Annotated in this window: 85 protein-coding genes and 2 pseudogenes (1 of these 87 running past the window's edge); 55 read left to right on the forward strand and 32 right to left on the reverse strand. The window is 63.4% G+C overall.

Annotated features, from left to right (window positions below; translation table 11 throughout):
* Both QJT82_RS14140 and QJT82_RS14145 read left to right on the forward strand, forming a co-directional pair.
* Positions 1–350: the end of an ABC transporter permease gene (locus QJT82_RS14140; RefSeq protein ID WP_035631273.1), read on the forward strand. 454 nt of this gene lie to the left of the window's left edge; only the last 350 of its 804 coding nucleotides appear in the window; the start codon falls outside the window, past its left edge; its stop codon occupies positions 348–350.
* The gene (locus tag QJT82_RS14145; protein WP_051447798.1) at positions 347–1,177 is read left to right on the forward strand and encodes an ABC transporter ATP-binding protein; all 831 of its coding nucleotides are present in this window, start codon (positions 347–349) and stop codon (positions 1,175–1,177) included. The genes QJT82_RS14140 and QJT82_RS14145 overlap by 4 nt, the downstream gene beginning before the upstream one ends.
* 52 nt (positions 1,178–1,229) lie before the next feature.
* Here QJT82_RS14145 and QJT82_RS14150 read toward each other — a convergent pair whose 3' ends face one another.
* On the reverse strand, positions 1,230–1,466 hold the full coding sequence (locus QJT82_RS14150) for a helix-turn-helix domain-containing protein (protein WP_028340048.1): 237 nt from the start codon (positions 1,464–1,466) through the stop codon (positions 1,230–1,232).
* 381 nt (positions 1,467–1,847) lie between these two features.
* Here QJT82_RS14150 and QJT82_RS14155 point away from each other — a divergent pair, with 381 nt between their 5' ends.
* From QJT82_RS14155 to QJT82_RS14205, 11 genes are all read left to right on the forward strand, one after another.
* Positions 1,848–1,979 (forward strand): hypothetical protein, encoded by a 132-nt coding sequence (locus QJT82_RS14155; RefSeq protein ID WP_259266167.1) that lies wholly within the window; start codon positions 1,848–1,850, stop codon positions 1,977–1,979.
* A gap of 151 nt (positions 1,980–2,130) precedes the next feature.
* The gene (locus QJT82_RS14160; protein ID WP_063607069.1) at positions 2,131–3,279 is read left to right on the forward strand and encodes an ABC transporter substrate-binding protein; all 1,149 of its coding nucleotides are present in this window, start codon (positions 2,131–2,133) and stop codon (positions 3,277–3,279) included.
* Positions 3,280–3,286: 7 nt separating this feature from the next.
* A complete protein-coding gene (locus tag QJT82_RS14165; protein WP_028340049.1) occupies positions 3,287–4,168 on the forward strand; it encodes a branched-chain amino acid ABC transporter permease in 882 nt (293 codons plus the stop codon).
* The gene (locus tag QJT82_RS14170) at positions 4,165–5,004 is read left to right on the forward strand and encodes a branched-chain amino acid ABC transporter permease (RefSeq protein WP_028340050.1); all 840 of its coding nucleotides are present in this window, start codon (positions 4,165–4,167) and stop codon (positions 5,002–5,004) included. Before QJT82_RS14165 ends, QJT82_RS14170 begins: the two co-directional genes overlap by 4 nt.
* On the forward strand, positions 5,001–5,765 hold the full coding sequence (locus QJT82_RS14175) for an ABC transporter ATP-binding protein (protein WP_028340051.1): 765 nt from the start codon (positions 5,001–5,003) through the stop codon (positions 5,763–5,765). The genes QJT82_RS14170 and QJT82_RS14175 overlap by 4 nt, the downstream gene beginning before the upstream one ends.
* Positions 5,758–6,483, forward strand: a complete 726-nt coding sequence (locus QJT82_RS14180; RefSeq protein WP_028340052.1) for an ABC transporter ATP-binding protein — start codon at positions 5,758–5,760, stop codon at positions 6,481–6,483. Before QJT82_RS14175 ends, QJT82_RS14180 begins: the two co-directional genes overlap by 8 nt.
* Positions 6,480–6,644, forward strand: a complete 165-nt coding sequence (locus QJT82_RS14185) for a hypothetical protein (RefSeq protein WP_155258426.1) — start codon at positions 6,480–6,482, stop codon at positions 6,642–6,644. Before QJT82_RS14180 ends, QJT82_RS14185 begins: the two co-directional genes overlap by 4 nt.
* The gene (locus QJT82_RS14190; RefSeq protein WP_035631323.1) at positions 6,634–8,322 is read left to right on the forward strand and encodes an FAD-binding protein; all 1,689 of its coding nucleotides are present in this window, start codon (positions 6,634–6,636) and stop codon (positions 8,320–8,322) included. The genes QJT82_RS14185 and QJT82_RS14190 overlap by 11 nt, the downstream gene beginning before the upstream one ends.
* Positions 8,319–8,654, forward strand: coding sequence for a 2Fe-2S iron-sulfur cluster-binding protein (locus QJT82_RS14195; protein WP_028340053.1), 336 nt, complete (start codon positions 8,319–8,321; stop codon positions 8,652–8,654). The genes QJT82_RS14190 and QJT82_RS14195 overlap by 4 nt, the downstream gene beginning before the upstream one ends.
* Before the next feature lie 32 nt (positions 8,655–8,686).
* Positions 8,687–9,559, forward strand: a complete 873-nt coding sequence (locus tag QJT82_RS14200) for an ABC transporter substrate-binding protein (protein WP_028340054.1) — start codon at positions 8,687–8,689, stop codon at positions 9,557–9,559.
* Between the two features lie 29 nt (positions 9,560–9,588).
* A complete protein-coding gene (locus QJT82_RS14205; protein ID WP_028340055.1) occupies positions 9,589–10,716 on the forward strand; it encodes an LLM class flavin-dependent oxidoreductase in 1,128 nt (375 codons plus the stop codon).
* 125 nt (positions 10,717–10,841) lie between these two features.
* On the opposite strand, the gene QJT82_RS14210 is transcribed toward QJT82_RS14205, so the two are convergent.
* Positions 10,842–11,876 carry a helix-turn-helix domain-containing protein gene (locus QJT82_RS14210; protein ID WP_051447800.1) on the reverse strand — a complete coding sequence of 345 codons (1,035 nt, stop codon included), beginning with the start codon at positions 11,874–11,876 and terminating at the stop codon, positions 10,842–10,844.
* Positions 11,877–11,964: 88 nt separating this feature from the next.
* Here QJT82_RS14210 and QJT82_RS14215 point away from each other — a divergent pair, with 88 nt between their 5' ends.
* The 10 genes and pseudogenes from QJT82_RS14215 to QJT82_RS14260 all read left to right on the forward strand — a co-directional run bounded on the left by QJT82_RS14215 (position 11,965) and on the right by QJT82_RS14260 (position 22,391).
* Positions 11,965–12,594 carry an MSMEG_1061 family FMN-dependent PPOX-type flavoprotein gene (locus QJT82_RS14215; RefSeq protein WP_028340056.1) on the forward strand — a complete coding sequence of 210 codons (630 nt, stop codon included), beginning with the start codon at positions 11,965–11,967 and terminating at the stop codon, positions 12,592–12,594.
* Between the two features lie 12 nt (positions 12,595–12,606).
* Complete coding sequence (locus tag QJT82_RS14220; RefSeq protein ID WP_028340057.1) at positions 12,607–13,356, forward strand: MBL fold metallo-hydrolase; 750 nt, start codon at positions 12,607–12,609, stop codon at positions 13,354–13,356.
* A 318-nt stretch (positions 13,357–13,674) separates the two neighbouring features.
* Positions 13,675–15,714, forward strand: a complete 2,040-nt coding sequence (locus QJT82_RS14225; protein ID WP_264641789.1) for an aliphatic sulfonate ABC transporter substrate-binding protein — start codon at positions 13,675–13,677, stop codon at positions 15,712–15,714.
* 31 nt (positions 15,715–15,745) lie between these two features.
* Entirely contained in the window at positions 15,746–16,132 is a 387-nt protein-coding gene (locus QJT82_RS14230) for a tautomerase family protein (RefSeq protein ID WP_028340059.1), read from the forward strand.
* A gap of 1,248 nt (positions 16,133–17,380) precedes the next feature.
* A complete protein-coding gene (locus tag QJT82_RS14235; RefSeq protein WP_028340060.1) occupies positions 17,381–17,785 on the forward strand; it encodes a hypothetical protein in 405 nt (134 codons plus the stop codon).
* Between the two features lie 3 nt (positions 17,786–17,788).
* A pseudogene (locus QJT82_RS14240) lies at positions 17,789–18,040 on the forward strand (helix-turn-helix domain-containing protein); the annotation flags it as partial.
* Between the two features lie 228 nt (positions 18,041–18,268).
* Complete coding sequence (locus QJT82_RS14245; protein ID WP_028340062.1) at positions 18,269–19,519, forward strand: acetyl-CoA C-acetyltransferase; 1,251 nt, start codon at positions 18,269–18,271, stop codon at positions 19,517–19,519.
* A gap of 18 nt (positions 19,520–19,537) precedes the next feature.
* Positions 19,538–20,320: an SDR family NAD(P)-dependent oxidoreductase gene (locus QJT82_RS14250; protein ID WP_028340063.1), complete on the forward strand. Its 783-nt coding sequence runs from the start codon at positions 19,538–19,540 to the stop codon at positions 20,318–20,320.
* A 20-nt stretch (positions 20,321–20,340) separates the two neighbouring features.
* Positions 20,341–21,108, forward strand: a complete 768-nt coding sequence (locus tag QJT82_RS14255; protein ID WP_028340064.1) for a crotonase/enoyl-CoA hydratase family protein — start codon at positions 20,341–20,343, stop codon at positions 21,106–21,108.
* 122 nt (positions 21,109–21,230) lie between these two features.
* The gene (locus QJT82_RS14260; RefSeq protein WP_028340065.1) at positions 21,231–22,391 is read left to right on the forward strand and encodes an acyl-CoA dehydrogenase family protein; all 1,161 of its coding nucleotides are present in this window, start codon (positions 21,231–21,233) and stop codon (positions 22,389–22,391) included.
* A 36-nt stretch (positions 22,392–22,427) separates the two neighbouring features.
* Here the strand turns inward: QJT82_RS14260 and QJT82_RS14265 are convergent, their stop codons facing one another.
* Positions 22,428–23,105 carry a GntR family transcriptional regulator gene (locus QJT82_RS14265; protein WP_028340066.1) on the reverse strand — a complete coding sequence of 226 codons (678 nt, stop codon included), beginning with the start codon at positions 23,103–23,105 and terminating at the stop codon, positions 22,428–22,430.
* Positions 23,106–23,251: 146 nt separating this feature from the next.
* On the opposite strand from QJT82_RS14265, the gene QJT82_RS14270 reads away from it, so the two are divergent.
* Positions 23,252–26,653, forward strand: a complete 3,402-nt coding sequence (locus QJT82_RS14270) for a molybdopterin-dependent oxidoreductase (RefSeq protein WP_080686705.1) — start codon at positions 23,252–23,254, stop codon at positions 26,651–26,653.
* 53 nt (positions 26,654–26,706) lie between these two features.
* Complete coding sequence (locus QJT82_RS14275) at positions 26,707–28,161, forward strand: TIGR00366 family protein (RefSeq protein WP_051447812.1); 1,455 nt, start codon at positions 26,707–26,709, stop codon at positions 28,159–28,161.
* Positions 28,162–28,289: 128 nt separating this feature from the next.
* On the opposite strand, the gene QJT82_RS14280 is transcribed toward QJT82_RS14275, so the two are convergent.
* The gene (locus QJT82_RS14280; RefSeq protein ID WP_155258427.1) at positions 28,290–28,499 is read right to left on the reverse strand and encodes a hypothetical protein; all 210 of its coding nucleotides are present in this window, start codon (positions 28,497–28,499) and stop codon (positions 28,290–28,292) included.
* 17 nt (positions 28,500–28,516) lie between these two features.
* Between QJT82_RS14280 and QJT82_RS14285 the strand changes: the two genes are divergently transcribed.
* Complete coding sequence (locus tag QJT82_RS14285) at positions 28,517–28,738, forward strand: hypothetical protein (RefSeq protein ID WP_028340069.1); 222 nt, start codon at positions 28,517–28,519, stop codon at positions 28,736–28,738.
* 9 nt (positions 28,739–28,747) lie between these two features.
* Here the strand turns inward: QJT82_RS14285 and QJT82_RS14290 are convergent, their stop codons facing one another.
* From QJT82_RS14290 to QJT82_RS14300, 3 genes are read right to left on the reverse strand one after another with little or no spacing between them, the layout of a single operon-like run.
* Positions 28,748–29,473: a formyltransferase family protein gene (locus QJT82_RS14290; RefSeq protein ID WP_035631327.1), complete on the reverse strand. Its 726-nt coding sequence runs from the start codon at positions 29,471–29,473 to the stop codon at positions 28,748–28,750.
* Between the two features lie 38 nt (positions 29,474–29,511).
* Entirely contained in the window at positions 29,512–30,870 is a 1,359-nt protein-coding gene (locus QJT82_RS14295) for a hypothetical protein (protein ID WP_051447804.1), read from the reverse strand.
* Between the two features lie 58 nt (positions 30,871–30,928).
* Positions 30,929–33,277, reverse strand: coding sequence for a hypothetical protein (locus QJT82_RS14300; protein WP_338132172.1), 2,349 nt, complete (start codon positions 33,275–33,277; stop codon positions 30,929–30,931).
* Between the two features lie 683 nt (positions 33,278–33,960).
* Here QJT82_RS14300 and QJT82_RS14305 point away from each other — a divergent pair.
* The 11 genes and pseudogenes from QJT82_RS14305 to QJT82_RS14355 all read left to right on the forward strand — a co-directional run bounded on the left by QJT82_RS14305 (position 33,961) and on the right by QJT82_RS14355 (position 44,099).
* Positions 33,961–34,662: an RNA polymerase sigma factor gene (locus tag QJT82_RS14305; protein WP_028340073.1), complete on the forward strand. Its 702-nt coding sequence runs from the start codon at positions 33,961–33,963 to the stop codon at positions 34,660–34,662.
* A gap of 140 nt (positions 34,663–34,802) precedes the next feature.
* Positions 34,803–35,627, forward strand: coding sequence for a flagellin (locus tag QJT82_RS14310; RefSeq protein ID WP_028336954.1), 825 nt, complete (start codon positions 34,803–34,805; stop codon positions 35,625–35,627).
* Between the two features lie 63 nt (positions 35,628–35,690).
* On the forward strand, positions 35,691–37,388 hold the full coding sequence (fliD, locus tag QJT82_RS14315; protein ID WP_028340074.1) for a flagellar filament capping protein FliD: 1,698 nt from the start codon (positions 35,691–35,693) through the stop codon (positions 37,386–37,388).
* Positions 37,388–37,831, forward strand: coding sequence for a flagellar export chaperone FliS (locus QJT82_RS14320; protein ID WP_028340075.1), 444 nt, complete (start codon positions 37,388–37,390; stop codon positions 37,829–37,831). Before fliD ends, QJT82_RS14320 begins: the two co-directional genes overlap by 1 nt.
* Positions 37,832–38,028: 197 nt before the next feature.
* A pseudogene (locus QJT82_RS14325) lies at positions 38,029–38,250 on the forward strand (hypothetical protein); the annotation flags it as partial.
* 426 nt (positions 38,251–38,676) lie between these two features.
* The gene (locus tag QJT82_RS14330) at positions 38,677–39,336 is read left to right on the forward strand and encodes a FlgD immunoglobulin-like domain containing protein (RefSeq protein WP_028340076.1); all 660 of its coding nucleotides are present in this window, start codon (positions 38,677–38,679) and stop codon (positions 39,334–39,336) included.
* A 19-nt stretch (positions 39,337–39,355) separates the two neighbouring features.
* Positions 39,356–40,645, forward strand: coding sequence for a flagellar hook protein FlgE (flgE, locus tag QJT82_RS14335; RefSeq protein WP_028340077.1), 1,290 nt, complete (start codon positions 39,356–39,358; stop codon positions 40,643–40,645).
* Positions 40,642–40,896: a hypothetical protein gene (locus tag QJT82_RS14340; protein ID WP_028340078.1), complete on the forward strand. Its 255-nt coding sequence runs from the start codon at positions 40,642–40,644 to the stop codon at positions 40,894–40,896. Before flgE ends, QJT82_RS14340 begins: the two co-directional genes overlap by 4 nt.
* A gap of 19 nt (positions 40,897–40,915) precedes the next feature.
* A complete protein-coding gene (locus QJT82_RS14345; protein ID WP_028340079.1) occupies positions 40,916–41,371 on the forward strand; it encodes a hypothetical protein in 456 nt (151 codons plus the stop codon).
* Positions 41,372–41,398: 27 nt separating this feature from the next.
* Positions 41,399–43,174 carry a flagellar hook-associated protein FlgK gene (gene flgK / locus QJT82_RS14350; protein WP_028340080.1) on the forward strand — a complete coding sequence of 592 codons (1,776 nt, stop codon included), beginning with the start codon at positions 41,399–41,401 and terminating at the stop codon, positions 43,172–43,174.
* 16 nt (positions 43,175–43,190) lie between these two features.
* Positions 43,191–44,099, forward strand: coding sequence for a flagellin (locus tag QJT82_RS14355; RefSeq protein ID WP_028340081.1), 909 nt, complete (start codon positions 43,191–43,193; stop codon positions 44,097–44,099).
* Positions 44,100–44,111: 12 nt separating this feature from the next.
* Here QJT82_RS14355 and QJT82_RS14360 read toward each other — a convergent pair whose 3' ends face one another.
* The 4 genes from QJT82_RS14360 to QJT82_RS14375 all read right to left on the reverse strand — a co-directional run bounded on the left by QJT82_RS14360 (position 44,112) and on the right by QJT82_RS14375 (position 47,538).
* Entirely contained in the window at positions 44,112–45,044 is a 933-nt protein-coding gene (locus QJT82_RS14360; RefSeq protein WP_028340082.1) for a transporter substrate-binding domain-containing protein, read from the reverse strand.
* Positions 45,041–45,328: a cytochrome c gene (locus QJT82_RS14365; protein WP_051447813.1), complete on the reverse strand. Its 288-nt coding sequence runs from the start codon at positions 45,326–45,328 to the stop codon at positions 45,041–45,043. Before QJT82_RS14365 ends, QJT82_RS14360 begins: the two co-directional genes overlap by 4 nt.
* Before the next feature lie 76 nt (positions 45,329–45,404).
* Positions 45,405–47,069 (reverse strand): methanol/ethanol family PQQ-dependent dehydrogenase, encoded by a 1,665-nt coding sequence (locus QJT82_RS14370; protein WP_028340084.1) that lies wholly within the window; start codon positions 47,067–47,069, stop codon positions 45,405–45,407.
* A gap of 223 nt (positions 47,070–47,292) precedes the next feature.
* Positions 47,293–47,538: a hypothetical protein gene (locus QJT82_RS14375; protein ID WP_245288687.1), complete on the reverse strand. Its 246-nt coding sequence runs from the start codon at positions 47,536–47,538 to the stop codon at positions 47,293–47,295.
* A 195-nt stretch (positions 47,539–47,733) separates the two neighbouring features.
* Here QJT82_RS14375 and QJT82_RS14380 point away from each other — a divergent pair, with 195 nt between their 5' ends.
* The 4 genes from QJT82_RS14380 (at position 47,734) to QJT82_RS14395 (ending at position 50,013) form a co-directional block, all read left to right on the forward strand.
* Complete coding sequence (locus tag QJT82_RS14380) at positions 47,734–48,132, forward strand: calcium-binding protein (RefSeq protein ID WP_028340086.1); 399 nt, start codon at positions 47,734–47,736, stop codon at positions 48,130–48,132.
* 335 nt (positions 48,133–48,467) lie between these two features.
* A complete protein-coding gene (gene pqqA, locus QJT82_RS14385) occupies positions 48,468–48,548 on the forward strand; it encodes a pyrroloquinoline quinone precursor peptide PqqA (protein WP_009031067.1) in 81 nt (26 codons plus the stop codon).
* A gap of 262 nt (positions 48,549–48,810) precedes the next feature.
* Positions 48,811–49,659: a hypothetical protein gene (locus tag QJT82_RS14390; protein WP_028340087.1), complete on the forward strand. Its 849-nt coding sequence runs from the start codon at positions 48,811–48,813 to the stop codon at positions 49,657–49,659.
* A 117-nt stretch (positions 49,660–49,776) separates the two neighbouring features.
* Entirely contained in the window at positions 49,777–50,013 is a 237-nt protein-coding gene (locus QJT82_RS14395; RefSeq protein WP_028340088.1) for a hypothetical protein, read from the forward strand.
* Positions 50,014–50,018: 5 nt separating this feature from the next.
* Here the strand turns inward: QJT82_RS14395 and QJT82_RS14400 are convergent, their stop codons facing one another.
* Genes QJT82_RS14400 through QJT82_RS14415 form a run of 4 tightly spaced genes read right to left on the reverse strand, consistent with a single transcriptional unit; the run spans position 50,019 to position 52,785 of the window.
* The gene (locus QJT82_RS14400; RefSeq protein WP_028340089.1) at positions 50,019–50,372 is read right to left on the reverse strand and encodes a hypothetical protein; all 354 of its coding nucleotides are present in this window, start codon (positions 50,370–50,372) and stop codon (positions 50,019–50,021) included.
* 40 nt (positions 50,373–50,412) lie between these two features.
* Positions 50,413–51,123: an ABC transporter ATP-binding protein gene (locus QJT82_RS14405; RefSeq protein ID WP_028340090.1), complete on the reverse strand. Its 711-nt coding sequence runs from the start codon at positions 51,121–51,123 to the stop codon at positions 50,413–50,415.
* Positions 51,113–51,850, reverse strand: coding sequence for an ABC transporter permease subunit (locus QJT82_RS14410; protein ID WP_028340091.1), 738 nt, complete (start codon positions 51,848–51,850; stop codon positions 51,113–51,115). The genes QJT82_RS14405 and QJT82_RS14410 overlap by 11 nt, the downstream gene beginning before the upstream one ends.
* Positions 51,851–51,852: 2 nt before the next feature.
* Positions 51,853–52,785 (reverse strand): ABC transporter substrate-binding protein, encoded by a 933-nt coding sequence (locus QJT82_RS14415; RefSeq protein WP_196238144.1) that lies wholly within the window; start codon positions 52,783–52,785, stop codon positions 51,853–51,855.
* A 134-nt stretch (positions 52,786–52,919) separates the two neighbouring features.
* Between QJT82_RS14415 and QJT82_RS14420 the strand changes: the two genes are divergently transcribed.
* Positions 52,920–53,276: a hypothetical protein gene (locus QJT82_RS14420; RefSeq protein WP_028340093.1), complete on the forward strand. Its 357-nt coding sequence runs from the start codon at positions 52,920–52,922 to the stop codon at positions 53,274–53,276.
* Positions 53,277–53,400: 124 nt separating this feature from the next.
* Here QJT82_RS14420 and QJT82_RS14425 read toward each other — a convergent pair whose 3' ends face one another.
* On the reverse strand, positions 53,401–54,225 hold the full coding sequence (locus QJT82_RS14425; RefSeq protein ID WP_028340094.1) for a quinoprotein dehydrogenase-associated SoxYZ-like carrier: 825 nt from the start codon (positions 54,223–54,225) through the stop codon (positions 53,401–53,403).
* A gap of 43 nt (positions 54,226–54,268) precedes the next feature.
* The gene (locus QJT82_RS14430; RefSeq protein WP_028340095.1) at positions 54,269–55,195 is read right to left on the reverse strand and encodes a quinoprotein relay system zinc metallohydrolase 2; all 927 of its coding nucleotides are present in this window, start codon (positions 55,193–55,195) and stop codon (positions 54,269–54,271) included.
* Between the two features lie 167 nt (positions 55,196–55,362).
* On the opposite strand from QJT82_RS14430, the gene QJT82_RS14435 reads away from it, so the two are divergent.
* Both QJT82_RS14435 and QJT82_RS14440 read left to right on the forward strand, forming a co-directional pair.
* Positions 55,363–56,238: a substrate-binding domain-containing protein gene (locus tag QJT82_RS14435; RefSeq protein WP_028340096.1), complete on the forward strand. Its 876-nt coding sequence runs from the start codon at positions 55,363–55,365 to the stop codon at positions 56,236–56,238.
* A complete protein-coding gene (locus QJT82_RS14440) occupies positions 56,235–56,789 on the forward strand; it encodes a PQQ-dependent catabolism-associated CXXCW motif protein (protein ID WP_028340097.1) in 555 nt (184 codons plus the stop codon). The genes QJT82_RS14435 and QJT82_RS14440 overlap by 4 nt, the downstream gene beginning before the upstream one ends.
* 27 nt (positions 56,790–56,816) lie before the next feature.
* On the opposite strand, the gene QJT82_RS14445 is transcribed toward QJT82_RS14440, so the two are convergent.
* From QJT82_RS14445 to QJT82_RS14470, 6 genes are all read right to left on the reverse strand, one after another.
* Positions 56,817–57,113 carry a copper-binding protein gene (locus QJT82_RS14445; RefSeq protein ID WP_028340098.1) on the reverse strand — a complete coding sequence of 99 codons (297 nt, stop codon included), beginning with the start codon at positions 57,111–57,113 and terminating at the stop codon, positions 56,817–56,819.
* A 142-nt stretch (positions 57,114–57,255) separates the two neighbouring features.
* Entirely contained in the window at positions 57,256–57,873 is a 618-nt protein-coding gene (locus QJT82_RS14450) for a hypothetical protein (protein ID WP_035631286.1), read from the reverse strand.
* The gene (locus QJT82_RS14455) at positions 57,870–58,718 is read right to left on the reverse strand and encodes an ABC transporter permease (RefSeq protein ID WP_028340100.1); all 849 of its coding nucleotides are present in this window, start codon (positions 58,716–58,718) and stop codon (positions 57,870–57,872) included. Before QJT82_RS14455 ends, QJT82_RS14450 begins: the two co-directional genes overlap by 4 nt.
* Positions 58,715–59,536, reverse strand: coding sequence for an ABC transporter ATP-binding protein (locus QJT82_RS14460; RefSeq protein ID WP_028340101.1), 822 nt, complete (start codon positions 59,534–59,536; stop codon positions 58,715–58,717). Before QJT82_RS14460 ends, QJT82_RS14455 begins: the two co-directional genes overlap by 4 nt.
* The gene (locus tag QJT82_RS14465; RefSeq protein WP_028340102.1) at positions 59,533–60,510 is read right to left on the reverse strand and encodes a YVTN family beta-propeller repeat protein; all 978 of its coding nucleotides are present in this window, start codon (positions 60,508–60,510) and stop codon (positions 59,533–59,535) included. Before QJT82_RS14465 ends, QJT82_RS14460 begins: the two co-directional genes overlap by 4 nt.
* A gap of 5 nt (positions 60,511–60,515) precedes the next feature.
* A complete protein-coding gene (locus QJT82_RS14470) occupies positions 60,516–61,697 on the reverse strand; it encodes an ABC transporter substrate-binding protein (protein ID WP_028340103.1) in 1,182 nt (393 codons plus the stop codon).
* Between the two features lie 195 nt (positions 61,698–61,892).
* Here QJT82_RS14470 and QJT82_RS14475 point away from each other — a divergent pair, with 195 nt between their 5' ends.
* Positions 61,893–62,369, forward strand: coding sequence for a DUF3280 domain-containing protein (locus tag QJT82_RS14475; protein WP_196238145.1), 477 nt, complete (start codon positions 61,893–61,895; stop codon positions 62,367–62,369).
* Between the two features lie 148 nt (positions 62,370–62,517).
* Here the strand turns inward: QJT82_RS14475 and fghA are convergent, their stop codons facing one another.
* Together fghA and QJT82_RS14485 are read right to left on the reverse strand one after the other, a co-directional pair.
* Complete coding sequence (gene fghA / locus QJT82_RS14480) at positions 62,518–63,357, reverse strand: S-formylglutathione hydrolase (protein ID WP_028340105.1); 840 nt, start codon at positions 63,355–63,357, stop codon at positions 62,518–62,520.
* 30 nt (positions 63,358–63,387) lie between these two features.
* Positions 63,388–64,008, reverse strand: coding sequence for a response regulator transcription factor (locus QJT82_RS14485; protein ID WP_016847801.1), 621 nt, complete (start codon positions 64,006–64,008; stop codon positions 63,388–63,390).
* Between the two features lie 181 nt (positions 64,009–64,189).
* Here QJT82_RS14485 and QJT82_RS14490 point away from each other — a divergent pair, with 181 nt between their 5' ends.
* On the forward strand, positions 64,190–65,554 hold the full coding sequence (locus tag QJT82_RS14490) for a histidine kinase (protein ID WP_028340106.1): 1,365 nt from the start codon (positions 64,190–64,192) through the stop codon (positions 65,552–65,554).
* Here QJT82_RS14490 and QJT82_RS14495 read toward each other — a convergent pair.
* Both QJT82_RS14495 and QJT82_RS14500 read right to left on the reverse strand, forming a co-directional pair.
* Positions 65,551–65,985, reverse strand: coding sequence for a YkvA family protein (locus QJT82_RS14495; RefSeq protein WP_051447805.1), 435 nt, complete (start codon positions 65,983–65,985; stop codon positions 65,551–65,553). The genes QJT82_RS14490 and QJT82_RS14495 overlap by 4 nt on opposite strands.
* A gap of 30 nt (positions 65,986–66,015) precedes the next feature.
* Positions 66,016–66,990, reverse strand: coding sequence for a helix-turn-helix domain-containing protein (locus QJT82_RS14500; protein WP_016847804.1), 975 nt, complete (start codon positions 66,988–66,990; stop codon positions 66,016–66,018).
* A gap of 420 nt (positions 66,991–67,410) precedes the next feature.
* Between QJT82_RS14500 and xoxF5 the strand changes: the two genes are divergently transcribed.
* The 5 genes from xoxF5 to QJT82_RS14525 all read left to right on the forward strand — a co-directional run bounded on the left by xoxF5 (position 67,411) and on the right by QJT82_RS14525 (position 72,669).
* The gene (gene xoxF5, locus QJT82_RS14505; protein ID WP_028340108.1) at positions 67,411–69,216 is read left to right on the forward strand and encodes a lanthanide-dependent methanol dehydrogenase XoxF5; all 1,806 of its coding nucleotides are present in this window, start codon (positions 67,411–67,413) and stop codon (positions 69,214–69,216) included.
* A 122-nt stretch (positions 69,217–69,338) separates the two neighbouring features.
* Positions 69,339–69,821, forward strand: coding sequence for a c-type cytochrome, methanol metabolism-related (locus tag QJT82_RS14510; RefSeq protein WP_035631332.1), 483 nt, complete (start codon positions 69,339–69,341; stop codon positions 69,819–69,821).
* 50 nt (positions 69,822–69,871) lie between these two features.
* A complete protein-coding gene (locus QJT82_RS14515; RefSeq protein ID WP_026193090.1) occupies positions 69,872–70,981 on the forward strand; it encodes an S-(hydroxymethyl)glutathione dehydrogenase/class III alcohol dehydrogenase in 1,110 nt (369 codons plus the stop codon).
* A gap of 33 nt (positions 70,982–71,014) precedes the next feature.
* A complete protein-coding gene (gfa, locus tag QJT82_RS14520; RefSeq protein WP_018272871.1) occupies positions 71,015–71,578 on the forward strand; it encodes an S-(hydroxymethyl)glutathione synthase in 564 nt (187 codons plus the stop codon).
* Positions 71,579–71,715: 137 nt separating this feature from the next.
* On the forward strand, positions 71,716–72,669 hold the full coding sequence (locus tag QJT82_RS14525; RefSeq protein ID WP_028340110.1) for a hypothetical protein: 954 nt from the start codon (positions 71,716–71,718) through the stop codon (positions 72,667–72,669).
* Positions 72,670–72,678: 9 nt separating this feature from the next.
* On the opposite strand, the gene QJT82_RS14530 is transcribed toward QJT82_RS14525, so the two are convergent.
* Entirely contained in the window at positions 72,679–73,134 is a 456-nt protein-coding gene (locus QJT82_RS14530) for a hypothetical protein (protein ID WP_028340111.1), read from the reverse strand.
* A 189-nt stretch (positions 73,135–73,323) separates the two neighbouring features.
* On the opposite strand from QJT82_RS14530, the gene QJT82_RS14535 reads away from it, so the two are divergent.
* Positions 73,324–74,463 carry an epoxide hydrolase family protein gene (locus QJT82_RS14535; protein WP_028340112.1) on the forward strand — a complete coding sequence of 380 codons (1,140 nt, stop codon included), beginning with the start codon at positions 73,324–73,326 and terminating at the stop codon, positions 74,461–74,463.
* A gap of 238 nt (positions 74,464–74,701) precedes the next feature.
* A complete protein-coding gene (locus QJT82_RS14540) occupies positions 74,702–76,420 on the forward strand; it encodes a metallophosphoesterase (RefSeq protein WP_338132173.1) in 1,719 nt (572 codons plus the stop codon).
* Here the strand turns inward: QJT82_RS14540 and QJT82_RS14545 are convergent.
* Positions 76,417–77,451, reverse strand: a complete 1,035-nt coding sequence (locus QJT82_RS14545; RefSeq protein WP_028340114.1) for an AI-2E family transporter — start codon at positions 77,449–77,451, stop codon at positions 76,417–76,419. The genes QJT82_RS14540 and QJT82_RS14545 overlap by 4 nt on opposite strands.
* 76 nt (positions 77,452–77,527) lie before the next feature.
* The gene (locus QJT82_RS14550) at positions 77,528–77,992 is read right to left on the reverse strand and encodes a GNAT family N-acetyltransferase (RefSeq protein WP_028340115.1); all 465 of its coding nucleotides are present in this window, start codon (positions 77,990–77,992) and stop codon (positions 77,528–77,530) included.
* A 294-nt stretch (positions 77,993–78,286) separates the two neighbouring features.
* Between QJT82_RS14550 and QJT82_RS14555 the strand changes: the two genes are divergently transcribed.
* Positions 78,287–78,919: an invasion associated locus B family protein gene (locus QJT82_RS14555; RefSeq protein WP_028340116.1), complete on the forward strand. Its 633-nt coding sequence runs from the start codon at positions 78,287–78,289 to the stop codon at positions 78,917–78,919.
* 191 nt (positions 78,920–79,110) lie between these two features.
* Here the strand turns inward: QJT82_RS14555 and QJT82_RS14560 are convergent, their stop codons facing one another.
* Complete coding sequence (locus QJT82_RS14560; RefSeq protein WP_245288688.1) at positions 79,111–79,461, reverse strand: hypothetical protein; 351 nt, start codon at positions 79,459–79,461, stop codon at positions 79,111–79,113.
* Positions 79,462–79,507: 46 nt separating this feature from the next.
* Positions 79,508–79,834, reverse strand: a complete 327-nt coding sequence (locus QJT82_RS14565) for a hypothetical protein (protein WP_028340117.1) — start codon at positions 79,832–79,834, stop codon at positions 79,508–79,510.
* 113 nt (positions 79,835–79,947) lie between these two features.
* Between QJT82_RS14565 and QJT82_RS14570 the strand changes: the two genes are divergently transcribed.
* Positions 79,948–80,880, forward strand: coding sequence for a LysR family transcriptional regulator (locus QJT82_RS14570; RefSeq protein WP_028340118.1), 933 nt, complete (start codon positions 79,948–79,950; stop codon positions 80,878–80,880).
* The last annotated feature ends 438 nt before the right edge of the window (positions 80,881–81,318 follow it).

Genomic DNA, 81,318 nt, shown 5'->3' on the forward strand with positions numbered 1-81,318 from the left:
TGCACGGTGTTGCGAATATCGACCGGCGGCTGATCGCGTCCGCGCGCAGTCTCGGCGGCACACCGGCCGCCATCCTCCGGGAGATCGTGTTGCCTGGGGCTGCTCCCAGCATTGTCACCGGGCTTGCCATCGGGATGGGGACGTCGTGGTTTTGCTTGGTCACGGCAGAGATGATTTCCGGTCAATTTGGCATTGGCTACTACACGTGGGAGGCCTACACGCTGCAGAACTATTCGGACATCATTGTCGGCATGTTGGTCATTGGCCTACTCGGAATGGGCAGCAGCTGGCTGTTGACGACGTTGGGCCGTTACCTGATGCCGTGGCAGCGCCCTGTGGTCGCGCGATGAACATCCGGGTGTCAGATGTTCCGACCAACGCGGTCGGACGGATCGAGATCGAGCGAATCGCGATTTCGCTCGGAGACGGGGAGGATGCCTTCGAGGCCGTCCGCGATCTCGACTTTGCGATCCCGCCGGGCGAACTCGTTTGCGTGCTTGGCCCATCCGGATGCGGGAAATCGACCCTGCTTGGCGTCCTGGCGGGACATCTGCCAGTGACGCGGGGGCGGTTGACAGTCGACGATCAGCCGGTCGTGGGGCCGAGCCCGGATCGGGGCATCGTGTTCCAGCAGCATACGCTGTTTCCCTGGAAGCGCGTCCGTGAAAATGTTGCGTTCGGCCCGAAAATGCGCGGCGTCGGCAGGAGTGAGCGGCATCGCGCCGCGGACGACATTCTGCGGCTGGTCGGCCTCGCCGGCTTCGAGCGATTCTATCCGTCGCAGCTTTCCGGCGGCATGCAGCAGCGGGTCGAGATCGCGCGTGTCCTCATCAACCGGCCGCGTGTCCTGCTTATGGACGAACCGTTCGGTGCTCTGGACGCACAGACGCGCAGCATGATGCAGCAAGTCCTGCTCGATATCTGGACCAGGATTCCGACCACCACGGTGTTCGTGACGCACGATATCGAGGAGGCGCTGTTCCTGGCGGATCGCGTCATCGTCATGAGCGCCAGGCCGGGGCGGGTCATCGACGACATCCGCCTTCCATTCGACCGGCCTCGTCAGGCCGAGCTGGTGACTGAATCCGAGTTCGTGCGACTGAAGCGTCACATCCTCAGCCTCCTCAAACAACGCGGGGGCTCGCCGCCGCTGGCGCGGTTGAGCCCTCTGGGATGACCGTCACGTCGGCCGGTTGCAGCTGCTCGAGCTTAGGTCTTAGCCTCTTCGGTTAAGCGCCCATCATTACGCCGATCACCTGCAATCGCGAGCGAACGGCGCCATCGTCGCTGTGGGCAGAGATGCTCTCGGCACGAAGCTGCTGCGGCGTGGTCCCGGTGGCCGCCTTGAGAAATCGGCGCAGGCTTCTTGCATCGGAATAGCCGAGCTCTGCGGCGATGGCTTTGACGCCGTCATCGGTTGTTCGCAGCCTGCGGATGCTCGGATCCTTTAAACCGGTTGTGACCAACTATCGTCGCACGTCGGACATGAAGAAGTCATGGGCAGTACACCCATCGTTGAAGTCGACGTCGTACCAATACGTCACCTCAAGGCGATGAAGAGCATGCCAGAGCGGGAGGTCGTCGTGAGGCGTCACTGGCATCCAGACTACTCCGGAGAGTTGGCCGCTCGCTGCCAGCCGTTATGCGTGAGCGGAATCGATGGAACGCGAATGGACTCTTGGGAAGTTCGCGGTGTCTATTTCACCACCGCGATATAGGTGCGCTTTCGGCGGATTTTGCGGGGCGGTCAGTTGCGCCCGCTATGCCCCGACTGCGCCATACCCTAGCGAACGCCGATAGTTCGCTTTTCATCCTGCCATGAACTAGCCCGTCGCCTCGATTGCGTGATGAGCACCAACTACAGCATCAGCAAAGCGTTGCTTCCAAGCCTAGATCAAATGCAGTTTCGGAATGAATTCCATGGTCAAGGCGCAATTGTCTGGCATGTCGCACGTTTGGATGCGAATGAGTTTGCATAGAACGGCTTCGTCGCGAACCTATCCTGCTCGACGGGCGCGCTTTCCTGGAATTTTGTCGCTTTGTTTTTCCAATGCTTGACATGCTTCTTGCGAAATCTACACAGGCGATAAGACAAGGGCGTCCCCGTGTAGAGGATCAAGTATGAATTTCATGAATTTATCCCGCCGCGCTCTCTTGGCTTTTGGTGGTACGGTTGTGCTTTCGCGCTCTGTTGCCTTCGCGCAAGGGACGCGAACAGCAAGGATTGGATTGGTGCAATCAACGACGGGCGGATCGGCGGCGCTTTACGGCACTGAGCAGAAGCAGGCAATCGAGCTGGCATTCTCCGAGATCAACGCTGCGAAAACGCTCAAGGATATCAAGCTCGAGACGATTTACGCGGATGACGGTGCGGATCGCGGGCAAACCGTCAATATCTTTCAGCGCCTCATTCGCCAGGACAAGGTTGTCGCAATCCTGGGGCCGACCTTGTCGAACTCGGCGTTCGCGGCCGATCCGATCGCGCAGCAGGCGGGAGTTCCGGTTATCGCAAGTTCGAACACCGCTCCTAATCTGACCAGGATCGGTGATTTCATCTTCCGCACCAGCGTCCCGGAAGATCAGGTGTTTCCGACCGTGCTGCGCTTCGCAGTCAAAAAGCACGGGATCAAGCGCGTCGCGCTGATCTACGGGCTCGACGATGCCCTCACGCGTGGTGCACACGATGTCCAGAAGAAGGCGGTTGCTGATCTCGGGCTCGAGTCGGTCGGTATCGAGAGCTATCAGCGCGGCGACGTCGATTTCTCGGCGCAGCTCACCAAGATCCGTGCGCAGAATCCCGACGCCATCATTCTCGGCACGCTCGCGGAAGAGGCTGCCGCCATTCTGCGGCAAGCGCGTCAGCTCGGCTTCGACAGCAAGGTCGCTTTTATCGGCTGCAACGCCAATATCTCGGCAAAGCTGTTCGAGCTGGCCGGGCCGGCGGCGAACGGTATCATCGTCGGCGCCGCGTGGTACGCAGGTTACGACAGCCTGCGCAGCAAGGCCTTCGTGGAGGCTTATCGGAAGCGTTACGGTACCACCCCTGACATCTACGCTGCCCAGGGCTATGACGCGGCGTACCTCCTAGCCGAGGCGATCCGTCGCGCCGACGACGTTGCGAACGGCCGATTGATCCGCGACAAGCTCGCATCGATCAACGATTTCGAGGGCGTTCTTGGGCGCTTCGGCTGGTCTGCCGAACGCGACGCGACGGTTCAGCCGAAGGTGCTGATCGGCGATGGCGACGCCAAGGTGTTTGTCGCCGCGGCAGCGACCTGATCGTGCCATGCTTTTGCAACAACTCGTAAACGGCCTTTCGCTGGGGGCCGTCTACGCCGTATTTGCCATCGGCTTTACGCTCGTCTTCGGTGTCTTGAACGTGCTCAACCTGTCCCAGGGAGCCGTTTTCATGTGGGGCGCTTATATCGGGCTCGAGGTGGTGCGTACTCTTGCGCTGCCTTTGCCTGTTGCCATCCTCGCGGCGGCGGTAACGGCTGGCCTCTTTGGCGTGCTGAGTGAGTTGCTGGTCTTCCGGGTGTTGCAGCGGCGTGGAGCGCATCGTTGGATGGGGATGGTGGGGAGCCTCGCGCTTGCCCGTATTCTCATTGGTCTGGCCCAGGAGGTGTTTGGCACACAGGTCGTGCGTTACCCTGACAATGCGCTGGCGGGATCCGCGATCGAGTTTCTCGGGGCTCGGCTGCAGCTTCTGCAACTTGTCGCGATTGCCGCCGCATTTGCGATGGTGGTCGCTCTCGCGGCGCTGCTGCGTCTCACCAATCTCGGGCGGGCGATCCGGACCGTTGCCTTCAGCGAGGTCGTGGCCAGGATCGTGGGCATACCGGTGGATCGCATCCGCATGGCGACCTTTTTCGTTTCAGGCGCGCTAGCCGGCGGCGCAGGCGTGCTGTGGTCGTTGCTGTTCCAGTCGGTGTCGCCGTTCATGGGCGACGGCATTCTGTTGAAGGGGCTCACAGTGTTGATTCTCGGTGGCCTCGGGAATGTCATGGGCGCGCTGGTGGGCGGAATATTGTTGGGGCTTGTCGAGGTTTCGAGCGTCGTGGCCGTCGGTTCGGGCTACCGGGACGCGGTCGGCTTCGGCCTCGTGCTGATCATTCTCCTGACAAGGCCGACCGGCCTATTCGCAACGCGCGAGACCAAACGGGCATGATCGAGTTCTTCAGCGCCTATCATAACGTCATCGATCTTTGCTTGTTGAATTCGATGCTTGCGTTCGGCTGCTTTCTTTTGCTGGGAGTTAACCTGTTCTCGCTGGCCACAGGGGGCTTGATGGCGATCGGTGCTTACCTGTCGATCTGGCTGACGATGCAGCAGGGCTGGTCCTTTGCGCCCGCGCTGACCGCGGCCCTGGTGGCAGGTGCCGTCGCGGCATTCGGCTTGGGTGCCCTCGTGCTACGGCTGCGTGGCGACTATTTCACGATGGCCACGCTCGCGTTCACTGAAGTGGTCCGCATCATTGCGTTGAATTGGGATTCCGTCACCGGCGGCGCGCTCGGCGTGTTCGGCATTCCGAAGCTCACCGAGACCTGGCAGCTCGCGCTGCTGTTGGCTCTGGTGATCTACCTGGTCTGGGCCGTGCGCAATTCCAGCATCGGCGAGCGGATGCGCGCGGTGGCTGCGGACGAACTGGCGGTGTCGACCGCGGGACACGACGTGGCGCGCTTCAAGCTCACAATCTTTACGGTGTCGGGGGCGATCGCCGGACTCGGCGGCGGGCTGGCCGCACACCTCAACATGTTCGTGGCGCCGGGCGATTTCGGCTTTCTGCGCAGCGTCGATACCGTGATCGCCTCAGTGCTGGGCGGCGCCTGGAGCCTGTTCGGTCCCGTGATCGGGGCGACTATCCTCACCGTCTTGCCGGAGGCGCTGCGCTTTTCCGCTCAGATGCGGGAAATCCTGATCGGCGCTGCCATGCTTGCGGCGGTGCTGTTTCTCCCGACCGGGATCGGTTCGCTGCCGGCCTTGCTGCGTCGGAGGACGACATGACGGCGCTGCTGCAGCTGCAAGATGTTTCGCGTCGCTTCGGCGGCGTAGCGGCGCTGTCCAATGTTTCACTGTCGCTCAGCGCCGGGATCGTGATCGGGCTGATCGGGCCCAACGGATCGGGCAAGACCACGCTCATGAACATCATCAGCGGTGTCGATGCGCCAACCGACGGAGCCGTGCTGCTCGAGGGTGCGCCTGTTCACGGCTTGCCCGCGAATGTACTGGCGCGACGCGGGATCTCCCGCACGTTTCAGCATATTCGCTTGATACCCGAGCTGACCGCGATCCAGAACGTGATGCTTGCACTGCATACTCCTGAAAGTCGCGCCGTCGACATCCTGTTGCGCCTGCCGGGATTGAAGCGCACCGAGGGCCGTCGTCGTGCGCGTGCGACGGAGTTGCTGCGGCAAGTCGGAGCAGGCCGCCTCGTGGAAACCCCAGCGGGCGATCTGTCCTATGGGGACCGTCGCCGGGTCGAAATTGCCCGGGCGCTAGCGTCCGAGCCACGGCTCCTGCTGCTCGACGAACCTGCCGCCGGCATGACCCACAGCGAGCGCGCTGCATTGCGGGACCTGATCGCAGGGCTTCCGGCCGCGGGCGTCACCGTGCTTCTGGTTGAGCACGACATGGACCTGATGATGGGGATCTGTCACGAAATTCATGTGTTGAACCAGGGGCGTCCGATCGCCTCCGGTACGCCCGATCGGATTCGGAATGATCCGAAGGTGATTGAGGCCTATCTGGGGACCGAGGATGCTTGAGATTGAGGGGCTTTCCTCGGGCTATGGTGGACCTGCCGTCCTGAACGACGTATCGCTGCGCGTGGGCGCCGGCGAGATCGTCACGGTGGTTGGTGCGAACGGTGCCGGCAAGACTACTCTGCTCAATACGGTGGCGGGGCTGCTGCGGCCGATGGGCGGCAAGGTGCTGCTGGACGGGGTGGCGATCGGCGGACGTTCGGCGGAGCGGATCGTGCGCGTGGGTCTGTCCCTCGTGCCGGAGGGACGGCAGGTGGTGGCGCCGTTGAGCGTCGAGGAAAACCTTCTGGTGGGCGCGTTCGGTCGCACCCGCGGCGGTGCCGCCGATACGCTTGCCGCGATCTATCAGCGCTTTCCGCGGCTAAAGGAGCGTCGGCGGCAACCGGCGGGTCTGCTGTCGGGTGGCGAGCAGCAGATGCTGGCCATCGGGCGGGCGCTGATGGCCGGGCCGCGCGTGCTGCTGCTGGATGAGCCGTCGATGGGATTGGCGCCTCTCGTCGTGTCGGAGATATTCACGCTGCTGGGCGAGTTGAACCAGCAGGGCATTGCCGTGCTTCTCGTCGAGCAAAATGCGCGCAAGGCGCTGGCGCTGGCGGAGCGAGGCTATGTACTCGAAGGCGGCCGGATCGTGCTGCACGGACCGGCTGGCGAGCTCATGAAATCGCCGGCGATCGTCGATGCATATCTGGGCGCTTCGGTTGCCGCGGAGTCTGCGGCATGACGGTCGCAGAATCGGTGAGACCTGAGGGCGTCGGCGCGACGGTCGTCTCGGGTTCCATCGGCGGTCCCGATCAGATGTCGATCGATGCCGGAGAAGCGATCATTGTGCCCGCGCCGACAGGTGGTCGCTACGGCACATCGGGAGATCGGCATGCATCTTGAGGCCGACGTCCTCGTGATCGGTGCCGGCGGCGCCGGCATGTATGCCGCGCTCGAAGCGGCGCGTGCGGGGGCATCCGTCATTCTCGCCGATCGCAGCCTGATCGGTCGCGGCGGGGCGACCGTGATGGCGCAGATGACGGTCGCGGCCGCGCTCGGCGAGCAGACACCCGACCATTGGGAGCATCACCTTGCCGATACTCTCGCCGCAGGACGGGACCTGTGCGACGAGCGGCTTGCGGCTCTCGTCTGCGAGGACGGACCACGGCGTATCCGGGAGATGGATGCCTGGAAAGTCGGCTGGGCACGCGAGAACGATCATATCAAGCAGGCACAGGCGCCAGGGCATGACCGGCCGCGCTGCGTTTATGTCGACTTCCTGTCGACGGGGCCCGCCGTTTCCCGGACGCTTCGAACGCAGTTGAATTGCGCAAGCGGCATCCGTCGCATTGGTGATCTTGTGATCGTCGATATTGCCGTCCAGGACGGTGAGGCCTGCGGCGCAACGGCTTTGCATCTGTCGACCGGACGAACGGTCACGCTCGCGGCGAAGGCAGTTGTGATCGCGACAGGAGGGTTGACGCGGCTCTACCGACGCAACAGCGCGTCATCCAACATGGGCGGCGACGGCTATGCGCTCGCGCTGCGGGCGGGTGCCGAATTGGTCGATATGGAGTTCGTGCAGTTCTTCCCGATCGGTCATCTGGCGCCGCGTCTGGTCGGTATGGATCCGATCATGTGGGATCCGTTCCGATACAAGCTCGGCGGCAAGCTGCTGAACGTCGAGATGCGCGAGTTCGAGGAAGACTATGCGACCCGCGACGCCCGAAATGACGGACGCTACGTGCTGACGCGGGACCACGCCACTTACGCTATTTCGAAAGAAGTTGAAGCGGGCCGCGGCAGCCCCGCCGGCGGGGCCTATCTGAGTTTTCAACACGTCCTCGCGGCGGAGATCCGCCGCGCATTCGGGCCCGTGGTCGATCGACTGGCCGCGAACGGCATTGATCTTGCCCGGCAGCCCGTGGAGGTCGCACCAATCGCGCACTACCACATGGGTGGCATTCGGGTCGATGACACGCTGCAGACCCGTGTCCCTGGGCTCTATGCCTGCGGGGAAGCCGTTGGCGGAGCCAATGGTGCGAACCGGCTTTCGGGCAATGCGATCACCGAGGCCTTCGTGTTTGGTGCGCGGGCTGGGCGCAATGCGGCGCAGCGGGCGCTGGGCTCGCCCGCGGCCGGGCCCACGGATGCGTTCCGCCCGGCGATCGATCTTCTCAGCAGCGCGACGCGGCGGGATGGACCGAATACGGCTGCCGCCGTCGCGGAGCTGCAGACGCTGATGGCAGAAAAGGTCGGGCCGTTTCGCACGCACGATCGGCTCGAGGCAGCCGTCGATGGCCTCATGCGGCTGAGGCGGGATCTCGGCGAGGTACCCCTCTCGTCCACAGACGGTTTCGATCCGGTTCTGATCGACTGGCTCGATCTCCGGAACATGCTGCTGGTCGCGCAAACGGTTGCGGCGGCTGCGATCGGCCGCACCGAGAGCCGCGGTGCCCATCAGCGGGAGGATTATCCGGGCCTCGATGACAGCTGGCGAGTCAACCAGATCATCGCTCTCCGCGGTGAGGCGCTTGACATCGTCCGGACTGCGCCGTTGGCCGGAAGGGTCGCAGCATGAAGACCACGCTCGCCATTCAGCGGGGTTCCGCCGGTGAGGCACCGCGCGTCGAAACCTTCGAGCTCGCGTTCGAAGCCGGCCAATCTGTGCTTGACGGATTGCGCGCTCTCCGCCGTGACGCGGATCCGTCGCTTGCGTTTCGCTTTGCCTGTATCAATGCCAATGCTTGCAAGGAATGCATGATGCTGATCGACGGCAAGGTCGATTACGCCTGCACGGTTCGCCTCGCGGAGGGCGTCATGGCTCTCGCGCCGCTGCCGAAGAAGGCCCTTATTCGCGATCTCGTCACGGAGATCGCGCCCCCGGACGAGCGGCTGCTGCCGTCGCCTTAGGTCTTGTCCATTCACCCGCGAGGAACTGCTTCATGACACTTGTCGTCGGCGCCCACCCACAGAACTTGTCGCTATCGATCCTCGCACGTCGGCCCGATGTCGTCGCAAGGCTGCGCGAACAAGGGCTCGGCTTCTTCGTCTACGGCGCAGGGTCGCAGACCATTCCGCTACTGAAGGCAGGCGTTTTGCATCTGGCCGGTACGGGGGCGACGCCGCCGATTCTCGCCAAGGCGGAAGGGCTCGCGACTGCGGTGTTCGGCATGTCAGGGCCCCGGCCGGAACGCGGCGGCCTGCTGGTACGCGAGGCGTCGGGCATCCGCGATCTTGCGGGTCTAAGGGGAAAGGGCATCGGCTTGATGCCGATATCCTGGCACACGCAGTTTCTCGCGGCGGAACTTGACGCTGCAAGGTTGGGCTGGGACGAGGTCAGAGCCGCCGAAATCATTCCGGCAACCGCCAAGGATGCTTTTGTTGATGGGCTACTCGATGCCATCGTCGCGACGGACCCACTTTATAGCCAGATCGCAAAGCGTATCCCGACGCGTATTCTTGCATCGCCCGGGGCGGCATTCTCCAACCGTTCGGTGTATTGGGGCCTGAGCGGTGTGCTACGCGATCGGCCGGATCTCGTCAGGATCCTGCTTGACGCTCTCATCGACTCCGATCGCGCGACCGCGGAGAATCCCGAGGAGGCAGCCGCGCTGCTTGCGGGACTGAACGGCAATTCCGCAGCGGAATGGCTGTCCGCGCTCACATCGCGTCCTTGGGGCGTGGAAGCACCGGATCAGGACTTCTTGGCCGAGCAGCAGGCTCACGCGGACATCTTCGCGAAGTTCGGTCTGATTCAGCGGGCGATCGACGTGACGGACACGATCGATCCGACCCATTTCTCCGCCGCCGCCTGACACCCATTTGGACGACGAAGGGATTCGCTATGGAAGTTCTCTGGTATCTCACGGGCCCGGATGGCCGTTATCCCTGGCGCGCCGATGGCGCGCGCAAGCTTAGCTATGCATATTTCCAGCAGCTTGCTCGAGCTGTCGATCACCTCGGCTATACTGGCGCACTGCTCGCCACCGGATCTCACGACGCCTGGATTCAGGGGGCGGCATTGATCCCCTATACCGACAATTTTCAGCACTTGGTCGCAGCCCATCCGCCGTTGTTGTCGCCGACGCTGCTGGCCAAGATGATCACGACCTTCGACCAGTTTTCGAAAGGGCGCCTTCGGGTCAATATCGTCAATGGCGATGCCAAGCTGATGGCGCAATACGGCGTTCACCTCAGCCACGACGAGCGCTACGCGTACACCGACGAATACCTGACCGTATTGACGGCGCTGCTGCGCGGCGAGACCGTCAACTTCAAAGGGCGGCACATCCATGTCGTCGACGCGGGCGTTCCGTTGCCGCCGGTCCAGCGGCCGCATGTCCCCCTGTGGTTCGGCGGCTCGTCGCCGGCTGCGCACGAAGTCGCGGCCAAGCATATCGACACTTATCTTTCGTGGGGCGAGACACCGGAACAGGCCGAAGCCAAAATCCGTGAGGTGAAGGCTCTTGCCACCCGGCACGGTCGTGCCGGCAAGATCAAATTTGGCATCCGGCTTTATGCAATCGTTCGCGAGACCGAGCAGGCCGCATGGGCCGCGGCGCAGGATCTCTACGACCACATGGACGAAAGGGCGATCGCCGGTGCGCAGGCCTATGTTGCCGGGATCGATTCAGTTGGCCAACAACGTATGTCGGCCCTACATGGCGGTCGCAAACCGAAGGATTTGCGTGAACTCGAGATCGCCCCAAATCTGTGGGCCGGCATCGGGCTGGTGCGGCATGGGCCGGGCACAGCGCTCGTCGGCAGCCCCGCGCAGGTTCTTGCACGCATTCAGGACTATCGGGATGCCGGTATTGAAGTTCTGATCGTCTCGGGCATGCCGCTGCTGGAGGAGGCGTACCGCTTCGCCGAACTGGTGTTGCCGCATCTGCCGGTGGACCGCGCGGTTGAGACTGGTGTCACCTCCGCCTTCACCAAGGATCGCGACGCCGCGTGGCAGAAAACGGCATAGCCGACCTGAGACGACCGTTGACGGGAGGAGCGTCGGCACGAAACATGATGCTGACGCTTCTTGGCGAGTTAACGTGGCCGCGAAGGGGAGAACGATGCTTTGAGGCTAGCGATGAAGAGACATGCTTAGCGATCTTCCACGCGGGTCACCGAATGACTCGTCGTCTGGAAGATCGCTCGATAGCGCACCGGGCTCGTCCCGAGCCTGGTCCTGAAATGATGCCTGAGTGCCTCAGCCGATCCAAAGCCGGTCGCGCTCGCGACGTCTTCGATCGCCATCTTCGTTGCCTCCAATAATTGCCGGGCGCGCAACACGCGCGCCTGCACCACCCATTCGCCCGGCGCCAGGCCGGTTGCCTGTTCGAACCGTCGGATGAAGGTGCGCCGGCTCATCTTGGCTCTCGACGCGAGACGGGCGATCGTCAGCTCACGATCCAGATTGCGCTGTGCCCACGTAAAGACAGGCGCGAGGGCATTGTCGTCAGTCTCGTAGACCGGCTGCGGGATGAACTGCGATTGGCCGCCTTCGCGGTGGGGCGGAACGACGAGCCGCTGGGCCACACGGTTCGCGACGTCCGCGCCATAGTCGCCCCTGACGATGTGCAGGCACAGATCGAGCCCTGCTGCTCGGCCCGCCGAACTCATGATATCGCCGTCGTCGACGTAGAGCACGTTCGGATCAACATCGATGGCGGGATAGCGGCTTGCGAGGCGCTCGGCTTGTGCCCAATGCGCGGTGGCGCGGCGGCCATCGAGCAACCCCGCTGCTGCGAGGATGAATGCGCCGGAACAGATCGAGGCGATGCGCGCGCCGCGCCGGTGCGCGCGGCACAAGGCGTTCAGAAGCGACCGCGAAGGCGTAACCTCCGTGTCGAGGCAGCCGGGGACGACGATGGTGTCCGCCAGCGTCAGGGCTTTTAGGCCCGCCTTGGCGGCGATTGTGATGCCGTTGTTGGAGACAAGTGGCTGATTTGGGCGTTCGGAGCAAACGACGACGTCATACCAGTCGACGCCCATCTCCGTCAGGCCGAACACTTCCACCGCCAGGCCCAATTCGAAAGCATTGACACCATCATAGATGACGATGGTGACGCGAGGCGGCCGCGCCGGCGAACTCGATTTGCGGTGATGCGGGCGAGGCGGGCGTTTTGGTGTTGGCATGATCTTAACGATAGTCGGCATTCGTGCCACTGGTCAACGTGGTCGCGTTCGCCGCAAGATGACCCAATATGGAGAAGGAGATCAGTCGGTGATCGAAAATCTCAACTATCTCACGTCAGTTGACGAGTTAAGGCCGCCCTATCTCCCGCCATCAGCGCTGATGCGTGCAAAGCAGCTCGACCGGCTCGATCGGCATTGCCGCAACTTTATCGCACATGCACCGCTTGTCATCGTCGGCTCCTCGCATCCCGAGCGCGGCCACGATGTCAGCCCCCGCGGCGACGCGCCGGGCTTTGTACAGGTCCTCGATCCTCATCATCTGGCAATTCCGGATCGACCCGGCAACAATCGCCTCGATACGCTGGAGAACCTGCTGGCAAATTCGGCGATCGGCTTGCTGTTTGTTATTCCGGGCATCGAGGAATTGCTCCGGATCAATGGCACTGGGCGTCTCACGCGCTCACGGGAATTCCTCCAGCGCATGTCGGTCAACGGCAAGGCACCCAAACTTGCAATCGTCGTCACCATCACGGAAGCGTTCTTGCACTGCACGAAGGCGCTGAAGCGCAGCCGCATCTGGACAGACGACTACCGGCTCGATCGCACCAAACTGCCGTCGCTCGGACAGATGATTGCCGATCAGGCGATGCCGGCCGATCTCGCCGTCGAGGACATCGAAGCGCGAATTGAAGCCGATGTCAGGAAAAATCTCTACTAGCGAGGTACGACAATGAAGCTGAGGCTGCTGCGCAATGCCACCCTGAAGCTTGAGTTCTTGGGAAGAACCATCCTGATCGATCCATTCCTTGCACCAAAGGGCACACGGCCGACGCTGGCCGGCCGCGCGCCTAATCCGCTGGTCGATCTTCCCGTGAGTGCCGAGGAAATCCTCAAAGGGGTGGAGCTGGTGATCGTCTCGCATCTCCATTCGGACCATTTCGATCCCGTCGCGCAGGCGCTCGTACCAAAACATCTGCCGCTGATCTGTCAGCCAGGCGATGAAGTGAAGATTTGCGCCTATGGATTCAGCGACGTAACGCCACTTACGGACTCGATCGATTGGCAGAGTATAAGGCTGGAACGGCGCGAGGGGAGTCATGGTCTAGGGCCGGTCGTCGATAAAATGGGTTCGGTGATGGGTTTCAGCATCGCGGCCAAAGACGAACCGGTGGTCTACTGGGCCGGCGACACCGTGCTTTATCCGCCTGTCGCGAAAATCATCGACGAAACCAGGCCCGACGTGGTGATTATCCATCCCTGTGGGGCCCGCTGGGGCGACGATCTCATCGCAATGGATGCGGAGCAGGCTATCGCGGTTTGCCGACTGGCATCGAATGCGGTCGTCGTGGCAACCCATCTGGAAGCACTCGATCACACGACCGTCACCCGCGCCGACCTTCGACGTTACGCCCGCGAGCGGGGCATTCCAACGGAGCAACTTCTGATACCTGAAGACGGGGTAGTGCTGGAGTTTGGATGAAGGCGCAGTGCGGCGGGTTCGAGCGGCCCCGCACCGGATTCGTTCAGAGCGAGCGCGTCCAGACGGCGTCGGTGTACGAAAGCGAACGCAAAAGCGCTCGCGGGGACGACAACATAGCAGAACGTGTCAGACCGGCCGAGATCTTTGGAAGGACATTCGTACGTGGGCCGATATCATGTTCCGACGAGGTGCGGTGCGCCCCTCGGAGAAGGGCACTGGACGTCTTCTGCGTTCCTTTGCGGCATGACATCGCGCGACACGCGACCCGGCCGCTAACGGCTTGCAATTCGTCTCGATGGATGTCTGGTTGAGAACCCCATGTCCGAAACACAATATCCCGCGCTTTCAGCACGGAAGATTGGTTTGCTTCGTCGCCGTCTGCTGCAGACCCTGGCGGCCGCATCCGTGGCGCTCACTGCCGGAGTGGCTTTTGCGCAGAGTGAATCGAGCGGAAGCCGCGGGGCTCGGCCCAAGGAAATCCGTTTCGCCTACCAGCGCGGTGGCATCCTGGTCGTTGCGCAGCAGCAGAAGGTACTCGAGAAATTCTTTCAGCCGCACGCGACCGAGATTGTCTGGAAGCTGTTTTCCTATGGCAACCCTGCGCTTGAAGCTGTCAACGTCGGCAGCATGGACTTCTCGTCATCGGGGAACACTCCCATTATTTTTGCGCAGGCCGCCGGCTTCGATGTGCAGTACGTCGCGGCGCAAAGGTCGGGAGATGGCGGCGAGGGGATTGTGGTCCTTCCACAGAGCGGAATCCGGCATGTCGGTGAGCTGAAAGGCAAAAAGGTCGCGGTGGCAAAGGGGACCAGCTCTCACTATTTTCTCGTCGCAGCGCTCCAGAAGGCTGGTCTCGGATATGAAGACGTGACAGCTGTTTTCCTCGCGCCATCTGATGCGCCCGGAGCGCTTTCTCGCGGCGATGTCAGCGCCTGGGTGGTCTGGGATCCCTATCTGGCGCTGGCCGAGCAACGATTCAACGGACGGGTCATTGAGGCATTAGGCCCCGACATCAAATCATATAATTTCCTCGTCGTGCGGCGCGGCTTTGCAAACGAGCATCCCGAAGCCTTGAGGGAGGTTCTCACCCAACTTCGTCCGATCGGGAGTTGGGCCCAGGATCATCGTAACGAAATCGCGCAACAGCTCGCCGAAATAACGGGAATCGAGCTGGAAACCCAGCGCCCTCGCTGCGCAGCGCGCCAACTATGCCATCACGCCAGTAACCGACGACATCATCGACAGCCAGCAGGAAGTGGCCGATCTGTTCTTCAAGCTTGGGCTCATTCCCAAAGCCATCAAGATCCGCGATGCCGTCTGGAATTGGCAGGCCTGAGGCACGCGTCACGTAGAATTTTGCCGGGTCATGCGCTGGGACCGCGCCAGCTGGTTAGCAGGACGACGATGATCATCGACAGTCATGTTCACGTAGGAACATTTCCTTCCGTCGAAAGCGCCGGACATCTGTTGTCGTCAGCGCCCGATGTCGTCGCGTTTCGAACGCGCCATCGGGAGCTTTACGAGCAGTTCGCACACGAGGAGCCTCTCGACAATGGCGAGACGCTGATTGGCGACATGGACAGGTTCGGGATTGGAAAGGCGATCGTGCAAAGCCGGCCGGGTGTCGGCAACGATCTGGTGGCGGCGATCGCAGCGCGTGATCCTGGACGGCTCATCCCAATTGCCGTCCCGACGCCGTGGCCGACCCCGATCGATGATCCGCGCGAACCGCGCAACATGATGTCCCCCAAGGAGGTCGCCGCCGAACTGGAGCGTTGTATTGCCGATCTCGGAATGGTCGGCGTTGGAGAGATCTTCGTGAGGCGCCTGACACGCAGCCTCCATCCCGAAGACATTGCAGATGATCTTGCTCCGATGATGGAGGTGATTGCCCGTCACCAGACCAGCGTCCAGATTCCCACGGCGTGGACCCAGCTCCCCGGCGGGCTCTACTACGGAGATCCCATATGGGTTGACGAGGTAGCGAGCCGCTATCCTTCGGCACGCATTATCCTGACCAAGATGGGCAGGGGAATAGACCACTATTTCGAGAATTGCCTGTCGGTGGCGATGCGGAACGAAAATGTCTATCTGGAGATATCGGGGTCGTCGTCGAGCCATTTGAGGCGCGCCTTGCAGGTGATTGGCCCGAAGCGGCTGCTGTTTGGCACGGATTGGTCGCCGGTCTGGAGGTTCGTCCGCGATCCTGCGCCGGTGGTGCTGAAATCAATCCGCAACGTTGAAGAAGCGACCGAAGATCCGAACATCAGGCGCCAATTGTTCAGCCTGACCGCGCTGAGCTTGTACGATGTCGCGATCTCGAGATGGGAACGACATAGACGAGGTGCTAAACCTTGAAGCGGATGACGCGCCCTTACAGGATCGAAACATGCCAAGCACGCGGATAACGACCGGAAACTGGGCAGAAGGAAACGAGCCGCAGATCATTGAAGCCGTGCAATCGGCTCTTGCTGCCGCGCTGCGAATACCCGATTGGGATCGCGATATCGTGCTGGATTTGTACGGCAGCAGAACGAGAATAACTCCCACCGGGCGATCGGAGCGCTACACGCGCGTCGAGGTGACGTTGTTTGCCGGCCGCTCGATGGACGCAAAACGTGCCCTGTACAAGGCGTTGGTGGCTGACCTCTCCGAGGTCGGCGTCCCATCTGCGGAGATCAAGATCATCCTCGTTGAGGTGCCGTCCGAGAATTGGGGCATCAGAGGTGGAATCCCCGCTTCCGAGATTGATCTGGGCTTCAAGATTGATGTCTAGCCGGCGTTTCCATGCCGAGTGCTCGCTGTGCAGGATTCAAGTCGACGCGTGCGAGATGGTTCGGAGGAAGCCGTCGTATCCGCGCGGCGCGCCCCGCAACAGCCCGATGAAGTCCTGCGCCACTTGCAAGAGGGCTTTCGTGCGTAGGGGACAGGACCGCAATCCGGGGCTGGTCTTGGACGTGAACGGGCGGGTGACCAGGCTCTCGGTAGCCGCGCTTGACCCCCGTAAAGTCAGAGTAGCGCGTGTTCAGATATCGGGCACAGTGCAGTGACGATGATCGTGCTACGAATGCCCATTTTCGGTCGGATAAGCCCGGTGGTGCGACCAGTAAGTCATTGATTCTTCAAAACCAGTCGCGATCTCTTAATTAGCTCGGTCAGGATTTCAGGGTGCTGCGCCAAGACGGTTGCATACGTGATATCGCCAGCCCACGGCCAAGCGAGTTTCAACTTAGCTGAGTTGCTCAGTCGATCGCTTTCAAGCTTCAGAGCGTTCTCCATTTGGAAATGGCAGCCAAGCTATTGAAATTCCTGAAGCGTGTTTTGACTATTTTTTCCAAATGCGCGATGAAATCATTGAATAATCAAGCAGGTTTTGATTCCGCTATTCCAGCCTCCCGCTGCCTTGGTCGGGAATGAAAATGTCGACCTTGGTGCGGTACGCGTCAGCGTTGGCAGCCAGGATTCTGGCCGCGTTTGGAAAGCGACACAGTTTACATCCCGCCTATAACCCATTGATTTCAATAAGAGCTATGAGGCCCCGTTTTACACTCAGGGTATTGAATTTCTTTCCAAAGGGACTGACTCTTAATCAGCGGGTCCCAGGTTCGAGCCCTGGTGCGCCCACCAAGCTTTCATAGCTTAGGTTCGCCCTCGTAACGGCCATCCCGGCCAGCGGTCGTGTCTGTTCCGACAACCGCTATTGCCTGCTTCCTTGCTTCCTCACGCCGCTGCCTGATCCCTGCTCTTATGCTTGCGCGTGCGTTTCGCACCGGTCAGCAAATTGTCGGGGCATGTCCGCTATCGCGTGTGGAATGTCGATCACGTTCGGCGGCGGACTGAATTTGACGAAGTTCATCACGACGAATCCCTGATCACTGCGCTGACAGGCGTTCGGGTGAAGGTGCGGGCTGAGCGCGGGGCGCCCTGCGGCGAGGGCGGTTGACAGCGGAGAGCGCCCACTTTAATCACCTGACTAATTAATCAATTAATTAAAGCGCAAAACCCTAGGGAAAGAATCCGCCTGATGCCGGCCGGCCAGAGACATCCGAAGCTGCTTGCCCCGCGCGGTCGCGGCTTCACTTGGCTGGAAAACCAGGTGTTCCTGCATTCCGTGCGCAGCGCTCTCGAACAGGCTGAGAGTGACCAGACCGCACGCGTTGCCGCGCGCAGCGTCGGCGTGATCACCGCGGGCGGACCGAACGCCGGAGCGACCGGCCATCGCGTCAGACCGTCGATCCCGGAACAAGCTGTGCAGCACCGCTGCAATCGCCCACGCGGTGCACGCCGCGGGCCCCTGCCGCCAAATCCCGCACATCAGTTCGCGCGCGCGAGCGTTGCGCGCCCGGCCGTGATGTCGCGGATCGGCGTCGGCCGCTCGAAGCAGAGTGGGCTTCGTTCACCCGTATGGAAAATGAGGAGTGAGGCGTAAACGATGGGACGTCGATCTGAGGTACTGATGGCACAAGAGACCGCCGGCACGGACAACCGGCGCGTGATCCAGGTGGTGTCGCGCGCATTCGACATCGTGCGTTGCTTCGAAGGTCGAAGCATACGCCTGGGAAATCGCGAAATCGCCGATCGCTGCGGTCTTCCCCGATCGACGGTGTCGCGTCTCACCTTGACGCTTACCCAGATCGGCCAGCTGATCTATCTGCCGCAGGAGCAGAAATATGCTCTCGGTCCCCACGCCGCCCCGGCCGGCGCGCCGTTGTTTGCGCAGGGTTGCGATAAGCCTGTCTGCGCCGACGAGCAGCAACTCCGGCAGGTGCCGCGCTTCGGGTACTTCGAAGATCAGCGCAACTCAATTGCCGAGCCGCTTGCGGTGACGCCACACCGTTGACGCCTCGCGGAAACGGTTGGGATCATCGGCACGAGCGCAAACTAACGAAACATTCGAAGCAAAGGGAAACGCATGTCTGAAGCATACATCATTGACGCTGTTCGCACGCCGCGGGGCATCGGCAAGCCGGGCAAGGGGGCGCTGTCGCACCTGCATCCGCAGCATCTGGCCGCGACGGTGCTCGGCGCGCTCAAGGAGCGCAACAAGCTCGACACGTCGACCGTCGATGACATCATCTGGTCGACATCGACCCAGGAAGGCAAGCAGGGCGGCGATCTCGGACGCATGTCGGCGCTCGCGGCGGGCTACGATATCAACGCCAGCGGCACGACGCTGGATCGTTTCTGCGGCGGCGGCATCACGTCGGTGAACCTCGCGGCAGCGTCCGTGATGTCGGGGATGGAAGATTGCGTCATCGCCGGCGGCACCGAGATGATGAGCTATCAACAGACCCTCGCAGCCGAGCGCTCCAAGGCCGGGCAGCCGGCGCGGATGATGGGTTCGGGCAATCCGGCGCTCGACGAGATTCACCCGCAGTCGCACCAGGGCGTGTGCGGCGACGCCATCGCGACGCGCGAGGGGATCAGCCGCGAGGCTTGCGATGCCTTGGCGCTGACGAGCCAGCAGCGCGCCAAGCGGGCCATCGATCAAGGCCGCTTCGCGAAGTCGGTGATCCCCGTCCTTAACGACGACGGCAGCGTCGCCCTCAATCGCGAAGAATTCCCGCGCCCGGAGACCACGGCTGAAGGCCTTGCTTCGCTGAAGCCGAGCTTCGAGCAGCTTGCGGATTTCGATCTCGGCAACGGCACGACGTTCAAGAAGCAGATCCAGCGCCGCTACCCGGACCTGGAGTGGAAGGGCGTGCACCATGCCGGCAACAGCTCGGGCGTGGTGGACGGCGCCGCCGCGGTGCTGATCACCTCGAAGGCATATGCCGAGAAGCACGGCCTCAAGCCGCGCGGCCGCATCGTGGCCTATGCCAACCAGGGTGACGACCCGACCTTGATGCTCAACGCGCCGGTTCCGGCGGCCAAGAAGGTTCTCGCCAAGGCCGGCCTGACCAAGAACGACATCGACGTCTGGGAGATCAACGAGGCCTTCGCGGTCGTCGCCGAGAAATTCATCCGCGACCTCGAGCTGGACCGCGAGAAGGTCAACATCAATGGCGGCTCGATCGCGCTCGGCCACCCGATCGGCGCGACCGGATCGATCCTGATCGGCACGGCGCTCGACGAACTCGAGCGGAGCGGCGGACGTTATGGCCTAGTCACCATGTGTGCCGCCGGCGGCATGGCGCCGGCCATCATCATCGAACGCATCTGATCGCGAAAGGATATTGCCATGAAACTCGATTCATCGGTCGCCGCCGTCGTCACCGGCGGCGCTTCCGGCCTTGGTGCTGCCACCTCGCGCGCGCTCGCTGCGCAAGGCGTGAAAGTCGCGATCTTCGACTTCAACGAAGAGAAAGGTGAGGCCATCGCCAAGGAAATCGGCGGCGTGTTCTGCAAGGTCGACGTCACCTCGGACGAGCAGGTCGATGCGGGCTTCGCCAAGGCCCGCGCTGCGCATGGCCAGGAGCGCATCTTGGTGAACTGCGCCGGCACCGGCAACGCGGTGAAGACCGCGGGCCGCGACAAGAAGACCGGCGAGCCCACCCACTTCCCGATCGACGCCTTCAACCGCATCATCCAGATCAACCTCGTCGGCACCTTCCGCTGCATCGCCAAGTCGGCGCAGGGCATGCTGTCGCTGTCCCCGCTGGAGCACGGCGAGCGTGGCGCGGTCGTCAACACGGCCTCGGTCGCGGCCGAGGATGGCCAGATGGGGCAGGCGGCTTATTCGGCCTCGAAGGCCGGCGTGGTCGGCATGACCCTGCCGATCGCGCGCGACCTGATGGCCGAAGGCATCCGCGTCAACACCATCCTGCCGGGCATCTTCAACACCCCGCTGCTGCAGGGCGCCCCGGAGAACGTCAAGGCCGCGCTCAGCGCGTCGGTGCCGTTCCCGAAGCGTCTCGGCATGCCGGAGGAATATGCGCAGCTGGCGCTGACCATGATCACCAACGGCTACTTCAACGGTGAAGACGTCCGTCTCGACGGCGCCATCCGCATGGCTCCGCGTTAAGCGATCAGGAGACGAAAGCGATGTCCGAAGAAACTCCGGTCCTCACTGAAGTCCGCGGACCGATCCTGATCATCACCCTGAACCGGCCGGAAGCGAAGAATGCGGCCAACCTCGCCCTCTCCAAGGGCGTGGCCGCGGCGATCGACCGGCTCGACGCCGACGACTCCCTGAGCGTCGGCATCATCACCGGCGCCGGCGGCACATTCTGCTCGGGCATGGACCTCAAGGGGTTCTTGAAAGGCGAGCGGCCGTCGATCCCCGGCCGCGGCTTCGCCGGCCTGACCGAGGCGCCGCCGAAGAAGCCGCTGATCGCGGCTGTCGACGGCTACGCGCTCGCCGGCGGGATGGAGATCGCGCTGTCGTGCGACATGATCGTCGCCAACCGCAACGCCAAGTTCGGGATCCCCGAGGTGAAGCGCGGGCTGGCCGCCGCGGCCGGCGGTCTGATCCGCATGCCGCGCCAGATGCCGTTCCGTGTGGCGATGGAGTTCGCATTGACGGGCGAGTTCTTCGGCGCGGAGCGTGCCTACCAGCTCGGCATCATCAACCGTTTGACCGATGGACCGGCGCTCGACGCGGCGCTCGAGCTCGCGGCAGCGATTGGTGCCAACGGCCCGCTCGCCGTAAAGGCATCCAAGCAGGTGATCGTCGAATCCCGGCTCTGGCCGGAAGATGAGATGTGGAAAAGGCAGCAGGAGATCGTCGGTCCTGTCTTCGTATCCGAGGATGCCCGCGAGGGCGCGGCTGCCTTTGCGGAAAAACGCCCGCCGAACTGGAAGGGCAAGTAGGGCATCGCCTGTTTCGGTGACGGAGCGTCGGTTTTGATTGCAGCAGAACCGGCGCTCCAATTTTTTGTACCGGTACCTCAGCGTATGCCGGCGGTTTCCATGACAGCGCTATTAGGTGATTGATGCGTAGCTTTACCGAAGACCAGGTCATCTTCCGCGGCTCCTACCGCAAGTTTCTCGCCAGCGAGATTGCGCCCCATATGGAGGAATGGCGGGAGGCCGGCATCGTCGACCGCAGCGCGTTCAAGAAGGCCGGCGACCTCGGCTTCCTGATGATCTGGCCCGAGGAAAAATATGGCGGAATGGGCGACGAGGACTTCCGCTACGAGCAGATCATCATTGAGGAGACTGCGCGATCCGGCTGCAAGGGCTGGTACAACACGCTGCACAGCCGCTTGGTCGGTCCTTATTTCAAGCGTTTCGGCACCGAGGAGCAGCGCGACCGATTCCTGCCGAAATGCGTCAGCGGCGAGACGATCCTGGCGATCGCGATGACCGAGCCGGGCGCGGGCTCGGATCTTGCTGGCATGCGGACGACGGCGGAAGACAAGGGCGATCATTTCCTGCTCAATGGCTCGAAGACCTATATTTCCAACGGCATCAATTGCGACGTGGTGATCGTCGCGGCCAAGCTCGCGGGCGCCGAGAAGAAGCATGCCATGGTGCTCCTGATCGTCGAGCGCGGCATGGAAGGTTTTGAGCGCGGCCGCAATCTCAAGAAGATGGGCATGCCGGCGCAGGACACAGCCGAACTGTTTTTCAACAATGTGAAGGTGCCCAAGGCCAACGTGCTGGGAGAACCCGGCAGGGGCTTCTACTATCTGATGGAAGGCCTTGCCGAGGAGCGGTTGATCTCCGCGGTCGGATCGATCGCCAACGGCCGCAAGGCGTTCGACATCACGCGCGCTTACGTGATGGACCGCAAATTGTTCGGCCGGCCGCTCGCCGAACAGCAGAACACCCAGTTCCGCATGGCGGAGGTGGATGCCGAAATCGATCTCGTGCAGGTCTATGTCGATCACTGCGTGACCGAGCACAATGCCGGACGCCTGACCAGCAACATGGGCGCCAAGGCCAAGATGATGTCGTCGGAGGTCGAGTGGAAGATGCTCGATCTTGGCGTCCAGCTGCACGGCGGCGCGGGATACATGGACGAATATCCGATCAGCCGCATGTTCACCGATGCGCGCGTCAATCGAATCCTGGCTGGAAGCTCCGAAGTGATGCGGCTGATCATCGGCCGCGATGTCTTCTCGGAGCACTACAAGAGCATTCTGGACTAGCCGTTCACCACGACCGGCTAGCTGCGTCCGCCCGCGTCAGCCGCGGGCCTGCCGCAGCGGTTCGCGCGCATGCTCCTTCGAGCGCAGCAATGCATCGACGAAGATCGGCTCCCAGGAGCGGATGTGAGTGCGGAGCAGGGTGGTCAGCGCCTCGGTCTCGCCGGCGAGCGCGAGCTCGATCAACCGGTAGTGCTCAGGCACTGACGCTTGCTGCCGCTCGTGGCCGGCGCGGGAGCTGATGCCGTAGAGCCGCATCTTGTCGCGCAGGCCCATCACCGTGTCGGTCAGCAGGTCGTTGCCGGCGGCCGCGATGAACTCGCGATGATAGTTGCGGTCGGCTTCCAGATAGAGCTGGACGTCGTCGGTCTCGACGGCCTTGGCGATCTGGTCGGCCCAGCCGCGCACGACTGCCAGATCCTTTGGCGGATTGGCGGCGACCAGCACGGCGGCGTGGAGCTCGAGTACCTCGCGCATGTCGAACAGGTTGCGCAACTCGGTCAGAGTCGGCTCGACCACCTTGAAGCCGCGGTTGCGCATTGGCTCGACCAGACCGCCGCGGCTGAGCTCGAGCAGCGCTTCGCGTACCGGCGTCGAGGAGACGCCGAGGCTCGCCGCGAGACTCGGCACCGAATACATCGTGCCCGGAAGGCTCTGCCCGGAAATGATCTCGGCCCGCACCCGCTGCAGCACTTGTTCTCGCAAATTCTGGTCCATCGGTGGTCGTGGCCGCCTTCTCGCTGGGAACTCCGATTCGTCGCTGATTATTACTTAGCCTTGACGCGGCCGGTAGCGTATGACGTAAATGTGTAACGCATTACAAAAATGCGTCACATGGATTGACTGGGATAGGTGAGACGGCGGTGAAACAGCGGCTGCCCGGCTATTGCACGCTTTGTCGCTCGCGCTGCGGTGCCGTCACCGTGGTCGAGGATGGGCGCCTTGTCGGGGTAGAGGTATTAAATAACCACCCGACCGGCGGCGCGCTTTGCGCCAAGGGCAGGGCGGCGCCCGAAATCGTCGCCAGCCCGCGCCGGCTGACCGTCCCGCTCAAGCGAACCCAGCCGCGTGGCGCCGCCGATCCGGGCTGGGTCGAGGTGTCGTGGGACGAGGCGTTGACCGAGATCGCCGCCCGGCTCGGTGCGATCCGCGCGGAGAGCGGCGCCGAGGCGGTGGCGTTCGGCGTCACCACGCCGAGCGGCACGCCGATGGTCGACAGTTTCGAGTGGGTCGAGCGCTTCATCCGCGGCTTCGGCAGCCCGAACCTGATCTATGCGGTCGAGATCTGCGGTTGGCACAAGGACTATGCGCACGCGCTGACCTTCGGCCGCGGCATCGGCTTTCCCGACTACGACAATGCCGATGTGATTATCCTGTGGGGCCACAATCCGGCGCGAACCTGGCTCGCCCAGGCAACGCGGATCGCCGATGCGCGGCGTCGCGGCGCCAAGGTCGTGGTGGTCGATCCCAAGCCGAACGGCTCGGGGCAGCAGGCCGATCTGTGGCTGCGCATTCGCCCGGGTGCCGATGGCGCGCTCGCAATGGGGGCGATCCGTCACCTCATCGCGGCCGGCAGCTTCGATGCGGATTTCGTCAACGCATGGACCAATGGATCGCTGCTGGTCGATCGTGCGACCGGACGCTTCCTGCGCGCCGACGCATTGTGGCCGGATGGCGCGCCGGAGGCTTTCGTTCGTCTCGATGCGTCGGGCGCGCCCGTGCCTTGCGACACGCGTTACGCGCCGGAGAGCTGTGGCCAGCTGCGTGGCGCGCCGCAGGTCCGGGCACGCGACGGCCGGATGATAGCGGCGGCAACTGCGTTCGAACTGCTCGTCGAGCGAGCCGCGCCTTACACGCCGGAACGCGTCGCGGAGCTGACCTGGCTTCCTGTCGAGGACGTCGACGCATTCAACACGCTGCTCGCTCGCCGGCCGCGGCTCGCCTATCATTCCTGGACCGGCGTCGGCCAGCACACCAACGCGACCGCGATCGAGCGCACGATTGCGACGTTGTATGCGCTGACCGGCGCTTGCGATCGGCCCGGCGGCAATCGCTGGTCGGTGCCGCCGCCGACCCGTGCCCTCAACGACTACAATATCCTGTCGCCGGAGCAGCAGGCAAAGGCGCTGGGCATTGCCGAATTGCCGCTCGGCCCGCCGGCCAAGGGCTGGATCACGGCGCGCGATTTCAGCAGGGCCGTGCTCGACGGCGAGCCCTACCGGGTGCGCGCGCTGGTCGCCTTCGGCACCAACTTCGTCGTCTCGCAGGGCCATTCCGAGCGCAACCGCGCCGCGCTGAACGCGCTGGAGTTCCAGGTCCATATCGACATGTTCATGAACCCGACTGCGGAGAGCGCCGATTTCGTGCTGCCCGCCAGCACGCCGTGGGAGCGCGATGCGCTCAAGATTGGATTCGAGATCACGCAGGAAGCCGTCGAGACCGTGCAGTTTCGCCCGCGCATGGTCGAGCCGGTCGGCGCAGTGAAGGCCGATTACGAGATCGCCGCCGCGCTCGCGCTCAGGCTCGGGATGGGCGATTTGTTCTTCGGCGGCGACATCACGGCCGGCTGGAACTATCAGCTCGCGCCGCTCGGCATCGGTGTCGAGGATCTGCGCGCGCACCCCGAAGGCCGCCGCTTCCCGCAGATCTTCCGCGACGAAAAATACGCCGTGGCGCGCGAGGACCGAACGGTTGCCGGATTCGCGACGCCGACGCGCCGCGTCGAGCTTTATTCCGAGCTGATGCTGGGACACGGCTATGATCCCTTGCCCGACCACGTCGAGCCGGTCGGCAGCCCGCTCACGGCAGCGCCGGACGCACGCTTTCCGCTCGTGCTTTCCACTGCCAAGAGCGGCTGGTTCGTTCACTCCTCTTATCGGCACGTCGCCTCGCTGCGGCGCAAGTCGCCCGATCCGGCCGTCGAGATCAGTCCGCAGCTCGCCGAGCGGCGCGGCCTTGCCGAAGGCGACTGGGCCGTGGTGGAGACGCATGGCGGTGCCGTGCGCCTGAAGGTGCGCCTCAATGCGGCGCTCGACGATCGGGTCGTCGTCGCCGAATTCGGCTGGTGGGAAGACTGTCCGCCGCTCGGCCGCGAGCGTTCCGCGACGGCAGGCATCCACACCCGCAACATCAACGCCGTGCTACATGACGATGCGCGCGATCCGGTCAGCGGGTCCGTCCCGCTGCGCGCGATCGTCTGCGATATCAGGCGCGACGGAATTGCCAGTCGTGGCCTGTGGAGCGGTCAGCGGCGGTTCAAGGTTGGCGCGCGTCGCGCCGAGGCAGATAATGTCATCGCGCTCAACCTGCTGCCGCTTGACGGTGGTCCGCTGCCCGACTTCCTGCCGGGCCAGCACGTGATGGTCTCGCTGCCCGGCGCAACGGAGGCGCGGGCCTACTCGTTGACCGGATCGGGTGATCTGCTGGATGTGCTCTCGATCGCGGTGAAGGGGCGCTTCTTCAACGAGGCGCCGAGTGGCGATGCGCCGTTCTTCATGCCGGATCGTCTGCACCGTCTTGCCGTCGGAGACGAGGTTGTGCTGGAGCCGCCGGGCGGCATCTTCACGCCGCCATTGAAGGGGCCGCGGCCGCTGATTTTCCTCGCCGCCGGCATCGGCATCACGCCGTTCATCAGCCATCTCGAAACGCTGCAACGGATTGCACCACAAGATCGCGTTGGCGAAATCCTGCTGCTACATGGCTGCCGCAGCAGCCGGGAGCATCCCTTTGCCGAGCGGCTTGCGGAGCTGGAAGCCGGCACCCCAGGGCTGAAGCGTGTGACGTTTTATTCCGCGCCGTTCGCGCAGGACCCGATCGACTCGCATTCGTTGCGCAAGGGGAGGGTTGATCTCGGACAGGTCAAGCCGCTGTTGGCGCGCCGGCCGCTGGTCTACATCTGCGGCTCACCGGAATTCGTTGCGGCGCAGATCGAGGCCGTGACGGCGCTCGGCGTGCCGCGCTTCGACATTTTCGCCGAAAGCTTCGTGTCGCCGCCGTCGGTGCCGAGCAACCTTGCGCCGCGCACCATACGGCTTGCGGGCAGCAAGCAGAGCTTTTCCTGGGGGCCGGAGCAGGGGACGCTGCTTGATGCGGCGAGTGCGGCGGGCGTCGCGCTGCCGAGCGGCTGCCGTGTCGGGCAATGCGAAAGCTGTGCGGTTCAGGTCGTCGATGGGGAGTTTACCCATCTCGGCCCTGTCGATGGCAGCGAGGGACGGTGCCTCGCCTGCCAGGCCGTGCCGCTGACCGATCTCACGCTCGCGCTTTGATCACCAAACACGATTGAAGGCTGTAACCGCATTACCGGAAGAGGATCAGATTGATGACGAATGCAACGCACGATCAAGCCGTGAGCTTGCGAAAACCGGTCGCGGCCAACATCATCGCGCGATTTTCGCAAGCCCTGGTGGCGTTTGCGGAGCGCTGGTTTCCGGATGCCTACGTCTTCGTCCTGATCGCGGTGATTGCGGTCGCAATCGGCGCGATCCTGCATGGCGGTTCGCCGCTCGCCGTCAGCCGCGCGTTTGGTGACGGGTTCTGGAACCTGATTCCCTTCACGATGCAGATGGCGCTGGTCGCGATCGGCGGCTATGTCGTGGCGATGTCGCCGCCGGTGGCGGCCGTGCTGGCGCGGCTCGCCAGCGTGCCGAAGACCGGGCGCGGCGCCGTGGTTTTTGTCGGCGTGCTCAGCATCTTTCTGTCGCTGCTGAACTGGGGCCTGAGCCTGATCTTCTCGGGTCTTCTGGTGCGGGAGATCGCACGGCGCACCGACATCAGGCTCGACTACCGGGCGGCCGGCGCCGCCGGCTATCTCGGGCTCGGCTGCGGCTTCACGCTCGGCATCACGTCATCAGCTGCGCAGCTGCAGGCGAATGCCGGCAGCATTCCGGCATCGCTCCTGCCGATCACCGGCGTGATCGGTTTCTCGGAAACCATCCTGACCTGGCAGAACATGGTCACCGTCGTGATGGTGACCGTGGTCTCCGCTGCGATTTGCTATTTCACGACGCCTGCGCCCGAACAGGCGAAGACGGCGGAAGACCTCGGCGTTGCGCTTGGCGATGATCGCATCGAGGCCAGGAAGCCGGCGCGTCCGGGCGACTGGCTGGAGTTCAGCCCGCTGCTGACGATCCTGATCGCCGTGCTTGCCGCCGGCTGGTTGTGGCAGACATTCCAGTCGGGCAATCCGTTGATCACGTTGTCCGGCCTCAACACCTATAACTTCGTCTTCCTCATCCTCGGCATCGTGCTGCACTGGCGTCCGCGCAGCCTCATCGAGTCGTTCTCGAAGGCGATGCCGAGTGTCTCCGGCGTACTGTTGCAGTTTCCGTTCTACGCCGGCATTGCGCAGATCCTGACCAAGGTCCCGAACAGCAGCGGTACGACGCTGTCGGACACGATCGCACACTGGTTCGTCGGCGCCTCCAGCAATTCCACCGTGTTCTCGTTCCTGGTCGGAATCTATTCGGCGCTGCTCGGCTTCTTCGTGCCGTCGGCCGGCGGAAAGTGGATCATCGAGGCGCCCTACATCATGAAGGCGGCCAACGACATCGGCGCGCATCTCGGCTGGACGGTGATGGTCTACAACATCGCCGAGACGCTGCCGAACTTCATCAACCCGTTCTGGATGCTGCCGCTGCTCGGCATCCTCGGCCTGAAGTCGAAGGATCTGATCGGCTACACGTCGGTGCAGTTCTTCATCCACTTTCCGATCGTGATGCTGCTGGCGGCGGTCCTGATGGCGACCTTCACCTATCATCCGCCGATCCTGCCCTGAGCGATCATGGCCGGGCACCCGGTGCCCGGCCAATTCAGGCTCGACGACCGTCACTACCAAAACTGTGCTGTTTTTCCGCCCGCCGCGAACGAGCCATCGCGCCGGGCATTCATCTTTGGACAGCCATTTCATTGACCGCCGCGCGGTTTGGCCGGATATTGATGCGCGATATCCGTGTTGTCCAAGGTCACCGCAATGAGACATGACCACTGCAGCTTGATGTGCGACATGCGAAGCCGCATGCAGCATCGCTGCGTCTCGGCGGCGACCGGCGTCTGTTGTTGTTGATCGCTTCGACAAATCCAAGGCATCCGACAATCTGACAGGAGCGCCGTCATTCGGCGATCGAACACGCATGTCCCAAACCCAAATGTCCCAAGCCTATGTCATCGAAGTATCGGATCGCACCGCCGGCATCGTCGTCGGCGACAACCGCGGCTTCTGCTTCTTCTCCTCTGACCGCGCCTTTGACGGCCTCGACGGCGGCTATTTCGGCTCCGCGCGCGCCGCGGAGCGTGCGGTGAGGGCGCACTTGCAGCAGCGCCACGAGGTCCGGGGCCGTGCGACGCGCGGTTGAGGCCGGTTCTCAGGAGGCCGCGGCGAGTGGCGGCGAGACTACCTGCGGAGCCTCGGGCGCCTGCGTGGCAGTCGTTGCCAGCTGGAAGCGGATGCCGTGCAACGAGCAGGTCAGCGGGATGCCGCGGAAATCGTCATGGAAGGCGCGAATCCGACGCGCTAGCTCGCCGGCGCTGATGCCGGCAGGAAGCTCGCACATCTCGCGGTACATCCGCCGCGTGCTCTTGATTCCGCACCAGGCGATCTCCAATTCCGCCAGCGGCATGGGATCGCAGGCGAGATCGCGCGACATCCGCCAGAACAGATGGGCAAGCCGCACATAGGCGATCTGTTCGAGGCCGCGCACGCTGATCTTGTCGGGAATGATGAAGGACTCGACCCCGACGATCGGGCCGGAGTCGACGCGCGCGGCCATCACATGGGCCGTCGCGCCGAAGGTGCGGGCACCGTCATAGAGCGCGAAATGCGCCGGCGCCCAGCCGGGATATTGCGGCGGGCCGGGATGGAAATTGTAGGCGCCGTGGCCGAGCGCCGCCAGAATGTGCTCCGGCACGATGACGCTGGTGGTGAAGGCCAGCAGCCGGGCCTCGCGCAAGACCTCCGGCTCGATCGCGGCGAACTCGTCGGCCGTTACCGCGCAGCGGAACGACAGCGCTGGATTGTGCGCCTTCAACAGTTCGGTGAGCGCGAACTGCTGGTTGGCGGCACCGGTAAGAAGGATGATTGTCTTCATGATGTCGATGTCCTTCCCTTGCTCTGTCTTCCCGGCGTTCATCAACCGCGCTGCCCGGCCATCACGACGACGCTGCCGGCATCGCGGGACTGGCCCACGGTGCGGAACAGGTCGGCCGGCAGCGTCTGCCACGGCGCGATCTCGATAATGCGGTTGTTCGCGCTTTTCGCGGCCGATTTCGCCGCGCGGATATCGTCCTGCCAGGGGCAGAGTGCGAGCTCGAGCCGGCCGAACCCGCCGCAATCGGCCGCGAACGCGCCGGTGACCGCCTCGATGCTGGCAGCCATTTCGTGCGCGTCGCTGGTCGCGATATCGCGCATGATCACGGTGATCGCATCATTCGAGGCCGCCCGCGACCGGATCACGATCATGGCGTCACGGCCGCCGCTGCGGCTGGCGCGCCGCGCGGTCCGCATTGCGACGCCGAATTCGGCGTCCGGTCCAAGATCGCTGCTGTCGGTAGGCAGGTTGTGGACGATTGTGGTGTGGCGGGGCGTGCCGGCGTCTTCGGCCGGAGCGTGGTATGAGCGCGGCAGCCAGACGGTGTCGAGCGCCATCTGCGAGGATGTCAGGCTCCAGGCCTGGTCGAGCAAATAGCCTTCCCAGACCGCGGGATAGGCGCTCGCGATGTAATGCCAGTTGCGCAGCACGGCTTCGGCGGCGGACGAACGGCCGAGATAGAGGGTGCGCGCCGACATTTCCCACCGGTTCCATTTGTGGAGCGCGATGTCGCAATCAAGGTATGACGGCAGCAATGGCGGCTCGCTGAGGACTGCGTCGGCCTCGATGAAGAGCAGCGGTTCGCGGTGCTGTTCCCACATCCGCAGCATGAAGCCGGATTTCTCGGCTGCGCGCATGCGCTCGCCGTCTGCGGTGTCGATCGGTGCGATATCGCAGGCGATCCGGAATTCGGCCAGCTTGTCGCGGAGGGCGCGGGCACGATCGTCGCCGCAAGCGCGGGGATAGCAGGAGACCACGCGCAGCGATGCATCGGGTCGGGAGCCCTCCTCGGGAGCGATCGGGCGCCAATTGAGGCCGCCCCACCACATCTCGTGCGGGCCATCAGGGCTCGGCCCGATCGTTCCGAAGTCGGTCAGCTTGCTCTTCAGGAAGTCGAAGGCGGGATTCTCGCCGAAGGGGACGACGACCGCGCAGTCGGCGCGAAGCGACCGGTAAAGCATCTCGGCGGCGGGGCCGCTCGGCGGCTCGACGAGGATGATGACGCCATGGTCCCTCGCCGGCACCGAGCCGGCCTGATGGACGACCGCGGGTCCGAGCCGCTCCGACAGCCATGCGAGCCGCCGGCGCTGCGCCGCGCTCATCCGGATGCCGTTCGCCGCCAGCAATTGGTCGAAGTTCGTCTGCAAGCCGTCCGCTTGCGCCGTGTCAGCCGAAATCATGCCCGCACTACCCCTCGTTAACCTTCTACGTGCGGGGCGGCCGGATCAGGCGGACAAATCAGCTGTCGTTGTTCGTTGCGAGCGTGTCGTTGGCGCTGCGCCAGGTCAGTGTGGCCGAGGGGGCACCGATGCCGTCGCGGTCCGCGACCGCAAGGATGCGGTCGTGGTCGAGGGCGGTCAGCGCGACCGTGTAGATGGCGACGTCGTCTTCGAAGCCGTCGACCGGCATCAGCAGCATGCCGTCGTCACTGGTAGCAAGGAAGTGACGGCCGCGCCGTTCGAGGCCGGCATCGATGAGCCGTCCCGCGGCGATCGCTGTCACGTTCGAACTGTCGGCGGCTTTCGCGGCGCTCTCACCGTATTGGACCGTGATGCCGTGGAGCATCCCGTCGCGGGTGAGCTTGGCCAGCGGCAGCGCGATGGTCGCGATTGCCATCCGGCGCGACAGCGGTATCCGCAGGCGGAGGTCGCCGAGCCCGGTATGATAGACGCTGACCGCCTCCAGCGAGGCCTGGCCGTTCCGATCGAACAGACCGACCTGCAGCGTCCCGCACGGTGCTTCGCCGAACACATTCGCGGGCAGGCGATTGGCGCCGAACAGCGTGTAGAGATAGGCGTGCGACGGCGACAGGGTGGCAAAGCTGCCCGCCAGCCACATCGGGGGCGCCGGAGCCGTGCAGGCGGTCATGAGGCCGCCGGCGATGATGCAATCATTGATGAAGTCGGCATCGAGCAATGGCGCCAGCGCCTGGGTGCCGAGATTGACGTCATGCTTGATGCCGCCGAGCAACGCGAGCTCATCGTCGTCCGGCAGCAGCAGGAGGCGTCCCAGCACGGCGGCGGCCCAGCGCGCCGCGACCGCGGGGTCGGCATCGGGCTGCAATCCGTAGCGTGGTGCCAGCTCGCGGGCGCGCGAAACATAGGCCAGCGTTCCGGATTGCACCTCGGTCGCCAGCGCCAGCTGGGCGGCCGGGCGCTGCTCACCCTCGCGCAACACGTCACCGTCGCGATAATCCCGCGCCGATCCTTCCCTGGAACAGCACAGCTGCTCCAGCAATGCGACGTTGCGGATCAGCATGCGCTTGACGTGCGGCGTGACCATGCGATCCGAGATCAGGCCCTCCGCGGTGTCGTCATCGGCGATGTCGTCGAAGGCATCGTCAAGCGTCAGCAGATAGGCGCCGTGCAGGCGGATGCGGATGCCCTCGCGATCGAAGATGCGCCGCAGCGATTTCTGCACGCTTGCGGAATAGCCGAGGTCGACCAGGATCAGATCGGTGCAGCCGTCGAAATCCCCGATCTTCGCGCGAAGGTAGGTAAGCAGACGGGTCCGGACGCCGGCAGCGATATCGGTGATTTCGCGCGGGTCCATCAGATCGGGCAGGGCGTCGGCGAGTTCGCGGCCGCTCGCAATGCCGTCGGGATACTGCGCGAAGAACTTCATCACGGCGGGCGGCTGCACCTTGACGATGTCGACAAAGGTCGCCGCGTCGATCTTGACGACCCGGTTCAGCAGCTCACAGAGCGGTTCGAGCGTGTCAGCAGACCCGACCAGGCTGACGCGACGATTGATCTCGATATAGGCGCCGGTCTCGCCGTGGTTTGCCTGCCAGACCCGATACGGCAGCAGACCGTCGCGACCGAGGAATCCGACCGCAACGCGCGCGCCGTCGCGAGCAAGCGCAGTGCGCCGGGCGGCAATGAATGCATCGAACGCCGCCATCACGGGGCCGAGAACGGTCACGCCGAGGTCGAAAGCGGGAGCATGCTCCGCGCCCTTCGCCGTCACAGCGCGCCGAAGCGTGCGGGCGCCGCAATCGAGCCGCGACGGCTGATCGGGACACAGCAATTCGAAGATCGATGTCTCGCGTTGAAATTTGGAGGCCAATGCCGCGCCGGCCTGCGGGTAGTAGCGCGGACGGATGCCGTGACGGCGCGCGCCGTTGATATCGGCGGCGTGGTTGTCACCGACATGGAACGAGCTTGCCGCTTCGATGCCTTGCTCGGCAAGATAGGTCTTAAACAGCGCCTCACTCTTGCTACTGCCGTGATCGCAGGACGCATAGAGGAAATCCCAGCTCAGCCCGGGACTGCAGGAATGCAGCAGCTGCGCGAGCTGGTCGGTGCTCCAGTAGGTGTCGGAAATGAAGCCGACGCGAAAGCCGCCGCGCTTCATGTCCAGATATTGCTCGAGCATTTCGGGATTGACGCGGCACAGTTCGAGTTCGGTCCCGAACTCGATCTGTGCGAGATCGTGCAGCGCATCGCGGCTCAGGCCGAACAGCCTGAACGGAAAGTATTTGTAGATGTCGGCGATGCGCACTTCAGTTGAGCCGCACCGCTCCTGCGATACCTTGCGCGCTCGCGCCTCCGCCTGGATTCGATGCTGAACGAAACTGGCAGACATGTTCGGAAATTTTTCAGCAATGCATGAACGCTGAAAAACCCTTTCAAATACGCCATCCGGTGTCGTGCAGGCGCGCAACAGAAATGTATCGAAAACATCGAATGAACATGCAGAAACATTCTGCGCTCGACGCGTCGCGTCGACCGTCATGATCGTCATGCGCAAAATTCCCGCCAGTCCTCATGCGTTGAACGAGCGCATGAGACAAATCAGGCGCGACAGTTCAAAAAAGTTGATGCGGGATTCGAAAACGCACGCTTCGCGACTGACAGATTCAAAAAATCCGATAACGTCGAAACAGTGATTCGGAAAAAATTGCCTAGTCGCAATCGTCGAATGCAAGTTGGCGACCAACGGCGATGAATCACTCGCATGCTCCGCGCATGCATGCATGCATGCATGCATGCGTTCGCGTGGCGTTAGTTGGTGTGACAACAGCGTTTTCCGACGCGACGATCTCTTCCGCGGAAGTGCGAGGCGATGCTGAACGACTGCTCGAAACTCCGTCGAATTTTTCCCTGCGCCTCTGCGCAGCGGCAGCTTTTGCCGGGCGGTCGGCAAAAATATCCAGCTAAGCACTTGAAAAATAACGAAAAAAGTTCGCCTGATTTGCGAGGCGCCTCCGTTCAACGCTCAGAAGCCGCATGGAATGTGTGCCAGCGGCGTTGGTTGGAGAGCGGCGGATGAGTTACGCGCTTGATATGAGGGCACCGGCCGAAGCGGAGGCCACGCCGGCCGCGGTAGCGTCGGCCGAAGCGGCTGCTCCGTGGAGCAACGTCCCCACCGTTGCCGATGCGGGCCCACTCGACACCGTCGAGATCCACGACGAAGACAAGGAATTGCTCGACCGCCTTGCTGCCGGCGACGAAACGGCGTTTCGTGCTCTGGTCGAACGTCATATCGATCGCGCCTACGCGATCGCGCTGCGCATCGTCGGCAACGCCGCCGACGCCGAAGACGTCGTGCAGGACACGATGCTGAAGGTGTGGACGCATCGCGGCCGTTGGCAGCATGGCCGCGCCAAGTTTTCGACCTGGCTCTATCGCGTCGTCAGCAACCGCTGCATCGATCTGCGCCGCAAGCCGCGCACCGAGAATGTCGATGTCGTGCCCGAGGTCGCCGACACTCAGCTTGATGCCTCCGCCGTCATCGAGCGCAACGAGATCGGCAATCTGCTGGAGGTCGCGATGCAGCGGCTGCCCGAGCAGCAGCGCGTCGCGGTGATCCTGTCCTATCATGAGAACATGAGCAACGGCGAGATCGCCGAGGTCATGGACACGACTGTGGCCGCGGTGGAGTCGCTGTTGAAGCGAGGACGGCAGCAGCTGCGCGAGATGCTGAAACGGCACGAGCGCGACCTGCGCGGCGCGTTTACCGACTGCTAACCATAAATTCCGGCTTCTGAAGATTTTGCGCCTGACCACCGGCGGCCGACCCGTTTGATCGGGCGGACGGGGGCTGGATCCGCGTCACCTCTCTATTTCACGATGCGGCATGCCATGCCCCATCAGCACAGGAGCTACTCATGCCGGCAATCTCCACCAACACCGCCGCGAACTCCGCGGTCCGTTACCTCAACATCAACTCGCAGCAGGAAACCAGCGCGCTGTCGAAGCTGTCGAGCGGCTCGCGCATCACCTCCGCCTCCGACGACGCGGCCGGCCTTGCGATCTCGACCCGCATCTCCTCCGACATCACGACGCTGCAGCAGGCCGCCACCAACGCGGCGCAGGCGACCTCGATCCTGCAGACGGCCGACGGCGGCGCCTCCAACATCTCGGACATCCTGGCCCGCATGAAGTCACTGGCTTCCGAGTCCGCCTCGGGCACCGTGGCGGATTCCAGCCGCGCCTACATCAATTCGGAATTCACACAGCTCAAGGGCGAAATCGACTCGATCGCCAGTGGCACCCGCTACAGCAGCCAGAGCTTGCTCGACGGTTCGAGCGTGTTCTCCTCCGGCGTCTCTGTGCTGGTCGGTTCGACCTCGGCCGACACCATCACGATCACGCTGACGAGCCTCACGGCCTCGTCGCTGTCCGTGACGTCGCTCGACGTCTCCAGCCTGTCGAGCGCCACCAGCGCGATGACGGCTCTCGACACCGCGATCGACAAGGTTTCGTCCGCACGTGCCGAGATCGGTGCTCAGGAATCCCGCTTCAACTTCAGCGCCGACTCGATCTCGACCCAGACCCAGAACCTGCAATCGGCCAACTCGGCGATCAAGGACGTCGATATCGCCTCCGAGCAGGCGACGCTGTCCTCGGCCGAGGTGAAGACCCAGGCCGCGGTTTCGGCGGAAACCGCGGCGAACCAGATGCCGCAGTACCTGCTGAAGCTGCTCGGCTAATTCGAAAGACCGGTCGGGCCGGCATGATGCCGGCCCGATTCCTATCGCGGCGGAAGTGTCGACATGACGGTTAGCAGCGCCACCTCGAGCACATCGGGCACCACGTCGACCAGTTCTGCCAGTACGGTGACAACGACCGGCACGACCAATTCGACCAGCATCGATTGGGATGCCCTGATCGAGGCCGAGGTCAATGCCAAGCTCACAGCGGCGACCTCGATCACCACGACGATCACCGCGAACCAGGCCAAGATCACCGCCTACCAATCCCTCCAGACCGAGCTGTCCACGCTGGCCACGGGTCTGTCGTCGCTCAGCACCTCGATCATCAATTCGATTGCCACCAACGCGTTCGCCACGCGGGCGGCGACGATCTCGTCCACCGGTGACGTCAGCGCCTCGTCGGCGCTCAACATGAGCGTCAACAGCGGCTCGGCGACCGGCGATCACACGCTCCAGATCACCCAGCTCGCGACCGCGCAGAAGGTGATCGGTGCCTCACAGTCGAGCAGCTCGACGGCGCTGGGCCTGTCCGGCACTTTTTCGCTCGGCCTGTCCGGCGGCACCAGCACGGCGATCTCGATCACCAGCGGCATGTCGATGCAGGATGTCGTCGACACCATCAACGCCCAGACCTCGACCACCAACGTCCAGGCCTCGATCGTCCAGGTGTCGAGCGGGTCCTATGAGATGGTGCTGACGGGGACACAGGACGCCGCCGACATCACCTATTCGTCGACGTCGGGCGACGACATCCTGAACAAGCTCGGCGTCACCGACACGTCCGGAGCGTTCACCGACGTGCTGCAGAAGTCGCAGTCCGCGGAGTTCACCCTCGACGGCATCGCGCTCACGCGGAACACCAACGACATTTCCGACGTCCTGTCCGGCGTCACGTTCGACCTGCTGCAGCCGACGCCGAGCGGCACCAGCCTGAACATCAGCATCGAGACCGACACCAGCCAGATCACGTCCGCGCTGCAGACCTTCGTCACCAACTACAACGCATTTCGCGACCAGGTGATCGCGCAGTCGGCGCAGAACTCCGACGGCACGGCCGCATCAAGCGCGGTGCTGTTCGGCGACAGCACGATGCGCGATATCATGACGCGGCTGCAGCAGGTGCTCAGCGGGACGGTCGGCGGCATGACGATGGCCGATCTCGGCCTGTCCTTCAACGAGAACAACGAGCTCCAGTTCGATACCGGCACGCTGTCGACGGTGCTGACGCAAAATCTCGCCGGCGTCACCCAATTGCTGTCGGCGCAGACCAACACTTCCTCCAGCCAGCTCAGTGTGGTCAATACCGGCACATCGCCGCAATCCTTCACGCTCGACCTCACGGTGGACTCCACCGGTATGCTGACCGGAGCCTCGGTCGGCGGCGACAGCTCCGGCTTTTCGGTGGTCGGTAACACCATCATCGGCAATTCGGGCACGATCTACGCTGGCATGGCCTTCACCTATACGGGCTCGACCTCGCAGTCGATCACGGTGACATCGTCGTCCGGCCTCGCGACGCAACTCTACCAGCTCGCGCACACCAGTTCCGGCACCAGCGGTCAGCTGCAGACGCTGATCACCAACTTGCAGTCGCGCGATACCGACCTGCAGTCCCAGGTCAGCGACATTCAGAGCAATGCTGCGACGTTCAAGGCCCAGCTGCAGGTTCAATACGCCAATTACCAGGCGGCCATCGAAAGCGCGAACAACACGCTGGGCTACCTGAAAGCACTCCTAGACGCATCATCGAGTAACTAATGACCCAGAACGCGACCGCCTACCAAGCCAACAATGCCTATCGATCCGCCGCGGTGGCGGTGCCGCCGTTGAAGGCGGTCGTGATGCTGTGCGACGGCGCGATCACGCTGTTGCAGAAGGCGCTGGACGCGCACGAGGCGAAACGATTCGAGGAAGGGCACATCTATCTGACGCGGGCGACCGCGATCCTGCGCGGGCTGAGCCACAATCTCGACTTCACCCGCGGCGGCGCGATGGCCGATCGTCTCTACCGCACCTATAACGCCCTGATCATGGCGTGCCTGCGCTCCTATGGCCGGCCGCAGGCCAGGGACAATTTCCGGCGCATCATCGCAAGCCTGGTGGAATTGCGCGACGCCTGGAAGTTCGTCGAGGCGACCGCCGGCAAGGCCGCCAAGGCCAGGGCACTCGACAGGACGCTCGAATCAGCCGCCGGCCGCTGAGCCCGGAGAGAGCCGCGAATCACCCGGCGAGGGCGTTTAGCCGGCGCAGCAGGGGCTTGGGCGGCGCCCTGGTTGAGGAAAATAGCCGCCCGGCGAGCACCATGCTGGACCTGACGCGACAGCGGCGGAAATTGATTTCCGCCATCCCGCGAATGCTTTATGACAGCCTTGGCGACGAGGCTGGATCTGCGCGCGCGATGGATGTTGCGACATTCGAAGACCTGATCGACCGGCTGGGGGAGGATCTGTCCCGCTGGCCCGACGATCAACGTCTTGCCGCCGTCCAGCTCCTTGCATCCTCGGCTGAGGCGCGGACACTCTACGAGGAGGCGGGAGCGGTACGCCGCGCGCTCGCGGCGCCGCCGGTTCGCGCACCCAAGGGCCTTGCCGACCGCATCGTGACCGCGGCGGCGAAATTGCCCCAGAAGCCTATTTCGGGGCCGGTCCCGGCTGACGATCAGCCGAACGATGCACAACCACCGGGCCGATCCGCACCGCAAGGCAAGGTGCTGCCGGCGCTGCTGCTGGCCCTCTGCCTGTTGCCCGCATTGACGCCGCCGGCGTTGATGCTCGGCGAGCCGGATCTGCCGATCAGCCTCTCGCTCTAAGACGTTCCGCATTGCCATTGCAGCTGTCCGCGTGCTTTCGCGGCGAGATGCTTGCGCACGCCTGCGAGCCACGAATCCGCAACGGACACGGCAAATTCTGCCGCTTCATCAGGTGATTCCGGGTGGATGAATTCGCGCCTGAAATCGGCGCGTCATCCGTTTTATCTGCGAACGACATCACGACCCCAATGTTCCACCGCGTTCCGTCGCGCATTCCGCGGCGAAGAGAGCCTTGTCATGACCGTCTCCTCGGCAACCTCTGCTGCAACCTCCACCACGTCGAGCTCGTCGTCGAGCGCGTCGATGGGGATGAGCTCGACCGATTTCCTCAACCTTCTCGTCAGCGAGCTGCAAAACCAGGATCCGCTGAACGCCACCAGCACGACCGACTTCATCAACCAGCTCACCTCCTACGCCAACTTCACCGAGCAGCAGTCGACCAACGCCAGCATGACGTCGCTGGCGAGCTCGTTCTCGAGTCTCGTGACGCTCAACTCGGTCAACTATATCGGCCACACCGTCGAGGCGAAGACGAACACGGCCGAGCTGACCAACGGGTCGGCTACCTTCGGTTACACGCTCACCTCGGCCGCGTCCAACGTCGCGATTACGATCCAGGACTCCTCGGGCAATACGGTGTGGAGCGGCAAGGGGACCGGAAACGCCGGCTCCAACAGCTTCACCTGGAACGGCCAGACCTCCGACGGCACCCAGCTCAAGGACGGCGGCCAGTACACGATTCAGGTCACTGCGACCGACTCCGCCGGAAACTCGCTACTCAGCTACACCACGATGACGGGAACGGTGACCGGCATCGATGCCTCCGGCTCGACGCCCTCGCTGCTCGTGAACGGTGTGCCCGTCAGCGCCGCCAACATCATCGGCGTCACGTCCTGATTGCTACCGGAGTAATATCATGAGTCTCACTGGTGCTCTTTCCTCGGCGATCTCGGCGCTCAATGCGCAGAGCCAGTCGCTGGCAATGATTTCCGACAACATTTCCAACGCCGATACCACGGGCTACAAGACCACGTCGGCGATGTTCCAGGATCTGGTGACCGCGTCGAACAGCGCCACCTCATATACGTCCGGCGGCGTCACGGTGTCCGGCCGCGCCAACATCACCCAGCAGGGCTTGCTGTCCGCGACCACCAACGCCACCGACGTCGCGATCCAGGGCAGCGGCTTCTTCGTCACCACCAACGCGACGTCCGGCGGCACCACCTCTTATACACGCAACGGCGCGTTCACCACCGACAATCTGGGCTACCTCGTCAACAACGGCAACTACCTCGAGGGCTGGCGCACCGACGCTGACGGCAACATCATCGGCAATGCCTCCGCCGCGAGCCTCGGGCCAATCAACACGCAGGTTGCCTCCACCAGCGGCAGCGCCACCACCAAGACCACGGTCGCGGCGAACCTGCCGGCCGATGCCGCCGTCGGTGCGACCTTCAATAGCTCGATGACGGTCTACGATTCGCTTGGCACGGCAAGCACGATCCAGATCGACTGGAAAAAGACCGCCGACAACAGCTGGCAGGCCAGTTTCGAAACGCCAAAGCTCGCGTCGGACTCCACGACAGACAGTGCCAACGCGATCACCGATACGGTAGATATCACCTTCAACAGCGACGGCTCGCTCGCCTCGACCAGCCCGAGCCCTCCCGTCATCTCGGTGACGGGTTGGAAGGATGGGGCGGCCGACAGTTCTGCCGCGAACGGCACGGCCATCACGCTCAATCTCGGTACGGCCGGCAAGACCGACGGCCTGACGCAGTATTCATCGGGTGAGACCACGCCAGCGGTCGATCTCACCAGCATCACGTCGGACGGTCTGCCCTATGGCAAGCTGAGCAGCATTTCGATCGGCAAGGGCGGCGTGGTCGACGCGACCTACTCCAACGGGCAGACGATCGCGATCTACAAGATTGCGGTCGCGACCTTCAGCGACCCCAACGGATTGAGCGCGGCCAGCGACGGCATGTACTCCGCGACGGCCGCCTCCGGCAACGCCACGCTGCAGACCTCGGGCACCAATGGTGCCGGCACGATCTACGGCAGCGAACTGGAGTCGAGCACCACCGACACCAGCGGCCAGTTCTCCAACATGATCTCGGCGCAGCAGGCCTATTCGGCGGCGTCGCAGGTGATCACCACCGTCGACAAGATGTTCGATACGCTGATCTCGGCGGTGTCGCGATGATGACCGAAAAGAAAAATGACCGCTTGCTGGTCAGGCTTCAGCGGCTGAAGGCGAGGGCCGCTTCGGTCCGGCCGGACGATCGGGCGCAGCTCCGTGCGTTGCTCGACGATGTCGGAACGTTGCGGGATCAGTTGATGCGCGAATGCGCGCGGCTCGACCAGGAACTCAACCGGGCCGCGGTCCGGGTAACGGCAATCACCGCGTACGGGCGCAGCGCACAATCGGTTCGCGCCCTGCGTCGCGGACACTAGCTTGAACGGGAGCGATGACATGACACCGGAACGCAACATCAAGATCAATCCCGCGGGCAATGACGAGCGCGCAAGGTCGTTGATCGCGCTGATCGACAATCTGATCGCGATCGTGAACGAGGAGAATGTCGAGCTCGCCAAGGGCTTGCCGGCCTCGCGGTTGAAGGAGGTCGACGAGAAGCACCGCCTTGCCACCCTGTTCGAGCAGTGTGTGGCGGAGGCGGTCGGCAAGACGGCAAATCTCCACGTTCAGGATCGCGTGCTGCGCGAGCAGCTGATGGACCGGATCCTGAAGCTGCGCATGGCGATGGACGAGAACGTGATGCGGCTGCGCGCGGCGATCGATGCCAGCAATCGCAGGATCGAGGCCATCATGCAGGCGATCCGCGAGCAGATCGCCAACGTATCGCCTTATGGCGCCGGCGGCCGTCGCGTCACGCCGGCGATGTCCTACGGCACCAATGTGCGGGCCTGATCGGGCCGACGCCGGAGGGAGTGGGTCGTGTCGTCGCTCGATATTGCACGAAGCATCGCATTCAGCGGGCTGTCAGCCACGCAGGTGCAGATCAGCGTAGCCTCGGCCAATATTTCCAATGCCGACACCAAGGGCTATACCGAGAAGACCGCCAACCAGAGCAGCAGCGTCACCTCCGGTGTCGGTACCGGCGTCACGATCACAGGGATCAGCAGCGCGGTCGACAAGCTGCTCCTGAAGTCGCTGGTCGGGGCCGATTCCGATCTCGGCGCCGCCGACACCACCAACAGCTTTCTGACCGAGCTCCAGCAGCTCTATGGCAGCACATCGAGCTCGGACAGCTCCACGACGGGCACCTCGCTGGCCAACACGATCGCGGCATTCGAGTCGGCGTTGTCGTCGCTGGCGAGCACGCCGAGCAGTGCGTCGCTGCAATCGAACGCCGTCAGCGCGCTTGCGGCGGTGACGACGCAATTGCAGCAGACCTCGAGCGGCATCCAGACGCTGCGCTCCAATGCCGACCAGGACATCGCATCGTCGGTTACCGACATCAATTCCGACCTGCAGCAGATCTCCGACCTCAACAAGCAGATCAGGCAGCAGGCGGCAGCCGGGCAGTCGACGGCCGATCTGGAGGACCAGCGCAACAGCGCGCTGCAGGATCTCGCGTCGATGATGAATGTGAGCTACTTCACCACGTCGAGCGGCGATCTGCAGGTCTATACTGGCTCGGGGCAGGCGCTGGTCGATAGCACGGCGCATCCGCTGAGCTATACGGCGCTGCCCAGCGTCACGGCGTCGACGACGTATAGCGCGGGATCGTCGAGCGGTTTCAGCGGTATCACCGTCAACGGGGTCGACATCACCTCGCAGATCTCCTCAGGCAAGGTCAGTGCGCTGATCACGCTGCGCGACCAGACGCTGCCGGCGGCGCAGTCGCAGCTCGACGAGTTGGCTCAGCAATTGACCGCGACCGTCAACGCTGTGTCCAACCAGGGCACATCGGTGCCGCCGCCGGCCAGCCTGACCGGAACTGCCCCCGTGAGCAGCACGACACCGTTCTCGGCAACCGGCACGGTGCGCATCGCGGTTGCGGACAAGAGCGGCAACCTGGTGTCGTACCAAGACCTCGATCTGTCATCCTACGCCACGGTCGGTGATCTCGCCACTGCGATCAACGGTATCTCGGGGCTGTCAGCTTCGGTCGATGCCAATGGACACTTGTCGATCTCGGCGACCACATCCGGCAACGGCGTTGCGATCAACGAGATGACGAGCTCGGTCGGCAGTTCGAGTGAGGGCTTTTCGGATTACTTCGGGTTCAACGACCTGATCACAGGGACCGGCGCGTCCGACATCGCCGTTCGCAGCGACATTCTGAACGGCACGGCGGCGCTGCCGACGGCGACGCTCGATGCGTCGTCCACGCTGACGGCCGGAAACTCGGTGCTGTCGCCGGGCTCGGCGACGGTGGTGAACGCGCTCTCGAGCGCGCTGACGGGGTCGACCAATTTCGGCATGGCCGGCGGCCTCGGCGCGACCACCGGCTCTTTTACGGACTACGCGGCCGCCATCGTTGCTAACGTCGCCGGCAAGGCGACCCAGGCATCGGCGGCCTATACCGCAAAGCAGACGGCGCAGGCGACCTATGCGAATTCGCTGTCGTCGCAGTCCGGCGTCAACATTGACGAGGAATCCGCAAATCTGAGTGCGTTGCAGAACAAATATGCTGCCGCGTCCCAGATCATTACCGCCATCAACGCCATGTTTTCGGCGCTGATGACCGCGATGAGCGCCAGCTGAGCCCGAGGCCGTCGTCATGATGATGCGTGTTGCCACCTTTGCACAGTCGGACCAGATGATCTCAAACGCGCTGCGGGTTCAGGCGGTGATGGCCAACGAGCAGGTGCAGGAGTCCTCCGGGCTGCAGTCCGAGGATTTCGGCGGCTACGGTTCCGGCGCCGGACGCGTCATCAATTTGCAGGTGTCGGTGACGCGCGCGCAGTCCTATATCGATGCCAGCCAACTCGCCGACAACAAGGTGCAGGTGATGTATTCGGCGGTCGGCTCGGTGACCGACATCATCACGCAGCTGCGGACCCAGCTCAGCGCAGCCACCACCGGCAGCAGCACGGCGACGGCATCGGTGATCAACTATGCCCAGCAGGCCATGGCGCAGATGCAGGGGCTGCTCAACACCCAGTATGACGGCGAATATGTCTTCAGCGGCGCCCGCACCGACACTGCGCCGGCGGACCTGTCGAGCTTTGGGACCGGCACCGGATCGCTGACGACATCAGACACCAGCTACTACAAGGGCGACAGCGAGATCGCGTCCGTGCGGGTGTCGGACAGCCAGTCGATCTCCTACGGCATTACCGCCGACAATCCGGCGTTCGAGCAGGTGATGCGGCTCTTGAAATTCGTCGGCAACAACTCGAATTTGTCGTCAAGCGATGTCTCTCAGGCGCTCGACCTCGCCAGCAATGCGCTGGATGCCACCTCCACGGTGCAGGCAAAGCTGTCGACCGCGGCGTCGCAGATCGAGACCGCCAGCACGAACCAGAGTGACTATCAGAATTTTGCGAAGACCCTGTCGACGGACCTCACCAGCGTCGACGTTGCGGCCGTGACGGCGCAGCTTTCTACCTATCAGGCGCAGCTGACGGCGTCCTATTCGGCGATCTCCAAGATCCAGAGCATGAATCTGGCGAGCTATTTGCGATAGCTATCGCCGGCATCACCGGTTCAGGATCTTCAGCCAGACATCGCCGAGGATGATCGGCTCCCGCGGCGGAAGCCAGGTGAGGCCGGCGGTCTTGCCGAGCTCCGCGATGGTGCCCTTGGCCTGCAGATCGGCGAGGACCTTGTTGACGGATTCCAGCAGCGCCTTGTCGGTGTCGAGCGCAACGTAACCGCGGTTGGCGCCGATCGGATAATAGTAGCCCGAGGCCGTGATCCTGGTGTCCGGATGTTCAGCGCGGTAGGCGTCGAAGCGGCGCAGGTCGAGCAGCGTGGCGTCGAATTCGCCGCGTTCCAGCTCTCCGAGCAGGTCGCTGCGCCCCGGAACGAGGTGCGTGATGTCGTCGATCAGCCTTCCCTTGTCGAAGGTCATCAGAATGGCATCGCCCAGCGTGCCGCTTTCGATCGTCAGGCGAAGGCCGGCGAGATCGCCGATATCGGTGATCTTGCGCTCCTTGATCTTGGCCTTGGGACCGAGGACGACGGTCATCGGCGAATAGATGTAGGGTTGGCTTGGCGCCAGCACCCCGATCGGGATCCGCCGGCGGCGATCCTCGCGGGTGGCGCCGTCGAAGTCCGGCAGCTTGGCCGTCGTGACGCCGGGCGCCTTCAGCGAGTCCGTGGTAAGCGCGTAGCCGCCGACCAGCGAGCAGCGCCCGTCCGACAGCAGCGCATTGGCTTCGAGCGCGGGGCTCGAATCTTCATCGAGCTTGCTCTCGAACCACTGGATCTTGAGCGGCCGTCCAAGCCGCTCGGCAATGGCCTGCGCGAGCGCGACGTCGAAGCCGGCATCCGGTTTGCCGCGATGATGCGCCGACAGCGGCGGCAGATCCTCGTCGAGGCATACCTTGAGCGGGTCGTCGGCAGCGTGTGCTGCCGCCGACATGGCAAGAAGCAGGGCTGACGCCGCGGCCGCGAGGAGGGCCCTCATGGGGTCCTCCGGCTCGACACGAAGGCCCAGACGTCGGCGATCTCCTGCTCGTTCAGGATGTCGACCCAGGGCGGCATCTTGCCGTTCTTGCCTTGCTTCACGGTGGTCACGAAGCGCGTCTTGTCGTCGGGAAACGCGCGCAAGTCCGGCGTGATGGTGCCGGAGTTGACCATGTTGGGCCCATGGCAATGCGAGCAGTTCTTGGCGTAGGTGACCTTGCCCTGGTCGACCTGACCCTGAAGGTCGATTGCGGTGGTTTGCTGTGCGGCAGCCGGGATCAACATGATCAAGGCTGTCGCGACGGCGGCGAAGATCGCCGCCGTCAACAGGGTTACTCGTTCAGTCACGTGTGCTCCGCGCTCAGTTCTTGACCGCGAAAACCCACAGCGAGCCGCCGGGTGGGACCTTGGCAAGCCGCTCGTCGCCCGAGAACAGCGAATAGACGCCGCCATAGCCGGAGGTAACGGCGACATACTGCACGCCATCCTGCTGCCAGGTGACGGGTTGTCCTTCGATGCCCGAGCCGGTCTGGAACTGCCAGAGCTTCTTGCCGGTATCGGCATCGAACGCCTCGAACTCGCCGGTCAGCTGACCGGAGAACACCACGCCGCCGCCGGTGGAGAGCACGCCGGAGAAGCGCGGAATATCGCTCGGCGCTTCCCACTTCGCCTTGCCGGTCATCGGATCGATCGCCTTCAGGTGGCCGCGCGGTCCGGTGCCCCATTCCCAGGGATCGGTGAGATCCATGCCGAGATACCATTCGCCCTGCTTGAACGTCACCGGCTCGGCCTTGTACTTGCCGCCGAAGGCGAGCGTGTTGGCGTAGGCGAGGCCGGTCTGCGGATTGAACGACATCGGCTCCCAGTTCTTGCCGCCGAGGATCGACGGGTAGACCGTGACCTTCTTGCCTTCACGCGCATCCTTGGTGATGTCGGTCTCGATCGGCCGTCCGGTCTTCATGTCGATGCCGGTGGCCCAGTTGACGTTCACATAGGGATTGGCCGCGAGCAGCTTCCCGTTGGTGCGATCGAGCACGTAGAAGAAGCCGTTGCGGTTGGCGTCCATCAGCACCTTGGTCGGCTTGCCCTCGACGTTCATGTCGGCGAGTACCATCTCGGCCACCGAGTCGTAGTCGAACGGATTGTTCGGCGAGAACTGGTAGTGCCACTTGATCTTGCCGGTCTTCGGATCGAGCGCCAGCACCGAGCAGGTGTAGAGGTTGTCGCCGGGACGCACCGCCGAATTGAACGGTCCGGGATTGCCGATGCCCCAATACACCGTGTTCAGTTCGGGATCGTAGGAGCCGGTGATCCAGGTCGAGCCGCCGCCGAGCTTCCAGGTGTCGCCCTTCCAGGTGTCGCCACCGGGCTCGTCCGGGGTCGGGATCGAGTAGGTCCGCCAGAGCTTCTTGCCGGTTGCCGGATCCCAGCCATCGATGAAGCCGCGGGTGCCGAATTCGGCGCCCGAGATGCCGGTGATCACGACGCCGTCGGCGACCAGCGGGGCCACCGTCATCGAGTAGCCTTCCTTGATATCCGCAGCCTTCTGGCGCCACAGCTCCTTGCCGGTCTTGGCATCGAGCGCGATCACATTGGCGTCGAGCGTGGTGCGGAACACCTTGCCGTCATAGAGAGCAGCACCGCGATTGATGATGCCGCAGCAAACGATACGCGGCGTCTCGGCGGGATACTCGACCTTGGTCTTCCAGATCTGCTTGCCGGATTTGGCGTCGATCGCGATCGTGGCGTTGTGCGTGGTGACGAAAATGACGCCCTGGTAGACGAGCGGCTGCGATTCCTCGCTGCGGTCGTCGTTCAAACTGTAATTCCAGACCGGCACCAGATTTTTGACGGTGTCCTTGTTGATCTGGTTCAGCGTCGAGAAGCGCTGAAGATTGTAGCCCATTCCATAATTGAGAACGTTCGATGTATCAGTCGCACCCTTGACCAACTGCTCGCTGGTCTGGGCGCTTGCCCCATAGGATGCAAGAATTACGAGGCTCGCGGCCAGCGCAATACGTCTCATCATATCCTCCCAATGAACCTTTTTCTGCACGCCTATTCCTGACGTTGCGGACGGAACCATCCGCCTGAAACCAAAACGGGTCAATACGAAAACGTGAACGAGCGCCCGCTAACCGCGCGAGGCCGGTCGAAGGCGTCAGGTTTTGGCAAACGCGTCCGTGGCTTACCGTCGCGTGGAATACGCTACACCAGTGCAGCCCGCCGTTATGCCGCAGCGCGAACGGTCAGCTTGACGGCGTAGGGGGACAGACACTCGGCCGCGGTTTCGCGCCCCGCTTGTCCGGCGGCACGTTGCAATTATCGATACGCTGCTCGTCGGTCCATTTGCGGCCGAGCCGCTCCTTGCCGGTGAGCACGCGCTGCTGGACCGCCTCCGCCGATGGGGCAGGGTGCCGGGTCTGCGCGGACACGGGCGCGATCAGACCGAATGCAACGAGGCAGCCCAATGCGTTCTTGCAAATGCCGGTCATGGGTCACCTCGCTCGTTGTGGTGCAATCGAGAGCGCCACAGATGGCCTGTGAGGCAATCGCTTTCCACCCGAATTCCGACAGGATTTCGCCGCGTACACGAACCGTGGGAAGCTCCGCTGAAGAAGCTGCTATGGTAGGGTCCGATCGCAGGCGCTCCGTGTCTTCGCCGGAGCGGCACTTACGGGAGACGAACGATGATTTCGCGCCGATCGCTTGCGCTGAGTTTGGCTATGGTTGTCCTGTCAGGTCCCGCGTTGGCCGCATCGGGCGGCCGCAGTGCGCTCAGGATGCTCGACCCCGATAATGACGGCACGGTCGACCTTGCCGAAGCCAAGAAGGCTGCCGCCGACCTGTTCGCGAAGCTTGATCCCGACCATGACGGCACGCTCGACGCGCGCGAATTGCGCGGACGGCTGACCGCGAAAGAACTGGCCGCTGCCGATCCGGATCACGACGGCACCCTGACGCTCGACGAATACCTTGCGGTCGTCGAGCAGCGCTTCAAGGCCGCCGATCCCGACAATGACGGAACGCTGGACGCGAAAGAGTTGAAGTCGCGTGCCGGCCGGGCCCTGCTGCGCCTGCTCAAATAGCTTACGAGCCGGTGAACTTTGCCGGGGCGGATTGCCGGATATTGACGCAGGATTCCGCGCATAACAAAAAAAGTTGCGATTTCGCTCTTGGGCAAGACGCGGCTGGATGAATCGGGTCTCCTTACCCGCGCGTCGCCGCCCGGCAGCCGGAAAATGCCCGACAGATCAGTGTCGGAGTTCCCGACGCCGGGTAGACGTCAGCGAACCGTCGTCCGCTTCGGCATGTCCAGCAGCGAAGTCGGGTCCTTACCCGGCCGGCTTGCGCCCTGGAAAAGGCAGCCCTAGCTTGCCGCGCGGCGCGAGGCTTGCGCCAACTTATGACTTGGGAGAAGGAAATGGCCTGGAAAACACCGAAGATCGTCGAAGTGCCGGTGGGCATGGAAATCAACATGTACGCCTGCGCAGCGCGCAAATAATCTTAAGACAAGTAACGCGAGACAGCCTGCCCGGCTCGTGCAGCGCGCTGCATCGAGCCGGGCAGGCGTCTTTTGTGGAAAGTGTCTTTCGCGGGCCCTGATGCGGCCGCTCGGACAGCTTCCCTCATACCCTTCCCACAAGACCTTGAGACCGACACCACCTGCGCGATTGGCGGGCCTTGCTGCTTTGTCCTACAGTGTGGCCTGAGGCGGTGGTGCGGGGACGATGAATCCAAAGATCAAGACCGGGCGTTGGGCGGGGATGCTGTGCGCGGTGGTTGCCGGCATCGCGGCGGTGCTGCCGCCTCGCGCCTATGCCGAGGACTTTGATACCGAGCACATCTTCGGCTTCATGATCGGCTCCGACGTGGGCAATGTCGGCGAGCGTGAATTCCAGAGCCAGACCACCGGGCGCTTCGCCAAGGACGGCGGCCGGTATCGCACGCTCAATCAGGAAATGGAGCTCGAGCTCGTGCCCGCGCCGAATTTTCGCGTCGAGCTCGGAACGTCATTCAGCGCATACGACATCAGCCGCGTTCCCGGTCTTGACGATCGGCGCCAGCTGTCGTGGCAGAGCGTCTCGGTCGATTTCCGCTATCGCTTTCTGAATCGCGAGGCGGCACCTTTTGGCATGACGGTCGCGCTGGAGACGCGAGCCGATCGCGTCGACGAGACGACGGCCGCGGCGGTCCGCAGTTATGGCACCGAACTCACGGTCGCGTTCGACCGCGAGGTGATCCCGAATTTTGTCATCGCGGCCCTTAACCTAAGCTATGAGCCGGAATGGACGCGCACGCCGCGCACCGGCGCTGCGGATCAGGATGCAACCATCGGTGCGGCATTCGGCCTGATGGCCAGGGTTAAGCCGGATATCCTGATCGGCGGCGAAGCGCGCTATTTCAGGAAGTATGAAGGAATCGGCCTGGATGAACTGTCAGGGCAGGCGCTGTTCATCGGGCCCACCGCCTATTTCCAGCTCTCCGAACGTTCACGCCTGACCGCGACCTGGAGCGTCCAGGCCTGGGGGCAGCGGGCCGGGAGCAACGCTGCCCTCGACCTCGTCAATTTCGAGCGCCACCAGGCGCGGCTGGTGTACGGTTTGAACTTCTAGAGCGTGAAGCCTCTGGCACCGGGTTCCCCAACTTTTCACGGGGCTGTGAAACCCGGACTTGGCGGATTACGTATTTCGTCGTGTTATCTATTGCATGAGCACGCTTGGGGATCGCGCATGAACCCGATTGATCTGATCGTCACTGTATGTGCCGTGCTGTCGCCCGCCACCTGCGAGGAGCAGCATCTGGTGTTCAACTGGAACGGCTCGCTGCAGCAATGCGCCATGGCCGCGCCGCCTTACATCGCGCGATGGGTCGGCGAACATCCGAAATGGACTGCGGTGCGCTGGCGTTGCGAATATCCGCACAGCAACGATCGGGCCGGCGCGGGCGGCGAGCCGCCGGCGGGTTAGCCTTCCTATTTGTTGCAGTCCTTCAGGTCCTTGTCGGATACCGAAAACACCGCGTCGGCCTTGATCTCGATGTCGCGAACGAAGCACTGCCTGGCGCCGCTGTAGCCGACCTTGGCGTCGTAGCGACCGGGTTCGACGCCGGTGATCCGCAGCCGCTCGTCGTGGTCGACCTCCTTGTCCTTGTCGTTGAGCGTCTGGTTGGGACCCCACTCGTTCTTGCCTGCCGGCGACAGCTCAAAGCTCGAAATCGTGGCGCTGGTCAGATTCCACAGCCGAATGCCTTTGCCCTTGCTTTGGGCGAGCACTGTCGCCGGCAGCACAAGCAACGCAACACCAACAGCGATCAACGCGCGCGACATCCAGCCTCTCCCTTATGCTTCGTCCAAGGATGACGGCGTCTCACATATTTGCAAGGTCCAACTGTGAGAGTTGCCGCTTGATTTCGTCGATCTCGGGCTCGCCGCGCGTCGCGCGTGGTGCGGCAATGGTCTCGACGTGAAGGATTCGGGCCGGCCGCGACGACAGGAAGAACAGGCGATCGCCGAGGCGAACGGCGTCGTCGAGATCGTGGGTGACGAGCAAGGTCATCATTTTCCGGCTGGCCACCAGCGTCGCGACCTGGTCGCGCAGCCGTCCCGCGAGCGCATTGTCGAGCGAGGCCAGCGGCTCATCGAGGATCAGGAAATCGGGCTCGATGGCGAAGGCGCGGGCCAGCGCGACGCGGCGGGCGAGGCCGAGTGACAGCTCCGCGGGAAAATGGTTGCGGTGCGCGCCCAGTTCGAGCACCTCGAACAGCGCAGAGAGCGTGCTGTCGCCGACATGCGGCGCGGCCAGCCGCACATTCTCCTCGACCGTGCGCCAGGGCAACAGCCGCGGCTCCTGGAAGACCATGCCAAGGCGCATGCCCGGCGATCGCGTGACATGGCCCTGGTAGTTGCCGTCGAGCCCGGCGAGGATCCGGAGCAGGGTGCTCTTGCCGCAGCCTGACGGGCCGAACAGCACGCCGACCTCGCCAGCGTTCAACGTGAAGGTGACGTTGTCGAGCACGTCGTGCCGCTTCCCGGCCGCGCTCTCAAAACTCTTGCCCGTGATATTGACCTCAAGCTGCACGGAGCCGCCACCGCGTTAGCCTGGTTTCAAACGGCTGCACCAGCAGGGTTTCGATGACGAGCACGACACCCGCAAAGCTCAGCGAATAGGCGAGCAGCAAGGGGATATCGAACAGCTGGAAGGCGACGCCGATCTCGAAGCCGACACCGTTCGGCCGTCCGAGATATTCAGCGACCAGCACGATCTTCCAGACCAGCGAGAGCCCGGAGCGCGCAGCGGCCGCGATGTAGGGCGCAAGCTGCGGCAGGATCACATGACGAAAGGCGCGGCCGCGCGGAAAAGAAAACGCCGTCGCCATTTCGTCGAGCGCAGGATCGAGCGCGCGCGCGCCTTCGCGCAGGGTGACGACGGCGGTCGGCAGCTTGTTGATGGCGATCGCGGCGATCGCGGCGACCTCGGTCAGGCCGGCCCAGATGTAAGCGAGCACGATGACGACGAGCGCCGGCAGGTTGAGCAGCAGGATCAGCCAGGGATCGCCAAGGCGATTGGCAAGCGAGACGCGGCCCATCAAATAGCCGATCGCCGAGCCGAGCGCCATCGCAAGAGTGAAGGCCAGCGCGACGCGGGCCAACGTCGCGCCGAGATTGACGAACAGCGCGCCCGATCGGGCCTCGGCGACGAGCACCGACAGCACTGCCGGCGGTGCCGGCAGCTTCGCATCACCGATCAGCAGCGAGGCAATCCACCAGGTCGCGATGAACAGCGCGAATGAGAGGAGACGCAGCACCGCTAGTCTCCCGGGATCGCTTGATAGAAGGTACCGGGATCGAGCTCGGTTGCCGTGCCGACCAGATCGCGGCCGCCGAGCTGCGCCAGCACGCGGTAGAGCACGCGCGCGTCCGCCTCCTCTTCGGCGATCGGACGGCGCGGGATGCCTTCGCGGTAGCGCTCACGATAGGCATGCAGGGTTGCGGCATCCTGCGCGCCGGTGAGCGGCGCGATCGCGTCCCATTCGGCATCCGAGGTCGCCAGAAGCTCTTTCGCGGCGCGCGTCACGGCGATGAAGCGGGCCACCAGATCCTTGTTGGCGTTGGCCCAGGCTTCGTCGAACACGTAGCCGATCATGGCGATGCGGCCCTTGCTGCCGAGCTTTTGCAGGATCTCTTCCATGCCGGCGAGCCGGCGAAAGCCCTTGGCTTCGAGCGCGGCGCAGAAATTCCAGTAATTGAGCGTCGCGTCCATCTCGCCGCCGAGCGTCTTGGCGGCCAGCAGCGGCGGTGCGCCATAGACGATGGTCGCCTGCGACTTCAGGTCGACGCCGTCCTGCTTCGATGCGGCCTGTAGCAACAGCCAGTTCTTGTCGATCGCGCCGCCGGCGATGGCAAGCTTGCGCCCCTTGAGGTCCGCGAGCGTCTTGGCCGGCGAGGAGGCCGGGACCATCACGGCGCCCAGCGCGCTCGAATAGGGATAGAATTGCAGCTTGGCGCCGAGCGACCGCTCGCGCGACACCCAGGGCCAGTCCGATACCATCACGTCGGCCGTGCCGGCGCGCAGCGCGATCTTGCCGGCCTCGGGGCTGGCCAGCTCGACGACGTCGATCGACAGATTGGCCTTCTTGTCGAGACCATGGGAGCGAATGACGGCCAGTTCCCAGGCCAGCGTTCCGGTCTTCTGCGCTGCAACGCGGATGGTCTGCGCGTAGCACGAGGTGCCGAACTGCATGACCGCCAGAACTGCCGCAGCCAACACCGTGCGTACAGAGATGATCATCGCTTCTTGAGCCACTTCCCCGAATGTTTTCTTTTCTGATCAACATCCATAGCATAGCTTGCGGAAAGAGAAGAGGAAGCAGGACCATGGCAGGAGCTGGCATGCTACGACCGATTGTCGCCATCCTGGTGCTCGCCGGGACGGCCGTCAGCGTGCGGGCCCAGGAGATCAACGACTATCCGACCTCGGCGCGGGCGGAATATGTGTTCGGCTGCATGAAGGCCAATGGCGAATCCCGGCAGTCAATCGAGCAATGTTCCTGCTCGATCGACGTCGTCGCCTCGATCATCCCCTATGACCGCTACGTCACCGCCGAGACCGTGCTGAGCATGGCGCAGGTGCGCGGCAATTTGGGCGGCCAGTTCCGCTCGTCCGAGCAGGCCGCGAATGCGCTCAACGACCTCAGGCGCGCCCAGGCCGAAGCCGAAGTCAGGTGCTTCTAGAGCGCTTTCGAGCGAAGTGGACCCCGGTTCGCGTGAAGAAAACGCGTCAAAACAAAAATCTAGAGCCCCGTTCCGATTCAATCGGACCGGGGCTCTGGCGTTGGTCGTGAGAATCGCCGGCGCGTCAGGTGCCGGGATTCTCGACCTTCCATTCGTGTTCGAAGATGTGCCCTTCGGTGTCCTTGGCCTCGGCACGGAAGCGCTTGGCGCCATTCGAGACGTAGGTGAAGCGGATATTGGGATCCTCGGAAATCGAGATTCCGCCCTCCATCGCCAGCACCGGACTGTCGTCCTGCCAGATGTGCAGCTCGTTGACGAAGAAGGCCGGGATATAGAGCTGCGTGACCTGGTCCATCTGCAGGCCCGAATTATTGGGATGCCCGATCATGATCTGGGCTTCCCGCGTGCTGGTCGCAGGTCCCTGTTCGGACTTGGTGAATTGCCGGTAGCGCATCTGGCCGAGGCGGTTCTTGGCTTCCTCGACGTTCTTGCCGGCCGGCGCCGAGCAGCCGCCGGAGGCTTTGACATAGACCTTGCTGACATAGAGCTTGCCGTCGCTGAGCTCCGCGACGGCGTGCACATTGGTGTAGTTGTTGACGCGGACGCGGGTCGAGATCTCGGTGACGTTGGCGGCCGGCCCCAGCGTGAACTTCGCGGCCATCGGCGCCGGATTCTCGTCGATCACAAGCGTGATCGCGACGACGCGGCGGCTGTCGCTCGGCTGCAGCTTGGTGCGCAGCGTCACCGGCACGATCGCGGCGTCTTCCGCGCGCATCGGCATCTCGATGCCGATGACATCATTGCCGTCATTCATCGGACGGTTGCTGAAGATGTCCTGGACGAGACCCGGCCAGGGATCATAGGCCTCCGCCGCGGGCGCAGCCGGTGTGCCCAGCGCGATCGTGAGCAAGCTTGCGATGCAAATCAGGCGGGCGCGATGTCCGGTCATGGTCGCGAAATCCTATGCAGCCGCGTCACTATAGGACGAACAGCTATTCCCATTCAATTTCCGAGAATGCTGCAGTTGCGTTGCGGGCGTTGTAATCGTCGAACAATTGCCAGCGCGGCCGCTCGGCGGCTGCGGCGTGCTCTGCCGCGGCCGTAATCGGCTTGCCGCTTGCGACCAGTGCGCGCACATCCGCGGCCAGCACCGCAAGATAACGGCGCTCGTCGGCAAGCGCTGCCGGCCACGCGCTCACGGGTCCGTGACCGGGAACCACGCGCTCGGCGGAGATCGCCGCGAGCTCGTCGAGCGCACGCAGCCAGCCCTTGAGGCTGCCGTCGACTACAGGAATATGGATGAGAAACACCATGTCGCCGGCGAACAAGGTCCTGGTTTGCTCGTCGAGGACCGTGAGGTCGTTGTCGCTATGGGCGGGCGGCCACGCCTTCAGGGTGAGGGCCCGTCCGCCGAGGTCGAGCTTCAGCGTGTCCGCGACCAGCACGGTCGGGGGGACGATCTTCACCTCGTCGATCAGCTCATCGCCCATGGTCCGGCGAAACCCGTCGAGGTAGAATTGCCCGCGCGCGGCCAGCGCGCGCGGCAGCGACTTGTGGCCGACGAAGCTGGTCCCGTCGCCGACGAAAGCCGCATTGCCGAAGCTGTGATCCGGATGCGCGTGGGTGTTGATCACGTAGCGGATCGGCTTGTCGGTACGGCTGCGGACCGCGGCGAGCAGTTGTCGTCCTTCGCGGACGCTGCCGCCGGTGTCGATGACGGCGACGGCGCTGCCGCCGATCACGAATCCCACATTGGCGATGGCGCCTTCGTTCTCGCGCGTCATCAACGCGGTGACCCCGGTGTGAACGAATATTCCGGGAGCGACTTCGCTTACAGGCAATTCCACCTCTTGCGCCCGCGCTATGGTCGGCGCCCAAAGCATCAGGAGCAGCGCAAGCACCGAACCGCCATGAGCCATGTTTCCGCCTCAGTTACTCCGGGACGCGCGATCGATGTCGTCGCGTTCCAGTTTGCGCTGCAGCAAGCAACGCGGCGTGGTCGCGATCATTATTCCTGTTGCACGTCATGGTGCGCCGGGCAATTGCTGGATGGCGGCGATCGATCCGATCAAGAGGAGACCGCGTAATGAGAATTGTCGGATGCCGTCCTGTTCTGCTCGCGCTTGTCGGCTTCATCACCTGTCTGGCCGGCACTGCGCGCGCGCAGGTCAACGATCAGGGCGAACTTTCCATCGAGCTCATCGATGCCCGCGTGCTGCGCATCTGTGCCGATCCCCGCAATCTGCCGTTCTCGAACGACAAGGGCGAGGGATTTGAGAACAAGATCGGCGAACTGCTGGCCGGGAAGCTGCAAAAGAAGCTCGATTACATGTTCTTTCCGCAGGCGACCGGGTTCGTGCGGATGACGCTCAGCGCGCATCGCTGCGACGTGATCATGGGTTTTCCGCAAGGCGATGACCTCGCGCAGGGCACCAATCCCTATTACCGCACGGCCTATGCGATCGTCGCCAAGCCGGGCAGTGGGCTCGATGAGGTCACGACGCTCGAGGACGAGCGGCTGAAGGGCAAGCATATCGGCATCGTGGCGGGAACGCCGCCCGCGACCAACATGGCCATCAACGGCCTGATGACCAATGCGAAGCCTTATCCGCTGATGATCGATACGCGCTACGACTCATCCGCCGAGGCGATGATGAACGATCTCGCCAAGGGTGAGATCGACGCCGGCATCCTGTGGGGACCGATGGCGGGATTTTACGCCAAGAAGGCCAACCCGCCGCTGCACATCACGCCGTTGGTCAAGGAGACCACGGGACCGAAGCTGATCTACCGCATCGGCATGGGCGTGCGGGCGTCTGACCAGAACTGGAAGCGCCAGCTCAATCGCCTGATCCAGGAGAACCAGCCCGAGATCAACAAGATCCTGCTTGACTACGGCGTCCCGCTGCTCGACGAGAACGACCGTCCAATCGGGCCGGAGACCGCGACCAAATCACCATGATCAGGCTCGCGGCCATGCTTGCGGTGATGTTCGTTGCCGCTTCGCCTGTCCGCGCGCAGGACCCGCCCGCAGAGCCGGAGAGCTATCGCACCGAGGACTACCGCGCGCCGGTGCCGGTGACGCTTACCGGCGCACGGGTGCTCACGACCGCGGAAGCGGAAGCGATCTGGCGCGACAAGTCCGCCGGCTTCGTCGACGTGCTGCCGCGCGCGCCGAAGCCAAATCTGCCCGCCGGCACGGTGTGGCGCGAACGGCCGCACCTCAACATTCCCGGCAGCATCTGGCTGCCCGACACCGGCTACGGCAAGCTCGCTGCGCCCACGGAGGATTATCTGCGACGCGGGCTCGTCCGCGCCTCAGGCGGCAAGGCGACCAGATTGCTCGTGATCTACTGCCAGGAGAATTGCTGGATGTCATGGAACGCCGCCAAGCGCGTGCTGTCCTACGGCTACCGCAACGTGGCCTGGTATCCGGAGGGAACCGACGGCTGGGAGCGTGCCAAATTGCCGCTGGCGGATGCCGAGCCCGAGCCGCGCGAGGGCGAGCAATGAGCCCGCCCCCAACGCGCCACCCGGGCGTTACTTCTGCTTGTCGAGCTTGTTGATGGTCTTGCCGCCATCGCTGTCCGTTGTGGTGAACGTGACCTTGTCACCGGCGTGGAAGGCCTCCAGCGATTGTCCCTTGGGCACCTTGTATTCCTGGATCGCGCCGCCGGACGCGCCCACCGTGCCGCTTTGCGTCTGCTGGATCGAGATGGTTCCAGTCAGTCGGTCAATCTTCGTGACCATTCCCGACATGGATTGCTGGGCCAAAGCCGCTGAGGTGACCAGGCTCGCGGCGGCAAGGCTGGTCATGACGATCTTGGCTGCTTTCATGGAGGTCTCCCAACTTCAGATATAGTTGGAGACAACGAGCGGGCAGCGATGTTTGTTCCGGATCGGCGTGGCCCAAAAGATTGTTACCCAAGAGATCGTCAAAGCGGCACGTTAACGATCCCGGGGCGATCGGTCGCAGGCCTCAATCCAGCTCCTGCTGGATGGTGCGGCCGAGCGCGAACAGCCGCTGATCGATGGCGGTCGGCACCTCGCAGACGAACTTCACCACGCGCCCGCGGTCCTCGAAGATGCGGGTCTCCCAGACCAGCTGATTGCCGAGATCGTCGACCTTGGCCTGGTCCGGCGGTGTCGCGTCCTGCAGCGCCTGCAGCTTGAGCGTGTCGTCGCGGATCTTCTCCGCGGCCTCGCGCTGCTTGCGCATCACGCGCTCGAGCCCGTTCATGACCGAGGCGCGCTGTCCGTTGAGCGTATCGAACAGGCCCGCGAACAGCAGCTTTCCCGCATTGGCCTTGTCGGCCGCAGCAGCTGACAGGAATTCGGTGATCTGCTTCTGCGCCTCCTCCAGCGGGACGCGGCGCGCCGCGAGCTTGATCGCGAGCGCGCTGACTTTCGGGTCGTCCTTCCACTTGGTCTCGGCATCGCCGAGCGGCGGCCCGGCCCAGACCGCGGCGAGCGAGATCTCGGGCACCTTGGCCTGCTGGCAGGGCCAGTCCGGATAGCGCGGGTCGGCGGCCGATGCGACCTGGTTCGACAGAACCATCGCGAGCAGCGCGCCCAGTCCTGTTCGCCAGCCTGTCATGCCTCGCCTCCGCCAGGTCCGCGGCGCACCAGGCCGCGCGATGGATCGTAAGCCAGGATCGCGCCGATCATGAAGACGACCGTGCAGCCGCCGACCACCGCGAGCGAAACCCAGTTCATCTTGCCGTACAGCGCAAACCGGATCAGCTCCACCGCATGCGTGAACGGATTGCACTGGCAGAAATAATACAGCATCGGGCTGCCTTCCTGCACGCGCCACAGCGGGTAGAGGGCCGACGATGCGAAGAACATCGGGAAGATCACAAAGTTCATCACGCCGGCGAAATTTTCCAGCTGTTTGATGCTGGCCGAGATCAGCATGCCGAGTGCGCCGAGCATCAGGCCCGACAGCACCAGCGCCGGAAGCACGGTGAGGTAGCCGATCGTCGGCGGCGCGATGTCCCAGAACCACGCGATGACAAGGAAAGCATAGACCTGGAGTAGCGACACCGCCGTGCCGGCCAGCAGCTTGCAGAACAGGAGATAGCCGCGTGGCAGCGGGCTGACCAGCAGCGTGCGCATGTTGCCCATCTCGCGGTCGTAGACCATCGACAGCGAGGATTGCATGCCGTTGAAGAGCTGGATCATCGCCATCAGCCCGGGCGCGATGTAGACCTCGTAGAGGATGTAGGTCTCGTAGGGCGGGATGATCGAGATGCCGAGCACCTGCCGGAATCCGGCCGCGAAGATGAACAGCCAGACCAGCGGCCTGACCAGCGCCGACACGAAGCGCTCGCGCTGATGCAGGAAGCGCAGCGCCTCGCGCCACACGATGCCGTTTAGGCAGACGATATATTCCGACAGCGAGAAGCCGCTTCGCTCAGGCGTGACCGTCGTGCTGGTCATGACGGCGGTCTCCCCGCGAGTGTTGCCGTTCCGGTCAGCCGCATGAACGCGGTATTGACGTCCTGGGCGCCTGCGTCCGCGATCACGCGCGACACCGGGCCGTGCGCCAGCATTCGGCCCTGATGCAGCACGACGAGGTCGTCGTTTGGCATGATCTCGTCGAACAGATGCGTCGCCCAGAGCACGCCAATGCCCTGTTCGGTGACGAGCTGCCGGACATGGTCGAGGATGTCGGCGCGCGCCTTGACGTCGAGCCCGACCGTGGCCTCGTCGAGCAGCAGCAGCCGGGGCCGGTGCAGCAGCGCGCGGGCGATCTCAAGCCTTCGCATCTGGCCGCCCGAGAGATCGCGCACCTTGCTGGCGGCGCGGTCGGCAAGCCCGATGCGGCCGAGCACCTCGGCGCTGCGTAGCCGCGCCTCGCGCCGCGAAATGCCGTGCAGCGCGGCGTGATACAGCAGGTTCTGCGTCAGCGAGAGGTCGAGATCGAGCGTGCGCGGCTGGAACACCACGCCCATGAGCCGCAGCGCTTCACCCGGCGTCCGGCTGATGTCGTGGCCAAAGATCTTGATCTGGCCGTTCTGGATGCCGAACAACCGCGTCACCAGCGAGAACAGCGTGCTCTTGCCGGCGCCATTGAGGCCCAGCAGCGCGGTGAAGCTCGCAGGCTGGACCGTGAAACTGACATCGATCAGGGCGCGGCGCGGACCGTAGCTGTGGCTGACATTGCCGATCGACAGCGCCGGCTGCACGGCCGCGTCGGTTGCAGGGCCTGCATCCGGCGAGGGCTGGCTCGCGATATGGGCGTCGGTTGCGGTCATGGCTGCGCGATCGTGATCCCCCAGGGCAGTTCGCCGACCTGAATGGTCTTGATCACCTTCTGGGATGCAACGTCGATCACCGAGACGTCGTTGGAGACGCCGTTGGTGACCAGCAGATATTTTTCGTCCGGGGTGAAATCCATGTGCCAGACCCGCTGGCCGACCAGCAGATATTTGAGGACCTTGTGGGTCACCCCGTCGACGACCGCGACGCGGTTGGCGGGGCCCAGCGCAATGAATGCGGTCTTGCCGTCCTTGGTTATGCCGATGCCGACGGGCTGGATTGCCTCGTTGCGCAGACCCGGAATTTCAAAGGTGATCTTGCCGGTCACCTCGCGCTTGACCGGATCGATGATCGACACCGTGCCGCCGATCTCGGAGGACACCCACAATTCGGAGCCGTCGCGCTTGAACTGGGCGAAGCGCGGCCGCGAATCCACCAGCACATTGGCGACGATCTGGCGCGTCGATGTGTCGATGAAATGCGCCATGTTGGTGGTTTCGGAGGTGTTGATCAGGATCTTGCCGTCCGGGCTGATCGTCATGCCCTCGGGCTCGACGCCGACCTGGATGTCGCCGATCCGGGCGCGCTTTTCGAGATCGATCACGGTGACCGTGTTGTCGTTCTCGTTGGCGACATACATGGTCTTGCCGGCGGCATCCTGGGTGAACAATTCAGGGTCGGGACCGGAGGGCAGGGTGTCGACGATCTCCTGGGTCTTGGTATCGATCACCTGAATCGTGTCGTCGTCGCCGACCGCGACCATCACGAACTTGCCGTCGCGCGAGAACTCGATGCCGCGCGGCCGCTGGCCGACCTTGATGGTTTTGGTCACCGTCCAGCTGTTGGTGTCGATCACCGTGACGGTGTTGCCCTTCTCGTTGGAGACGTAGGCAACGAAGGCGGACGCCGGTGTCGCGGCAAGCCAGACGAGCATCCCGGTCAACAGACAGCGGCGCCACATGCGTTTCATCTCCCTCACTGCAGCTTGCACTTCGTTTCAGGCCGGTCAACACCGAGCGTGTCGAGCTCGGAGACCTGATGCAGGAAACCTTCCTGCGGCGAGACCGAAACGACCATACGACCATCGGCCAGCAGGATCGGCTGACGGAGCTGCAGATTCCAGTCGCGCAGGGTCAATCGCGTGCCCTTGAAGGCGGCGATCGAGAAATCCTTACCCCTGAGGAAGGCGACGACCGTTCTGGGATCGCCCGAATTGGTGCGGGACGTGGCTTCCCCGATCATGCGCGCAGCGGTCCAGGCCTGCATGTCGAGTGCCGTCATGCGGCGCATGTTCAGCTTGACGAAGCGGTTCTGGATCTGGACCGCGCCCCATTGGTCGTGCGCGGCGTCCCAGCTGGTCGGCACCAGGCCCGCCGAGCCCGCCACGGGACGCGGGTCCCAGGTCCGGTAGGGCAGATAGTTCGCGAACACCTGGCTCTCGTCGGCGGCGACCAGCACGTCGTAGGCCGGCGCCTGCTGCGTGAACACCGGCATCTGACGCTGGATCAGCGTCACGCCAGAATCGGTGCGGCGCGCGCCGCCGGTGTCCTCGAATGTCCGTTCCTGCACGATCTTGGCGCCGAAGCGCGTGGCGGCGCGGCGCAGCGCGTCGGCGTAGAGCTTGTCCTGATCATGCGAGCCAGTCACCAGCAGCCAGCGCTTCCACTGCTTCCACACCAGGTATTGGCCGAGCGCGTCCGCCAGCATCGAGCGGGTCGGTGCGACATGGATGACGTTGGCGCGGCAGTCCTGCTCGCGCAGCCGATCGTCGATCGCGCCGGCATTCAGCAGCACGGTGCCGCGGTCGCGTAGCGCGTCGGCGACCTTGAGCAGGGCGTCGGCGGGCAGGTCGGTGATGATATAGTCGTTGCGGCCGGCGAGATCGGTCGCAACCTTGGCGACATCGTCGCTGTCCTTGACCTTCACTTCATCAAGTACGAAGCGTTGGTTGAGGAATTTGCCGGTCGTATTGTTGTCCTCGATCGCAAGGCGTGCGCCGGCGATGCCGTCATTGTCGGCCGGCTGTTCGAGCAGCGAAAGCGTCGATTTGATGCCGGCATGGCCGAGATAGCCGATATGGATTTCGACGGGATCAGCCGCCAGCGCGCCGGTCGCTACCATGCTGAGCGCGATCGTGCCGATCAGCCATCGGAACATAACTCCTCCCATAGTCTTTCTTCATTCGGCATTGGCATTTTCGAGAAGCTACCGCTTTTCTGGCCATGCGTTGATATGCAAGATGCCGGAATTGGCCCGGCTTGCAACCCCGCTTTTTGTCGTTGCGTGGTACCAAATTTGGATTGGTTCACAATCATGAGATCAGCGTTCGTCCTCGTCGTAGCTTTACTGCTGATGTCTGCGGCGGCGGGCGCCGAACCGCCCAAGCTCGCGGTGTTCGACCTCGAGATGATCGACACTAGCCTTCAAGGGGAGGTGGAAGGGCTGCGTGCCGACGAACAGGCGCGGCTGCTCCGGACCGGCGATCAGGTGCGCAAGGAGCTTGCGGAATCAGGCAGGTTCCTCGTGCTCGATATCGCACCCGTCAATGCTGCGGCGCACGGCAGCAATCTTCAGGCCTGCGGCGGATGCGACGTGAAGCTGGCCGGCGAGCTCGGCGCCGATCTCGCGATGACGGGCGTCGTGCAGAAGGTCTCCAACCTGATCCTCAACATCAATCTCTATCTGCGCGACGTGCATAGCGGGCAGTTGGTGGCGGCAGCGAGCGCCGACATGCGCGGCAATACCGATGAATCCTGGTCGCGTGCCACCGATTACCTCGTGCGCAACCGCCTGCTCGCGCCGAATTACGGCGCGCCGCAGGCACGATGAGCGACGGGCGTTTGGATGATTTCGGAATATTAGAATAGTAACCCTGAGTTGCCTGACGTGTCAACTCGTCTGGTTGAACGCCGCCGGCTACTTTGCATGGGGTTGTTTTCGATATTTTGGTATCACGCCGCCTTGGCTGGGGAAAGCATCACGCCTTCAGCCGCGCGGCGTGCCACTGCAGATGATCGGCCATGAAGGTCGAGATGAAGTAATAGCTGTGGTCGTAGCCCGGCTGACGCCGCAGAGTGAGGGGAATGTCGGCCTTCTCGCAGGCGGCCTTCAGGAGCTCAGGCCGCAGCTGTTCGGTAAGAAAGCCGTCGGCATCGCCATAGTCGACCAGCAGATCGGAGAAGCGGGCGCCGTCCTCGATCAGCGCAACCGCATCATGCTTGCGCCACGCCTGCTTGTTACCGCCGAGATAGCCGCCCAGCGCCTTGTTGCCCCACGGCACCTGCGACGGCGCCACGATCGGCGCGAACGCGCTTGCCGCGCGATAACGATCGGGATGGCGCAGCGCCACCGTCAGCGCGCCATGGCCGCCCATGGAGTGACCGAGGATCGACTGCCGCGTCGTGTCGACCGGGAACTGCTCGGCGATCAGCTTGGGCAATTCCGCGGTGATGTAGCTCCACATCCGGTAATTGGTCGCGAACGGCGGCTCCGTCGCATCGACATAGAAGCCCGCGCCGAGTCCGAAATCGTATGAATTGGCGGGATCGCCGGGGACGCCTTCGCCGCGCGGACTGGTGTCGGGTGCGACGAAGATCAGGCCGAGCTCGGCGCATGCCTGGCGGAATTCGCCCTTCTCGGTGACGTTGGCGTGGGTGCAAGTCAGGCCCGATAGGTAGGTGACGACGGGCAGCTTGGTGCCGGCCGCATGGTCAGGGATGAACACCGAGAAGGTCATGTCGGTCTTGGTCTCGCGGCTTGGATGCCGATAGACGCCTTGCGTGCCGCCATGCGACTTGTTCTGGGAAACCGTCTGCATTGTCGTATTCCTCTTGGTTGGAGCGCTGCGTCAGGCGACGCCGCTCTCGATCGCCAGCCGCACCAGCTCTGCCGAAGTGCGAACGCCAAGCTTCTGGCGCATGATCGATGACGTGTTTGCGACCGTCTTGTATGACGAATGCACCAGCCAGGCGATCTCCGACAGGCTCTTGCCTGAACTGAGCAGGCGCAGGATCTCCATCTCGCGCGAAGTAAGCTTGGAGAGCGGATTTTGCGCAAAGCCTGGCCGCGCAAACGCCACGTTGCGCGCGATCGCCGGCGGCAGATAGACGCCGCCATTGCCGACCTCGCGCACCGCTTCCACCAGATCGTTGGGATCACCGGTCTTCGAAACGTAACCCTTGGCACCGATGTCGATGGCGCGGGCGGCGAACACCGGGTCGTCGTTCATGCTGAACATGATGAGGCGCGCAGATGCATCATGCGTCAGGATGCGGCGCGCCAGCTCGAAGCCGGAGACCGTCGGCAGGTTGATGTCGATCACGCAGAGATCGGGCTTCTCCGCGACGAACGCCCGTTCGCCGCTTTCGGCATCGGCGGCTTCCAGCAGCGTGATCTCGGGATCGTCGGCGAACACGGTGCGGCAACCGGAGGCAACGATGGGATGATCGTCAACGATCAGAATGCGCATGGCGTTGTTCCGGCGACCTGCTTCGATTCACTCGTCATCACATCGGTTTGCGCGAAGGACAGGTCGGTTCCGACCGGTTGTGCACCTCGTGCGAGATTGCGATAGGGTGCGATTAGATAGCCGGGCAAATTTGGCTGTCAACGATCCTCTCGGAGGAGGGATCGCGGTCGGGGGCAACGTCATGTGGCAAAAGCTATCCTTGCGCGCGCGGATCAACCTGCTGCTGGCGCTGATCCTGGCGCTTGGCCTCGGCATCAATATTGCGCGGCTCGTGCTGGAAGCGGGGCCGCGTGTCCAGGCCGAGGACCAGAGCGTGATCCGCCTGGCGCGCGAGTTCGTTGCGACGATTGTGGCCGGTCTCGACGAGGCGCCGGATCCCGATGCGAGGCTCGACCAGATCGTCCAGGATCTGAGCCGGCTGCGTCATGTCAGCATCACGCGGCAGGATGGCGCGGCCGCAAAATCTCCTGATCGCCCCGAGGACGCCGGCGATCCGCGCGCTCCGCCGCAGTGGTTCGTCGCGCTGGTCCATCCCGAGCAGACTTCGGTGCGGGTGCCGATCTCGGTGCACGGCAAGCCGCAATCGCTGGTCATCACCTCGCATCCCGACGACGAAATCGCCGAGATCTGGGACGGCATCGTCACCCAGCTCGAGGTCGGCTCCGCAATCGCAGTCGCGCTGCTTCTGGTCACCATGCTGGTGGTCGGCCGCGCGCTGGCGCCGCTGGAGGCATTGTCGCAGGCCATGACCGGCATCGAGGCCGGGGACTACGATGCACGCGTCGAGCCCGGCGGATCGCCGGAATTGGCGGCGATCTGTGCCAAACTGAACCATTTGGCGGCGACCCTTGGCGACGCCGTGGAGGGCAAGCGGCAGCTCGCCGAGCGCGCGGTCTCGGTGCAGGATTCCGAACGCAAGGAGATCGCGCGCGAATTGCACGATGAGTTCGGGCCCTATCTGTTTGCCCTGCGCGCGCATGCCGGCGCGCTGACCCGGCTGTCGGAAGTCGAACGGCCGGACCCTGCGGCATTGCGCAAGCACGGCAACGCCATCCTCGAGCAGGTCAACGCGCTCCAGCAGTTCACGCGCCGGATTCTGGAGCGCTTGCGGCCGGTCGGACTGGCCGAGCTCGGGCTTGCGGAAGCGCTCGGCGCGCTGGTTCGGCTATGGAGCGAAACCCACCCGGAGGTGGAGATCGAGAGCCGCATCTCGCCGGCGCTCGGCGATACCGGCGAGATGGCCGACCTCACGATCTATCGCATCGTCCAGGAAGCGCTCACCAACGTGTTCCGCCATGCTGGCGCAACGGCGGTCGATATCACGATCGAACCGGCGGAACGGCAGGCAGGCCTCCGCGGCAGCCGCGACTGTGCGCTGGTGCGGGTTCGTGACAACGGCCGCGGCCTGCTGAGGGATCACAGGCTTGGTCGCGGTTTGACCGGGATGCAGGAGCGGATCCTCGCGCTCGGCGGCACGCTTAACATCAGTTCCAGCGATGACGGCGTGACGGTCGAGGCGCTCGTGCCAAAGGCCGCACGGTCCTAGACGATTGGCAGTCGCCAGTATCTGAAAGCCGCCCAAGCCAGCGCCGCTGCGCCGGCGATCCAGAGCACGACGATCGCGATCATTCCCGCCCGGCTGGTCGGACGCTGCAAGACGGCGCTCGCCTTGGCACGGCATTCCGTCATCACCTCGTCCGGCACGAGCGAGATCGCGAGCCAGATGCCGAGCGGCAGCAGGATCAGATCGTCGAGATAGCCGATCACCGGAATGAAATCCGGGATCAGATCGATGGGAGACAGTGCATAGGCGGCGACGGCGACGGCAAGGGCCTTGGCATACCAGGGTACGCGCGGATCACGCGATGCGAGATACAGCGCAACGCTGTCCCGCTTGAGGTTGCGTGCCCAAACCTTGATCGAGGACAGCTTGGTTGAGGACAACTTGATTGGGGAAAGTCTGTTGGCGGACGGCATGGCGCAACGCCTGCGCGTCGGCTGGAACCGCTATTCCAGCACCACATCGGCCGGCATACCGCCGTGCAGGCCCTTGTGGACGGAGGAGGGCGCGATGCCGAAATACTTCCGGAAGACACGGCTGAAATGCGACGAGCTCGAGAAGCCCCAGGAGAACGCGACGTCCGTGATGGTCTTGCCGTTCTGGGACTCCAGCTCCTGCCGGCAATTCTGCAGCCGGGCTTTCCAGATGTAGTCGCTGACCGTCATGCCGCGATCACTGAACAGCATGTGCAGATAGCGCTTCGAACAGCCGAGCGCCGCCGAGATGCGGTCGATGCAGAGGTCCGGATCGCGCAGATGCTCGCGAATGAAGCCCTGGGCCCGCACGTACGTAGCCTCGGCGCTGCCGCGGTCGAACATGGCGCCGGTCTCGCGCAGCGGCAACAGCAGCAAGTCGATCAGCGCATCGGCCACGCCTACGGCGTTGACCGGCGTCAGCGTCGGTGCCTCGCCGAAGGCGGCATGGACGAAATCATAGGCGATGCGGCCGGTGCCGTTGCGCGCCGACAGCTTGCACGGCGCCATCTTGGAGAGCTGGAAGCCGCGCTCCTTGAGCAAGTCCTTTGGAACGATGACAACCTCGTGCCGCGTCAGCGACGGGCTGATGATGGTGTGCGGACACGACACGTCGTAGGCGAAGCAGTCGCCCGGCATGATGTCGAAGTGCAGACCGTCCTGCTCGAAATGCGAGACGCCGTGGGTCTGGAACACGATCTTGATGTAGGGGTGCTCGCTCAGCTTGATGCGCGAGATGGTGTGCGCGATGCGGTGCTGGCTTGCCTCGATCTGGCACAGCTTCAGGCGCGATACCGTCGTGAAATTGACCCGGGCTTCGAGCGAGGATCCCTCCAGCGCATCGACGTCGAACTGGCCGCAAAGGTCAGTGAGCGCATCCGACCAGCGCTGGATCTGCCGCTTGGGCGTCAATCCGTTCGTGCTGAGAGAATGGACTGTATCGGACATCTTTCCAGCCACCGATTCGATCCCCACGTGACTGCTCACCGAGCTTAAGTCTGGCCCGGGATGATGCGCCTTCTCCCTGATTCTGAATAGCTTAGGGAGGCGGCGGGATTTCTTCCCGGTTAATGTCGGGTGATCCTCCGACTTAGTTCTGGGCTCGTCAAGCGCAACCTTAGCACGCGTCAATCTGGCATCCGGATCGTGCCGGCCGCGATTGATGCCCTGCAACATGAAGCAAGCTTTCCAGCCAATTCAGGGCCGGTCGACAAAAATCTGACGAAGCTTCGCTTTTGAGCAAACGGCTCTTCTCTTTTGGGCAAGTCAGCGTGCTTCGAGAGGACTACGACTGGGGTACCAAAATGGAAGAAGTGGGGCCGTTTCGGCGGAAACCCTTGAGTTCTTGAACCTGGGAGGAAATCCACGATGCGCAAGATGCTTTACGCGACCGGCCTTGGGGCAATGGCGGTATTTGCCGTCGGAGCTGCCAACGCCAATGACGAACTCCACAAGATGTCGCAGAACCCGAAAGACTGGGTGATGCCGGCCGGAGACTACGCCAATCAGCGTTACTCCAAGCTGAATCAGATCAACGCCTCGAACGTCGGAAAGTTGCAAGTCGCCTGGACGTTCTCGACCGGCGTGCTGCGCGGCCACGAGGGCGGCCCGCTGATCATCGGCAACATCATGTACGTCCACACCCCGTTCCCAAACAAGGTCTATGCTCTTGACCTTTCGCAGGACAACAAGATCGTCTGGAAGTACGAACCGAAGCAGGATCCGAACGTCATTCCGGTGATGTGCTGCGACACGGTCAACCGCGGCGTTGCCTATGGCGACGGCAAGATCTTCCTGCACCAGGCCGACACCACGCTGGTTGCGCTCGATGCCAAGACCGGCAAGGTGGAATGGACGGTGAAGAACGGCGATCCCAGCAAGGGCTCGACCGGCACCTCCGCGCCGCTGGTGGTCAAGGACAAGGTGCTGCTCGGCATTTCCGGCGGTGAGTTCGGCGTCCAGGCTCATGTGACCGCTTACGACATCAAGACCGGCAAGCAGGTCTGGCGCGGCTACTCGGAAGGTCCGGATGACCAGCTTCTGGTCGACGACAAGACCACCGAGCTTGGCAAGCCGATCGGCAAGGATTCGAGCCTGAAGACCTGGCAGGGCGATCAATGGAAGATCGGCGGCGGCGCGACCTGGGGCTGGATCTCCTATGATCCCGAACTGAACCTCGTCTATTACGGGTCGGGCAATCCCTCGACCTGGAATCCGAAGCAGCGTCCCGGCGACAACAAGTGGTCGATGACGATCTGGGCGCGTAACCCGGATACCGGCGTTGCCAAGTGGGTCTACCAGATGACGCCCCATGACGAATGGGACTATGACGGCGTCAACGAGATGATCCTCTCGGATCAGACGATCGACGGCAAGGCGCGCAAGCTGCTGACCCACTTCGACCGTAACGGCCTCGGCTACACCCTCGATCGCACCACCGGCGAACTGCTGGTCGCCGAGAAGTACGATCCGAAGGTGAACTGGACCTCCGGCGTCGACATGAAGAAGGACTCGCCGACCTATGGTCGTCCGAAGGTTCTTGATGCCGCGTCGACCGACAAGGCCGGCGAGGACGTCAACGTCAAGGGCATCTGCCCGGCCGCGCTCGGCTCGAAGGACGAGCAGCCGGCAGCCTACTCGCCGGACACGCAACTGTTCTACGTGCCGACCAACCACGTCTGCATGGACTACGAGCCGTTCAAGGTGAGCTACACCGCAGGTCAGCCCTATGTCGGCGCGACGCTGTCGATGTATCCGCCTCCCGGTGAGACCAACATGGGCAACTTCATCGCCTGGGACGGCAAGACCGGCAAGATCGTGTGGTCGAACAAGGAGCAGTTCTCGGTCTGGTCGGGTGCGCTTGCGACCGCCGGCGGCGTGGTGTTCTACGGCACGCTGGAAGGCTACCTGAAGGCTGTCGATGCCAAGACGGGCAAGGAGCTCTACAAGTTCAAGACCCCGTCCGGCATCATCGGCAACGTCACCACCTATGAGCATGCCGGCAAGCAGTACGTCGCCATTCTGTCGGGTGTTGGCGGTTGGGCAGGCATCGGCCTCGCGGCCGGTCTGACTGATCCGACGGCCGGTCTCGGCGCAGTCGGCGGCTATGCCGCGCTGAGCAACTACACCGCGCTCGGCGGAACGCTCACCGTGTTCTCGCTGCCGCAGCAGTGAGCTGAGCAACCTCGTTCCGGCGCATGGGCGATCTCCATGCGCCGGTCCGTCTTCAATCTGCACGCGAGGATATGCTTTTGCGTAAGATCTGGTTTGTGAGTGCTGCGATCTTTGTCGTGGCAATGGGTGGAGTCGCCTCCGCCGAGGACGCTGGCGACCCGACCGCCGTCAAGTCCGAGGACGGCAAGTATGTCGACAAGGATGGAAACCCGACGTTCAAGGTCGCGCCCGACGGCACGACGGACTGGTACACCTACTCCGGCTACCGCCGCTATCATTCGGAGTGCCACGTCTGCCACGGTCCCGACGGAATGGGATCGACCTACGCTCCGGCGCTGGCGAATTCGCTGAAGACCATGACCTATCCGGATTTCATGGGCGTGGTCGCGAGCGGGCGCAAGAACGTCTCGACGGCGCAGGAAAACGTCATGCCGGCATTCGGCGATAACCCGAACGTTGCCTGCTACATGGACGACCTCTATGTCTACCTGCGCGCCCGCGCCAATGATGCGGTTGGGCGTGTTCGGCCGGCCAAGCACGAAGACAAGTCGGAAGCCTATGGAAAGGCGGAAGACGCCTGCATGGGTCACAACGACAAGAAGTGAGCGTGTCCGGCGCGAATGAGAAACCTGTTTGATGTTTTGTGGAGACCAAGATGAAGACCCGCGCCGCAGTCGCATTTGAAGCAAAGAAGCCGCTTGAGATCGTCGAACTCGATCTGGAGGGCCCCAAGGCCGGCGAGGTCCTGGTCGAGATCAAGGCGACGGGCATCTGTCACACCGATGCCTATACGCTCGACGGCTTCGACAGCGAGGGCATCTTTCCCTCGATCCTCGGGCACGAAGGTGCTGGCATCGTTCGCGAGGTCGGCGCCGGCGTGACGTCGGTCAAGCCGGGCGATCATGTGATCCCGCTCTACACGCCGGAATGCCGGCAGTGCAAAAGCTGCCTGAGCCAGAAGACCAATCTCTGCACCGCGATCCGCGCCACCCAGGGCAAGGGCGTGATGCCCGACGGCACCTCGCGGTTCAGCTACAAGGGCAAGACGGTTTTCCACTATATGGGCTGCTCGACCTTCTCGAACTTCACCGTGTTGCCCGAGATCGCGGTGGCCAAGATTCGCGAGGACGCACCGTTCGACAAGAGCTGCTACATCGGCTGCGGCGTCACCACCGGTGTCGGCGCGGTCGTCAACACCGCCAAGGTGACGCCGGGCTCCAACGTGGTCGTGTTCGGCCTCGGCGGCATCGGCCTCAACGTGATCCAGGGCGCCAAGATGGTTGGCGCCGACAAGATCATCGGCGTCGACATCAATGACTCCAAGGAGGCTTGGGGCAAACAGTTCGGCATGACGCATTTCGTCAACCCGACCAAGGTGTCGGGCGACATCGTGCAGCACCTTGTCGGGCTCACCGATGGTGGCGCCGACTACACCTTCGACTGCACCGGCAACACCAACGTGATGCGGCAGGCACTGGAAGCCTGCCATCGCGGCTGGGGCGTCTCGGTGGTGATCGGCGTCGCGGAATCCGGCAAGGAGATCGCGACCCGGCCGTTCCAGCTCGTCACCGGACGGGTCTGGAAGGGCACCGCGTTCGGCGGCGCGCGCGGCCGCACCGACGTGCCGAAGATCGTCGACTGGTACATGGGCGGAAAGATCCAGATCGATCCGATGATCACCCACGTGCTCAAACTCGACGAGATCAACAAGGGCTTCGACCTGATGCACGAGGGAAAATCGATCCGTTCGGTCGTCGTATTCTGAAATCAAAACACCAAGCACTAGGAGGATAGGTCAATGACTGTTCATATCCACCCGTCGGTCGACAATGGCGTCAAGCAAGGCTCCGGCAGCTTTGCCGGCGGCACGCTGGTCTGCAAATGCGCGGACAAGCCGGTCAAGGTCGGGATCAAGGGCGACGTCGCCCACAACCATGCTTGCGGCTGCACCAAGTGCTGGAAGCCCTCGGGCGCCACCTTCTCGGTGGTCGCGGTGGTTCCGCGCGAGAACGTCACCGTGCTGGAGAACGGCGACAAGCTGAAGATCGTTGACGCTGCGGCGGTGATCCAGCGCCATGCCTGCACCGGATGCGGCACCCATATGTACGGCCGGATCGAGAACAAGGGCCATCCGTTCTATGGCCTCGACTTCATCCATCCCGAGCTGTTCCAGGAGTCCGGCTCGGCTGCGCCCGGATTTGCCGCCTTCGTGTCGTCGGTGATCGAGTCCGGCGTCAAACCGTCCGATATGGCCGGGATCAGGTCGCGGCTCAAGGAGCTTGGGCTCGAGCCCTATGATTGCCTGTCGCCGCCGCTGATGGATGCGATCGCCACCCACGTGGCGAAGTCCAAAGCGGCCTGACGACGGCACCGTGACAAAGGCGGCCTGACCGGCTCGCCTTGACGCGATCCTGCGCCGGCAGAGGATCTGCCGGCGAGGGATATGCTGGTAGTACCCGTGACCTTGAACCTTGCATGCCCTGCGGACGACCACAGGGCATGCATTTTATTTTCCGACTTGCGCTCGTCCTTTCCCCGATCCTGCTGCTTTCGCCGGCCCGTGCCGCGTCGCCGGAAGACCGCTATATCGCCGCGCGTGACGCCGCGATCGCCAAATTCGCCAAGCTGTCGAATGACAACAAGATCAACGAGGCCGTCGACAAGGCAGAGGCGGCCGCGCGCGACGAACTGAAGGGGCAGCTGACGGCCATCCTGTCCCAGCCCGCCCGGCCGGGCTTTGCTCCCGCCCAGCTCAACCTCGACACTCTATATAAGGGCGACATGGGGTTCGGCATGCTGGACGGCCTGCGCTTCGATGCCGAGACCGGCAGGGACGGGGCAAAGATCGGAGAAAAGCGTGCCGACGGCAGCTTCGTCGAGCCGAAAGCCCATATCATCGTCACCACCGAGCCTCTGTTCACGCGCTGGCTGCACGAACACAAGACGTGGTGGGACAAGGGCAGCAAGAACGTGCCGCAGCAGGTCGATGCTGCGCTGAAGTTCGAGGGCCTCTACACCCAGGCGATCTCGACCGATGCCGCGGTGGTCAATTTCGACGAGCTGCCGATCGCCAAGCCGGAGTCCGTCACGCTGGCTTACGGCTTCCTGGCCGGCCGCACCCAGGATTCGTTCCCCGACAAGGCCGACGAGGTGTTCGTGGCGGCGCTCGCCGGCGGCAAGATGTATGTCGCCTATGGCGAGATCGAGCCGGCGGTGCAAGTGCCGGCCTGCACCGCGATCCGCACCGACTACAACAAGAAGGCCGACGCGGCGGCCGAGAAGCTCGAGCGCAAGCAGATCACCAAGCAGGCCTATGACAAGCTCGGCGACCTGCGCCAGCAGGGCGAGGACGCGTTCAAGCGCTGCTTCACCGAGCGCGCGCCGCAACAGCCGGCCTTCGCCGCGGCCACCAGGCAGGCCCAGGCGCTGCTTGAGACGGCGATCGGCAAATAGTTCAGCGAGCTATTCCCACTCGCCGAACAGCCATAACGCCCACGTCACCTGCATGATTGGCCAGGCAGCAAATACGGCACTCAACAGCCAATTGGGCAGCGCCTTCCGACCTCGGCGCACGTTCACGAGGGAGGCCACCCCAAATGGAACCAGCAGAAGAAATGTCGGTGCGAAAAGCACGCCATAGGAGATGACGAGCGACGCGTGACCGGTAACGCCTGTCTCCAGGATGGATTGCAGCACGAAGAAGTAGGTGACGAGGAGCACGGGCGCAAACAGGGCGGACGTGACTGCCGGTGAAAACTCGGTCGAATCGATTCCGGGTTTTTTCACCCATCTCCTGATCATGATCCAGGCGGACAAGAATGCGATGACCAGCGGCAATCCCAACTTCAACACCGCATCTTGCCTGTCATGGATGCTGATCAGATAGCTTGCCACCACGCGCTCCATCTCCTGCGACATCAGCGCTTCGATCGCGTTTGATGTCGATCCATCGCGGCTGCTGTCTTAGCAAGATCGCGGTGCCGATAATGGATATTGTCGTGCAGACTTCGCGGTTTGTCGTGCAGGCGAGGTTTGCGGCGCGGGGTTTGATCGGCGACCCGCGCCAGCCTATCTTTCCCTGAAAGTTCAGCACCCCGGGGAGACGCCATGACCGCCATCAGCCCGTTCCGCATCGCCGTCAGCGACGATGTCCTCGAGGATCTGCGCGGCCGGCTGCGCCGGACCCGCTGGCCGGAAGCCGAACTGGTCGACGACTGGAGCCAGGGCGCGCCGCTGCACTGGATCAAGGACGTCTGCCACTATTGGGCCGAGACGTATAACTGGCGGCAGCGCGAGGCGCGGCTCAACCGCTTCAGTCAGTTCACCACCGAAATCGACGGGCTCGACATCCACTTCATCCATGTCCGCTCGAAGTATCCGGAGGCGCGGCCCTTGATCATCACCCATGGCTGGCCGGGATCGGTGGTCGAATTCCACAAGGTGATCGAGCCGCTGACCGATCCTGTGGCGCATGGCGGCGTTGCTGCCGATGCCTTCCACGTGGTGTGCCCGTCATTGCCGGGCTTCGGCTTCTCGGCCAAGCCGGCCGCGACCGGCTGGGGCGTCGACCGGATCGCCACGGCCTGGGCCATCCTGATGCAGCGGCTCGGCTATGCGAACTATTTTGCGCAAGGCGGCGACTGGGGCTCCGCGGTCACGACTGCGATCGGCGGGCAGGATGCTGCACATTGCGCCGGCATTCACATCACGCTTGCGATGTCGACCCGGCCCAATGTCGAGGGGCAGCCGACGCCGGAGGAGACGAGGGCGCTCAACGGCATCAAATATTATGCCGACTGGGATTCCGGCTATTCCAAGCAGCAGTCCACCCGGCCGCAGACGCTCGGCTATGGCCTGACGGATTCGCCCAGCGGGCAGGCGGCCTGGATTCTCGAAAAGTTCTGGGCCTGGACCGATTGCGACGGCCATCCGGAAAACATCCTCAGCCGCGACGAACTGCTCGACAACGTCATGCTGTACTGGGTCACCGCGACGGCCGCGTCGTCGGCGCGGCTCTATTGGGAAAGTTTTGGGCCGGGCAAGCGAACCCCGCACAAGGTGAGCGTGCCGACCGGCGTTGCCGCGTTCCCCAAGGAGATCGTCACGCCGGTCCGCAAATGGATGGAGACGAACTTCAGCAACATCCAGCACTGGAGCGAGATGCCGAAAGGAGGACATTTCTCGGCATTCGAGCAGCCCGAGCTGTTCATCGGCGAGGTGCGCGAGTTCTTCGGCAAGCTGCGCTGAAGCATGATCCGGAAAAGTGCGAAGCGGTTTTCCGAACAGATCATGCTCAAGCAAGCTGCGGCACGCCTCGCGACCGCTGTAACCATCCGCTCTCGATCGCCTCAGCCTCCCGATCAAGGCCCTGGCGAAACCTCCAGGTAAGCATGGTGTCAACGACGCAACCCACCAGGGTCGGGAGCGCGTATGTTGGTCTGAAGCGGTTTGTGACAGAATGCGCCGTGCAACGGAGGACGTCGGCGTGCTGCTTGATCCCCGCCACGGCGACTTTGAGGACAATGCCGCCAGCCCGGAACAGCGTTCGTTGTTGGCGATCGTGGGTAGCCTTCTGGTTGAGATAAGCCCGGCGAAACTGTTGTTCGCCTGGACGATTTCGCTTCTGCTGCCGGGCGTGCTGCTCGGCCTTGCGCCACTGGTCGCGTCTGCCTGGATTTCGAGCCTTTCGCAGCACGCTCTTGCCCTGTCCGAAGTGGGCGCCGTGCTGGCGCTGGTTGTGATCGCGGCGTTGGGATGGCTCGGTGGGCGACCGCTGCTACAAGTCGCGGAAACAAGCTTCTGGTCGCTGAACGCGCTCGCGGTCCAACCGAGTTACGCCTTCACGCGCGAGGCGCTGGGCCACCTGGCGGAGCTGCTCTGGCGCGCCGGCGCAACTCCTGCCTCTCGCACGAGGCTGCGCCGCAAGTGCTCGGTCGGCGCCGGCATACTGCTCTCTGTGGGGGCGGCATCGATCGCGGTCCTGGCCTGGCCTGCTTCGCAATGGACTGCGACCATCAATGACTTGGTTCTGATCCATCGTGTTGTGCTGCCGACCTTCGCGAACGCCGTGGTGCTGGTGTCCTGCTATCTTGCGGTCGCATCACTGGCCTGGAGCGTGGCCGACGCCAGTATGGAACAACCGGCCGACCTTGCCGGATTCGCCGCGGCGCCGTCCGGAGGCCGCTGCTGGCGCGTTGCGCATCTGTCCGATCTCCACGTGGTCGGCGAGCGATACGGCTTCCGCATCGAAAGCGGGACCGCCGGTCCGCGGGGAAACGAACGCTTCAATCGCGTGTTGGCTCGCCTTGCCGAAATTCATACCGTTGATCCGCTCGACCATGTGCTGATCAGCGGCGACATGACGGACGCCGGCCGGCCCGGCGAATGGGCGGAATTTCTCGATGCATTGGCAGGTCATCCCGAGCTCGCAGCACGCATCATCATGCTTCCGGGCAATCATGACGTTAACGTCGTGGATCGTGCCAATCCTGCGCGCCTCGACCTGCCGTTCAGCCCAAGCAAGCGGCTACGGCAGATGCGCACCCTGTCGGCGATCGCGGCCGTTCAGGGCGATCGCGTCCGCGTCATCGACGGCTACGGCAAACCGTCGGCCACGCTGAACCAGGCGCTGGCCCCTTATCATGATCGGATAACGCAATTTGCGCAGCACGGGGGCGTGCGCCGCGCGGCGGCGCTCCGCGGCCTGTTCGATGATCAATTCCCAATGATCCTGCCGCCGGACCAGGACGGTGGCCTCGGGATCGCCATTCTCAACTCCAACGCCGAAACCCACTTCTCCTTCACCAACGCGCTCGGTTTGGTTTCGGAAGCGCAAACGCGGCGGTTGGAGGCTGCGATCCGTCATTTCCCGACGGCATGCTGGACCATCGCGCTACATCATCACTTGATGGAATATCCTATGCCGGTGAAGACATTTGCCGAGCGCATTGGGACGGCCTTGATCAACGGCAGTTGGTTTGTACGCAGGTTGCAAAGGTTTTCCGATCGCTCGGTGGTGATGCACGGTCACCGGCATATCGATTGGATCGGTACGTGTGGTGCGTCGAAGGTCGTCTCGGCCCCTTCGCCGGTGATGGGGGCCGATGATGCGGTCAGTTATTTCTATATCCACAGAATGATGGTCGGCCCGGACCGGAAGCTCTGCCTCGCCGAGCCTGAGCGGGTCGAGATTACCGGAAGCTAGGACGCTTCCGGCTTATCTTCGTGCGATCCGCCAAACAGATCAGCGATCCAGGCGGCCGACGGACTCTCGGCACAGAAGGTCAGAATAGCGAGCGTGATCGGCACGCCGATGAAGGTCCCGAACAGGCCCCAAAGCGAGCTCCAAAAGAAGATCGCAAACAGCACCAGGAACGGCGAGATCGACAATGTCGAACCGGCCACCCGCGGTTCGATATAGCTGCCTACCACGAACTGGATGACGTTGAGACAGGCGAACACACCAAACACCGCGGGCCAGCTCTCGAACTGCGTCATGGCCAGCAGCGTGGGGAACAGCGTCGCGATGAAAGGGCCGATGAAAGGAATGTAGTTGAGGACAAAAGCGATCACGCCCCATTCGAATGCGAATGGCAGTCCGGTCACGGCGGCGAACAGGCCGACCAAGAGACCCGTGATCGCGCTCATCTGCGTCCGCACCAGCATATATTTGCGAAACTTGGCGGCCGTCGCTTTGCTGCCCTTGAGCAGGACGCGCGCAGCGGTGCGATTCTCCAACCGCTGGATTCGTCGACCAGCGTCTTCGACCTCGAGAAGTCCCAGCACGACATAGACCAGCGCGACGAGCCAGAAACTCAACGTGGTGTTGACGCGGCCGGTGACGTATTGCGTGGTGCGCAGCAGCCAGCCGACATTGAAATGCTCCGCCCAAAGGCCGGCGAACGAGACGCCATGGCCGTCGAGCCAGATCACCGCGGCATCGTAGAAGGCTTGATACCGCGCCGCATCCGTAATCAATGAGCGCCCGACGCGGCCGAACCCCCACGCCGCCAGCGAGGCAAATGCGACGCAGGTAGCGGTCGTAACGACGACGGTAACCGCGAGTGCGAGGAGTTTCGGCAGCCACGACTGGAGCCTTTGCTGAACGGGCCAGACGATCGCGATGATGAACAGGGCGGCCGCAAGCGGGGCGAGCACGCTGCGCGCCTGAGCCACCGCCGCAATGACCAGCACCGCGGCGATGATGCCGGTCGTGATCTTCAACCCGCCCGCCATCCTTGAATTGTCCGACCTCCGTGAACGCAGAGATTGTCAGTCTGTCTCGTAGCGCGACAAGACCGGAAAGGCGCAGCTACAGCAATCCTCGATAGATTCCCGGCGCGGAGCCTTCGATGGCTACCGCGCCGACGGCCTTCGAATAGAATTCTGCCGGCCCCACGCCGCCGATGATGGCGTAGCCAAAGCCCTGGTGTTTCATATCCTCGAGGCAGGCGAACAGCAGCGCCTTGCCGATTCCGCCCTGCTGCGCCTTCGGCGCGACACCGGTCGGGCCAAAGAAGTTGCGACAGGCTGCGTCGTGGCAGGCAAATCCCACGATCTTCTTTTGCTGGATCGCGATGAAGCAGGAAACCGGTTGGCGGCTGAACGCGACCTCGGCTTCGCTGGCCCACGCCTCGCTGAATGTCTCCCGCACCCAGGCCACGACCTTGTGCTTTTCAGGCGCGAGCGCGCGGCGCATCGCAATTCCGGCCCTGAGCAATCGATCATAGGCGGGCCGGGAATCGGGCAGGGCGTAGAGCTTGACGAGCATGTCCATCCGGCGAGCTTAGTTGAAAACGCGTCCCGCGGGCAAATCACGGGAGCAAGGTGACGGCGCCGGACTACCATTTGCGTTGTCGCTTGTTCGCGGTCGTCCTGACTTCACGTGCAATTGCCCAGAAATACCCGCCGCAGAATGCAACAATCGCGACAATCACACCGGCGGCGATCAGCTCTTGCATATCAGCGGTTCTCCAAGTATTCGTACCTCGAATACGTGGGAATTATACCCACAAATATGCCAACGAAAAGGCAGGTCGGTTTCGGGACATAACGAGGCGGAGCGAGTGCAATGGTGACGGTCAGCGCAGCAGACAGGCGTCTTCGGGCGATCGTCGCTCTCGTCGTCATGGCCGGCGTCGGTTCGGCGCAAGCCGCCCGAACTCCCGATGTGTCGGATGCCGGTGGGAGCACCGCCTCCATGCCGATCGACACGCGGAGCCAGACGTCCGCTATGGATGGCGTGGTCCGCGCCGTCCAGCTTCCCAAGGGCGCTTCCGCAATCAGCGAGACCTACGGAGACTGGATCGTCAAATGCCAGCTCGACGGCGGGGCCAAGCTGTGTACCCTCGGGCAGACACAGCTCGCCAAGGAAACCAATCAGCAAATCTTCGCCATCGAACTGATTCCCAGGGACGGAAAGGCCGAAGGCAACATATTGATGCCGTTCGGGCTGAAGTTCGACGCCGGCGCCGTCCTCAGGCTGGACGGCAAGGATCTGGAGCAGACGCGCTTTTCCACCTGCACGGCGCAAGGCTGCTTGCTGCCGGTATCCTTTCCCACGGTCGTGACTGACACCATCAGCAGGGCCAAAACGCTCACCGTTGCCGCCCAGAACATCAGCAACGGGCAGGCGGTCGTCTTTAACGTCCCTCTCAACGGCTTCGCCGCGGCGCTGGAGCGCACCATTCAACTCGGAAGCTGACACGCGCAGGTCTCGCGCTGCGAGGCCGCGGGGCCGAACTTCAGTCGCGCGGCGGGTGCAGGGTGGGCGCTATGCGGCGACCCGATCGCGACGGCTGGCGGCAGCACTCCGGGCCTCCATCGCCTTGACCGAGTTTTCGAACGCTTTCTCCAAGACGCCTCTGCCGACGGTGCGGAGCACGAGACCTCGATCTATCCCTTCAGGTTCTTGCCGTCGCGCACCACGACCACGTCGATGTCGGTGCTGCCATCGGGTCGGCGCGTGAAGTGGTAGATGTGGCCCGACGCTCCGCCCCACACATTGGAATCGGTCGTTGTCAGGACGACATGGTCGGGATCTGACCAGTCGTAGTGCAGGCGTTCCCAGATGCCGCCCGAGCCTTCCGTCACGTCGGCATGCAGAGGTCCGCGATCATGCACCTTGAGATCGGCGTCGGCACTGTTGGCGAAGAGCTTCGAGCGGCCCGGCCCGAAGTCGGTGAGGCCGGCTACGTACTGCTCGGGCGTCAGGCTCGTCGTGCGATGAAGGCGGATCGTGGACATCTGTGGCTCCTGCACTGGTAATCGAAAGGCACCGGCGGCGTCGGAACTAGTTGGAGAGTGCGCCCGACTTGCGCAGGGTCAGGCTGTCGCCGTTGCGGCTGATCTCCAGTGCGCCCGCCTGGTTCGGCGTCGAGAGCAGGGCACGCTGACCGGGTGACAGCACCGACACGAAGCGGACCGGCGTTCCGGCCTCGCCCTGTGCGAGTGTGGTCACGACGCGATATCCATCAGGCTCGACCGTGTAGTAGACGACGCCGGACAGATCGCCGAGATGGATGCTTCGGCCTTCGATCGGCCTGAGCGGGCTTGCGTGCGCGGCTCCCAGTGAGGCCAGGGTGAAGGCGGCGGCGAGAATTGTGCTGCGGATCGACATGAGATCCTCCATTGGCTTGAGGGTGTTGACCTGGCGGCGGGCGATGGCCCGTCCGCCCCTTGCCGCAAGACATGGTCAGGCTATGATCATCGATCAAACAGATAGGATCGATAATGGCCATCGATACCGTCAATTTAGGTCGTATCGACTTGAATCTGCTGGTTCATCTCGACGCCCTGCTGACCGAACGGAGCATGACAAGGGCAGCCGCCTGCGTCGGGATTGGCCAATCCGCGATGAGTCACAACCTTGCCCGCCTGCGCGAGCTGTTCGATGACGAGCTTCTGACGCGAGGGGCTGACGGCATGCGTCTCACCCCGCGTGCAGCAACCCTGCGCGAGCCGGTGCGCACCGCGCTCGCACATGTCGAGGCGGTGGTCCTGCGCGATCAGACCTTCGACCCGGCCACGGCAGTGCGGACGTTCAGGCTCGGACTATCGGACAGTATGGAAATCCTGATCATGCCCGCTCTCCTGGCGCGCGTGCGCGAGATCGCACCCGGCGTTCACTTCCGGCTTTATAATGTCGATGCGTCGCGGCTGCTCGATGACCTCGACGCCGACGAGTTGGACCTCGCCGTCGCCCATGGGCCGCTCCCGCAGGGACAATTGCATCACAAGCGGCGCACGCTGCTGTCCGAGCGCTTCGTGTGCATGTTCAACGCCGAGAAGACCGGTATCACGCCGCCGATCTCGCTTGAGGATTACGTGCGGCTTCCGCATGTGCTGACCAGCCTGCGGCCGGCGCGCAACGTGCGCGGAATTGTGGACGAAGCGCTCGACAAGCTGGGACTGCAGCGCACCGTTGCGTTGACCACGCCGCGCTTCCTTACCGTCCCGCATCTGGTGGCGCTTGCGCCCGTTATCGTCACCATGGGAGCGCGGCTGGCCACGCGGTTCTCCGCCGAGCTCGGGCTCAGCCTCAGCCCGCCACCTGTGGAGCTGAGCGAGATGCCGGTGACGTTGCTGTGGCACGCCTCCTACGATCACGATCCAGCTCATGCCTGGCTGCGAAACCAGGTGGCCCAGCTGGCAGCCGAAATGTGAGGGGCGCGTCTTGGGCGGCGGCGCGCTGCTGGTGGCCGCGCCTGGCGCGAATTGTCCGCGCTGTTCGGCGAAGAGGTGATCCCGCAATTGCGGCGAGCGCAGATCAATTGACCTGCGACAGATCACCCCGACGGACAAAATCGCGCGATCGGCACCCGGCTTTCCCTGCGCCCTCTTCAACGAGAGGGCGAGACGAAGAGCGGAACTCAGACAAATCATGTTGTGAGAATGCGGATGTTTGACTCGCAGGCGACACCACACTCGGCGTCGTCCCGGCGAAGGCCGGGACCCATTACCACGAATGCGAATTGTTGCCCGACGCTGGGGCCACAGCCTGCTCTCAACAACGCAACCCTGTGGTTATGGGTCCCTGTGTCTTGGAAGTCTGTCAGGATGAGGGTGGGCGGGAAGCCGTTGGGTCCTTGGCGCTTGACGCCG

The organism is Bradyrhizobium sp. Mp19 (genome assembly GCF_029952935.1).
GTDB classification, from domain to species: Bacteria; Pseudomonadota; Alphaproteobacteria; order Rhizobiales; family Xanthobacteraceae; genus Bradyrhizobium; species Bradyrhizobium elkanii.

Excerpts from the sequence above, each read along its gene's own strand:
- QJT82_RS14275 (WP_051447812.1), top strand. The coding sequence starts at position 26,707 with ATGACGAATGCAACGCACGATCAAGCCGTGAGCTTGCGAAAACCGGTC.
- QJT82_RS14310 (WP_028336954.1), top strand. The coding sequence starts at position 34,803 with ATGCCGGCAATCTCCACCAACACCGCCGCGAACTCCGCGGTCCGTTAC.
- QJT82_RS14280 (WP_155258427.1), bottom strand. The coding sequence starts at position 28,499 with ATGACGGCGCTCCTGTCAGATTGTCGGATGCCTTGGATTTGTCGAAGC.
- QJT82_RS14160 (WP_063607069.1), top strand. The coding sequence starts at position 2,131 with ATGAATTTATCCCGCCGCGCTCTCTTGGCTTTTGGTGGTACGGTTGTG.
- QJT82_RS14475 (WP_196238145.1), top strand. The coding sequence starts at position 61,893 with ATGTCTGCGGCGGCGGGCGCCGAACCGCCCAAGCTCGCGGTGTTCGAC.
- QJT82_RS14555 (WP_028340116.1), top strand. The coding sequence starts at position 78,287 with ATGGTGACGGTCAGCGCAGCAGACAGGCGTCTTCGGGCGATCGTCGCT.
- QJT82_RS14340 (WP_028340078.1), top strand. The coding sequence starts at position 40,642 with ATGATGACCGAAAAGAAAAATGACCGCTTGCTGGTCAGGCTTCAGCGG.
- QJT82_RS14200 (WP_028340054.1), top strand. The coding sequence starts at position 8,687 with ATGACACTTGTCGTCGGCGCCCACCCACAGAACTTGTCGCTATCGATC.
- QJT82_RS14260 (WP_028340065.1), top strand. The coding sequence starts at position 21,231 with ATGCGTAGCTTTACCGAAGACCAGGTCATCTTCCGCGGCTCCTACCGC.
- QJT82_RS14485 (WP_016847801.1), bottom strand. The coding sequence starts at position 64,008 with ATGCGCATTCTGATCGTTGACGATCATCCCATCGTTGCCTCCGGTTGC.
- QJT82_RS14525 (WP_028340110.1), top strand. The coding sequence starts at position 71,716 with ATGCATTTTATTTTCCGACTTGCGCTCGTCCTTTCCCCGATCCTGCTG.
- QJT82_RS14455 (WP_028340100.1), bottom strand. The coding sequence starts at position 58,718 with ATGACCAGCACGACGGTCACGCCTGAGCGAAGCGGCTTCTCGCTGTCG.
- QJT82_RS14300 (WP_338132172.1), bottom strand. The coding sequence starts at position 33,277 with ATGTCTGCCAGTTTCGTTCAGCATCGAATCCAGGCGGAGGCGCGAGCG.
- QJT82_RS14570 (WP_028340118.1), top strand. The coding sequence starts at position 79,948 with ATGGCCATCGATACCGTCAATTTAGGTCGTATCGACTTGAATCTGCTG.
- QJT82_RS14380 (WP_028340086.1), top strand. The coding sequence starts at position 47,734 with ATGATTTCGCGCCGATCGCTTGCGCTGAGTTTGGCTATGGTTGTCCTG.
- QJT82_RS14370 (WP_028340084.1), bottom strand. The coding sequence starts at position 47,069 with ATGAGACGTATTGCGCTGGCCGCGAGCCTCGTAATTCTTGCATCCTAT.
- QJT82_RS14165 (WP_028340049.1), top strand. The coding sequence starts at position 3,287 with ATGCTTTTGCAACAACTCGTAAACGGCCTTTCGCTGGGGGCCGTCTAC.
- QJT82_RS14400 (WP_028340089.1), bottom strand. The coding sequence starts at position 50,372 with ATGTCGCGCGCGTTGATCGCTGTTGGTGTTGCGTTGCTTGTGCTGCCG.
- QJT82_RS14445 (WP_028340098.1), bottom strand. The coding sequence starts at position 57,113 with ATGAAAGCAGCCAAGATCGTCATGACCAGCCTTGCCGCCGCGAGCCTG.
- QJT82_RS14565 (WP_028340117.1), bottom strand. The coding sequence starts at position 79,834 with ATGTCGATCCGCAGCACAATTCTCGCCGCCGCCTTCACCCTGGCCTCA.
- QJT82_RS14435 (WP_028340096.1), top strand. The coding sequence starts at position 55,363 with ATGAGAATTGTCGGATGCCGTCCTGTTCTGCTCGCGCTTGTCGGCTTC.
- QJT82_RS14295 (WP_051447804.1), bottom strand. The coding sequence starts at position 30,870 with ATGATTTCGGCTGACACGGCGCAAGCGGACGGCTTGCAGACGAACTTC.
- QJT82_RS14145 (WP_051447798.1), top strand. The coding sequence starts at position 347 with ATGAACATCCGGGTGTCAGATGTTCCGACCAACGCGGTCGGACGGATC.
- QJT82_RS14500 (WP_016847804.1), bottom strand. The coding sequence starts at position 66,990 with ATGTCCGATACAGTCCATTCTCTCAGCACGAACGGATTGACGCCCAAG.
- QJT82_RS14210 (WP_051447800.1), bottom strand. The coding sequence starts at position 11,876 with ATGCCAACACCAAAACGCCCGCCTCGCCCGCATCACCGCAAATCGAGT.
- QJT82_RS14390 (WP_028340087.1), top strand. The coding sequence starts at position 48,811 with ATGCTGTGCGCGGTGGTTGCCGGCATCGCGGCGGTGCTGCCGCCTCGC.
- QJT82_RS14430 (WP_028340095.1), bottom strand. The coding sequence starts at position 55,195 with ATGGCTCATGGCGGTTCGGTGCTTGCGCTGCTCCTGATGCTTTGGGCG.
- QJT82_RS14195 (WP_028340053.1), top strand. The coding sequence starts at position 8,319 with ATGAAGACCACGCTCGCCATTCAGCGGGGTTCCGCCGGTGAGGCACCG.
- xoxF5 (WP_028340108.1), top strand. The coding sequence starts at position 67,411 with ATGCGCAAGATGCTTTACGCGACCGGCCTTGGGGCAATGGCGGTATTT.
- QJT82_RS14250 (WP_028340063.1), top strand. The coding sequence starts at position 19,538 with ATGAAACTCGATTCATCGGTCGCCGCCGTCGTCACCGGCGGCGCTTCC.
- fghA (WP_028340105.1), bottom strand. The coding sequence starts at position 63,357 with ATGCAGACGGTTTCCCAGAACAAGTCGCATGGCGGCACGCAAGGCGTC.
- QJT82_RS14155 (WP_259266167.1), top strand. The coding sequence starts at position 1,848 with ATGAGCACCAACTACAGCATCAGCAAAGCGTTGCTTCCAAGCCTAGAT.
- QJT82_RS14515 (WP_026193090.1), top strand. The coding sequence starts at position 69,872 with ATGAAGACCCGCGCCGCAGTCGCATTTGAAGCAAAGAAGCCGCTTGAG.
- QJT82_RS14245 (WP_028340062.1), top strand. The coding sequence starts at position 18,269 with ATGTCTGAAGCATACATCATTGACGCTGTTCGCACGCCGCGGGGCATC.
- QJT82_RS14530 (WP_028340111.1), bottom strand. The coding sequence starts at position 73,134 with ATGTCGCAGGAGATGGAGCGCGTGGTGGCAAGCTATCTGATCAGCATC.
- pqqA (WP_009031067.1), top strand. The coding sequence starts at position 48,468 with ATGGCCTGGAAAACACCGAAGATCGTCGAAGTGCCGGTGGGCATGGAA.
- QJT82_RS14450 (WP_035631286.1), bottom strand. The coding sequence starts at position 57,873 with ATGACAGGCTGGCGAACAGGACTGGGCGCGCTGCTCGCGATGGTTCTG.
- QJT82_RS14225 (WP_264641789.1), top strand. The coding sequence starts at position 13,675 with ATGTCCGAAACACAATATCCCGCGCTTTCAGCACGGAAGATTGGTTTG.
- QJT82_RS14495 (WP_051447805.1), bottom strand. The coding sequence starts at position 65,985 with ATGCCGTCCGCCAACAGACTTTCCCCAATCAAGTTGTCCTCAACCAAG.
- QJT82_RS14170 (WP_028340050.1), top strand. The coding sequence starts at position 4,165 with ATGATCGAGTTCTTCAGCGCCTATCATAACGTCATCGATCTTTGCTTG.
- QJT82_RS14360 (WP_028340082.1), bottom strand. The coding sequence starts at position 45,044 with ATGAGGGCCCTCCTCGCGGCCGCGGCGTCAGCCCTGCTTCTTGCCATG.
- gfa (WP_018272871.1), top strand. The coding sequence starts at position 71,015 with ATGACTGTTCATATCCACCCGTCGGTCGACAATGGCGTCAAGCAAGGC.
- QJT82_RS14470 (WP_028340103.1), bottom strand. The coding sequence starts at position 61,697 with ATGTTCCGATGGCTGATCGGCACGATCGCGCTCAGCATGGTAGCGACC.
- QJT82_RS14175 (WP_028340051.1), top strand. The coding sequence starts at position 5,001 with ATGACGGCGCTGCTGCAGCTGCAAGATGTTTCGCGTCGCTTCGGCGGC.
- QJT82_RS14425 (WP_028340094.1), bottom strand. The coding sequence starts at position 54,225 with ATGACCGGACATCGCGCCCGCCTGATTTGCATCGCAAGCTTGCTCACG.
- QJT82_RS14440 (WP_028340097.1), top strand. The coding sequence starts at position 56,235 with ATGATCAGGCTCGCGGCCATGCTTGCGGTGATGTTCGTTGCCGCTTCG.
- QJT82_RS14255 (WP_028340064.1), top strand. The coding sequence starts at position 20,341 with ATGTCCGAAGAAACTCCGGTCCTCACTGAAGTCCGCGGACCGATCCTG.
- QJT82_RS14510 (WP_035631332.1), top strand. The coding sequence starts at position 69,339 with ATGGGTGGAGTCGCCTCCGCCGAGGACGCTGGCGACCCGACCGCCGTC.
- QJT82_RS14560 (WP_245288688.1), bottom strand. The coding sequence starts at position 79,461 with ATGTCCACGATCCGCCTTCATCGCACGACGAGCCTGACGCCCGAGCAG.
- QJT82_RS14185 (WP_155258426.1), top strand. The coding sequence starts at position 6,480 with ATGACGGTCGCAGAATCGGTGAGACCTGAGGGCGTCGGCGCGACGGTC.
- QJT82_RS14320 (WP_028340075.1), top strand. The coding sequence starts at position 37,388 with ATGACCCAGAACGCGACCGCCTACCAAGCCAACAATGCCTATCGATCC.
- QJT82_RS14345 (WP_028340079.1), top strand. The coding sequence starts at position 40,916 with ATGACACCGGAACGCAACATCAAGATCAATCCCGCGGGCAATGACGAG.
- QJT82_RS14395 (WP_028340088.1), top strand. The coding sequence starts at position 49,777 with ATGAACCCGATTGATCTGATCGTCACTGTATGTGCCGTGCTGTCGCCC.
- QJT82_RS14355 (WP_028340081.1), top strand. The coding sequence starts at position 43,191 with ATGATGATGCGTGTTGCCACCTTTGCACAGTCGGACCAGATGATCTCA.
- QJT82_RS14190 (WP_035631323.1), top strand. The coding sequence starts at position 6,634 with ATGCATCTTGAGGCCGACGTCCTCGTGATCGGTGCCGGCGGCGCCGGC.
- QJT82_RS14420 (WP_028340093.1), top strand. The coding sequence starts at position 52,920 with ATGGCAGGAGCTGGCATGCTACGACCGATTGTCGCCATCCTGGTGCTC.
- QJT82_RS14365 (WP_051447813.1), bottom strand. The coding sequence starts at position 45,328 with ATGTTGATCCCGGCTGCCGCACAGCAAACCACCGCAATCGACCTTCAG.
- QJT82_RS14235 (WP_028340060.1), top strand. The coding sequence starts at position 17,381 with ATGCCGGCCGGCCAGAGACATCCGAAGCTGCTTGCCCCGCGCGGTCGC.
- QJT82_RS14460 (WP_028340101.1), bottom strand. The coding sequence starts at position 59,536 with ATGACCGCAACCGACGCCCATATCGCGAGCCAGCCCTCGCCGGATGCA.
- QJT82_RS14415 (WP_196238144.1), bottom strand. The coding sequence starts at position 52,785 with ATGCAGTTCGGCACCTCGTGCTACGCGCAGACCATCCGCGTTGCAGCG.
- QJT82_RS14305 (WP_028340073.1), top strand. The coding sequence starts at position 33,961 with ATGAGTTACGCGCTTGATATGAGGGCACCGGCCGAAGCGGAGGCCACG.
- QJT82_RS14330 (WP_028340076.1), top strand. The coding sequence starts at position 38,677 with ATGACCGTCTCCTCGGCAACCTCTGCTGCAACCTCCACCACGTCGAGC.
- QJT82_RS14220 (WP_028340057.1), top strand. The coding sequence starts at position 12,607 with ATGAAGCTGAGGCTGCTGCGCAATGCCACCCTGAAGCTTGAGTTCTTG.
- QJT82_RS14490 (WP_028340106.1), top strand. The coding sequence starts at position 64,190 with ATGTGGCAAAAGCTATCCTTGCGCGCGCGGATCAACCTGCTGCTGGCG.
- QJT82_RS14535 (WP_028340112.1), top strand. The coding sequence starts at position 73,324 with ATGACCGCCATCAGCCCGTTCCGCATCGCCGTCAGCGACGATGTCCTC.
- QJT82_RS14265 (WP_028340066.1), bottom strand. The coding sequence starts at position 23,105 with ATGGACCAGAATTTGCGAGAACAAGTGCTGCAGCGGGTGCGGGCCGAG.
- QJT82_RS14230 (WP_028340059.1), top strand. The coding sequence starts at position 15,746 with ATGCCAAGCACGCGGATAACGACCGGAAACTGGGCAGAAGGAAACGAG.
- QJT82_RS14285 (WP_028340069.1), top strand. The coding sequence starts at position 28,517 with ATGTCCCAAACCCAAATGTCCCAAGCCTATGTCATCGAAGTATCGGAT.
- QJT82_RS14375 (WP_245288687.1), bottom strand. The coding sequence starts at position 47,538 with ATGACCGGCATTTGCAAGAACGCATTGGGCTGCCTCGTTGCATTCGGT.
- fliD (WP_028340074.1), top strand. The coding sequence starts at position 35,691 with ATGACGGTTAGCAGCGCCACCTCGAGCACATCGGGCACCACGTCGACC.
- QJT82_RS14550 (WP_028340115.1), bottom strand. The coding sequence starts at position 77,992 with ATGGACATGCTCGTCAAGCTCTACGCCCTGCCCGATTCCCGGCCCGCC.
- QJT82_RS14465 (WP_028340102.1), bottom strand. The coding sequence starts at position 60,510 with ATGAAACGCATGTGGCGCCGCTGTCTGTTGACCGGGATGCTCGTCTGG.
- QJT82_RS14205 (WP_028340055.1), top strand. The coding sequence starts at position 9,589 with ATGGAAGTTCTCTGGTATCTCACGGGCCCGGATGGCCGTTATCCCTGG.
- flgE (WP_028340077.1), top strand. The coding sequence starts at position 39,356 with ATGAGTCTCACTGGTGCTCTTTCCTCGGCGATCTCGGCGCTCAATGCG.
- QJT82_RS14545 (WP_028340114.1), bottom strand. The coding sequence starts at position 77,451 with ATGGCGGGCGGGTTGAAGATCACGACCGGCATCATCGCCGCGGTGCTG.
- QJT82_RS14180 (WP_028340052.1), top strand. The coding sequence starts at position 5,758 with ATGCTTGAGATTGAGGGGCTTTCCTCGGGCTATGGTGGACCTGCCGTC.